This window comes from Chitinimonas naiadis, from assembly GCF_054780835.1.
Genome location: NZ_BAAGVO010000007.1, coordinates 113,115 through 228,457 on the forward strand (window position 1 = coordinate 113,115; position 115,343 = coordinate 228,457).

The window sequence follows — 115,343 nt, forward strand, 5'->3', positions numbered from 1 at the left end:
AGCCTGACCCAGGAGGCGTCGTTCTCGTCGATCCAGCCGTTGCCGTCGTCATCCAGCTGCGACAGATCGGCAAAGCCATCACCACTCTGCGCGCCAAACAGCTCGGTACCATTGTTCACCTTGCCGTCGCCATTGCGATCCATGGCCAGAAAACCGCTGCCTGGCGCGAGAAAGGACATGGTCTCCGCCGTGCCGTCAGCATCAAGGTCGAAGTGGATCTTGTCCGGGCCGAGCGTGGCGGTATCGGTATCGAAATTGATGACCAGTGGGTCCTTGCGGGTACCGGTATTGCCGGTGTCGATACGTGCCTCGCTGACCTCGTGGTACTCACGATGCATGTTCAGTGCTGCCTTGAAATCGATCTCCCTGCCATCATCGGCCCGTACCTTGCCGGCGGCGACAAAGCTCGTTTTTTCGACTTCGTGGTACTCCTCGCGGTAGCGATAATGGAAGTCCAGCTGAGCGCGATCCTGCTGCGGGTTCTGTGTTTTTGATTGTTGCGAATTTGCAACATCTGATTTGCTGGCGGGGCGGTAGTTGCCCGCGCCGGGTGGGATGATGTTGTCCAGATCCACGTCTTCGCCGGTGATCTGCTTGATCATGTGCTTGATCAGGCGCCAGAGCGGGTCGTTCTCGAGCTGGCTGCGCAGATCGAGCGAACGTGCCTCCGCCTGCTGCGCCGCAAGGGACTCAGACGACAAGTTCACCGTCTCCACCGATGCCTGCCGCGGCACCCGCCGTACCGCGACGCTTTGCTGCTCCTCGATACTGTGCTGACGAGCGAAATCATGCTGTCCAGCAAGCTGGACCTGCGAGTCCTGGATTCTCATTATTTTCTCCCGGCTGCCTGTCACAGCCTTTATGCCGGTTTATCGGCAGACGGGAGTGGAACTTGATGCGCTATGGATCGGGTTTCAGTGACCGTTGGTCTGAAAATGTCCCTGTTCGGCCAGCGAGATTGTGGCGTGCCGCGTGGCGATGAAGTGATCGAGCAGGCGAATATCGAGCAAGGCCAGGCCCTTGCGCAGATGTTCGGTCAGGTTGATGTCGGCCACGCTGGGTTGCGGATTTCCCGAGGGGTGATTGTGCGCCACGATGACCGCTGCTGCGTTGAGCTCCAGCGCACGCTTGGCCAGCTCGCGTGGGTGCACGGTGGCCTGGTCGATGGTGCCGCGGAACAGGACCTCCGACGCGAGCAGGCTGTGCTGGGAGTCGAGAAAGAGGGCGCCAAACGACTCGCGGGTTTCGCCGCCCAGCCAGAGACGCAGGTAATCCTTTACGACCTGGGGCTTGCTGAAGGCCTGCGGCTGGACCAGCTTTTCCTCCAAAGCACGTCGGCTCATCTCCAGGATGGCCTGCAGCTGGGCGTATTTCGCTTCTCCCATGCCGTGCACGGATGTGAGTTCGTCCGGACCGGCCTGGAACAGGCGGGTCAAGGAACCAAAATGGCGTAGCAGGTCCCGGGCAAGATCCACCGCACTCTTTCCGGAGACGCCTACGCGTAGAAAGATCGCCAGCAGTTCGGCATCGGAAAGTGCGCTGGCGCCATGCTGCAACAGCTTCTCGCGGGGGCGTTCATCGGCAGGCCAGTCGGTAATCGGCATGGTTGGATTAGAGCAGAGTAGGGTGATGCTTTACACTTTCGGGGTGAGTAGACCTATTTGCAAAGGAATTCTGATGTTCGAGGCCAAATCATGAGCCGACCCAAGCGGGTGTTATTGGGGGTGACCGGTGGCGTCGCGGCCTATAAGGCAGCGGAATTGACCCGCCTGTTCGTCAAGGCGGGTCACGATGTGCAGGTGGTGATGACGGAGGCGGCAACCCGGTTTGTTGCGCCGGCCACCTTCCAGGCGCTGTCCGGTCGGCCGGTGTTTACCGACCTTTGGGATAACCGGGTCGATAACCATATGGCGCATATCGATCTTGGCCGCGAAGCCGATGTGATCCTGATTGCGCCGGCCTCGGCCGACTTCCTGTTCAAGCTGGCGCATGGAGCGACGGATGATCTGCTGTCCACGCTTTGCAGTGCCCGCAACTGTCCGTTGCTGGTTGCGCCCGCCATGAATCGCCAGATGTGGGAGAACCCGCCAAACCTGCGCAATGTCGCCTTGCTCAAGCAGGACGGCATCACGGTACTTGGGCCGGATGAGGGTGACCAGGCCTGTGGCGAGACGGGTTTTGGCCGCATGCTGGAGCCGGAAGCCCTGTTTGAACATCTGGAGGCTGTGTTCCAGGCCAAGCATCTGAAGGGGCGCCAGGTATTGATTACCGCGGGGCCGACCTTTGAGCGGATCGACGCGGTACGAGGCATCACCAACTCGAGCTCCGGCAAGATGGGATTCTCTATCGCCAAGGCGGCCGCCGAGGCTGGCGCGATCGTAACCCTGGTTGCCGGGCCTACCTCATTGGCCACGCCACTGGGTGTACGTCGGGTGGATGTGCAGAGCAGCAAGGAGATGTTGGCCGCGGTCAATGCCGAGGTGGCCAAGATCGATATCTTCATCAGCGTGGCCGCCGTTGCCGATTACTACGTACTGAATCCTTCTGAGCAGAAGATCAAGAAGGATGCCCATATCCTGACGCTGGAACTGGCGCCCAATCCGGACATTCTCGCCAACGTGGCTGGCCTCGCGGATCCTCCGTTTTGCGTCGGTTTTGCGGCCGAGAGCGAGAACCTGCTGGAATATGGGGAGCAGAAGCGTCGTCGCAAGAAGCTGCCGCTGCTGGTGGCCAACCAGGTTCAGTCAGCGATCGGTGCCGACGACAACGAGGTCTATCTGCTGGACGACAATGGTCAGCACAAACTGGACCGTGCACCCAAGCAGGAAATTGCGCGGGCCATTATTCAACATATCGCCAAGCTTTACCGTGAGTACAATAAGAAATGACCAGAAAGATTGATGTACGCCTGCTCGACGAACGCCTGAAGGCCCAGCCACCGGCCTACGCCACCAAAGGGTCCGCTGGCCTGGACCTGCGAGCCTGCCTCGACGCGCCGCTGAGCTTGGCTCCTGGCGCAACGGCGCTGGTCCCGACAGGTATCGCGATCCACCTGGCGGATCCGCTTCTGGCTGCGATGATCCTGCCCCGCTCGGGGCTGGGTCACAAGCACGGTATCGTTCTGGGCAATCTGGTGGGTCTGATCGATTCCGACTATCAGGGGCAGATCTTTGTCTCGGTCTGGAACCGTGGTACGGAGGGGTTCGTGATCCAGCCACTGGAGCGTATTGCACAGCTGGTGGTCGTACCCGTGCTGCAGATGGATTTCAATGTCGTGGAGACATTTGACGAGAGTGAGCGGGGCGAGGGCGGTTTCGGCAGTACCGGCAAGCACTGAGTCCAGCATCACGACGCGCAATAAACAAAAAAGCCACCGCGAGGTGGCTTTTTTGCGATGGGACGCAGAATCAAACGCCCAGTTCTTCTACCCAGGCTAGCGAGGACACATGAGCCCGGTTCAACATTTCCGGGGTCAGGGCCAGGTTTTCACACAGGCGCGGGACTTCCGCCATATCCGGGTCTTCACAGGCTTCTGCCAGCTCCAGGAAGGGGCCGTAGATGCCGCCACGTTCAAGCAGGGCTTCGGAGACCGCATCCGGCAACAGCAGGGTTTCCAGAATTTTGTCCATTGGCATGTCGAGCATGACGTCGAGCAGCGAGAACACGCCGACAATGAACAGGTTGTCCCGATCCGTACCGTCCAGCATATGGCTGCCAAGAAGTTCGACCAGGCGGCCACGCGTCACTGCCGTTTTCATCAGAGCAGGCGAGGTGCCTGCATCCGAGCTGGCGGTGACCAGCAACAGCGTCAGCCAGCGATAGAGCTTCTGGTAACCCAGGATCGTGACCGCATGTCGGAAAGAATGGATCTCGCAGGACAGGCCAAAGCCTGCCGAGTTGATATAGCGCAGCAGCTTGAATGACAGGGCTACGTCACGCTTCAACGCATTCTCGATTTCCGAGATCTCGGCGTTGTTACGCAACATGTTCAGCAGGCTGAGAATGTTGGCGTAGGCCGGGTTGATGACCTTGGCAGACAGGGTTTCCGGGTGGGCAAAGTAGTAGCCCTGGAAGCAGTCCATGCCCACGTCCAGGCAGAACTTGAACTCATCCTTGGTCTCGACCTTTTCCGCCACTTGCAGCACCGGGAACTTACGCAGTTCCTTGGAGAGCGTCTTGACGTTGTCGAGGCCCAGTTGTTGGATATCCAGCTTGACGTAGTTGGCAAACTCCAGGAATGGGGCGGTCTGCGGCGTGTAGGTAAAGTCGTCCAGCGCAATGCCAAAGCCCTGGGCGCGCAGTTCCTTGGCGCGTGCCAGCAATTCGGGAGTGGCGTTGACGGATTCAACGATTTCCAGCACGACCCGTTGCGGGTGCAACAACTCGAGGAAGTTGCTTTCCAGCATGGAGGTCGCGACGTTGACGAAAGCTAGCTTGCTGCCGACCAACCAGTCTGCACCCATGTTGGACAGCGTATTGACCAGAATATTGGTGCCGGCCTGCATGTCGCTCGAGAAGTCGGCCGTGAGGGACGACTGATCGAGACGAAACAGCAGTTCGTAACCGATGATCTGTTGTTGTCGATTCAGGATGGGCTGGCGGCCGATAAAGGCGTTGTTCTGCATATTGACTCGCGGTGTGCGGAAGCAGTCGGAGGGGCATAAAAACGGCGGTCTTCATTATGCAGACCGCCGTCATACTTGGCAATTTCACCTCAAGCCTTTTGGGCAAGCATTTCCAGAAATTGGGTGGTTTTGATGGCGGATTGCTCGGACTGGCCGTCATCGAGCAAGTCTTCCATGTCCAATACCAGCACGACAGAGCCGTCGCCAGACAGCGTAGCACCTGCCACGCCGCGTGGGCGAATGTTCTGCAAGGGCTTGATTACCACATCGTCACGACCGATGAAGCTGTCGATGGCGAGTATGAAGCTGTGCTCGCCGGATTGCATCAGCACGCCGAACTGTGGCGTCTGCGTCTCTTCCCAGCCCAGTAGCCGGGCCAGCGAACGGACCGAGAGGATTTCGTCGCGTACGACAATCGTGGCGCGGCCGGATACCTCCTGGACGTGGTCGGAACGGATAGGAATGATCTCCCGGACCATGGCCAGCGGCACACCGAACGGCTGGTCGCAGACCTTGACTACCAGCACGGGCAGGATGGCGAGTGTCAGCGGCAGCGAGATCGCAAAGCGCGTACCTTCACCGATGACGGAGTGGATATCAATCCGGCCATTCAGCTTCTGGATATTGGTCTTGACGACGTCCATGCCCACACCGCGGCCGGAGACGCTGGAAATCTGATCCTTGGTCGAGAAGCCGGGCAGAAAGACCAGTTGCAAGGCCTGTTTGTCGTCCAGGCTGTTGGCGGTTTCCAGATCAATCAGGCCCTTCTCGACAGCCTTGCGGCGCAGGAAGTCGGGTCGCATGCCTTTACCATCGTCGATGATCTCGATAAGGATATGGTCACCAACCTGGGTCGCCGACAATTGCACGATGCTCTTGGCGGGCTTGCCGGTGGCAATCCGGTCCTCGATCGTTTCCACGCCGTGGTCCACGGCATTACGTACCAAATGCACCAATGGATCATTGAGATCCTCGAGCATGGTCTTGTCGAGCTCGGTTTCTTCGCCGGTAATTACCAGCTCGACATCCTTTCCCAATTGTCGGGCGAGGTCGCGCGCCAGGCGGGGATATTTCTGGAACAGCCGGCCGATAGGCTGCATACGCGTCTTCATGACTGCGTTCTGCAGATCGCTGACCAGCAAGTCGAGTTGGCCAATAGCTTCGTCGAGTGCCTTCAGGGTTACGCCATCGGTCTTGCCGTTCAGGATATCCGTGCGCAAGGTGGTGAGACGGTTCTTGGTGAGACCAATCTCTCCTGACAGGTTCAGCACCTGATCCAGTCGATTGGTGTCGATCCGTATCGTGGTTTCCTGCGTGGACAATTGCTGCGCCGCCTGCTGAGGCTTGGCCGCAGGTGCTGCAGGTGCGGGCTTCAGAGCGACGACAGGCTCGGCGGGTACGGCAACCGGTGCAGCGGCCAGTGGCGCGATGGCGGTGCTCGTTGCAGCGACCGGTGCCGGCGCGGGTGCCGGGCTGGGGGCTGCACTTGCCTTGACGGGGGCTGCGCCGGTAACCGCCTGGTACAGCACATTCCAGTCAGGCTCATTGCCCGAGGGTGCCGCCGGCTGGGGCGCCGGGCTTGCTGCTGGTGCCGCCGCAGGGGCCGGCGCGGGGGCTGCGCTGACCGTACGGCCTTCCAGGGCGTCATCCAGCTGGGTGAGTAGTGCCGCGTCGGCGGGTGCGGGGGGGCGACCTTGCGACAGGGCGCCAAACATGTCGCGCACGACACCGGTGGCGGCCAGGATGGCATCCATCAGTTCCGGCGTGAGCTTGAGCTCCCCGTTTCGAAGCTTGTCGAACAGGTTTTCGGTCCGGTGGCACAGGTTTACCAGTGCATCCACGTTCAGAAAGCCTGCGCCGCCCTTGATGGTATGGAAGCCGCGAAATATGACATTCAGCAGGTTCTTGTCATCAGGCCGCTTTTCCAGCTCGACCAACTTGTTGTCTACATCGGAGAGCAACTCCGAGGCTTCCGTGAGGAAGTCCTGGAGCAAGTCTTCCATGCCGGCAAAATCACTCATGGCATTGTCCTTCTGGGCTCAAACCGGGTCAGAAACCGAGGCTGGCAAGCAGGTCATCAACTTGTTCCTGGTTGGTGACAACGTCGGTACGACCTTCGGCGTTATAAACCGGGCCGTTCAGCAGGCTATCGTCTAGATCCGTGGCGCTTACCTTGGGCGTCGCGGCGCCAGCCGGCGAGAACTGCACCAGGAACTCGAACAGACTGCCTTCCATTTCCTTGGCCATCTCCACGATCTTCTTGATCACCTGACCGGTCAGATCCTGGAAGTCCTGCGCCATCATGATTTCCAGCAACTGGGAATTCGTCGCCCGTGCATTGCTTGCACTGGTCTTCAGATGTTCCCGGGTGCGGCTGGCCAGTTGCTTGAATTCATCTACCGACAGCTGATTGGCAAACAGCTTGTCCCATTCGGCGGCCAAGGCTTCTGAGTCGCTTTCGATCTTGTCCTGAAGCGGCTGTGCTACATCGACGGCGTTCAGGGTGCGGTTGGCTGCCTGCTCGGTCAGCGTGGCAACGTAGGACAGGCGGTCACGCGCATCGGGAATGGCGGCTGCGGCTTTTTCCAGCGACTTGTCGTAGCCCATTTCGCGCAGCGCGTCATGTACCTTGCGTGTCAGTTGACCAATGCTGGCGAACATGGAGCGAGCCGGTTCGTCGAGCGTGAGGGCGTGCGCTGCTACTGCTTCTGCATTGCTGGCTGCGGCAGGGGCCGCGGTTGGGGTGGCAGGGGGCTCTGCGGCGCTTGGGCTACTGGCACTCACGATACTGTCGAATAGCGCCTGCAGTTCGTCGGAGTCGCCGCTATTGATGGCTTTGTCGCTCACGTTGAACTCCTGCTCTGTTATTTGTTAAGAGTTTGGAAAATCTTGCCGAGCTTCTCATCCAGCGTCGCCGCGGTGAACGGCTTGACGATATAACCGCTGGCACCAGCTTGAGCAGCCTCGACGATGTTTTCCTTCTTGGCCTCGGCAGTAATCATCAGAAACGGCAGGTGTTTGAGCGTGGGATCACCCCGAACGGCCTTCAGCAGTTCGATCCCGGTCATGTTGGGCATGTTCCAGTCGGACACGATGAAATCAAAGTTTGTCGACTTGAGCTTGTGCAAGGCGACCTGCCCGTCCTCGGCTTCTTCCACGTTGCTGAAGCCCAGCTCTTTGAGCAGGTTGCGCACGATGCGGCGCATCGTGGAGAAGTCGTCAACCACCAGGAATCGTATGTTCTTGTCCGTCATGTCTTGCTCCGTGAGTCCCTGTTTCGGGGCGTGCGGTTAACCGCGTTACGTTTAGGTTAGGTTGACAATCAGCTCTGCAGGAACGGCGAAATGGTTTCTGCCAGCACAAATGGATCGAATTTGGCGACGTAGGCATCCACGCCGACGCTGCTGCCCATCGCCCGGTTGGCGTTGGAGGAGAGCGAGGAGTGCATGACCACTGGGATGTTCTGAAAGCGGGTGTCGGACTTGATGTGCTTGGTCAGCACATAGCCATCCATCTCCGGCATTTCGGCATCGACCAGGATCAGCTTCAGGTGATGGCTTAGCGGCTGGCTGTCGTGCTGGTAGCGATTGGCAATATTCTGCAGCTTGTCCCAGGCCTCGGCGCCATTGTTGGCTTGCTGGTACTTGACGCTGAGCTTGTCCAGCACGCTGACGATCTCCTTGCGGGCAACAAGCGAATCGTCAACGAAGAACATGAACTTTTCCTGGTCCACTGTAACGGCAGGGATGTCAGGGACAAAGGATTCGCCGATCACGCTCGACAGGATGGCTTCCACGTCCAGGATGGAGACCAGCTTGCCATCCTCCAGCTCGGTGATGGCGGTGATCAGCGCCTGGTTGCCGGCCAGCATGCTCTCAGGCGCTCGTACCTTGTTCCAGTCGACCCGGATGATCCGGTCCACCGAACGCACCAGGAAACCCTGGGTGTGCTTGGAGAATTCGGTAACGATCATCGTTTCTTCGCTCTGTGCGTCGAGATCGTTCGGGCAGACGAACTTGGCAAGCGAGATCACGGGAATGATATTGCCGCGCAAGGAAATCACGCCTTCCACGCCTATCGGCATGTTTGGGGTCTTGGTGATCTTGGGTGTCTGCGATACCTCGCGGACCTTGAAGACGTTGATGCCAAAGGTCTCCCGGGTCCCCAGCGAGAACAACAGGATCTCCATCTTGTTCGATCCCGCCAGCTTGGTACGGGCATCGACACTGTCAAGCAGCGTGGAATTGGCGTTGGACATGGCTTTCCCTTATTCGCGGATCGGTCGTGACGACTATTTATGAGCCGCGTTACGCAACATGTTGGTGATGGCTTCTGTCAGCTTGTGAGGTTCGAACTTGGCGACATAAGCATCCACACCCACCGATTGGCCCAGCTTCTGGTTGGACATGCCCGACAAGGACGAATGCATCAATATCGGTATCCCGCTGAAGCGAGGATCGCTTTTCACGATCTTGGTCAGCATGTAGCCATCCATCTCCGGCATTTCCACGTCGGTCAGGATCATGTGCACAAAGTCGCTTACCGGCTTGCCAAGCGCCTCGGCCTGAACGGCAATACGCTGAAGCTCGTCCCAGGCGCGCTTGCCATTGATGGCTTCGACGTAGTTCAGCTCCAGCGCGTCCAGCGTGCGCTGGATCTGCTTGCGGGCGATCGCCGAGTCATCGGCATAGAAAACCGTCTTGCCCACGAGGTCGCTGACTGGCTGGATGGCCTTGAACTCGTTCGAGTCGTCGATCTGGTTGGTTTCGGCAAGAACCTTTTCCACATCCAGCATCATCACGAGCTTGCCGCTATCGAGCTCGGTGACCGCGGTCACCAGGCCGCGCAGGTTGTTGTTCAGCATTTCAGGCGGGACACGCATCTGCGACCAATCGAGGCGCAGAATGGTATCGACCGCTTCGACCAGGAACCCCTGGGTGTGCCCGTTGTACTCGGACACGATCATGATGTCCGGCTTGCTTTCGGTTTGAACACCCACATAACTGGCGAGGTCGATCACCGGAATAAGATTACCGCGCAGGCTGACCATGCCTTCCACCGCAGGCGGCATTTCCGGCGCCTGGGTGATCTCTGGGGTGCGCATGACTTCCCGCACCTTGAACACGTTGATGCCGAAATTCTCCCGGCGGCCGGTACGCTGATCCATGCCCAGCGTGAACAGCAGGATTTCTAGCTTGTTGGTGCCCGCGAGTTTGGTACGCGCGTCGATTTTCTTGAGCAAGTCGGACACGGTTGCGGCTCCGTGGATGTTATTGGGGAGGTCGGATTGTTGCCGGGTCAGTATTTGCGCTGGCCTTGGGGCAATTTAAGCCACTTCGAATATTCTACCTTAGGCTGAAATCGTCATGTACATCCTTATGCACGTCGTCACAACGGACCCGAACCGTTTCCGGCTCTGTTTCGTTATCGGTTCCTCTCGTCAAGATTGCAAGCGGGATGGGCCTTTGAGCGGGCTTTAGCTGAATTTTTTATACTGTACACCCAGAGCCATGAAAAGGAAGTCACGCCGTGGAAGCAAAACCCCCGCTGGTCCCCAAGGCGACCGACAAGATAGATCGGGCCGAACTCGAGCAAGCGTTTTCGCTGTTTACCGAGGCCTCGCGCCAGTTGGTCGAGTCGTACCAGGAGCTGGAACAGCAGGTGAGTTCCCTGACTCAGGAGCTGGCGGTGGCCAATGGTGCTTTGCGGCAACAGTTTGAGGAAAAGGCCGCCTTGTCCAATCGCCTGGAGACGCTGCTGGCGGCTTTGCCGGGAGGCGTGGTGGAGCTCGACAACGACGACGCGGTCGTCACCAGCAATCCGGCGGCGGTCAGCATATTCGGGCGCGAACTGGTCGGGGTGCTGTGGCCGGACGCGGTCGAGAAGACGCTGCTGTCTACCGCCGTCGCCAATGAATGGACCTTGCCGGAGCAGGAGGGGCAGGAAAAGCGCGTCAGCATCGTGACCAGTCAGTTGCCTACAGGCGAACGGATTCTGCTGATCCATGATGTGAGCGAGAGCTGGCGCCTGCGCAAGCAGCTCGAGCAGCACAAGCGTCTGGCCGCCATGGGTGAGATGGCGGCGGGGTTGGCGCATCAGCTGCGTACCCCGTTGGCAACGGCCTTGCTGTACACGGCGAATCTCGCCAAGCCTCAGTTGGGCGAGAGCGACCGGATCAAGTTCGGGCAGAAGTCGCTGACTCGCCTGCGCTACCTGGAAACGCTGATCCAGAACATGCTGCAGTTCGTTCGGGGGCAGCAAGCCGAGATCGAACTGACCGACTGGGTGCAGATCGCGGAAGAGGCTCTGCAGACGGTGCAGCCACAGGATATCGATCAGTCAAGGCGCTGGGAGGTCATCCTGCCGGATGGTGAGGCGGTGGTGGAGGCCAATCGCAAGGAGTTGACCGGCGCCCTGATCAATCTGCTGGAGAATGCGCTGCAGGCGACCAAGCCTGGGGATGAAATCCGCCTTGCCCTGGTCCGGGATGGGGGCAACTGGCGCATGAAAATCAGCGACCAGGGGTGCGGCATGCCGGAGTCGGTGCGCGAGCGCCTGTTCGAGCCTTTCTTCACGACGCGCAAAGAGGGTACCGGTCTGGGGCTGGCGATCGTGCGTAATCTGGTGACGGCCTACGGGGGGCAGATTGATGTCGTATCCAGCCCCGGCGAGGGGGCCGACTTCACTATCCTGTTGCCAGCGGCCGATTAGCTCCCTATGGTAGTAGGGCGCCTTGCTTGTGGCGCCATACCTTATCTTCGTATCTTTGGATTGCTGCTTAATATGAGTGCTATTGTCGAAGTTGCCGGCCTGACCGGTCGTTTGCTGCTCTCCGGGCAGTTTGATTTCAGCGCCCATCGCGATTTTCGCTCGGCGTGTGACGAAGTACTTGCCAATTCCTCCGTACGTGAGGTGCTGGTGGATTTTCAACAGGTTGATTATCTCGATAGTTCAGCGCTCGGCATGCTTCTCCTGCTCAAGGAGAAAGCAGCGGCATCCGGGAAGGAGCTGGCCTTGGTCAATTGCCGGGATACCGTCAGGCAGGTGTTGGAAATAGCCTGTTTCGGCAAGATTTTTACCATTCGTTAGTGCCGGGCCTCGCCCATGAAAGTGCTGCTTGCCGATGACGCCGAAGTGGTCCGAATGCTTATTGGCCGCTTTGTCGAGTCATTGGGCCATGAGCTGATTCTGGCGGCCGACGGTGTCGAGGCCGTCGAGCGCTGTTTGTCCGGTCGCCCGGACATGGTGCTGATGGACATGATGATGCCGCGCCTCAATGGGCCGGAAGCTGGGCGACAGATCAAGACGGCACTGGGTGCGCACTGGGTGCCCATCGTGCTCATCACGGCGGTCGAGGAAGTGAACAAGCTGGCCGATGCGATGGAGGTCGGTGCAGATGACTACCTGCTCAAGCCCATCAATTTCCGCATCCTCGAAGCCAAGATCAAGGCGATCGAACGCACGGTGGAGCTCAATCGCAAGGTGCGTGAACAGGCTTCCAAGCTTGCCAATTATTTTGATCGTGCCGAAGAGGAAAAGCTGGTTGCACGTCACCTGATGGAGCAACTGGTCAATCGGGAGCGTTTGTCCGATACGCAGCTGCATACCTGGATTGCACCGGCAGAGAGCCTGTCGGGCGACTTGATTGCCGCAGCCCGCACGCCGGGGCAGGTACTGCACCTGGTTTTGGCGGACGGCATTGGCCACGGCCTGACGGCCGCCCTCAATGTATTGCCACTGACCCAACCCTTCTATGCGATGACGGAGCGAGGTTTCAGCCTTGCCGACATCCTGATCGAGATGCATCGCAAGGTCCGGCAGGTCTTGCCGGCCGGCCGTTTTGTCGCGCTGGCGTTTGTGGCTGTGGACTTTGCCAAGCAGACGCTGGAGATATGGAACGGCGGTATCCCGGAGCTACGCCTGTATGGCGATTCGGGCGCCTTGCTCAAGCGCTGGCCGTCCCGGCACCTGCCACTGGGCATCCTGCCGGTGGATGAGCTGGAGCTGGAGGTCGAGCGATACCGCTTTGCTGGTCGTGCCAACCTGGTGATGTGTTCGGATGGCTTGTTGGAAGCGCACAATGAAGCTGGCGAGGCTTTTGGTGCGGCGCGACTGGGTCTTGCCTGCGCCGGTTATCCGGCCTCGCAGGCATTGACCCGCACGGTGCAGGCGCTGGCGGACTTCCTGGCGGGGGCGACGTGTCACGATGACGTGTCGCTGGCGATTGTGGATCTTGATCCGATGGCGGTGCTGCCGTTGCCCGAGCCTGCGGAGATCGGCCTGATGCCGGAGATGATCGGCGAGGTGCGTTGGCGCTATGCTTTATCACTGGGTGCTGCCGAGCTCAAGAGTCTGCATACCGTGCCGCTGATCATGGGCTTTATCAGCCAGATCCGCCCGCTGGCCCAGGCGCATGCCGACGTGTTCCTTATCTTGACCGAGTTGTTCCTCAATGCGCTGGATCACGGTTTGCTGGGCATGTCGTCCGAATTGAAATCCGGTGCGGACGGCATGGAGAACTATCTGCAGGAACGTAGTCGTCGCCTGGCGGCGCTGGAGGATGGTCGTATCGACATCGAATTGGCCGGCCATGATCTGGGTGGGCGCTCCCTGCTGCGGATACGTGTTTCGGACAATGGCCCGGGCTTTGATCACCGCTGGTTGCAGGAGCCGGACGCCTTGCGCCCCAGTGGGCGCGGCATTGCCCTGGTGGCGGCGCTATCGGCATCATTGCGCTTTTTTGGTAGTGGCAATGTGGTGGAGGCCTGCTATCTTACTCGCCCTTCGTAGCGAGCTTGGATGACCTCGTGACCAAGCCCCCCCGAGCTGTTCCTCTCGAACCCATGGATATTCCGCCCAGCCTCAGTGCCGATGCTGTACTGGCCATATCGGAACGCCCTGCGCGTGGTCCTGCTGAGCGGCTGATCATTGTCGGCGCGTCCACTGGCGGCACCGAGGCGCTGAAGCATTTCCTGCTGCCTATGCCCCCAACCGCGCCTGCGATTCTGATTGCCCAGCATATGCCGGAGATGTTCACCGGCCCCTTTGCCGCCAGGCTTGATACCTTGTGCAAGATGCAGGTCAAGGAGGCCGAGGCGGGTGAGCTGGTAAAGGCTGGGTGCGTCTATATCGCGCCAGGCCATTCCCATCTGTTGCTGGGTTTGTCCGGTGGGCGCTATGTCTGTGAACTGTCGCGCGCAGAGCCGGTAAACCGGCATCGGCCCTCGGTGGATGTGCTGTTCCGCTCCGCAGCCAACAATGCGGGACGGCACGCCATCGGTGTCATCCTGACCGGGATGGGGCGGGACGGCGCGGTGGGCATGCTGGAGATGAAGCGTGCCGGCGCCTACAATTTTGCCCAGGACGAAGCCAGCTGCGTGGTGTTCGGCATGCCCAAGGAAGCCATTGCGCTTGGCGGGGTGGATGAAGTGGCGCCGCTGGCCGAGTTACCCTCCCGTATTCTGGCCCATTTGCGCGGTGCGCTCCCCAAAGTGAACGACGGCGTGTAAGCTCGCCGCCCAACTGATCGACTACTGATAGAAGCTTGCCAATGCCTGCACTGCCCATTCTGATCGTCGAGGATGACAATGATCTGCGCGAAGCACTGATCGACACCCTGGAGCTGGCGGGTTATCAGGTGCTGAGTGCCGAAGACGGTGAGTCGGGCCTGCTTGTACTGGCTGCTCGCAAGGTTGGGTTGGTCCTGTCGGACGTGCAGATGCAGCCCATGGATGGTGAGACCCTGTTGCGACGGGTCAAGCTGGAGTATCCGCATATTCCCGTGGTGCTCATGACCGCCTATGGCGTGATCGAGAAGGCGGTAGCCGCCTTGCATGCGGGGGCAGCGCACTACCTGCCCAAGCCTTTCGAACCGGATGATCTGCTGGCGACGGTGGCCAAGTACATGTTGCCAGCCGTGGATGATGATGCGGTCATCGCCGAAGACCCGGGCATGCTGCGTCTGCTGGACATGGCGCAGCGCGTGGCGCAGTCTGAGGCGGCCGTGATGATTACCGGCGAGAGCGGTACTGGCAAGGAGGTGCTTGCCCGCTATATCCACCGACATTCTCCGCGCGCAGAGGGTCCTTTCGTGGCCATCAACTGTGCAGCCATTCCCGAGCAGTTGCTGGAATCCACCCTGTTTGGGCATGAAAAAGGCGCCTTTACCGGTGCGGGCAACCAGCATATCGGCAAGTTCGAGCAGGCAGACGGCGGCACGCTGTTGCTGGATGAAATTTCTGAAATGCCGCTGGAACTGCAGGCCAAGCTGCTGCGGGTATTGCAGGAGCGGGAGGTCGAGCGAGTAGGGGGCAAGAAGCCGATCAATATCGATATCCGGGTGCTGTCTACCTCCAACCGCGATATGCCGCTCGAAGTGGCTGAGGGGCGTTTTCGCGAGGATCTGTATTACCGGCTGAATGTTTTCCCCTTGATGCTGCCTGCTTTGCGCGAACGGCCGGACGATATTGTCGCCCTGGCACGCGCCATGCTTTCTCGACATGCTATCTCGAGCAAACGCCGAGTACCGTCAGTGAGCAAGGAGGCTGCGCTTGCGTTGACGGCGCATCGTTGGGAAGGGAATATCCGCGAGCTGGAGAACGTCATGCAGCGTGCGCTGATCCTGGCGCCGGGTGACGAGATAGAGACTGAGCACCTGTTTTTGCCGGCAGTGCGCCGGCAGGATTTGCCGCAGGCGGCAAAAATTGCCGCTGCCGGCTTTCAGGCTTTGCCGGTCGAGGTGCCTGCATTGCCGCCGCAGCCGGCAATTACGGACATCCGGATGCTGGAGCGGCAGCACATTCTGGATACGCTCAAGCAGGCGGGCGGGGTGCGCAAGCTGGCCGCAGAGCGATTAGGTATGAGTGAGCGGACTTTGCGTTATAAACTGCAGCAATACCGCGAAGAAGGCTGGCAGGAAGAGTAGTTCGGGTTTTGGTCGGGGCGAAGAGTGTGGCGGAGGACGCGGCGCCAGCATGACGGTGAGGGCCGAATGCTGTGAAGCGCGCAAGCCTTGTGTGGCGCCGTTGCACGGATATCGACCCGGTTTTGAATAAAAAGGCCGTTGGCCTGTAGATTGCTTGCTATTGTTTAAGCGAGCCACATACAATTTCACGCAATTCGAGGTGCATCATGAGCGTGCAAGGGATAGACAATCTGCTGGGTGAGTTGAAGGCCATGTCCGCCAAGGCGGCTGGCCAGGCTTCGTCCACCGCGGAAGCCTTGCCAGAAGGTGCCGATTTCGCATCGGTATTGAAGTCGTCGCTCGACCAGGTAAATCAGATGCAGCTGGATTCGCAGGCAAAGCAACAGGCGTTCGAAACGGGCGACCCGAATGCCAACCTGCAAGACGTGATGGTCTCGCTCCAAAAGGCGAGCCTGTCTTTTCAGACTATGGTGCAGGTTCGTAACAAGCTGGTTTCCGCATACCAGGAAGTTATGAACATGCAGGTGTGATATCGCCTGATATATGGATGACGCGGTCGTAGCCGTCGACAATCGAGACGCACAGCAGGGTGAGCGCCCCACACTCATCCAGCGCTTCAATCAGCTTCCCAATCCCCGCAAGATACTGTTAATCGCCGTTGCCGCTGCCATTATTGCCGCAGCGGCAATTGCGTTTCTGTGGGCGAAAGATCCTGGCTACAAGATTCTGTTCGCGAATATTTCGGACAAGGACGGTGGCCAGATCGTCCAGACGCTGCAGCAGCTGAACGTGCCTTACAAGCTTGAGGCCGGCGGCGTGATCTCGGTACCTGCCGAGTTCGTTCATAGCGCGCGTCTGCAGCTTGCCTCGCAGGGCTTGCCCAAGGGCGGTACCGTTGGCTTCGAGCTACTGGATAACCAGAAGTTCGGTATCAGCCAATTCGGCGAGCAGGTCAATTATCAGCGTGCCGTTGAGGGTGAGCTGGCGCGTTCCATCGAATCGCTGTCCGCAGTGTCGTCGGCCCGTATTCATCTGGCCATGCCCAAGCAGACCGTGTTCCTGCGCGAGCAGCAGAAGCCGACTGCCTCGGTGCTGTTGACCCTGCATCCTGGCCGTACGCTCGATGGCGCGCAGATTGCCGGCATCATCCATCTCGTTTCCAGCAGCATTCCCGACCTGCCGGTCAAGAACGTCACGGTGGTCGATCAGGATGGCAACCTGCTCTCCAACCTGCCTGACCTCATGAATGGCGGCAATGGATCGTTGAACCAGCGCCAGATGGCTCTGGTGCACCAGCAGGAAACCCTGCTGTCGGAGCGTATCCAGAAAATTCTCGAGCCCATCGTCGGCAACGACAACGTCAAGGCCGAGGTGACGGTTCAGATGGACTTCTCTGAAGTCGAGCAGGCCATCGAGAGCTTCAAGCCGAACTCCCCGCCCAATGCGTCTGCGATCCGTAGCGAGCAGACGGCCGAGGGTAGTGGTGCCGCAGCCAACCAGCCCTCTGGTGTGCCGGGTGCGCTGTCCAATCAGCCGCCGGGCGCGGCGAGTGCGCCGGTGACCCTGCCCAATCCACCGGGTGTCACCGTCAACAATGGCGCCGGCGGTACCAGTCACAAGGAAATGACCCGAAACTACGAAGTCGACAAGACCGTCGAGCACGTGAAGCAGCAGGTGGGTGTGCTCAAGCGCGTCAATGCTGCCGTGGTGGTCAACTTCAAGCGGGTCCAGCAGAAGGATGGTGGCGTCAAGTCCGTACCGCTAACCCAGGCCGAGATCAATCAGGTTACCAACCTGGTACAGGAGGCCATCGGCTACAACAAGGATCGCGGTGACTCGGTCAAGGTCGTCAATGCTGCCTTTGCCGATCGCGTGCTGGATGTTGCCGGCAAGTCCTTCTTCGAGAAGCTGACGGAATACCTGATTGCCCATACTGCGGACATCATCAAGGTCATCCTGATTGCGTTGGTTCTGGCGTATCTGATGTTCGGCGTCGTGCGTCCCATCCTGCGTGATGTCATCCGGCCCAAGCAGGACAAGGGTGCCATGGGCGGTGAAGAGGGTGGTGTCGCACTGACGGCCGAGGAACTGGCCCAGTCGGAGGTGGAAGCCGAGGTGGTAGCCGAGGCCGAAGCCAGCATGCAGCTCGCGGCCTTCAGCGAGTTGCTGCAGCGAGCCAAGGAAATGGCAAAGGAAGATCCCCGTATGGTGGCAACCATTATTCGCGAATGGTTGAATGCCGACCCTGCCGACCAGAAAACAACTTGATGAAATGGGGGCTTAACGCCCCATTTCATTTTGTGTCCTGGATAATTAGCAGGCGGCATGAGCGTGAAATGCGCCTGATGCTGCCAAATTGAATCTGCGGATCAACCGCAATAGTCGCCAGGAGCCATCATGGCAGCCAATGATGAAGCCATCCGCCGTAGCGCCATCTTGTTGATGAGCCTCGGTGAGGAGGCCGCTGTCGAGGTGTTCAAATACCTCGGTCCCAAAGAGGTACAGAAGATTGGCCTGGCCATGGCCAGTATGGACAATGTCACCCGTGAGCAGGTAGAGGAAGTCGTTGGCGATTTCCTGGGTTCGACCATGAACCGAGCCAACTTCGGTGCGGCTGACGAATACATCCGCTCGGTGCTGACCAAGGCCCTGGGCTCGGACAAGGCAGCCAACCTGCTTGATCGCATCCTGCAAGGTGGTGATAACACCGGTATCGAATCTCTGAAGTGGATGGATTCGGTGGCTGTGGCCGAACTGATCAAGAACGAACACCCGCAGATCATCGCTACCATTCTGGTCCATCTGGAACCGGATCAGGTTTCGGAGGTGCTCAACCAGTTTGTCGAGCGCCTGCGTAATGATGTGCTGTTGCGTATTGCTACGCTTGAGGGGGTCCAGCCCACGGCTCTGCGCGAATTGAACGATGTGCTTACCCAGTTGCTCTCCGGTGCGGACCGGGTCAAGAAGTCGGCCATGGGTGGCGAAGGCATGGCGGCGGAAATCCTCAACTTCATGGGGGGCGTGGTCGAAGCGTCTGCGATCAATGCCATCCGCGAGTACGACCCGGAACTGGCGCAGCGCATCCAAGACAAGATGTTCACCTTCGAGAACCTGGTGGATATCGACGATCGCGGCATCCAGTTGCTGTTGCGCGAGATATCTTCCGATTCGCTGATTACCGCCATGAAGGGCACCAGCGAAATTCTTCGGAACAAAATCTTCAAGAACATGTCGCAGCGTGCCGCCGAGATGCTGCGGGACGACTTCGAAGCCAAGGGCGCAGTCAAGGTGTCCGAAGTCGAGGCCGAGCAGCGCGAGATTCTCAAGGTGGTGCGTCGCCTGGCGGATGAAGGTCAGATCGCCATTGCCAAGGGCGGTGGCGAGGGCTTTGTTGAATAAGGTTGCCAAGCAATGAAAGCCTGGGGTAGCAAGAAAATCATCCGCCGCGAGGATCTGCCCGAGGTGGCCTTGTGGCAGGTCGATCAATTCAGCGGCGCATCGGTGCAGCGGCCTCATGTGCTGGTGCCCGAACCGCTGGACAGCGAAGAGCCTGCCATTGCGCCGGTCGAGCTGGAGGCTGAGCTGCCGGAGTCTGTCGAGCCGGAGGTTCGCCAGGTTCCTATGGTCGAGCCGGAGGAGCTGGAGCGACTGAAATCGGAGACGCGCGATGCGGCCTATCAATCCGGTTATCAGGATGGTCGGCAGCAAGGGCAGAGCGATGGCGAGACGGCGGGACGCGAAGCGGGCTACGCCGCCGGTTTTGAGGCCGGGCAGGCGCAAGGCCGACAAGTCGCGGGCGAGGAAGTGGCGCGCTTCATGGCCCTGAGCGAGCAGTTGGGCCAAGAGGTAGCAGCCTATGAGGCTCGTCTGGCGGAGCCGATACGGGATATCGCTATCGCGGTGGCGCGCCAGGTGCTGCGGACCAGTCTCGCGGTTGAGCCGGAAAAGATGCTGGCGGTGATACGCGAGGCCATCAACAGCCTGCCTGAACTGCAAGGGCCGTTGAAGCTCGAACTGCACCCCGACGATATTGCGCTGGTCAAGAGCATGCTGGCAGACGACAGTACGGCGGCACAGTGGCGCTTCGAGGCGATGCCGGAGATGGAGCGTGGCGGCGCCAGGATCAGCCATTCCACGGTCGAGCTGGACCTGACCTTACCCAATCGTTGGCGTCGTATTGTGGAAGCCCTGGGTAGCGACGAGCCGTGGCAGATCGACGATGACAGCGGAAACTGAAAACGCGGGCGAGCAAGGTGCGCTGGACCGCTGGCAGCGCTATGCGGCGGACTGCCTGGGTACGGTACAGGGCACGCGCCCCTGGTTGCCGCGTGGTCGTCTGACCCGGGTAGCTGGTCTGGTCCTGGAGGCGGTAGGTATCAAGCTGCCGGTGGGGTCCAGTTGCCATATCATCATCCCTACCGGACATAGCGTTGAAGCCGAGGTTGTTGGCTTCAACGGTGACAAGCTGTTCCTGATGCCGGTTGCAGAGGTCTATGGCCTGGAGCCTGGTGCCTGGGTCGTGGCATACGAGGACGTAGCTGGGCGTGTACCTCGTCTTGACGGCAGCCAGGCGCCGCGTCGCCGGGTGGAAGACCGGGGGCGGCAGGCGGCGGTAGGCCCGCATTTGCTTGGACGCGTTCTCGATGGTCTGGGGCGCCCGCTGGATAAGCTGGGGCCGCTCAAGGCGGAGACCCATGTTCCGCTGTTTTCCCGTCCGTTCAATCCGCTGGACCGTGTGCCAGTACATGACGTACTGGATGTCGGCGTACGCGCCATCAATGCCATGCTGACGGTGGGGCGCGGCCAGCGCCTGGGCCTGTTTGCCGGCTCGGGCGTTGGCAAGAGCGTGCTGCTGGGCATGATGGCGCGCTACACCACGGCGGATGTGGTGGTGGTGGGCCTGATCGGCGAGCGGGGGCGGGAGGTCAAGGATTTCATCGAGAACATCCTTGGTAAGGAAGGCCTGCAGCGCTCGGTGGTGGTGGCTGCGCCTGCCGATACGCCGCCGCTATTGCGCATGCACGGCGCCGCCTACGCGACCGCGATTGCGGAATACTTTCGGGACCAGGGTCTCAATGTACTGCTGATCATGGATTCTCTGACCCGTTATGCGATGGCGCAACGGGAAATCGCCCTTGCGATCGGCGAGCCCCCTGCGACCAAGGGCTACCCGCCGTCGGTCTTTGCCAAGCTGCCTGCGCTGGTCGAACGTGCCGGCAATGGCCATGAAGGCAGTGGTTCCATCACCGCCTTCTATACTGTACTCAGCGAAGGCGATGACCAGCAGGATCCGATTGCTGACAATGCACGGGCCATTCTGGATGGGCATATCGTGCTGAGCCGCCTGCTGGCGGACGCGGGTCACTATCCGGCCATTGACATCGAGCAATCGATCAGTCGTGTCATGACGGACATCATCCGGCCAGAGGAATATGACCTGGTCCGACGCTTCAAGCAGCTCTACTCCCGCTACCAGCGTAGCCGGGATCTGATCAATGTCGGTGCCTATGTGCGGGGTTCCGACCCGGTACTGGATGAGGCCATCATGCTGATGCCTGCCATGGAAGCCTTCCTGCAGCAGGGGATATTCGAGCGCGAGGGCTATGAAGGCGCGCGTATGCGGCTGGCTAGCCTGTTCACTGGCTGATTGCCGCTAACCCGGTACACCACTCATGGCCAAGGCTTTCCAGTTTGCATTCCTGCTCGAGCTCGCCGAAGACAAGCGTGAGGAAGCAGCACGTGCGATCAGCGCCGCCATCCAGCGGCTGGAACAATCCAAGCTGCGGCTGACCCAGATCGAGCAGTATCGCCAGGAGTACCGCTCCCGGCTGACCGATACGGCCAGTCGGGGCATGCGTATCCATCAATGGAACGATTTCCAGTTGTTTCTGACCAAACTGGACGCCGCTGTTGAACAGCAGGCTGTCGACAAGTTGCGATGCGAATCGCAGGTCGAGGCGACCAAGCAGGCTTGGTTGGTTTGCGAGAAGGAGGTCAAAGCCTATGAAATGCTTAGAAGCCGGCATACTGAGCGCGAAAATGTGAAAGAGGCGAAGCGGGATCAGAAGATGTCCGATGAATGGGCATCGATTTCGCAACGCAGGCGGGATCATCCGGATAATTGATCCCACTCTGGCATTGTCCTTGCTATCAGTCGTCCATACCCATGATGGGTTGTGTCGAAACAAGGATTCTTGCAATGCCTGCCACCAATACCGCCAACAATCCCTTACTTAGCCTGGTTTCGGCCACCGCCAAGTCGTCGGCGAACAATCGCAGCGAGGCTGCGAGCGGGCAGTTGTTTGAGGCGTCACTCAATCAGCGCCTGCAAACCCGCCAGAACGAGCAGTTGGCCAAGGCTGCCGCTCCCAGCAAATCGCCCCAGTCCACAACCCCGGTGCAGAGCCAGCCTGCCAAGGTGGCCGAGCCGGAGAAGCCCGCTACGGCCCAACAAACCAAGCCCGCGGAGCCCACCAAGGCACCTGCCAAGGAGGCTGGCAGCGAAGGCAAGGCGGTAAAGGATAAGTCGGCCGACAAGGCGGATGACGGTCAGGACGCCGCCGAGGCGGACCCCGCCCAGCAAGCGGCTGCGGCGGCGATGGCAGCCATGCTCGCGCAACTGCAACAGATGCAGGTGGAGCAGGGGGCTGGCGCGCCGCCCCCGGTAGCAGAAGATGCCACCACCCTGGTGGGCGATGTGCTGCAGGGAGAGGACAAGGCTTTTTCCCTGGCTGAGCTGACGGCGAAACTTGCCACGGAGCGGCAAGCGCTGCCGGGTGATGCGGCGGCTGACAAGAAGCGACAGTTGCTGGAAGCAGGCAAGGACTTACTGGCGGGGCAGCAAGCCGCGGCGGAGCCCACCACTGAGCTTACACCGGTGATGAGTGCGAGTGCGGCAACCGAGAATTTTGCCCAGCTACTGGATCAGCGCGTGCAGAGCGGCGCGGCGGCTGCCGCAACCCAGCAAACACAGACACCGATGATCCGTATGGAAACTGGCAAGAGCCAGACCTTTGAGCAGACGCGGGCTGCGGTGTCCATCCAGCACCCGGTTGGTGGTGAGGGCTGGGACAAGGCGCTGGGCAACAAGGTGATCATGATGGTCAGCAACCAGCAGCAAGAGGTGGAGTTGCATCTGAACCCACCGCATCTTGGCCCGATGGAGGTCAAGCTGTCCCTGAACCAGGACCAGGCGACGCTGACGTTCGTGGCTGCGCAGCAGCCGGTGCGGGATGCACTGCAGGCCTCGCTGCCCAAGTTGAGCGAAATGCTGGCCGAGAGTGGCATCCAGCTTGCGCAGGCTAATGTGCAATCCCAGTCGAGCCAGGATGGCGGGCGGGAGCAGTCTTCCGGTCGGCAGGGTGGGCGTGGCCGCAGCGAAGGCGTGGAAGACATAGCGAATCAACCAGCAAGCTGGCAGGCGCGTTTGCCGATCAGCTTGCCGGGTAATGTGAACTTGTTTGTGTAGGCGGCTTGTTTTTTGCCTGGAGATGTGAGGGGAGTGCGCCAAACCCGCGCCAATGCTTGTTCCTGTGGCGGGTTTGCTTTATAAATGGTTTGAGCACGCATGGGTTCGGGCGTGGCATTCGTTTATACCAATACGCACTCCAAAAGGACACATCCCTATGGCAGAAGCCAAGAAACCTGCGCCAGCAGCTGACGCGAGCGACAACTCGTCCAAAGGCAAGAAGAATACGGTCCTGTATATCGTCATCGGCCTCTTGGTCCTGGTGATCCTGGCTGGAGGGGCTTTTGGTACCTGGTTGTTCCTGACGATATCGGCCAACCAGAGCTTTGGTGATCCGGCGGCAACCGCTGAACAAGCGGACGGCCATGGTGAAGAGGACACCAAGAAGGAAAAGAAGAAGAAGGAAAAGAAGAAATCCGAGCATAGCGAGGCACCAGTCTTTACCAAGCTGGATACCTTCACCGTCAACCTGGCCAACGGTACCGTCCTGCAGACGGAAATCCATGTACAGGTCGCCGATGAAAAGCAGTCGGAGGTCATCAAGAGCTATCTGCCGCGTTTGAGCAGTCAGGTGAACCTGCTGCTGGGCTCGAAGAAGCAGGATGACATTGCAACGCTGGAAGGCAAGGTCAAGTTGATGGAAGAAATCAAGCAGACCATCAACAAGGTACTGGGCGCGAAAGAGGATGAAGACGGCGTGATGAGCGTTGAATTCAAGACCTTCATCGTCCAGTAAGGTCAAAGCAACACAAGCAGGATTGGGGTCCGAACATGGCCGACGATATTCTCTCGCAAGAAGAGGTTGATGCTCTCCTACGCGGGGTAACCGGTGAAGACGAAGACGCGGACGAGGGGCTGGATACCTCGGCTATCCGTGCGTACGACATCGGTCGGCAGGAACGTATCGTTCGTGGCCGGATGCCGACGCTGGAAGTCATCAACGAGCGCTTTGCCCGTAATCTGCGGATCGGCCTGTTCAACTTCATGCGACGCTCGGCCGAAATCTCGGTCGGGCCTGTACGTGTTCAGAAATACAGCGAATTCATTCGCAACCTGGTGGTGCCCACCAACTTGAACCTGATCCACATGAAGCCGCTGCGCGGTACTGGCCTCTTCATTTTCGATCCGGACCTGGTGTTCCTGGTGGTCGACAATATGTTTGGCTCGGACGGCCGGTATCACGTCCGGGTGGAAGGTCGCGACTTCACGCCCACGGAGCAGCGCATCATCTTGCGCTTGTTGGAAGTGGTCATGGACGAGTACCGCAAGTCATGGGAACCGGTTTTCAAGACCGAGTTCACCTATGTCCGCTCGGAAATGAATACGCAGTTCGCCAATATCGCGACACCAACGGAAGTCGTGGTGGCATTTACGTTCAAGATCGAGCTCGGGTCAGGTGGCGGGGATTTCCATGTCTGCTTCCCCTACTCGATGATCGAGCCGCTGCGCGATATGCTCTACAGTTCCATGCAGGCTGACCGCATGGAGTCGGATAATCGCTGGGTCAAGCTGTTGTCCCGCGAGGTCCAGAACTCCGAGGTCGAACTGATTGCCAACCTGGGTACTGCGAAGATCACGCTGGGCGAGATTCTCGATCTGAAGGCCGGTGACGTGATCGGGATCGATATTCCCGAGAATATCGTCGCCGAGGTGGACGGTGTACCCTTGCTTGAAGGTCACTATGGCACGCTGCACGGACAATATGCCCTCAGGGTGGAGAAAGTGTTGACCACGGCAGAGAACCTGATGATGGACGAGGAGCCACAAGAGGACTTAGAGCATGAGCAATGAAACCGAAGAACAGGGCCTGGATGACTGGGCAGCTGCCTTAGCTGAGCAGCAAACGATGGAAGCTGCCATGGAGCAGGCCGCGGCCGAGCAGGCAGCGGTGGTATCGAGCCAGCCATCGGCATCGCCAGCGGACATCTTCCAGAGCTTCGACAAGCAGCCTGAGCGTCCCTCCGGGCCGTCTGGCATCGAAATGATCATGGACATCCCGGTGGCCATGACGGTGGAGCTGGGACGCACCAAGATCGCCATTCGTAGTCTCTTGCAACTGGCCCAGGGCTCGGTGGTGGAACTCGATGGCCTGGCCGGCGAGCCCATGGATGTATTGGTAAACGGTACCTTGATCGCACAGGGTGAAGTCGTGGTCGTGAACGACAAGTTCGGTATCCGCCTCACTGACATCATTACCCCGGCTGAACGTATACGCCGCCTGCACAAGTAACGATCCCATCCATGCGAATCAGCGCTTATCTCGCCGCCGCGTCCATCGCGGCGGCTTCTATTTGTGTGCTAGCCAATGAAGCCGCGCAGAAGGTACCGGCGCTGCCCGCATCGGCTACGCCTTCCCTGCTGGGTTTCTTCCAGGTGATCCTGGCCTTGCTGCTGGTGATTGCCGCCATTCTGGCCACGGCCTGGATGATGCGGCGTTTTGCACCGGGGCATCTGGGCGGCCCAGCCAGGTTAAAGGTAGTCGGCGGTGCCATGGTGGGCGCCAAGGAGCGCGTCGTGGTGGTCGAGATACGCGATACCTGGCTGGTGCTTGGCGTGACGCCATCCAATGTCACCACACTGCACAGCCTGCCCAAGCCTGAGGATGCCGAAGTGGCGCCAGCCACCACCATGCCATTTGCAGAGCGTCTGGCGGGCGTACTGAAGGCACGGACAGGCCATGCGGGTGAAGGGGGGCAGGCATGAAGCTGCGTTTCCTGCCCATGGCGCTCCTGTTGCTCGCCATGCCCGTCATGGCGGCCGATGCCGGCTTGCCCCTGTTGACCAGCCAGCCCAGCGGGGGAGGGCAAAGCTACACGCTGACCCTGCAAACCCTGCTGTTCCTGACCGGCATCACCTTCCTGCCGGCTGTGTTGCTGATGATGACGGCCTTTACCCGCATCGTCATCGTGCTCTCCATGCTCCGGCAGGCGCTGGGTACCATGCAGGCGCCGCCTAACCAGGTGATCGTCGGCATGTCGTTGTTCCTGACGGTGTTTGTCATGTCGCCTGTCCTCGACAAGATCTGGGTAGAGGCCTACGAGCCCTACAGCCAGGAGAAGATCGGCTTTAACGAGGCGATCGAGCGGGGCAGCAAGCCACTCAAGCAGTTCATGCTCAAGCAGACGCGGCAGAAGGATCTTGCGCTGTTTATCGAGCTGTCCCAAAGCGCCAAGCCCAACGGGCCGGAGGATGTCAGCCTCAAGGTGCTGGTGCCCGCTTTTGTGACGAGTGAGCTGAAGACGGCGTTCCAGATTGCCTTCCTCGTCTTCATCCCTTTCCTGATCATCGATATGGTGGTGGCCAGCGTACTGATGGCCATGGGTATGATGATGGTCAGTCCGGTCACGATTGCCTTGCCGTTCAAGATCATCCTGTTTGTGCTGGTGGATGGCTGGACCCTGTTGATCGGGTCGCTGGTTCAAAGCTTCTATACCTAGGAGTTAGGTCCATGTCTCCTGAAATGGTGATTACCGTCATTCAGCGTGCTTTCGAGGTCATGATCCTCGTGGGTGGCCCCATGCTGATCGCCGGCCTGATCGTGGGTCTGATCATCAGCGTGTTCCAGGCGGCGACGCAGATCAACGAAGCCACGCTGTCCTTCATTCCCAAGCTGCTGGTGACCTTCCTGATCGCAGTGCTGGCCGGGCCCTGGATGCTCTCCATCCTGATGGACTACACGGTACGCCTCTACCAGGCCATACCGACCATGATCGGCTGATCCCCGCCCATGTTTACGGTTACCGATGCCCAGATACAGGCTTGGCTAGGGGTGCTGCTCTGGCCGGCCTTTCGCATCATGGCGATCTTCGCGACCGACCCCTTCTACTCGAGCCGCAGCATTCCGGCGCGGGTCAAGGTGACGCTGGCGATCCTGCTGTCCATCCTGATCGCGCCTGCCTTGCCGCCCATGCCGGCGGTGGCGCCGGTTTCGCCCTTGGGGATACTGATCCTGGGACAGCAGATCCTGATTGGTACGGCCATCGGCCTGACCATGCGGCTCGTATTCTCATCCGTAGAGATGGCTGGCCATCTGGCGGGTTTGCAGATGGGCCTGGGCTTTGCCAGCTTCTACGATCCGCAGCATGGCACCAATACCGTCGTGGTCGCGCAGTTGACCAGCCTGTTGACCATCCTGGTCTTTCTGGCACTGAACGGCCATCTGCTGGTGATCGAGACCATCGTCAAGAGCTTCGTGCTGCTGCCCATCTCGGCGGAGCCCATCAAGGCCTTGGGCTTCCGGCTGCTGGTGGACTCTGCCGCGCAGATATTCACCTTGTCGCTGCTGCTGTCCTTGCCCGTGCTGGCAGCCTTGCTGATCACCAACCTGTCCATCGGTGTCATGTCCCGGGCTTCGCCGCAGTTCAACGTCTTCGCGGTCGGTTTCCCGCTGACGCTGGGAGTGGGGATCGCTGCGCTGTATTTCTCCTTGCCGCAGTTCGTGCCCCATATCCAGCGTCTGGTCGATCAGGCCACCCGACTTGCCTACAAGCTGGCGACGACCTTTGCCGGCAATTGAAAAAGCCCGCTCAGGCGGGCTTTTTCTATTGCGACCGATAGCGGAAGCCAGTATCAGACAGCGTCTGCGCCGGTTTCACCAGTGCGGATACGAACCACCTGTTCCACCGAAGTGACGAAGATCTTGCCGTCACCGATCTTGCCGGTACGGGCGGCCTTCACGATGGCATCGAGGGCGGGGTCTACCTTCTCTTCGGTGATCACGACCTCGATCTTCACTTTGGGCAGGAAGTCGACGACATATTCCGCACCCCGGTACAGTTCGGTGTGGCCTTTCTGACGGCCAAACCCCTTCACTTCGGTCACGGTAAGGCCGGTGACGCCGACTTCGGCGAGTGCTTCGCGTACCTCGTCGAGCTTGAACGGCTTGATGATGGCTTCGATTTTTTTCATGCCCATGGGTATTTCCTCCATCTGACGTGACAAAGGGCCTTGCGGCCCTTTGTTGCATGGCTCGGGTAAGCGTACTGCCTTACTCGACCTTGGCCTTGGTGCGCAGATCGGCGATCAGCTTGTTCAGTTCCTGGCCTTGCAGCTGTTGCTGGATGCCGGCCTTCACTTCTTCGAAAGCAGGGCCTTGCGGCTGACGCACGTCGTCCAGCTTGATGATGTGGAAACCGAACTGGGTCTTCACCGGAGCGGCAGTGACCTGACCCTTGTTCAGCTTGGTCATGGCATCGCCGAATTCCTTCACGAAGTTGGTCGGAGCGGCCCAGCCCAAATCGCCACCGTTAACCTTGCTGCCCGGATCCTTGGACTTTTCCTTGGCCAGGTCTTCAAACTTCTTGCCCTTCTTCAGCGCGGCGATGATGTCGTTAGCTTCCTTCTCGGTCTCGACCAGGATGTGGCGAGCCTTGTATTCCTTCGACGGCATCTGGGCCTTGAGCTTGTCGTACTCGGCCTTCAGGGTTTCGTTCGAGATAACGCTGGTCTTCTGGAAGTTCTGCACGAAGGCCTTCAGCAGAGCGTTTTGCTGAGCCATGGCGACTTCGATCTGGAAGTCGGCATCCTTGTTCAGGCCGCGCTTGGCAGCTTCCTGGGCAACCACTTCATTGGTGATCAGGTCTTCGCGGATCTTGGCGCGCAGTTCCGGGCTGTCCTTGGCGCCGCGTTCAGCCAGCTGCTTCAGGATGTAGTCCATCTGGGTTTGCGGGATGGCTACGCCGTTGACAACGGCCACCGGCTTGTCGGCCGCGAAGGCTGCACCGGCCAGCATGGCGGCGATCAGAGCAGGGGCGAAAATCTTGGTTTGCATTCGAATACGTCCTTCTTAGTCTTTAGAGGGGTAATAATCGTCTGGGCTGTCTGGTTCACACCAGGCAGGCCCTAGGCATTTTCGCCAGGAGTGCGGGCATCGATCGCCAGCGCGTGGATATCGCGCCGCATCATCTCGCCCAGTGCTTCATAAACCAATCGATGACGGGCAACCGGTGTCAGGCCGGTAAACCGCTCGGACACGATCTTCAGGAGATAGTGCCCGCCACCGGATGCTGCGCCAGCATGACCGGCATGTTTACTGCTGTCATCGCGCAAGTCCAGCATTACCGGGTTCAAGCTGGCAAGTTTCTCACGGATTTGTTCCATCGTGTTCACGCCGGTAGCACCTTCTTGAATGGCTTGACCTCGACCCTGGCATAGACGCCGGCAGCCTTGTAGGGATCAGCTTCTGCCCAATCGGTAGCGGCGGCCAGGCTGTCGAACTCGGCGACGATGAGGCTACCGGAAAATCCAGCAGGCCCGGGGTCATTGCTGTCTATGGCAGGGAAGGGGCCGGCGAGCAGCAGGCGACCCTGCTCCTGCAGGGTTTTCAGCCGCTCCAGATGAGCTGGACGGTTCTCCAGTCGCAAGGCCAGGGTATCTGCCGCATCGTGACCGGTAATCGCGTAGTACATGTTCGGTTTAGCTTTCCTGGCTGTCCGCCGGGGTTTCCGGCATATGGCGACTCAACCAAAGCCCTTGGGCGATGGCAAAAATGAAGGTGAGGCCCAGTACGCCGAACAACTTGAACTTGACCCAGAAGGCCTCAGAAAAATTGAATGCCACGAACAGGTTGAGCGCGGCCATGACGAGGAAAAATCCGACCCAGGCCCACATCAGCTTGTCCCAGACCTTGCCGGGCAGGCTAAGTTCCTTACCCAGCAGCAGCGCCATGGGCGGTTTGTTCAGTCCGTAGCGGGAAACCAACAGACTCACCGCCAGTGCGATATAGAGCGCGGTGGGTTTCCAGAAGATAAAGGTCGGGCTGTGCAACAGCAGCGTGGCGCCGCCGAGAACGACGATCAGCGCCAAGCCGATCCATTGCATCATTTCGATGGGCTTGCCACGTAGTTTCAGCCAGCCTATCTGCGCGACCGAGGCTGCTATGGCAAGCGCGGTGGCAAATTCGATGGGCTTATTGAGGCCGTACTCGGGAAAGGCGAGACCGGAGGAATAGCCGGCGAAGAAGATGATGACCGGCAGGAGGTCGAACAGGAATTTCATGGGCGGCGATTATGCCGGGGGGATTCCCGCACGGCAATCAGTCTTCGACGAGCGGGACGGCCGGCGAGCAATTCGCCGCCCCCGTTTCAGGCTGCGGCCGCAACATGCATCTGCCAACGCCCGTCCGCATCCCGGGATACGTCCACCGGCCAGCCATAGGCTTTGCTCAGATGGCCGGGCTGCAACACTTCAGCCACATCACCCTGTGCGAGCAGACGGCCATGGTCCAGCAGCATGATGTGATCGGCCCAGCGTGCGGCCTGCGCCAAATCGTGCAGGACCGCAACAATGGTTCGTCCCTGCGCGGCTTCCTGGCGCAGGCGGCTGAACAAAATGGCTTGGTACTTGAGGTCCAGGTGATTGGTCGGCTCGTCCAGCAGCCATACGGGGGCATCCTGGGCGATCAGGCGGGCCAGACCGGCCCGTTGCCGTTCGCCGCCGGACAAGACCCGCCAGGGCCGTTGCGCGAGCTCGGTCAGGTCAAACGCAGCCAGTGCGGCGTTGACCTGTGCATGATCGGTCGCGCCAGGTTGGGCAAAGCTGCCGAGCAGCGGGCGGCGGCCCAGCATGACGTATTCCTCCAGGCACAAGGGCAGGTCCTCGGGCGAAAACTGGCCCAGCCAGCCTATATGCAAGGCCCGTTGTGCATGGCCCAAGGTGCCAAGAGCCTGCTGGCCAAGCGAAACGCTGCCCTGGCTGGGGGGCTGCAGGCCCCCCAGGAGCCGCAACAGCGTGCTTTTGCCGGCACCGTTGGGGCCGACCAGGGCGGTCACTTGGCCTGACGGCAGATCGGCGGTGACATCGGCGAGCAGGGTATGGCGCTGGTGGCGATAGCCCAGGGCGCGCAAATGCAGGTCCAGCCGCTTTGGGGGAGTAGGGTTCAGGTTCATAGGCGTTCTCCGACCTTGCGGCGAAATAGCCAGACAAAGAAGGCGGGTCCGACAAAGCCGGCGAGCAGGCCGACCGGGATATTGATCGGATAGGCAATACCTCGAGCCAGGCTATCCATCAGCAGTAGAAACAGCGCCCCCCAGACTGCCGAGAGGCCGATCAGCTTGCGCCGGCTGCCGCCCACGATCAGGGCACAGGCGTTGGGTATCATCATGCCGAGAAAGCCGATGATGCCGGCGACCGATACGGCGGCGCCCACGGCCATGGCAGCCCCTACGGTGGTCAGCAGGCGTACGCGGTCCACCCGGACGCCCAGGCTGTGCGCCACCTCGTCACCCAGCAACAGGCAGTCGAGATCCCGCCCCAGTGCGATCAGCAGGGCGATACCCGCCAGGGCGACCGGTGTCGCCCAGGCCAGTGGGGCACCTGTCGTGGTGCCGAGCTGGCCGGAAAGCCAGCTCATGGCACTGCGCAGGGCGAGGTCATCCGACATGAACAGGATCAGGCCGGTGGCTGCAGCGGCAAAACTGCCCAGCATCAAGCCCATCAGCAGTAGTCCCACATTGCCGCCGCCTACCAGTCGGACCAGTAGCAGCAGCAACCAGGTTGCCAGCAGGCTGCCGGCAAAAGCCGCTACCGGCAGCGGCAGGATGGTGAGGCCGAAAGCCATCACGCATACCACCGCCAGGGCTGCGCCGCTGGAGGTGCCGATCAGGGTCGGGTCTGCCATGGGATTGCGGAACAGCGCCTGCAGGGCGGCGCCGGACGATGCCAGCGCGGCACCCACCAGCAGGGCGGAGAAAACACGTGGGAGCCGTAAGCCGGTCACCAGCGGGTCCTGCCAGTCTGGCCATTGCCAGCCATCGCCCTGGAAGCCGACCGCGAACAGCAGCAGGCTGATTGTCGCGACAAGCAGGCTCAGGCTTGGCCAGAGCGAGGTGCCGATGGCTTGTTGCAGGGTGGGAAGGGGTTTACGCAACCAGAACGCACGAGCAGTGGGCATATTCAGGTCGCCAATACCTGGCCGATATGCCAGAGCACGCCGCTGGGGTCCATCAGCGAGAATTGGCGGACACCCCAGGGCTTGTCCTCCGGCGGAATGGCACGGCTGCCGGAAAAGTGCTCCAGCAGCTCCTTCTGCTTGATCTCCCGCCACCAGCTGTTGACGTCCTCTACCAGCAGGTGCATGACGCAGTTTTGCGCCCAGTCCTTGCGATAGAAATCCTGCAGCAGGAAGGCGGTGGCGCCGATGCGCAGCTCTGCCAGCGCTTCATTACGCCATTGTTCCTCGAATCCCAGTTCGCGATAGAAGCGGCAGGAGATATCGAAGTCCCGTGCGGGGATGAAGGGTTTCAGTTCCAGTGTATGGGGCATGATATTGACCGGGATATAGGCAATGCTGCGGGGGCGCATGCGCCCCCGCAAACCTTAGCTGAGATCGCGCAGCTTTTTGACGGCAGCCGGGCTGCCCAGATTGACGCTGAAATATTCATGGACCGGCACTTCAAACACCCGGCCCGTCTTGCCTGCCGGTGTCGTCGCGATATCGGCGCGGCGCTTGAATTCAACCAGGCCGCCGTAGACCGCCCGGTTGTGCTCGGCGATCAGGATCACGTCTGGCGCCAGCTTGCCGAGTGCTTCGGGGTCCAGCGGCTTGTAGCCATCGACGGCCGCAGCGGCATTGATGCCGCCTGCGGCACGGATCAGCCAGTCGCCCGGTGTGTCGCGACCTGCCACGGTCTTGCCTTCGTAGGTAATCAGGATGCGTTTGCCCAGCGGGGAGGTCGGACGCATTGCCCCTTGCCAGTCGTTGGCAACCTGGCCGGCCTTCTTCTCTGCTCCGATCAGCTTGCCTACGCTGCGGATGGCATCGGCGTAGTCCGAGCCATCCTCGCGGTTCCCGACCTTGATGGCCTTGACGCCCAGCCCGCTGAGCTGGCCCCAGATGCCATCGGGCATGGCGAGCTGACTACCCAGCACCAGCGTCGGTTTCAGGCGCAGGATGGGTTCCGCGGTCAGAGAGCGCGAGGAGCCGATTTCGGTGGCCTGTGCCAGTTCGGCTTGCTTGGCCACCCGGTCCCGGCCGACGACTTCGTTCGCATGACCAAGGGCAACGACGATCTCGGCGATATCGGCCGTCAGTACGACAATGCGTTCTGCCGCATGGGCGGGCAGGGCCAGACCGATGGCCAGCAGCGCGGCATGGAATTTAGATGGCATCGACCAGCTCCCGGTCCGGCAGGCTGTGTGCCAGTGCAGCCCATCCGGCCAGCTCAGGCTTGCCTGGCTTGCGCTCGCCAAAGAACTGGACGATCAACTGGCCTTCCACGTCGTAGCACTCGAGCGAGGTCACTTCGCCGTCACGCGTGGGCTTGCGCACCACAAAGGCACGGTCGAACAGATCCATGCGCAGATGCAGGTTGAAGCCGGGATCCAGCACATTGAGCCAAGGGCCCATGGGAACGATCTTCTTTACCGGACCGGTATGGATCTGCAGGCAGCCCTGGTTGCCGGCGAATACCATGATCGACAATCCGCTGTCGGCGGCTTCGCTGAGCAGCCGGTTGACCGACTCCAGCCCGACTTCGCGAACATAGCCGATGGGCGCCAGACGCAGTGCCTGGGTGCGGTTCACGCTGTACTTGCGCAGCAGCGGGTAGAAGTCGTGGGTGTCGGCCAGGTTGAGCCAACCCTGGCGAAAAGCCGCGACATCGATCGCTGCGTCGGGTTGTTCGACCGGTTGTTCGCGGTGCTTGTCGGGCTCGACGGTAGCGTGGCTGCTGGCATAGCGCGACACCAGCTCGTCATAGGCGGCGTTGTTCGAGGCTTCGGTCAGGAAAACCTTGTGGACGGCATCGCCATGGCGATCAAAGAACTGGATGGAAGGGCGCTCGCCGCGCAGGGCGAAGCCATAGCGCCAGCTATGCAGGAAGAAGCGCAGGTCGATTTCCGGATTGAGCGCCAGGCCCATTTCACCGTGAATGCTGACGTTGGCATAGATGCCGGTTTTTTCATGAACCGCGGCCTCATTGCGAGTCAGCGTCATGACGGAACCCAGCGCCTCCAGCTCACCCAGGATATCGGCCCATTTCGGGAACAAGGTGATGGACAGCGGATCGGCGGCGACGAGTTCCGCTTCCGATACGTTCAGGCGTGCCGCGGCATCGCGTGTACGTATCTTGGGTTCGGCGGCTCGCAAATGCAGATAGGTCTGCCAAAGGGTTGAGGCGTTCATGTGGTGTATCTCCTGATGGCTAGGCAGCGACGCTGCCGGGCTGTTGTTCATTGCATTGGGGAGCACCGGCTTCCCGGACGGTGCTCCCCGCCGCGTGGTCCCTACGACGGGACCCTCCTCTTGCTCTGTTGGAACCTAGAAGCGGTATTCCAGGTTGGCCGCAACGGTACGGCCAGACTGCGTGTAACGGTCCAGCACGGTGGCGCTGGCCAACTGACCCTTCACATCGCTCCAGAGCCAGTATTTGTGGTCGGTCAGGTTGTAGACCCCGGCCATCACGCTGGCATCCTTGCCGAGGGCGTAGGATGCCGAGAAATCCAGCACGCCATAGCCAGGAGCCTTGAACAGCGTCGCACTGCTGACACGGTTCTTCTTCTTGGCGGCACGCAGGTTCAGGCTGGTTTGCCAGCTATCTTGGCCATATTCGACTGCCAGGTTGCCGTGGAACGGGTCGACGCTGTCCAAGGCCGTGCCGTCGCTGAGCTTGTCGCCCTTGGCATAAGCCACGGCACTGCGCAGGCGCAGGCCGGGTGTCAGCTTCCAGAGTGCCTTGAGTTCCACGCCCTGGATGCGGACCTTGGCAATGTTCTGGGCCTGGAATTCCAGCGCCACACCGTTGCCATTGGTATCGACCGGCGACACCAGCACGTTGTCGATGAAATCCTTGTAACGATTGCTGTAGACGGTGGCCGACAGCTCCAGGTCCTCGCTGCGATAGCGGGTGCCGATTTCGAGGCTGGTACTGGTTTCGGACTTGAGGTTGGGGTTGGGCAGGACTTCGTAGCCTTGCGCCGCGTTGGTGAATACCAGCATCGCGTCATCGAAGTTCGGGGCGCGGAAGCCGGTACCTACCTGGGCAAAGCCGGTCCAGCCCTGGCTCAGTGGCAGACTGAAGGCGACGCGCGGCGAGACCGAGGAGTCGGTGTACTTGGCAATCGGATACTTGAACGGATTGGCCGCGGCAAACGGGGCATCCGGCTTGGGTGTCAGGGTGTAGCGGTCATAACGCAGCGACGGAGCGACGGTCATGCCGGAGGCGAAGGTGACTTCGTCCTGGGCAAACACCCCCAGGCGCTCGCTATCGTTGTCGGGGAAGGTCTTCTGTGGGAAGACTTCACCTCCGACTACGTTGGTCACGCTGCCGTTGGCGTTGAACTGCTGGCGATTACGCGGCCGGCTGGTCTCAGTCTTGCTGTATTCAGCACCCCATACCAGCGTGTGCAGCGTGTTGCCCAGATCGTAGCGATGGGTTAGCTGTGTGTTCGCACCCCAGGCATCCTGCTCGAAGCCGGAGTCATTGGTCCGCAATACGCCTCCGCTACGGGATTCCAGCGTGTACTCGCGGCTTTCGCCATGCTGGCGATACAGGCTGACCTTGGCGCCGACGAAGCCGGTACCGGCGCCGGTGTAGTCATAGTTCAGACTGGTGCGGTTGCGGCGCGATTTGTCCGTCGCGGTCTGGGACAGCACGGTAGCGGTACGGCTGGTCAGGAAGTCGCCATCTTGGCTACGTGTGAAGACATCCTGCGTCAGGCCCAGGGCTTGGCCAGGCGCAAGCGACCAGTTCAGCTTGGCGAGCACAGCATTGCTGTCCCAATCCAGCGGATTGGCAGCGGTGCGGGCGCTGCTGGCACTCTCGTTGGTGCCCATGCTCTCGACGTTTTCACCCTTGCGAGCGGTATAGCTCAGCAGGCCGCTGAAATCGCCACTGCGGAAGGCCCAGGCACCACCAAGCTGCTTGCTGTTGTCGGCACCGAAATAACCCGCCCGCAGCCGGCCGCCGTTGTTGGCGCCAGCCTTGAGCAGATCCTGCACATCGAGGGTGCGGTAGGCCACGACGCCACCGATGGCGTCGGCGCCGTACAGGCCGGAGTAGGGGCCCTTGACCACTTCGACGGCGGAGAGGGTGTCGAGCTCGACCATGTCACGGCCGGAAATCGCGGCGCCGCCACCGGCGTACAGCGAAGGCAGGGTGACGCCGTCGATCTGCATCAATACACGGTTACCTTCGATACCACGGATGTTGACGCCTGCATTGCCACGGCGGGCGGGGTCGCGATTGACGTTGACGCCCGGCTCGTCGACGAACAGGGTCTGAATGTCACGCACCCGGCCGGCATCGTCGCCCTGGGGTTTGAGCACGACGGTATTCGGTGCGACGGTATCGATATCCTTGGGCAGGCGGGTCGCGGTAATGGAAACGGCAGGCAGCGAGTCGGCGATGGCCGCTTCGAGTGCCCAACCGGGCTCGCCGGTCTTGGTATCGGCCAGTGCTGCGGTCAAGGGAAGCGCTGCCAGCAGTGCGGCGAGCGGGGTAAGGCGATTGATCGTGTAGCCGGTCATAGCGGTTTCAGTGTCCAAAAAAATCGCCCCGCCGCCGTGGCATGAGCCAAGCGGCGAGGGCGGGAAATTGGCTGGCTGACCGTGCAAGTACCGGTTGGCTGGCTACATCGTCATGGAGAGGGTGATGCGTAATCTTTTCAGTGTGGCTGCGCGGTTTGCCCCGATGCTTTATTTGGTCAGGATCAGCTTGCCGTTGCGTGTGAGTCGCAAGCGATAGGTCTCGCCGCGATGTCGAATGCTGATCTCGGCGTGCTTGCCCATGAGGGTGGCAACATCGATCACCGGTGCAGGTGCAACGGGTAGCGGCTTGCTTAGTGGTGGCTTAGTTTCGATACTCATTTGCAAATGATAATGGTTATCATTAATGAATTGCAAGCATAGGATATGAAGAAAATGAGTGACGTGAACGTCAATCGAATTAACAAGCGCACAGGCGCGGTGTTATCGTGTTGCGAAAACCCGTCACAAGGAGACGATATCGTGAGTGCTTTGCTGCAACTGGAGCGGATCGGTCATACCGCCGTGGTCACCATCGCCAATCCCCCTGCCAATACCTGGACCGAGGAAAGCCTCCCGGCCCTGAAGGCGTTGGTGGGTGAACTCAATGCCGACAACGAGATCTACGCACTGGTCTTGACCGGTAGCGGCACCAAGTTCTTCAGCGCGGGTGCGGACCTGAATGTCTTTGCCGATGGCGACAAGGGCCGAGCCCGGCGCATGATCACTTTCTTCGGCCAGGCGTTCGAGGCGCTGGCCCAGTTCAGGGGTGTGAGCATCGCGGCGATCAATGGCTATGCCATGGGCGGCGGGCTCGAGGCGGCGCTGGCCTGTGATATCCGTATCGCAGAAGAACACGCCGTGATGGCGTTGCCCGAGGCGAGCGTTGGCCTGTTGCCGGGCGGGCTGGGGTCGCAGCACCTGCCCTGGCTGGTCGGCGAGGGTTGGGCCAAGCGTATGATCCTGTGCGGTGAACGGGTGGATGCCCAGACCGCGTTGCGCATTGGCTTGGTCGAGGAGGTCGTTGCCAGCGGCTCCGCCCGGCAAAAGGCGCTGGAGCTGGCGGAGAAGGTGGCCAAGCAGAGCCCGTCCTCGGTGACGGCTTGCAAGCAACTGATCCAAGCTGCGCGCAAGCAACCGATGTGGTCCGCATTGCCCATGGAGCGGGAGATGTTTGTCGACCTGTTCGATACTGAAGACCAGAAGGAAGGTGTCACCGCCTTCCTGGAAAAGCGCGCACCCGTCTGGAAGAACCGCTAGACGCATCGCCTGGTGGGTTCGGCGCATCGCGACTGAACCCTGTCATCCTGTTCAATGGCAAGCAGCCAGCAAGGTCAAAAAGCCGTGTCAGATTGTGTCCTGTTTGAGCTTCACCCGGCCCGGAATGGTCGCCAGATTGCCGTGGCGACCCTGAATGCCGAAAAGTCCCTCAATGCGCTGTCGCTGGAGATGATACGGACGCTGGCTCCCCGGCTTGCCGAGTGGCGCGAGGATGCTGATGTCGCCTGCGTGGTGCTGCAAGGGGTTGGTGAAAAGGCTTTCTGCGCTGGTGGGGATGTGGTGGCGATTCAGCAGGCCATAGGTACAGGTGATTTTGCGACGACCGATGCCTTCTTTCGGGAGGAGTACGCGCTCGATTACGCCATCCATACCTTTCCCAAGCCCATCCTGTTGTGGGGGCACGGTATCGTCATGGGCGGCGGGCTCGGCTTGCTGGCGGGGGCCAGCCACCGGGTCGTGACCGAACGCTCGCGGATTGCCATGCCGGAGATCACCATCGGCCTTTATCCGGATGTGGGTGGTTCCTGGTTCCTAAGCCGCCTGCCGGGCCGCCTGGGCATCTACCTGGGTTTGACCGGCGCGTCGTTCAATGCGGCCGATGCGCTCTATACTGGGCTGGCCGACTATGCGTTGCCCAGCGGCGTGCGCGCAGCCTTGTTGCCGGAGTTGACGGGCCTGCCGTGGGTGGGGAGTGGCGAGGCGGATAAACGCGTGCTGTCTGCCTACCTGCGGGAGTTGAGCCGCAGCCATGCGCTGGAGCTGCCGCCCTCGGCCATCCGCGCTCACTACGATGCGATCCAGTCCCTGACGGACTACGACACCGTCGATGAGATGGTATCGGCGATCACGAGCTACAACGGCAGCGACGACTGGTTGCGGGCAGGGGCGCAGAAACTCGCTGCAGGATCGCCGACATCGATGCGGCTGGTCGTCGAGGCGCAGCGTCGTGCCAAGCACCTGTCACTCAGGGAGGTGTTCGACATGGAGCTGAATCTCTCCTGCCAATGTTGTCGCCACCAAGACTTCGCCGAAGGCGTGCGTGCGCTGCTGATCGACAAGGACGGCACGCCGACCTGGTCTCCGGCCACGCTCGATGCGGTGGACGATGAACTGATTGACGCTTTCTTCCGGCCGCTCTGATCCGGTACTTTCGAGGGATGAGAAAAAGGCCGGCGTATGCCGGCCTTTTGCTTTGGACCCTGCGTTCGATCAGGCCTTGGCCATCAACTCGCGCAGTACGAAAGGCAGGATGCCGCCGTGCTTGTAGTAGTCCACCTCAATAGGCGTGTCGATCCGGCACAGTAGCTGGACTTCCTGCTTGCTCCCGTTGGCGCGGGTAATAACCAGCGTCAGGTCCTGCTGCGGACGGAGGGTGTCGGTAACGCCGACGATGTCGAATACTTCATCACCGCGCAAGGCCAGTTTCTCGTGGCTGTCATCGCCCTTGAACTGCAAGGGCAGCACACCCATGCCGACCAGGTTGGAGCGGTGGATACGCTCAAAGCTGCGTGCCACCACGGCCTTCACCCCCAGCAACTGGGTGCCCTTGGCAGCCCAGTCGCGGCTGGAGCCAGTGCCGTATTCCTCGCCGGCAAACACCATGGTGGGGGTGCCGCGCTGGATGTAAGCCTGGGCGGCATCGTAGACCGTTGTCTGCGCGCCATCCAGCAGGGTGAAGCCACCCTCGATACGGCCGCCGTCGTCCTTGGGCGGCAGCATCAGGTTCTTGACCCGGACATTGGCAAAGGTGCCGCGGATCATGATGTCGTGATTGCCGCGACGGCTGCCGTAGCTGTTGAAGTCGGCTTTTTGCACATGGTGCGCCAGCAGGTATTTGCCGGCAGGCGTGGTGTCCCGGAAGGAGCCGGCGGGGCTGATATGGTCGGTGGTGACCGAGTCGCCGAGGATCAGCAAGGCGCGTGCGCCATGGATATCGCCTATCTTGCCCGGCTGCATGCTGAAATCGTCAAAGAACGGCGGTCGAGCGATGTAGGTCGAGGTCGGCCAGGTATAGACCTGCCCCTTGGGAGCCGGGATCGCATTCCAGAGGTCGTGGTCGCGGGTGAAGTCGCCATACAGGCGGCGGAAGACTTCGGGGTTCATGGCGTAGTGCATCAGCGCGTGGACTTCGTCGCTGCTTGGCCAGATATCGCGCAGATAGACCGGCGTGCCATCCGTGGCCTTGCCCAGCGGCTCGGATTCCAGGTCGATATTGGCCCGGCCGGCCAGCGCGAATGCGACGACCAGCGGTGGGCTGGCCAGGAAGTTGGCCTTGATATTGGGGTGGATGCGCGCTTCGAAATTGCGGTTGCCGCTCAGTACCGCCGCCGCGATCAGATCGTTCTCGACAATGGCCTCATTGAACTCGGCCGCCAGATCACCGGCGTTGCCAATACAGGTCGTACAGCCATAGGCCGCAATATTGAAACCCAGTTGGTCAAGGTAGGGCTGCAGGCCGGTCTCGGCCAGGTATTCGGTCACGACGCGTGAGCCCGGACCGAAGCTGGTCTTGATACGCGGATGGACCTTGAGACCCTTCTCCACGGCTTTCTTGGCCAGCAGGCCTGCCGCCAGCAGTACGCCCGGGTTGGAGGTGTTGGTACAACTGGTGATAGCGGCGATCAGGACGTCGCCATGGCCCAGGTCGATGCCGTCCTTGCGCGTGGTTACGCGCTGGCCCAGATCGGCCTCGGCCTTGTTGAAGCCGTTCTCGGCGATCGGCTTGCTGAACAGGCTGTTGAAAGTGCTGCCCATCTTGGGCAGCTCGATCCGGTCCTGTGGCCGTTTGGGGCCTGCGAGGCTGGGTACGATGGTGCTCAGGTCCAGCGACAAGGTCTTGCTGTAGGCAATGTCGCCTGCCTTGGGCATGCCGAACAGCCCCTGTGCCTTGAAGTAGGCTTCGAAGGCTTCCACTTCGGCCGCCGAACGACCGGTGCCGTTGAGGTAGGCCACGGTCTTGTCGTCGACCGGGAAGAAGCCCATGGTGGCGCCGTATTCCGGGGCCATATTGCCGATGGTGGCGCGATCCACAACCGACAGCGTGGCCGCACCTTCACCGAAGAACTCCACGAACTTGCCGACGACTTTTTCCTTGCGCAGCATCTCGGTAACGGTCAGGACCAGGTCGGTCGCGGTGATGCCGTCGCGCAGGGCGCCCTTCAGCTCGACCCCCACCACGTCCGGGGTCAGGAAATACACCGGCTGGCCCAGCATGCCGGCTTCGGCCTCGATTCCGCCCACACCCCAGCCCACGACGCCGACGCCGTTGATCATGGTGGTGTGGCTGTCGGTGCCGACCAGGGTGTCAGGAAAGGCCACGCCATCGCGGATCTGCACGCCGCGGAACAGGTACTCCAGATTCACCTGATGGACGATGCCGATGCCGGGCGGGACAACCTTGAAGGTATCGAAGGCCTGCATGCCCCATTTCATGAACTGGTAGCGCTCGCCGTTGCGCTGGAACTCCAGTTCCATGTTCTGCCGCAGGGCGTTGGGCGTACCGTAGTAGTCAATCATCACCGAATGGTCGACGACGAGGTCGACCGGCACCAGTGGTTCGATGGTCTTTGGGTTCTTGCCGAGCTTGTCGGCGACATTGCGCATGGCGGCAAGGTCGGCCAGCAGGGGGACACCGGTAAAGTCCTGCAGGACCACGCGGGCGACCACGAAAGGGATTTCGTCGACCCGCGCCGCGGTTGGACTCCAGTTGGCCACCTGTCTGACATGCTCTTCGGCCACCTTCTTGCCGTCACAATTGCGCAGCACGGACTCCAGTACCAGGCGGATGGACACCGGCAACTTGGAGATCGGACCCACGCCTGCCGCTTCAAGCGCCGGCAGGCTGTAGTAGTGCAGGGACTTGCCCGAGGGCAGCGCCAGGGTTTTCAGGGTGTCGTGCAGATTGTGTGGCATGGTTTTTCTCCTGATCGGGGCAGGCTTGTCTGATGGGCTTTTAAGGGTGTTCGGCTTAAATCAATCTAGTTGCTATGGGGCCGGCTTGCTGGCGCAAAGTTCACCCGGGCTGCCCGTCGGGATGCCACTGGATGCCAGCTTGCCAGCCGTATGCCGGGCATATGTGAAGCCTGGGACCATAGACCGATAGCGGGCAAGCGGCAATTCCCCATTCGGGTAGGTGCAATCTGCTGTTTTCTGAGGTAGGGCGGGGTGCCCCCCCCAATACCCACCCCAATGCGCGACCGGTCCACGCATGCTGCCCTGATTTTATTTCAGTGCGGCGGCACGGCTCTCCAGCCATTGGCAGAAGGCGGCAATCGCCGGGTCATCCATCAGCGCCCGTGGCGTGATCCAGCAATAGCCCCGTACCGGGACGCTGGGCGCGGACAGCGGGGCGACCAGGGTGCCGGCTTCGATCTCCGCCTGCATCATCGGTAGCGGCCCCAGCGTGACGCCGAGGCCGTCCATGGCGGCCTGCAGCGCCAGATAGAAATGATCGAAATGCTGGGTCGCTGCCGGTTTCAGTTCCGGTACGCCTGCCAGGGTCAGCCAGCGTTGCCAGGCCGTTGGGCGGGTATCGGCGTATAGCAAAGTGTGTTGCGCCAGATCGGTGGGTTGCCGGATCGGCTTGCGATCGAGCAGGGCGGGGCTACAGAGCGGCAGTTCCCATTCGTCGAGAAATGGCTTGCTGATATAACCGGGCCAATCACCGGGCCCGCGCCGAATTGCCAGGTCGAACGGGGTATCGAGGCGGCTGACATCACGATCACTGGTGACCAGACGCAGCTCCACATCCGGGTATTGCCGCTGGAAATCGGTCAACTGGGGTAGCAGCCAGTGCATGGCGAGGGTCGGGGTGGAGTTGATGACCAGGCGACGCTGCCGGTTGGGTTGCAACAGCTGGGTTGTGGCGTTGGCGATGATGTCGAAGCCATCCTGCACCTGTACCAGATAGCGCCAGCCGACCTCGGTCAACTTGACCCTGCCGCCGCTGCGCTCGAACAGCTTCACCCCCAGCCATTCTTCCAGTTGCTTAATCTGTTTGCTCACAGCACCGTGGGTCACGAACAATTCATTGGCAGCCGCGGAAAAGCTTTCCAGTCGGGCGGCGACCTCGAAGGCGCGGAGGGCATTCAGTGGGGGCAGGTTCTGGCTCATGCTGTGATAATAACTCACAGTGGATGTCGCCATTACTCGTTTGTGTGGTTGCGGCCTTCCGCGTAACCTCCGCGTCACTAAACGATGCCGATAGCCTGCCCGCTTGTCGCCGCTAGTTACAAACAGGCAGGAATCGGTTAAGAATCAGCAAGTTGAATGACTTGCCCGGCAATCCCGGCCGGAAGGGCGCAGCCAGGCTGTGTCCGCTGCCCATCGCAACCGCAACTGTTTAAAGGTCATCGCCATGCTAGAAGCCTACCGCCAGCACGTCGCCGAACGCGCCGCCCTGGGTATCCCCCCGCTGCCGCTCAATGCGCAACAAGTTGCCGATCTGGTCGAACTGCTGAAGAACCCGCCGGCTGGCGAGGAGCAGACCCTGGTTGACCTGATCACCTATCGCGTACCGCCCGGCGTGGATGATGCCGCCAAGGTCAAGGCATCCTTCCTGGCCGCTGTGGCCGAAGGCACGGTCAAGTCGCCGCTGGTTGATCGCGCGCTGGCCACCAAGCTCCTGGGCACCATGCTCGGCGGCTACAACGTCAAGCCCATGGTCGACCTGCTGGCCGATGCCGAAGTTGGCACCATCGCCGCTGAAGGCCTGAAGAAGACCCTGCTGGTTTTCGACTACTTCCATGATGTGAAGGCGCTGGCCGACGGCGGCAACGCCAACGCCAAGGCCGTGCTGCAAAGCTGGGCCGATGCCGAGTGGTTCAAGAGTCGCCCTGAAGTCGCCGAAAAGATCACCGTGACGGTGTTCAAGGTTACTGGCGAAACCAATACCGACGATCTGTCGCCGGCACCGGATGCCTGGTCCCGTCCCGACATTCCGTTGCACTACCTGGCCATGCTGAAGAACGCCCGTCCCGGCATCACCCCAGAAGAAGACGGCAAGCGCGGCCCGATGCAGTTCATCGAAGACCTGAAGAAGAAGGGCCACTTGGTCGCCTACGTCGGTGACGTGGTCGGTACCGGTTCCTCGCGCAAGTCCGCTACCAACTCGGTGGTCTGGGCAACGGGCCAGGACATCCCCTACGTGCCGAACAAGCGTTTCGGTGGCGTGACTCTGGGTGGCAAGATCGCCCCGATCTTCTTCAATACCCAGGAAGATTCCGGTTCCCTGCCGATCGAAGTGGATGTCTCCAAGCTCGAAATGGGCGATGTGATCGATATCTACCCGTACGCCGGCAAGATCGAAAAGAACGGTGCCCTGGTGGAATCGTTCCAGCTCAAGTCCGAAGTGATCCTGGACGAAGTCCGCGCTGGTGGCCGTATCAACCTGATCATCGGCCGCGGCCTGACCGGCAAGGCGCGTGAAGCGCTGGGCCTGCCAGCCAGCACCGAATTCCGTCTGCCCAAGGCTCCGGTCGATTCCGGCAAGGGCTTCTCGCTGGCCCAGAAGATGGTCGGTCGCGCCTGTGGCCTGCCAGAGGGCCAGGGCGTGCGTCCGGGTACCTACTGCGAACCGAAGATGACCACCGTGGGTTCCCAGGACACCACCGGCCCAATGACCCGCGACGAGCTGAAGGACCTGGCGTGCCTGGGCTTCAGTGCCGACATGGTCATGCAGTCCTTCTGCCACACCGCGGCTTACCCCAAGCCGGTGGACGTGAAGATGCACAAGGAACTGCCGGCCTTCATCAGCACCCGTGGCGGCGTGGCCCTGCGTCCGGGCGACGGTGTGATCCACAGCTGGCTGAACCGCCTGCTGCTGCCGGATACCGTGGGTACCGGTGGTGACTCGCACACCCGCTTCCCGATCGGTATCTCCTTCCCGGCAGGTTCCGGCCTGGTGGCCTTTGCCGCTGCCACTGGCGTGATGCCGCTGGACATGCCGGAATCGGTGCTGGTTCGCTTCAAGGGCAAGATGCAGCCTGGCGTCACCCTGCGTGACCTGGTCAACGCGATTCCGCTGTACGCCATCAAGTCCGGTCTGTTGACCGTGGCCAAGGCAGGCAAGAAGAACATCTTCTCCGGCCGCATTCTGGAAATCGAAGGCCTGCCGGAGCTGAAGGTCGAACAGGCATTCGAATTGTCCGATGCCTCGGCCGAGCGCTCCGCCGCCGGTTGTACCGTGCACCTGGACAAGGCGCCGATCATTGAATACATGACGTCGAACATCACGCTGATGAAGACCATGATCGCCAATGGCTACGCCGATGCCCGCACCCTGGAGCGTCGTATCAAGGCCATGGAAGCCTGGATTGCCAAACCGGAACTGCTGAAGGGCGACGCTGATGCCGAATACGCCGCCGTGATCGAGATCGATCTGGCCGACATCCATGAGCCTATCGTCGCCTGCCCGAATGATCCGGATGATGTGAAGACCCTGTCCGACGTCGCCGGCGCAACCATCGACGAAGTGTTCATTGGTTCGTGCATGACCAACATCGGTCACTTCCGTGCTGCCTCCAAGTTGCTCGAAGGCAAGCGCGACATCCCGGTCAAGCTGTGGGTGGCCCCGCCGACCAAGATGGATGCAGAAGAGCTGACCAAGGAAGGTCACTACGGCACCTTCGGTACCGCTGGTGCCCGCATGGAAATGCCGGGTTGCTCGCTGTGCATGGGTAACCAGGCACAAGTGCGCGAAGGCGCGACCGTGATGTCGACCTCGACCCGTAACTTCCCGAACCGTCTGGGCAAGAACTCCAATGTGTATCTGGGTTCGGCCGAGCTGGCTGCCATCTGCTCCAAGCTGGGTCGCATTCCGACCAAGGAAGAGTACATGGCCGACATCGGCGTGCTGAATGCCAAGGCGGGTGAAGTCTACAAGTACATGAACTTCAACGAGATCAAGGACTACCAGGACGTGGCCGATACGGTGGCCGTGAACTGAGCCTTGCAGCGCTCGCAGTAACAACAGACAACCCGCCGAGTGATCGGCGGGTTGTTTGCTTTGGGCTGATGGTTTTCTGCCGTGCGCTAAACTTGTGGCCTGTTAAGGTGTCCCTTTATCAGAGCGGTCACCGCTGGCTTCGCGCTGGGCTGGATAAATCAATCAAGAAGATCAGGAAGGAAACGAGATGAAGATACGTGTTCTGCCGGGTGTGCTGCTCGCAGCCGTCACCATGAGCGGTTGTGCCTCCTTCGTGGAGCTCAAGCCGGCTGCGCAATCGGTGCAGGTAGGGAGTGCCGATGCCGTCGCCAGCTGCACGCTGCGTGGTTCGGTCCATGTGAAGGTGCTCGACAAGCTGGGGCCGATCGCGCGCGACGAAGGCAAGCTGATCATCGAGCTCAATACCCTGGCCCGTAACGCCGCCGTCGACCTGCAGGGTGACACGGTACTGGCGAACGGCCCGATCACGGCCGGCGAGCGTGACTACAAGGTCTATCGCTGCCGTTGAGCCCGTACAAACTTGCAAATGATGGAATACTGGCCCGGAGCAGGGGGGGCTTGAAAAGAAAAGGGAGGCGATGCCTCCCTTTTTGCTTAGCTGGCCAAGGCGGCCAGCACGGCATCGGTATCGCGCACGCGGCCCAGCCGGGGCAGGATATGTTCGAACGAGAAGCGATGATGGTCGGGCTTGGGGGCGCTGCACAGGTCCTCCACCAGGATCTGGCCATAGCCCAGTTCCCAGCCGGCACGCGCGGTCGATTCCACGCCGATGCCGGTGACGATGCCGCCCAGTACGATGGTGTGTATGCCCCGGCGCCGCAATTGCAGGTCGAGTTCGGTGCCGAAGAAAGCATTCCACTGCCGCTTGATGATCAGGAGATCGGACTGCGTATGCAGCAGCGTCTCGGGGAAATCCAGCCAATTGGCCGGCAGGCCGCCCGGTGGCATGGGTGGGGCCTGGTCCACGGGCTGCTTGAGGCTGTCGCCGAAGTCCGCCGACCAGCCTACGCGTACCAGTACGACCGGCGCACCCAGTTCGCGGAAGCGCTGCGATAGCCGGTTGGCATTCTGCAGCACCGTGTCGGCACTGTGGACGCCCGCGTAGGGCAGGATGCCCTGTTGCAGGTCGATCAATACCAGGGCAGTGGTTTTAGGGTCTAGCGTCAGCATGGTGGCCGGCTCCTGTGGTCATGGATACTATGTGAGGGTTCTCTCACTTTTGAGTATATGAGGATGCCCTCACAAAATGCAAATGCCAACGCCCGGCTGCCACAGGGTACGCGCGGCCGGCAAAAGGTCGCGCTGCTGCTGGATACGGCGGCAACCCTGTTTGCCGAGCAGGGCTTCGATGCCACCACCATGACGGAGATTGCGGCACGAGCGGAGGCTTCCATCGGCTCGCTGTACCAGTATTTCCCGACCAAGGAACAGGTGGCCGATGCGCTGCTGCAGCGCTTTGCCGAGCAGCTCTATCTGCGCATGGAGGCGCTGGTCGAAACTGCGGCAGACTGGAGCGCCGACGATCTGCTGGAACAGCTATACCCGGCCTTGATCCAGTTCCGCTCGGACAACCCGGCTTTCATCATACTTGCCGAGGCGCGCAGTGGTCCCCCTTTGGCCGCGATGCAGATCCGAGTGCGCATGCGGCACTATGTGCAGGCGATCCTGCGAAAGCAGGCGCCACAAAAGGATGAAGCGGAACTGGAGCTGCTGGCCGTGCTGGTGCTGCAGATCATGAAGACCGCGGCGGGGCTCTACGCCGAACCGGATCTGCCGCAGCGGCCGCAAGTCCTGGCAGAGCTGAAAGCCATGCTGCAGGACTGCCTGAACCGGCGTCTGTACGGGCGTTGAACCAAATTACGTTGCACTGCACAAGACGCTTGACCGCTGCGCGCGGCTCATACAACAATAAGCACTCAGATCAACCAGCCTACGACCGGAAAGGAGCACTTTCATGACCTGGCAAAACTCCACCGTAACGACTAGCTGACCCATTTCGCCATTGGCGTGAGGGGTCGTCGCCCTTCACGCCGGTTGCTCGCAAAGCCCCGGCCGTGTCCGGGGCTTTTGCATTCTGTCCCCTGCGCCAAACTGACCTTCACGGCCGGGGATGGAGATATTGGGAATGATCCATCTATGCCTATCTTGAAAACCTTTGCCGGCGACCGTGTGCCGGTGAAAGTCTGGACCGACGACATCGACCATGACGCCATCCAGCAATTGAAAAACGTCGCAGCCCTGCCCATCGTGCATGGTCATATCGCCGCCATGCCGGATGTCCACCTGGGCATCGGCGCCACGGTCGGTTCGGTGATTCCCACCAAGGGCGCCATCATCCCGGCCGCAGTCGGGGTGGATATCGGTTGCGGCATGAACGCAGTACGTACCTCGCTGACCGCCTCCGACCTGCCCGATACCCTGGCCAAGCTGCGTTCCGCCGTCGAGGCGGCGGTACCGGTGGGGTTCGCCCAGCATGAATGGGACAGGGTCCGTGGTTCTGCCCATCAACGGGTAGCCCGGCCACTGGATGACCGACTGGACCGTATCGTCGGCAAGCATCCTGGTCTCATGAAAATGCAGCGCAAGTTTGCCCAGACCTGGGTCTGCCAGATCGGCACCCTGGGTGGCGGCAATCATTTCATCGAACTGTGCATCGACGAGTCCCAGCGGGTGTGGGTCATGCTGCACTCCGGCAGCCGCGGTACCGGCAATGTGATCGGCCGCTATTTCATCGAGGCCGCCCGCAAGGACATGCGCCGCCACAAGATCAATCTGCCCGACAAGGACCTGTCCTACTTCAGTGAAGGTTCCATACTGTTTGACGACTATGTGGAAGCGCTCGATTGGGCGCAGGACTACGCCTACGCCAATCGTCGCGAAATGATGCGGCTGGTGGTCGAGGCCTTGCGGCCACACCTGCCGAGCTTCACCTTGACCGACGAAGCAATCAATTGTCACCACAACTACGTCGAGCGGGAAACCCATTTTGGCGAGAAGCTGTTCATTACCCGCAAGGGTGCCATCTCGGCGCAGGCGGGCCAGTTGGGCATCATTCCCGGCTCCATGGGCGCCAAGAGCTTTATCGTTCGCGGCCTGGGCAATGAGCAGTCCTTCTGTTCCTGCTCGCATGGTGCCGGCCGGCGCATGAGCCGTACCGAAGCCAAGCGGCGCTTCAATCACTTTGATCTGCGCGAACAGACCGAAGGCGTGGAATGCCGCAAGGATGGCGGGGTTGTCGATGAAATCCCTGCGGCCTACAAGGATATCGATCAGGTGATGTCGCAGCAGACCGATCTGGTCGAGATCGTCCACACCCTCAAGCAGGTGATGTGCATCAAGGGTTGATGCCGTCGCCCTGACTTTTCCGTCGTTCCCTCTCGGCCCTCAAAGGAGCATGACCATGAAGATCAAGATAACCTTACCCAAGCCACGCAACCCGCTCGCCCTGTCTGCTCGTCAGCGGCGAGCCGGGGCGCATGACACCAGCGAGAAGGTAAAGCGCCGTAATGCGCGGCAGGCCTTGGACAAGGCGATCAAGCAGGGGCGGGAGGATTTTTCCCGCCCTTTCTTTTTGGGCGTGCAGCTCGCCGAAAACCGTATTTGCAGTGGGGGCTTTTATTCCAAAATAATGATTGCAAATGCCTGAATGTGTGGAGGAAAGTTCTAATACTTTGCTAAAATCGCGGTCTGCCAATAACAGCCGTTCTCATCCCGACCCAATGTCCACGATTGCTACCGAGCGCGTCCTGAGCGTCCATCACTGGAACGATACCCTTTTCAGCTTCACCACGACCCGTGATCCGAGCCTGCGCTTCGAGAACGGGCACTTCGTGATGATCGGCTTGCAGGTCAACGAGCGGCCGCTGATGCGTGCTTACTCGATTGCCAGCGCCAATTACGAAGAGCATCTGGAATTCTTCAGCATCAAGGTGCCGAACGGCCCGCTGACCTCGCGTTTGCAGCATCTGAAGGTGGGTGACGAACTGCTGGTCAGCCGCAAGCCGACCGGTACGCTGGTAATCCATGACCTGAAGCCAGGCAAGAACCTGTTCCTGTTCGGCACCGGTACAGGCCTCGCACCGTTCATGTCCATCATCAAGGACCCGGAAACCTACGAACATTTCGACAAGGTTATCCTGTTCCATGGCGTGCGCTTCGTGAATGAACTGGCCTATGCCGACTACATCCAGAACGAGTTGCCGAAGAATGAGTTCTTCGGCGATGTGATCCAGCAGAAGCTGATCTACTACCCGAGCGTGACCCGCGAGGAATTCCGCAATCAGGGCCGCCTGACCGACCTGATCGAAAGCGGCAAGCTGTGCGAGGACCTGGGCCTGCCACCGCTGAATCCGGAAACCGATCGCGCCATGATGTGCGGTAGCCCCAGCATGCTGAAAGACACGGCAGCCTTGCTCGACGCTCGTGGTTTCAAGGTTTCGCCGCGTATTGGCGAGCCTGGTGACTATGTGATCGAGCGTGCTTTCGTTGAAAAGTAAACGCTGACTGCCTGGTCACGGAAACGGCCCGCTCTTGCGGGCCGTTTTTATTGGCCGACGGTTGCGTCAGCCATCAGGGGGACTTTTGCTGGGGACCGACCTCCTGATCGGTGATGTTTCCGGCTAATTCGGGGTAAATCGGGGCGGCCGCATGTTGGGCGCCAGGATGGGGCGGTTTGCTCCCAGGTACCAGGGCTATGTGCCTAATCCATAAGACTGTTTTTGACGCTTTCGTGGGGAAAATGCTTGCCCTTGGGGAGGGATTGGGCGAAAATCCGCCCTCGTTTTTTAGCGCCGCGGCACCTCGCCCGGCGCGGGTATTAGGGCGCCTTTGGGCGTGCCTGGTGCTTGCCCCAAAGGGCCATGAGGCTAGGGAGGAGGGCTGTACGCCTCTCTCCGGCCAGGCGCAACGCCTGTCCGACTCGTAATCCATCAAGGCAAGACGTTCTTAGACCTTCGGGTGTTTGGAGCGCTTCAAAGCTGGATTGCGCCCAATCTCCGACTCTTGGGGGTGTGGGATATGTCCAAGCTGGAATCCAACCAACTGCTGCGCGCAGCCAAAGCGCAATTACCAGTCTCTGTCTATTTCGACGAGGACTTCTACAAACTCGAGCAAGAGCTACTCTTTGCGCGGGGGCCTCGTTACGTCGGTCATGAGCTGATGGTGCCCAATCTGGGTGACTATCAGGTCCTGGAAATGTACGACAACGCCCGCATGCTCAAGCGCACCGAGGCCGGTGTGCAGATGCTCTCCAATATCTGCCGTCACCGCCAGGCCATCATGCTCGACGGGCGCGGCAATAACAGCCATATCGTCTGCCCGCTGCATCGCTGGACCTACGATAATCAGGGTACCCTGATCGGTGCGCCACACTTCCCTGACAAGCCCTGCCTCAACCTGCCCAAGACCGGGCTGCAAAGCTGGAACGGCATGCTGTTCGAGCTCGGTACCGGCGGCCGTGATGTCGAAGCGGACCTGAAGAATCTGGGCGTTGCCCGCGATCTGGACTTCAGCAACTACATGCTGCATGGCGTGCAGGTCGATAGCTACGAAGGTAACTGGAAGACCTTCATTGAGGTCTATCTTGAGGACTACCACGTCGATCCGTTCCATCCCGGCCTGGGTCGTTTCGTGGAATGCGACGACCTGAAGTGGGAGTTCGCGGACTGGTATTCGGTGCAGACCGTGGGCATCAACAATGGTCTGGCCAAGGCCGGTTCCAAGTCCTATGCGGAGTGGCACAAGCAGGTGCTGGCCTTCAACCGCGGCGAGGTCCCCAAGCATGGTGCGATCTGGCTGACCTACTATCCCAATGTGATGGTGGAGTGGTATCCGCATACCCTGGTGATCTCGACCCTGCTGCCTGATGGTCCGCGTCGCTACAAGAATGTGGTCGAGTTCTACTACCCCGAGGAGGTCGCCCTGTTCGAGCCGGAATTCATGGCTGCGGAGCAGCAGGCCTATCAGGAGACCGCCGTGGAAGACATGGAGATCATCCGTCGTATGGAGGAGGGGCGGCAGCGTCTGTACAAAGAAGGTCGCGACGAGTTTGGTCCCTACCAGAGCCCGATGGAGGATGGCATGCTGCATTTCCATGAGTTCATGCGTCGGGAGATGGGCAGCCATATGCCCCAGTCCCGAGACTGAGGGTCACAAGCGATTTGATCCGGCAAAACGGGATGCTTCCTCGCGGGGCATCCCGTTTTTGTTTGTCGCACTGTCGGGCCGGATCAGCGATGTGGGTCGCAATTGCCTGACATGGCGGCAATCCAGGCCCGGATGAGTTTGATCCCGTCCTTGTCCACCAGGCTTCGGCCCAGGCGCGGCATGATGGCCTGTCCTCCGGTGGCTTCCATGCGCGAAACCAGCAGTGACTGGTCCGGCTTGCCCGGCACGATGTCGTAGGTCAGGTCGGCACCGCCAGCGCCGGCCGCCACATGCTGCTTGCAGATACCCAGCGCGCTGCCTTGGGCATCCTGGGTCAGCAGGAGGCCAGACTGGCGGGCGTCACCGAGCGCGTTGTGACAATGCATGCAGTTGACCTCCAGATAGCTGCGCGCCCGGACATCGAGCGAACCAGCCTTGGGGTCGGCGTAGGCCGGGGTACTGGCTTGCTTGCCGAGGTCATCCGGCAGGCCGACCACCTTGGCCAACTGGTTCAGGCGTGATAGCTGATTGCTCCGGCCATTGCTGTAGAGGTAGTCGATATTGAGGTAGCGCGCCTTGATGCCGATGGGCTGGATGCCCGCCTGGCCGCGGGCGGCATCCACCGCATGGCAGGTCTGGCATTGGCGCGCATTTGGAATGCTGTAGCGCAGGTCCTCGACCAGGCCGCTGGCAGGATCACGCAGCCTGCTGCTGACTTCCTGTCCGATCCGGCGCAGCGTTGCAGCAGTCTGCGCCTCGTTCCAGACGTAGGTATTGGCCTGCCAGTTGCCATCGACATCGCGACGCAGTATCCGGGTCTCGACCAGATGGTAGCGATCCAGGTCGACCTGCTCACCGGACTCGACCTTCCCTCCCTTAAGCCACTCCCCGGGCTTCGCGGGATCGCGCGCGTAGAAAAAGGTCTTGCTGATGATGGTGCCAACCGGCAAGTCCAGCACGTTGTCAGGCTGAAAGCCTACCTGTGTATTCACTGGCAGTGTCAGGGTGCGGAATTTCAGGGCGTAGTCGGTAAACAGGGGTGAAGCGAGCTGGTAGACCATGGTATTGCCGGCGATGGTCAGCAGTCTGCCGTCCCGCTTCAGTACGCCGTAGTCGGCCAGTTGCTCCGGGATAGGCGAGGCGGCGAAGCTCGCCATCGCAAAGCTTGCCAGCAGGCCACGGACCATCCACCACATCAGATACTGCATCAGCGCAGCGCCACGGCAGGCAGCGCGGGCAGGCTGCAGTCGTACTCCGGCGGCATGGTCTGCGCCGCCTTGGGCTCCCAGATCCGGAACAGGGCCTTCCAGAAGCCGGCGTCCTCCAGGCGCATGTCGATGAAAGCCATGCTGGCGGGATCGAGCTCGTTCTTCTGAATGCAGAGCTTGAGGTCGCCGATGGACTTGACCTTGCCGGCTAGTATTCCGTCGTGCACGACGTGCGGCATCCGGCCCAGCTTGAGGCCTGCCAGGCTCATGCCGTCCTTGAGGTCCTTGAGCATGCCATCGGCCGCATAGCCGCCGTTGCGCAGCTGGTTGCCGTGGATGAAGGTATTGCGCGCCTGCGCTTCATACTGAGGGTCGTTGATGGGGCGCTCGGTGGCGTAGTAGCTGGTCAGGATGATGCTGGCCGACTGATGGTTCTCGATGACATTGTCGAAGATCTCGACATCGCGGTTGGCCAGAATCATGACACCGGTGCCGGCAGGTACCAGCCCGACGATATTGCCCTTGGGCGCAAAGTTGGGGGTGTTGTTGTCATGGATCTTGTTGGCGTAGATCCGCGTGCCGACGCCGTTGCGTATCACCGGCAGGTCGGGCAGCGAAAAGACCAGGATGCCGCCGGTGTTGTTACGCGCCTCGTTCTCATAGACATCGGCCCGGATGGAGTTTTCGATCTCGATGCCGGCCACGTTTTCGATGACCGTATTGCGCCTTACCACGATGTCTTCGGTCTGACCGACATAGAGACCGGAGTCGGAGGCGCCGCGTATGGTGTTGTCCTCCAGCAGGATGCGCTTGCAAGCCACGGGGTAGAGCCCGTAGCCGCCGTTGCTGGCCTTGACCGGGCCGCTCCAGTCCACCGACAGGCGCCGTATTACCAGGTCTTCGCAGTTCTGCACCTTGAGGCCATCGGCTTTCGAGTCGACGATGGCGAAGTCCTCGAACGTCAGCTGCTTGCCGCTGGCATCGATGCCATTGCCGCTTTGCTGGCCCTTGAACGAGAGTATGGTCTTGTCCTTGCCGGCCCCCTTGATGGTGACCCTGTTGGCCGAGATCGAGAGCGTCTGGCTGAACTCGAAGTGGCCCGCCGGCAGGTTGATGGTGGAGCCATCGCTGGCGTCGATGAATTGCGCCATGATGGCTTCGTTCGCGCTCTCTGCCATTGCAGGCAGGGCGATCAGCAGCGACAGCAGGCGGAATGTATTGCGGATGCGAGCCATGGCCCAAGTCTCCCGATGACGGTACTAGCCTGCGGCGCCGCGATGGGCGGCGCCACCTGTGATGTTTCCATTACATGCTGATGCCCAGCTCGATGGCCGTGGTGCGGGGTGGCGTGATCGAGCCGTAGGTACTGCCCAGTGCCTGGGCGATATTGTTGACGCTGGTGACGTAGCGTCGGTCAAACACATTGTTGACCAGCAGGGCCACGTTCCAGCGACGCGACGGGGAATCCCAGCGCAGGCGCAGGTCGGTGCGGTTGGTGGCGGTACCTACCGTGAAGCGATTGGTCTGCAGGCAACTGCCCTGGGCCTGGGAGTCTGCATTGCAGCGACGGGGGCTGGTGTAGGCATTCTGCAGGCTGCCCATCAGCTTGCCGCCCAGCACGTCGTACCAGGTGTAGTCCACACCGGTAGCGATAGTCCACTTGGGACTGCCCACCGGCTGGCCGCTCAGGTCGGTACCGGCAGAGCTGGTGTAGCTGCCGTAGCGTTGGTTCAGGTATTCGCTGGCCAGTGTGAGCTGCAGGTTCTTGCTTGGTTGCCAGCGCGCCTCCAGGTCCAGGCCATCCGCCTTCTGGTCGCTGGTGGTCACCTGGTATTGCGGTACGCCACTGGCGTTGATATTGACCAGGCTCAACTGCTGCAGGTTGGTGAATTTGTAGGAGAACACCGAGGCATTGAGCACCAGATGGGCGTCCCGAAAATAGCTCTTGATCCCGATTTCCAGGTTGCGCACGGTTTCCGGGTCGAACTTGCTGCCGATCTGCTGCAGCGCGTTGTAGCCGCCGGCCTGATAGCCCTTGGCGACCGAGGCATACACCATGCGGTCGTTGTCGAGCTTGTAGTCCAGCACCACGCGGGGGCTCCAGTCGGTCCAGCTATTTTGGGCATGCAGCGGCGCAGTGCCTGCACCCGGGCTGGTCAGCAACTGGTTCTGGCTGAGGAAGCCTTGCAACTGGTTGGCAACGTCCGGCCCCAGCAATTGGGCAACCTGTTCGAAGAACCCCGCGTCGCCGAGCCCGGCGACACCTCCATCGACCGCTGCAGCATTGCGTAGCGGTTGGTACCAGCTGAACTCCTTCTTGTCGCGCGTAAAGCGCAGGCCGGTCGTCAAGTTCCAGGCGGGGCTGAGATGCCAGATCACATCGCCATAGACCGCCTGCGCCTGGTTGCGCGATTCGTTGTACATATTCTCCTGCCAGCTGTTGCCGAGAAGGTTCACGCCGCTGAGTGCGGCGATGGTGCTGTAGATCGGCAAGCCGGCGACATTGTTCGAGAGCGTATCGAGCGTATCGGTGTTGGTATTGACCTGGCTGTTCTGCTTGGCGTTTTCATGGAAGAAACTCAGCCCGCCCACCCAGTCGAGTTGATCGTTCTTGCCGGAGAGCTTGAACTCCTGCTGCCAGTTGCGGTTGCGCTCGATATTGGCGGTATCGAGGTAGGTGTAGGTCCGGTTGGTGCCGTCGTTGTCTTCATGATTGATCGAATGAAAGCGACGGAAGGCCGTGGTGGATTTGAAGTCGGCCCAGCCGAGCGGCAGCTCCAGGCGGGCGGTCACACCGTCGAAAATGCGGCCCTCGCGGTTGCCGATCGCATCGTTGAAGACCGGCGCGGTGCGCGGGTCGAGATAGTTGGTGGTGTCGATGGGGACATGCGGCAGACCGGGGGCGTCGGGCATGGCCACCAGGCCGATGGCCGGACGGGCCTTCTGGTCCAGTTCCTCGTGCTCCCAACTGACATTCAGCTTGCTGTGCAGGGTAGGCTCCCAACGGAACGACGCCCGCGTCCCCCAGTTCTTGGTGCCGTTGAGCTTCTCGCCGGTGGCCGCATCACTGAGCCAGCCATCCGTTCTGTGGCTGACCGCACTGAAGCGCAGCGCCATCTGCTCGTTGATAGGCTGGTTGATCAGGACCTCTGCATTGCGTTCGCCATACTCGCCCAGCCGCAGTTTGCCGGCGTAGATCGGGGTGATGGTGTCGGGTTCGTTGTTGATGACCGAGATTGCACCAGCCGCGCTATTGCGACCGAACAGGGTGCCCTGTGGGCCCTTGAGGACCTCGATGCGCTGCACGTCATTGAAGTTCATCAGCGAGCCGCCGGTCTTGCCGGCATAGACGCCATCGATGTACACCCCGACTGGCGAATCCGTACCGATGCCGAAGTCACTGGCACCCAGGCCGCGTAAGGAGAAATTGGGCTGGGTAGGTTGGGTACCATCGACCGACAGGCCGGGGATATAGCCGTTTACCTCGCTCAGATTGTCGGCGCCCAGCTTGTCCATCTGCTCCGCCGTAATCACCTGCAGGGGGATGGGCACGGCCTGTGCGCTCTGGCTGCGACTCTGCGCCGTCACGGTAATGGCTGCCTCGGCGCTGGCGTCCTCTGCGGCATGGGCTACGCCCAGCGTGGCCATCAGGGCGGTACTGCCTATCATCGAGATGCTGATTGCGATGCTGTGCTTGCGAAAAGTCATGTCTACCCCTTGATCAGTCAGTTTTTACACCTTGCAATCCGGATATCGCACACGGCCCGGCAGCGACCATGCCCTGCATTTGCCACCTGTTTTTCGTTCCAGCCACCCAGCTAATAAGCGGTTGACCGGGCGGGTGCCTGCCCCCTGGCATAGCTTGCCGCTGCGCGCTGCTGATCTTTTTTCAGCCGGCCATTGGCGATCCAGCGCACCAGCCAGGGGATGCGACCCACCTGCAGGCCGCTGCTGCTGGCCAGGACAAAGGCCTTGGCGCACTTCTCCAGCAACTCGGCATTGAACACCAGTCGCTCCAGCGTCATGCCGAGGCAGAGTGCACGTCCGCCGAGCCCATGGGCATTGGCGCCGTGCTTCAGTGCCGCTCGTATGGCCGCAGGGTCGGCTACCGGCCCTATCGTGGCCACGCTGTGCCCCAGATGCCTGACCTGCTCGTCGAATACGCCCGGCATGGGGGTGGGGATATGGCTGAGCGCCGTGGCCCAGGTCTGCCTGTTCAGCAGTACGGCACCCACGTCCGGCCTCTGGTCATAGATCAGGCCATGCAGGGCCTGCGTGGCGATTCCATCGTCGCCAGGCCAGGGTATTCCGACAGGATGTCGGGCTATCTCCGTTTCCCCGTTCCCGGTCTGGCCGGTCAGAAGGAGAAAGGCATCTTCTCCAGGCAGGCGTACCGACAAGCCATCGCCCGGAGCGAACAGTGTCTTGTTCTGCAGCCTGCCGGCTGCCTGTAACAAGGCAAGTTGATAGTCCTGCTCCGTGTGCACGCTGACGGTTCCCATCACACCAGGCCAAGCACGGTATCAAAGCGGTTCAAGGCTTCGTCTATCACCGCATCGGTATCCGCCATGCTGGTATAGAGGCGGCTGCCAGCCAGTGTCACGATGCCGTGCGCCATATAGGCTGCGCCCATTTCTTCCATCATGTGCTTGCGCGCCTTGACCTCCTTCATCAGCTTGATGGGATTGCGCGTGCTCAGCAGCAGGACGGCCGAGGTCTGCAGATGAACGATGGAACCCTGGTTGTAGGCGACATAGGGCAGCTGCCGACGGCCGATGATCTCCTGCAAGCCGCGGCACAGCCTGTCACCGGCTTGTCCTGCTACGACAGGGGCGTTGCTGCGGGCCATTTCGGTGATCGCGTGGTAGCCGGCTACACAGGACAAGGGGTTGGCCGACAGCGTTCCGCCCACGAATGCGCGCTTGCTCAGCGCGCCGATACCACCCGCCAGCAGCATCATCACGTCCTTGCGGCCGCCGACGCCGCCAGCCATCAGATACCCTCCGGTCAGACACTTACCGAAAACGGTGAGGTCGGGCTTGACTCCGAAGTAGCCTTGCGCACCGCCCATGCCCAGGCGAAAGCCGGTGACGACTTCATCGAAGATCAGCAAGGCGCCGAACTCGTCGCACAGCGCCCTTACCCCAGCGTTGTAGTCTTTCTCGACCGGCCGGGTGCCGCTCTCCGGACCAAGCGGCTCGACGATCACGGCGGCGGTGCCACCCCGTAGGCGGTTAAGCCATAGCTTGCGGCGCAGGGCGTCAAGGTCGTTGGGGAAGCACTCCTGGGTGTGGTGGGTGGCGCCGCCAGGAATGCCGGTTGCCTCGCGACGGCCGGTACCCGGCAGGCGCATGCCGTAGACCATCTGGTCGCTCCAGCCATGGTAGGCACCACCGACCTTGATGACCCATTTCTTGTCGGTGTAGGCGCGCGCAAGCCGGATGGCTCCCATGACGCCCTCGCTCCCCGAGCCCAGCATGCGGAACATCTCGATGCCCGGCATGTAGTGGCGGATCAGCTCGGCCAGTTTGATTTCGTATTCATGGACCATGCCGGTTACCGGTCCGCAATGGTCCAGCAGCGCATGGACCTTTTCGCGCACGGGTGGGTAGTTCGAACCCAGCAGGGTGGGGCCGCCGGCTTGCAGGAAGTCGATATACCGGTTGCCATCCACGTCCCACATATGGGCACCATCGCAGCGATCAACCGCGAGGGGGAAGGGGTAGTTGAAGGCGAGGTTATGCTGCACACCGCCCGGAATGACCTCACCGGCGCGTTCGGCCAGTGCCTTGGAGCCCTGGCAATGCGTTTCGAAGTAAGCCAGGACCTCGGTCATCTTGTCGCGACGTATCGGACGTACCGGTTCCTTCAATAGCGCCTGCAACTGGGCATAGATGGCGTTGGTGTCGTGCCATTCGCTGATGGCGTACTGCGTAGTGGGATGGGGCGGGGCGTCGTTCATATTCATGGCATCGAGTGCTTTCATGGGTGGCCTGATAGCGCGCCGAGCGCCAGTTCATGTAGCGCGGGGTTGGCCTGGCTACGTTCGATGTGCTGGTGCAGGAAGGCCATCGCCGCCTGTTCGATGCGGCCTACCTGGCGGATGGCGTCTGGCAGGGTGCGGGCGCTGCAGATCAGGCCGTGGTTGCGCAGCAGATAGGCGTGGATTGAGGGCTTCAGCCGTTGGCGCAGCGCCCGGACCAGCAGGCTTGTTCCCGAAGGGGCATAGGGCACGATGGCCACCTCGGCCCCAAGCGCGGCCTGGTCGATCTCATCGTTGAGCGGAATGGCGGTATTGAGCAGCGCCACGGCGCTCGCCAACGGCTGGTGGGTGTGGATGCTGGCGTGCATGTCGGGCTTGAAGCGCAGCAAGGCGGCATGCAGACCGCTTTCTACCGAGGGCGCGAGATTGCCTTCCTGTTGGGTGAGGTCGTCGAGCCGCAATACGCAGATGTCGCCAACCTGCAGCGTGTAGTAGTCCGCTGCCGAGGGGGTGACGGCGATCAATTCGTGATCGAGCCGCAGTGCGAGATTGCCGCCGGTGCCGGCCAGGTAGCCTTGCTCGGCCAATTGCAGGCAAGCGTCGATGACCTGCTGGCGCTGAGGGCGAAAGCTGGGCATGGGTGTCGTCATCCTCTTGCCTGATGCAGCCGCTGATAGAGCGGTCGCAGGCGCTCATACAGTTCGATAAAGGTGGCAAAGCGCTCGCCGTATACCGTGCGATGGGCGGCATGCGGCTCGAACACCCGGCGGTAGCGTGTTTGCGACGCGGCGGTCGGAAAGTCCAGCAGGCCCAGCCCGACAAAGGCGATGTAGGCGGCACCGATGGCATTGGCCTGCAAGGGTTCTGCCAGTTGTCGGATGGGAACGCCCAGTACGTCGGCAAATATCTGGCACCAGACGTCTGAGCTGCCACCGCCACCCAGGATGGTCATCTGCTGCATGGGCTGGCCAAGAAAACGCTGCACCGGCGCCATCATCCAGCGGGTGTTGAGGGCCACGCCTTCCAGGAAGGCACGGATGATGGTCTCGCGTGAGTGGTTGAGCGACAGGTTGAACAAGCCGGCCCGCAAGGAGCGATCCTCGACCGGGCAGCGCTCGCCAAACAGCCACGGGGTGTAGATCAGTCCCTTGCTGCCAGCGGGGACGCGCGCCGCGATGCGGTCGATGATCTTGTACACATCGGGCACCTGCTCCTCGCGCAGAAGTTCGTCCTGGTGGTAGAGCACCTTTTCCTTGAGGAAGGCGAGGTTGCTGCCCGCCGTCGTCTGCATTGCGACCATGAGGTATTTGCCCGGCACCGCACAGGGGAGGGAGGCGATGGCCGAGCGAACGTCGGTCTGCTTGCGCGGCACATGGGCACCGATCCACGACGAGGTCCCCACATAGAGATGCGGCTCGCCGTCGGCCAGCGTACCGGCGCCGATTGCCGCTGCCGTGTTGTCGATGGCACCGGCTACCACACGGGTTGTGTGCGGCAGCCCCAGCGCCACGGCCACGGCCGGTAGTAAAGGGCCGATCACCTCGGTACAGGGCACCAGTTCCGGAAACTTGTCGTGATCGATCCCGCTCGCGGCCACCAGGCCGGGGTGGTAGCGCACCCGGTTGGCGTCACGGTTGTCGGTGACCCAGGAGGTCAGGATGGAGTCATGGGTCGCAACGAACCGGCCGGTCAGGCGCAGGTTGAAGTAGTCCAGCACATTCAGGAATTTGTAGGTGCGGGCGTAGATGTCGGGGTAGACGTCACGTATGAACAGCATGTGCGCGCTGGGGTCTTTGCCGGACAAGGCCGGTGCACCACCGCAGAGTCGCAGCCAGCGCTGCAGCTTGAAGGCATCGTAGCCGGCGATATTGAGCCAGCCCCGGGCTTGCCGGCGGATAAGCGCGCTACCACGCATGTCCATCCAAGTGATGGCGTTCATCAGCGGCTGACCTTCCCGGTCCACCGGGATCGTGCCTTCTCCCTGGGTGGAACAGCAGACGGCAAGTATGCGGCTGGCAGGCAGGCCGCTGAGCTGGATGGCTTGCCGGGCGGTCGCGAGGAAGGCGTCCCACCAGTCGGTCGGTACTTGTTCTGCCCCATCGTCCGCCAGCATGTAGGTAGTGACCGCCTGATAGGCCCAGCCACGTATCTCGCCACTGCGGGACACCAGTGCGGTCTTGCAGCCCGAAGTACCGAGGTCTACGGCAAGCACGTAACTGTCGTCACTATTCTCTGGCAAGGCGTGGCATCCCCGATTGAGTCCAGCCCCAATGTAGTGGGATTGCCCTGACTACGGTTACCGCCAAATCGGTCGAACTGGGGGTGCAATCCGGCCAACCGTCTGGCCGGACTCAGGCCTCGCGCAAGGAGGTATCCCTCAGCTCGCTCGGGGGCGAGCCCGTCCAGCGCTTGAAGGCGCGACGGAAGTTGTGCGCGTCGCTGAAGCCGACCTCCAACGCTATCTGTTCGACGGACAGCCTGGGGTTGGCCAGTAGCTCGATTGCCCGGTTCTTGCGGACATTGTCGAGTAGCGCCTGGTAGGACACGCCACTGTCCGCCAGCCTACGCCGCAGCGTACGTTCGCTAAGGCATAGCGAGCTGGCGATATCCGGCAGGGTGGGCAGTTGCCGTAGTTGCTGCCGTACCGCCCGCTCGACCGATTCAAACAGGTCCACCTTGTCCCGTTCGCGCGAGATGCCGATATCCAGAAACTCAAGGGCCTGGCGGTGGCTTAGCGGGTCGTAGGTCAACAGGGGGCGTGCGATCCAGCTGGCATTGGCCGCGAAGGCGCTGGTCTTCTGCCCAAAGCGCACGGGGCAATCGAATACGCGCTGGTACTCCGCCGCATAGCATGGTGCCGGGTAGGCGAGGTCCACCCAGTCCGGCTTGAAGCCGATGCCAGCCAGGCTGCGCGCAATCTGCAGAAAGCTGGCAAAAGCTTCCTCCACCAGGAACATGTGGATGTCCGGTTCGGGAAATTTCAGGGAGGCGGTGACGACGGTCGTGCGTGCGTCCTGCTCCAGATCGAACTGCAGCATGCTGCCGGCAAACTTCTGCTGGCTCATGCCCAGTACCACGGCGTCACCCACGGTCCGGCTGGTCATCATGGCGTAGCCCAGGAGTCCGATGGAGGCGATGGTTTCCCGTTCGCCGATGATCAGACCCAAGCCCCGGTCCGGCGCCATCTGCAAGGCGCGCCGTATCATGATGCTGCCTTGCCGGTACGAGAGCCGGCAGGCAGGGTTGGCGAGATCATCCACGGTGAATCCCAAGCCCATGCAAAGCCGGGAAGGGGCGATGCCCAGGTCCTCGGCTGTGGCTGTGAGGCAGCGCAGCAGGTACACGGGCAGGTTGGCAACGGTGTAGCGGTCATCGGTGATGTCGTTCATTTTTATGTCTCCATCCGCTGTGAGGCATTGTGACGCGCAACACCATCAATGGGCCAGCAAGCGATAGCTTGGGCGAGGCAGTTTTACGACAAATCTTGACCCGACAGCACCTGCTCTGCGGCCGAATCGGACCCTGCCGGGGCGGCGATGACCGCTCTATAGTGCGAGTCTGGGCGTGCTGCGGCCGCTACCTCCTGAAGAGAACTGCCTATGTCGGCCGTAAAACGGGTTGTGGGTCTGAGTGCGGCATTCGCCGCGGCCTTGAATGGCACCATGGTCATGCCGCTGATCGTGATGGCGCTGGCGCGCATTCCCGGTATCTCCGAGGCTACGGCCACGCTGGTTGCCAGCGCCGAGATTGCCGGCATCGCCCTGTACTGTCTGTTGGCGCCACGCCTGGTATCCCGTTCCCGGCGGCTGGTTACGGTTGGCGGGCTGCTGGCCCTGGTGCTGGGGGAGGCTGCCAGCCATTTCCTTACCGGGGTGGCGAGCTTGTCGGCAGCCCGTTTGCTCGCGGGCCTGGGGGAGGGGGCGCTGTTCAGCCTGATTACCTGCGAGGTCGCGGCGGAAGCCAATGCCGAACGTATCTGGGGACAGATCAACGTGCTCGGTGGCGTATGCATGGGGTTGTTGCTGTTCGGACTGTCGGCCCTGCCCGTGGCCGACGGACGCGGCAGCCTCTTTCTCTGGCTCGCCGCCATGGGCTTGTTGATGGCCCCCTTCATTCTCACCATCCAGGCGCGGCCGAGACAGGATGTCGCTTCCGCACTGCAGGCCAGCTCGCTCGGCAAGTCGCAGATCGGACTGATACTGCTGGTGGTGGTGCTGGTCTATTGTGTGCAGGCCGGCCAGTGGGCGGTCAGCGGCTATATGGGCGCGTCCTCGCATATCGCACCGGCGACCGTTGGCCTCTATCTTGCCATCTCGTCGATCGTGGGCTTTGTCGGCGCAGTGGTGCCGTCCTTGACACGAAATCCGGCCTATCGGCTGCGCTTTGTATTGCTGGGCTTTCTGGTGATGGCACTCGCGATCCATGTGTTCTTCAATCTGCTTGGCGAGATGCCCTTCCTGCTGGGGCAGGTGCTGGTCAATATCGGTTTCTACATGGTGACGCCCTTCGTCATCGGCCTGCTGACCGAGAACGACCGCGATGGCGCCCTGGTGCTACGGACGCTGGTGATTGCCCTGATCGGGGCGGCTGTCGGTACCGCGCTGGCGGGCGAACTGTTTGTCCAGAGCGGGCCCTTGCGCTTCAGCGTTGCTGCCATCCTGGCCGTGGTGGTGTCGATGGGTTGCGCCGCAGTGGTCTTCCGGCGCTTGCGTGCACCGGATTTGCCGGCGGTGGTGCTGGAAACCTGAATCGCATGGTGGATGTTTGGCATTTGGAAGGAAGCAAGCGCCATGAGGCGAGATGGCAGGCTGCGCTAAACTAGCCGGCCTTCACTTCGCTAGTTGCAACATGCCCGGCATCATCGATTTTCCGGCCTTTTTGGTCGCCTCCACGCTGCTCATTCTTTCACCCGGCCCCGGCACCCTGGCCATACTCGGCTCCGCCACCGGTTCGCGACGCGACGGTTTTGCCGCACTGGCCGGTACCAGCACCGGTGACGCCATCCTGATGGCCGCCGCAGCGATCGGCGCGGCGACACTGCTCGCAGCCAATCCACTCGCGTTCAACGTGTTGAAGTACGGCGGCGGGGCCTATCTGGTCTGGTTGGGCATCAAGAGCCTCATGTCCAAGGAAGAGGGCCTGGCGGTCAGCCAGCCTGACAGCGGCAACCCGTATCGGCGCAGCTTGTTGGTGACCTTGCTGAACCCCAAGGCCATCGTCTTTTTCATGGCCTTCTTCCCGCAGTTCGTGACGCCGGGTGCCAGCGGCTGGAACTTCGCCATACTGGGCGCCGTGTTCATTGCGCTCAATTGCCTCTACCAGAGCCTCTTGATCGTGGGGGCGGGGTTCATCCTGCGCCATCTTGATGAAGCACCGCACTATGCGCTGTGGGTCAACCGGCTGCTGGGGCTGGTGTTCGTCCTGTTTGGCCTGCGCCTGGCATTGGGCTGATCGGACAGACAGTTTTCTTGCCAAATTGATAACCGTGCCTGTACTCGGCAAGCGGGTACGACGATAACTACCTTAATTCCATCTGGATCGATGACACCATGAGCGATGAGTTCGAGTACCACCTTGAGACCCTGGCCATTCGGGCAGGCCAGGAACGCAGCCAGTTTGGCGAGCATGCCGAGGCGCTCTACCTGACCTCCAGCTTCGTCGCCGACAATGCCGCCCAGGCCGCCGCCCGATTTACCGGCGTGGAGCCGGGCTACATCTACTCGCGCTTTACCAACCCAACCGTCACCCAGTTCCAGGAGCGCCTGGCGGCGCTGGAGGGTGCGGAGGCGGCCGTCGCCACCGCCAGCGGCATGTCGGCCATTCTCGCGCTTTGTATGGGGCACTTGAAGGCCGGTGACCATATCCTGGCCTCCGCCGGCATGTTCGGTGCGACCATCCAGCTGTTCAACAACTGGCTGGGCAAGTTCGGGGTCAGCGTGAGCTATGTGGACGCGACCTCGCCATCCGCTTGGGATGCCGCCATTCGGCCCGAGACCCGCCTGTTCTACCTCGAGACGCCATCGAACCCGCTGACGGAAGTGGCGGATATCGCTGCGATCTCCGCCATTGCGCATCGGCATGGCGCGATCATGGTGGTGGATAACTGTTTCTGCTCGCCAGCCTTGCAGCAACCACTCAAGCATGGCGCCGATCTGGTCATCCATTCGGCCACCAAGTACATCGATGGTCAGGGCAGGGTGCTGGGCGGGGCTGTGGTGGGCAGCAAGGCGTTGATCGAGCCGGTCTACCAGTTCCTGCGCACAGCCGGCCCTACCTTGTCGGCCTTCAACGCCTGGGTGTTGACCAAGGGCCTGGAGACTCTGGGCATACGCATGAAAGCCCATTGCGAAAACGCGTTGGCGCTGGCGCAGTGGCTGGAAGGTCAATCCGCCGTCGCCAAGGTCTACTATCCGGGGCTACCGTCCCATCCGCAGTATGAACTGGCGCGTCGTCAGCAGGCCGCTGGCGGTGGCGTGGTGTCGTTTGACCTGAAGGGAGGCAAGGAGGCGGCCTGGAAGCTGATCGACAGCGTGCAGCTATTGAGCCGCACTGCCAATCTGGGGGATGTGAAGACGACCATCACGCATCCTTACACCACCACGCATGGCCGTATCAGCCCCGAAGCCAAGGCGGTGGCGGGCATCGGTGAGGGCCTGGTGCGGATCTCGGTAGGCTTGGAGCATATCGACGACATCAAGCGCGATTTGGCGCTGGGCCTGTAAAGGCCAAATGAAAAAGCCGCAGCACGCTGCGGCTTTTTCATGCCTGCTGCCAGTGCGCCGGGTCAGTCGAACTGGACTTCCTGCTCGGCGGCGAAGGCCAATGACAGTGCACCAGCGCCAATGTTGACACCAGCGGGCGTGCCCATCTCCGACAGCAATACTTGCACCCTGTGCCGGGACGCCTCCTGCAGCAGTGCCCGGTAGGCCGGCATCTTTTCCACCTCGGCAGTATCGCCGCCGTAGCTGACGCAGACGACGGGTGCCAGGAGCCCGCCCTGCATCTGGGTGATCGCCTTGTCGAACAGCTTGTTACAGCCGGCCCCGAAGCCGCGCACCTTGCCTACGGGCTGCGTATCACCCTGGTAAGCCCGCACAATCGGTTTGATATCCAGCGCCGAGCCGAGCGCATAGCTCAGGAAGCCCACGCTCTTGTCGCCACGCTTGCGTGCCTGGTTGCGTAGCTGGGTCAGTCCTGCGGGAACCAGGAAGGCTTGCGTATGGCGGGTAAGGGTGTCGATGTGGCGAATGATGTCGAGCGATGACACCTCGGCGGCGGCCAGCCTGGCGACTTCGGCAACGATCAGGCCCTGGCCGGTGAAGAGCTGGTTGCTGTCAAAGACACGCAGCGAGAATGGCGTCTTGACGCCGGCCTGCTCGCGTATCGGACGGTAGTCGCTGAGTATGCGCAGCGAGGCATGGGTCGCGTTCTCGAAGATCAGGCTGCGGCTTGCCATGACCGTGATGCAGAACACATAGTCGAACTCCAGGATCAGGCGCTGCAGGAACAGCTCGCGAACCTGATCGACGCTGAAGGCGCTGGAGCTGACGTCAGCCTCATGGCCGGCAAGTACATCGCGGTAGAAATCCAATGTCGCTGCCGGCATGCGGGTATCGACGAAGTCCCCTTTGGGGCTGTGGATCGTGACGGGCATGATCACGATGTGGTGCTGGTCTAGAAAGCTGCGAGGCAGATCGCAGCTCGAATCGGTCACGATGCCGATACGCATGGGCTGTCTCCGGATGTCCGGGTTGCCAATCAGATGCGGCTTTTGTGTTGGCATTCCCGGGTGGAGCAAATGCTCTACATCCGAAGTATCATCATCTTCTGATGGGAAATGCAAACAACAATCGCCCTGTTGTTGCTTCTTTCTTCAAGGAAAATTTTCAATCAGATCAAGTGTTTGTATGACTTTGTCATTGTGCCTGCAGCTGCAGGCTGGCCAGTTTCTGGTAGAGCGGGTTGTCCGACATCAGCTCCACATGCGTGCCTGTACCTGAGATACGCCCACCATCCACGACCACGATGCGGTCCGCATGCAGGACTGTGGATAAGCGGTGCGCGATGATCAGGGTGGTGCGTCCCTGCATGAGTCGCTCCAGTGCCTGTTGCACCATCTGTTCGCTATGCGAATCCAGTGCGCTGGTTGCCTCGTCGAGGAGCAGGATGGGTCGATCGGCAAGAATCGCCCGTGCGATGGCAATCCGCTGTCGCTGCCCACCCGAGAGCCTTACGCCGCGTTCACCCAGATCGGTTGCGTAACCTGCCGGTAGCTGCTCAATGAACTCATCGGCAAAGGCGGCCTTGCATGCCTGCCGCACCGCGGCCTCGCTGGCATCAGGACGACCATAACGTACGTTGTCGAGCACGGAGCCGGCGAAGATCACCGCATCCTGGGAGACGATGGCGATGCGCGAGCGCAGTACGTGTATGTCGGCTTCCCGGATATCGACGCCGTCGACCAGGATGCGGCCCTGGGCGGGATCATAGAAGCGGAGCAGGAGCTGGAAGACCGTGCTCTTGCCTGCCCCGGACGGGCCGACCAGCGCTACTTTCTCACCCCGATGTATATGCAGGGAGAAATCCTGCAACGCGGCCTGCTTTGGGCGGCTGGGGTAGTGAAATTGCACGGCGTCGAGAATGACTTCGCCCCGTTCGGCTTCGGGCAAGGGGTGCGGCTGCGCCGGATTGGCAATGTCGGGCCGGGTGGTCAGGAGTTCGACCAGCCGCTCCAGGGCACCGGAAGCACGCTGCACCTCGCCGATGACCTCCGAAATGGTCGCCACCGCACCGGCGACTATCACGGCGTAGAACACGAAGGCCGAGAGCTGGCCCGCGCTGATCTTGCCGGCCAGTACGTCATGTCCACCAACCCAGAGGATGGCGGCGACCGCGCCGAAAACGAGCACCATGACCATGACGATCATGCTGGCCCGGTGCTTGATCCGTGTCCTGCCGGTGCTGAAGGTGGCTTCCACCCGGTCGGCGAAGGCCTGCCGGTCAGCCGGTTCATGACCGTAGGCTTGCACCGTACGGATCTCATGTACTGTCTCGTCAATCAGGGCACTGACGTCGGCTACCCGGTCCTGGCTTTGTCGTGCCAGGCGACGAACCCGGCGCCCCAGCAGCACGATGGGAGCGACGACCAGCGGTACGCAGACCAGTACCAGCAGTGTCAGCTTCAGGCTGGTGATTGCCAGCATGATCAGGCCGCCCAGCAGCAACAGCACGTTGCGTATCGCCATGGAGGCAGATGAGCCGATCACGGTCTCGATCTGGGTGGTGTCATTGGTCAGGCGGGAGATGACCTCACCGGTACGGCCGCTCTCGAAGAAGGAGGGCGGCAGCGTCAGCAGGTGATCGAACACCTTGCGCCGCAGATCGGCGGTGATGCGCTCGCCAAGCCAGGACACCGTATAGAAGCGGCCATAGGTTGCGATCGACAACACCGCGATCAGACCCAGCAGGCCCAGCAAGGCCTGGTCCAGCAGGGCTGCATTGTTGGCCGCGAAGCCTCGGTCGATGACGCCTCGCAAGCCCTGGCCCAGCAACAGCATGCAGGCAGCGGCAATGACCAGCGCAATCGCGGCGAGGACTAGGCGGGAGCGGTAGGGCACAAGCAGGCTGCGGATAAGGCTGATAGGTGTCATCGGTTTTTCGATCAAGGTTGTCTGCTGCAAAAAGAAACGGCCCGATCCAGCTAGATCGGGCCATCTTCCTTCAACTGCAATGCCTGCACGCAGGTTTTACTATTTCCAGTCGCCGCGTAGCTGGCTGACCTGCGCTTGCAATACGGCCAGATCGACTTCCTGCGCCGGAACCGGTGTGCCCGCGGCGAGTTCTATCTTCGACCAGAAGCGGCGCGGAACCTTGACCATTGCGCTGCCGTCCTTGCGACTGAAGAAACTGCCCCAAAGGCCACGCAAGGCCATGGGCACTACCGGCGCTCCGCTGCGCTGGGCGATTTCCACCACACCAGGCTTGAAGGGATTCAGTTCACCGTCATAGGTGATCTTGCCTTCCGGGAAGATGCAGACCACTTCTCCCTGCGACAGGCACTCCTGGACCCTCAGGAAAGCGCGCTCCTTCATGGCTGGGTCTTCCTTGGCCGGCGCGATGGGTATCGCCCCTGCGGTCTTGAAGATGAAGCTGAGCACGGGAATCTTGAAGATGCGGTGATCCATGACAAAACGTACCGGACGCCGCACGGCACCGCCGACGACCAGCGCGTCCATGAAGCTCACATGGTTGCAGACCAGGATCACTGGACCTTCCTCGGGGATGCGGTCGAGGTTCCGATGCTTGACCCGGTACATGGTGTGGGTGGCGATCCAGACCATGAAGCGCATCAGAAACTCTGGCTGCAGGCCGTAGACGTACAGCGCCACCGGGATGTTCATTACGGCGACGATCAGCAGCAGTTGCGGAATGCTCGCGCCGGCTTTGAGGATCAGCACGCTGACAATGGCCGATATCACCATGAAGCAGGAGTTCAGGATGTTGTTGGCGGCAATGATGCGCGAGCGATAGGCCGGTTCGCTCTTCATCTGGATCAGGGCGTACAGCGGCACGATGAAGAAGCCACCGAAGGTGCCCAGCAAGGTTATGTCGAGGATCAATCGCCAGTGGCTGGGGTCCAGCACAAAGGCGAGGGCGCCAATGTCATGGGCGGCGAGCGCCGGCCTGGCAAAGAACAGGTCGATGCCGAACACGCACATGCCGATAGAGCCAAAGGGAACCAGGCCGATCTCCACCTTGCGGCCGGACAGGACTTCGCACAGGGCCGAACCGGCACCCACGCCGATGGAGAACAGGGCGACCAGCAGTGTGTAGACCTCGGCATTACCACCGAGCACGTCCTTCGCATAGCTTGGCAATTGGGTCAGGTAAACGGCGCCGAAGAACCAGAACCAGGAGATGCCCATCAGGGAGTGGAACACCGTCATATTGCGCCGGCTGATGGCGATGATGTGCCAGGTCTCGGTAAAGATGTTCCAGTTGATCTTCAGGTCCTTGGCTTGCGGCGGCGCCGGTGGCATGGCCCGGCTGGTCAGGAAACCGAGCACGGCGACGATCAGGCAGGCGGAGGAGATGGAGACCGCCATCAGGGTGGGATTGCCCTTGTTGCTCTCTATCAGCAGCGTGCCGCCGATCTGGCCAAGCAGGATGGCGACAAAGGTACCCATCTCGATCAGGCCGTTACCGCCGAGCAACTCGCGCTCATCCAGGTACTGCGGCAGGATGGAGTACTTGAGCGGGCCGAAGAGCGCGGAGTGAACACCCATCAGGAACAGGCACGACATCAGGATGGCGGCGCTCTTGAGCATGAAGCCCGCGGCTGCCAGCGCCATGATGACGATTTCCAGCAGCTTCACGATCCTGGCGAGCGCGGCTTTGTCGTATTTCTCCGCCAGTTGCCCGGCCGTGGCCGAGAACAGGAAGAAAGGCAGGATGAAGATCCCGGCTGCCGCATTGACCAGCGTCGGGGCGTCTAGGCCCGCCAGTCCGAGCCCGAAGAAGGTGATCATCACCAGCATGGCGTTCTTGAACAGATTGTCGTTGAACGCACCCAGGAACTGGGTGACGAACAAGGGCAGGAATCGGCGTGTCTTGAACAGGTCGAACTGGTTGCTGTGGCTCATTGCGGGCTCTTTTGGGGACGACGCTGCGGAGTTTAGCAGTGCCATCGACTCGTGCTATGGCAAATCCCTGCCTGAATGTGAAGTATCGCCATATGCACCCGGCGGACGTGCGCCACGCAACCCCTTCGCGGTGTAAAATTCGCTTATTCCGCCTATCCGGCATTACACAGGCTGCAGCGTTACCCACGCTTGGGCTATAGAAGGAGACGTATGAATCCCGCTTTTCTCCAGCATCTGGAAAACGAGCTGGCCGGTATCAAGGAAGCCGGTTTCTTCAAACCCGAGCGCGTGATCGCCAGCCATCAGCGGGCGGATATCAAGCTGCGTGACGGCAAGGAAGTGCTGAACTTCTGTGCCAACAACTACCTCGGGCTGGCAGATAACCCGCGCCTGATTGCCGCGGCCAAGCAGGGCGTGGATGACTATGGCTACGGCGTGGCCAGCGTGCGCTTCATCTGCGGCACGCAATCGGTCCACAAGGATCTGGAAGGCGCGATCTCTACTTTCCTGGGCACCGACGACACCATCCTCTACTCCAGCTGTTTCGATGCCAACGGCGGCGTGTTCGAAACCTTGCTCAGCGATGCGGATGCGGTGATCTCGGACGAGTTGAACCATGCCTCCATCATCGATGGCGTGCGTCTGTGCAAGGCCCAGCGCTACCGCTACAAGAACAACGACATGGCCGATCTGGAAGCGCAGCTGCAGGCAGCGAAAGCGGCTGGCGCGCGCTTTACCCTGATCGTCACCGACGGCGTGTTCTCCATGGATGGCTATATCGCCAACCTCAAGGGGGTCTGCGATCTGGCCGACCAGTACGGCGCCCTGGTCATGGTGGACGATTCCCATGCAGTCGGTTTTATCGGCGAGAACGGTCGCGGTACGCCCGAGCATTGTGGTGTTGCGGATCGCGTCGACATCTACACCGGTACCCTGGGCAAGGCCCTGGGGGGCGCGTCCGGCGGTTATGTCGCCGGCCGCCAGCAGATCATCGATATTCTGCGCCAGCGCTCGCGCCCCTATCTGTTCTCCAACTCGTTGGCTCCCTCGATCACCGCTGCCAGCCTGGAAGTGTTCCGCATCCTCGCTACCGAAGGTGCTGCGCTGCGTGCCAAGGTCAAGGCCAATGCCGAGTTGTTCCGCAGCAAGATGACGGCTGCGGGCTTTACCCTGCTGCCCGGCGAGCACCCCATCGTGCCGGTCATGCTGGGCGACGCCAAGCTGGCCGGTGACATGGCCGCCGAGCTGCTGGAGCACGGGGTCTACGTGATTGGCTTCTCCTTCCCGGTGGTGCCGAAGGGCAAGGCCCGCATCCGTACCCAGATGAGCGCGGCCCATAGCCCTGAGCATATCGAGCGGGCGGTGGCGGCCTTTACGGCGGTTGGCAAGGAACTGGGCGTTATCTGACCCGATTGCACGCCGACCGGGTCTTCGTTTGAGCTGACCGGTCGGTGATGCAAAGGTCTTTGGGGCGGCGTGGCCTCGCCAAATGACTATCCTGTGATTAGTGGTATCGGTGAGCTATCCGGGCTTGCCTGTGTTGTGAATTCGATCTGACGGCCGCTCACGAGGCGGCCTCCCAGCAAGGACAGTAATGATGAAAGCACTCGTCAAAGCCGAAGCCGCACCCGGCCTTACCCTGCAACGTGTCAAGAAGCCCGAGGTCGGCCACAACGACCTGCTGATCAAGATTCGCAAGACGGCGATCTGCGGCACCGACATCCATATCTGGAAATGGGACGAATGGGCGCAGAAGACCATTCCCGTCGGCATGCATGTCGGCCACGAGTACGTGGGCGAGGTGGTCGGTATGGGTTCGGAAGTGAAGGGCTACCAGATTGGCGATCGCGTTTCGGGCGAAGGGCACATCACCTGCGGCTACTGCCGTAATTGCCGCGCAGGCCGTGTGCATCTGTGCCGCAATACCACCGGCGTGGGTGTCAATCGCGAAGGGGCGTTTGCCGAGTATCTGGTCATCCCGGCCTTCAATGCCTTCAAGATTCCGGACGATATCCCGGACGAAATCGCCTCGATTCTCGATCCCTTTGGTAACGCTACGCACACCGCCTTGTCGTTCGACCTGGTGGGCGAGGATGTGCTGATCACCGGTGCCGGCCCCATCGGCATCATGGCGGCCGCCATTGCCCGGCATGTCGGCGCCCGTCACGTCGTGATCACCGATGTGAACGAGTATCGGCTGGAACTGGCGCTGAAGATGGGCGCGACGCGCGCCGTCAATGTCGCCAAGCAGGATCTGAAGGAAGTCATGAAGGAACTCGGCATGACCGAGGGCTTTGACGTGGGCCTGGAGATGTCGGGCAACCCGCAGGCCTTCCGCGGCATGCTCGATACCATGAACCATGGTGGCAAGGTGGCCCTGCTAGGCATCCCGCCGGGCGATATGGCGATCGACTGGAACCAGGTCATCTTCAAGGGGCTGATCATCAAGGGCATCTATGGTCGCGAGATGTTCGAGACCTGGTACAAGATGGCGGCCATGCTGCAAAGCGGGCTGGACCTGTCGCCGATGATTACCCATCGTTTCCCGGTCGACGAGTACGTGACCGGTTTCGAAACCATGTTGTCGGGCCAGTCCGGCAAGGTGATCCTCGATTGGGCCGAAGCCTGATCGCTTGATCGTCCGAGCATGGCCAGAACGCCCCTGCGGGGGCGTTTTGCATGGTGACGCCACCCTCGTCGCATCCTTGTCATCTTGCTTGGGTAACTTGCCGCCGATCTGCGTGTACAACCTACCTGGAAGACGCCATGCAAGCCCGCCTCATCTCTGCCGCCCTTGCGGCAGCCTTTGCCCACACAGCCTTTGCGGCTGATGGTTTTGAACTCAAGCCGGTCGACCACGATGTGGTCACCATGGTCGAGCGCTACACCGTTGATGTCCCGGCTAGCGAATACCTGCCCTATAACGGCAAGTTCAAGGCGGCGTTCCCCAAGGGCCTGCCATTGGCCATCGGGTCGGGCCTGCGTTTCAAGGGCTATGAGAAAGATGCGTCGCTGAGCTTCTGGGCGCTGACCGACCGCGGCCCCAATGGCGATGCGCCCAAGTTCAAGGCGGGCGAGAAGGCCTCGCCCAGCAAGGTATTCCTGACGCCGGATTTTGCACCGCGGATCGGCATCATCAATGTGCAGCTGGCGGAAGTCGCCAAGGTGGCCGGCACCATGCCGCTCAAGCAGGACGGCAAGCCCATCAGCGGTCGGCCCGTCAATCCCGACAGTTCCGGTTCCTCCAAGGAGATTCCACTCTCGGATGAACTCAAGCCACTCAAGTTCGATGATTTCGGCATGGATCCCGAGGGGATCGATTTCGACAAGCAGGGCAATCTGTGGATATCCGACGAATATGGGCCGGTGATCGCCCAGGTGGATGCCAAGACCGGCGAGTTCATGCAGCAGTACCTGCCGGGCGCGGGTTTGCCGGAAGTACTGGCCAGCCGACAGCCTAACCGCGGCCTGGAAGGCATCGCCGTGGAACCCAGTGGCCGCGTGATGGCCATTGTGCAAAGCACGCTGGATATCAACAAGGAAACCCGCGGTACGGCGCAGTTCCTGCGCATGGTGGAGCTGGACCCGAAGACCGGTACCACCCGCATGTTCGCCTACCCGCATGATGTCGCCGACTACAAGAAGAGCGGGGACGCCAAGATCGGCGATCTGATCGCCATCGACGACACCCGTTTCCTGCTGATCGAACAAGGCAAGGACAAGCAGAAGCGCATGCGAAATATCGTCTACCTGGTCGATATCAAGGGCGCGCAGGACTTGAGCGGCCTCAAGCTTGGCAACGGCAAGGATCTTGAATACGGCGATGCGAAGGCGCTGGGCGAGATGCAGGCCAGTGGCGGGGTGTCGGGCAGTGGCAACATGGTGGCCGCAGGCGCCGCCAATGGCCTGAAGATGGCCAGCAAGGTGAAGCTGTTTGACCTGCGCGACCTGGGCTGGCTGCCGGAGAAGGCCGAGGGCCTGGCCATCGTGGGTGAGATCGGCAAGTTCGGCGATGCGACCCAGCTGGCCTTCATCAATGACAACGACTTTGGTCTCAAGGGCAAGGTCAACGCCAAGGAAGACGATCCGGAAGCCTATGTCGTGGACGCCGCCGGCAAGCTGACGGACGAGCAGGGCAATGCGGTCAGCGCGAGCTACGAGGTTGGCCAGAACGATCCGGCCGAGCGTGATACCCAGCTCTGGTTCGTGCACCTGAAAAAGCCGCTGAAGGATTTTTTCCCCAAATAATTACCGCTAGGTAGTGATCACTCCGAGCAGTTTGAAGCCCCGCCATGCGGGGCTTTTTTTGTCTGGTGACGAGGATAAACCGCTATATAGTTAGCCCCAAGCGCTTCATCGCCCGTCGCTGTGGCCGGGTAGAATGCGGCTTCCCCCTGGAGTTGTTCATGTACCACTCGCTCGAAGATTTCATCGGCAATACCCCGCTGGTGCGGCTGAAGCGCCTGCCCGGCAATACCTCCAATACCATCCTCGCCAAGCTGGAGGGCAATAACCCCGCCGGCTCGGTCAAGGACCGGCCTGCCCTGAGCATGATCCGTCGGGCGCAGGAGCGGGGTGATATCAAACCGGGCGATACGCTGATCGAAGCCACCAGCGGCAATACCGGCATCGCACTTGCCATGGCGGCAGCCATGATGGGTTACAAGATGGTCCTGATCATGCCTGAGCACCTGAGTGTCGAGCGTCGCCAGACCATGAAGGCCTTCGGTGCCGAGATCATTCTCGTCAGTCAGCAGCAGGGCATGGAAGGGTCGCGTGATCTGGCCGAGCAGATGCGCGACGAAGGTCGCGGCATCATCCTTGATCAGTTTGCCAATCCGGACAATCCGCTTGCCCACTATGAAGGAACCGGTCCCGAAATCTGGCGCGACACCCAAGGGCAGATTACGCATTTCGTCTCCAGCATGGGGACGACCGGTACCATCATGGGAACCGGCCGCTATCTGCGCGAGCAGAATCCGGCTGTGCAGATCGTCGGCGTGCAGCCGATCGACGGAGCGCAGATTCCCGGCATACGCAAGTGGCCGGCCGAGTATGTGCCGAGCATCTGCGATTTTTCCAAGATCGACCGCATCATGGAAGTCACGCAGGAGGAAGCCGAGATCATGACCCGTCGCCTGGCGGCCGAGGAGGGCATCTTTGCCGGTATCAGCTCGGGTGGCGCCATGGCGGCGGCCCTCAAGCTCAGCGCCGAGGTCGAGAATGCCACGATTGTCAGCATCGTCTGCGACCGCGGCGATCGCTACCTCTCGACCGGTGTGTTTCCTGCCTGATCAGGACGGTTCAGCACGAATAGCGTTTGGCCAACGGCACCTCCGGGTGCCGTTGGCTTTTGTGCGTCCGCAACGCTTGCCATGCCACATCATCTATCCGTAAAATTCATAGGATGATTGGTTCATTGGATGAATTTGTTCATGACTGATGGAAAAGTAAACCGTCGCTCCCTCGTGGATCAGGTAGCGGATCTGTTGCGTGCGCGGATCGAACTGGGTGAGTGGCTGACCGATACGCGTATCCCCACCGAGCCTGAGCTGGTTGCCTTGTGCGGCGCCAGTCGCAATACCGTGCGCGAAGCGGTGCGGGCGTTGACGTTCTCCGGTGTACTGGAAACCCGGCAGGGAGATGGCACCTATGTGCGCAGCCGGGTAGACCCGACCGCCACCATGCGGGCGCTCGGCAAGGCCAGCCTGCGTGAGCATCTTGAGCTGCGTAGCCTGCTGGAAGTGGAGGCCGCCCGTCTTGCCGCCCTGCGCCATAGTCCGGCGGACCTCGCCGAATTGCAGCAACTGCTCATGGCGCGCGGCGATCGGGCCAAGGGCGAGCCCAGCCTGGCCGACTTTATCGAGCGGGACCTGCGCTTCCATCGCAAGATTGCGCAGATGTCGGGCAATGCCTCCCTGGCGGCGCTGTATGAATTCTTTGCCGTGAGCATAGGTCAGCACCTGGCCTACACCTTGCAAGATGAAGCCCAGCCCGAACCGGGACATGAGGAACATGCTGCAGTGGTCGTCGCCATCGCCAGCGGAGATCCGGCGAGGGCGGCCGAGGCAGCACGACAGATCAGTGGTCCGGCCTTGCAGCAGCTCGATCAGGCGGTGCAATCGTGAGCGGCAAGTCAGCCTCGGTGGCGCTATGGCTGCTGGTGGGCATGGTCATGGTCGGGCTCAATCTCCGGCCGGCCCTGTCCAGCATCGCACCGGTGCTGACGGCTATCCGTCTGGGGGAGGGGCTGAGCGTGACCGCGGCGGGCCTGCTGACGACGCTGCCAGTGCTGTGTCTCGGGCTGTTCGCGCCCCTTGCGCCTATCCTCGCGCGCCGGATCGGTGCCGAGCAGACCATCCTGCTGGCGCTGGCAGGGCTGATACTGGCCATCTTGCTGCGGCCCTACGCCGGGATGACGGGGTTGTTTCTGGGTACGGTACTGGCTGGTGCCTGCATCGGTGTAGGTAATGTCATCCTGCCGGCCATTGTCAAACGTGAGTTTGCCCACAAGGTGGGACCGGTGACAGGTCTTTACACCATGGCGCTGAGCCTGGGGGCGGCACTGGCGGCCGGCTTTACCGTACCGGTGCAGAACCTGGCTGGGGGTGACTGGCGGCCGGCGTTGGCTTTCTGGGCCTTGCCTGCGGTATTGGCGGCGATCGCCTGGTGGCCGCAGTTGCGGCAGCATCGGGTGCTGAGCCAGGTGCGCCATGTGCGTGGCCTCTGGCGCGATCCGCTGGCCTGGCAGGTCATGGTCTACATGGGGACGCAGTCGTCGCTGTCCTACTGCGTATTCGGCTGGCTACCGACCATACTTTCTGACCGTGGCATGAGCCCTTTGGCGGCCGGATTCATGATGTCCCTGTCGGTGCTGGTGCAGTTGATCACGGCGCTGACCGGCCCGTGGTTTGCCACTAGGGGCAAGGATCAGCGGCTGGCCATTGCCGTCGTGCTGCTGCTTACCGTGGTCGGGCTGCTGGGTTGCGTCTATGCGCCCATCGACCAGGTCTGGCTCTGGGCCGTCATCCTGGGGCTGGGGCAGGGGGGTACCTTCAGTATTGCGCTGACCCTGATCGTGCTGCGCGCCAGCGATGCCGTGGTGGCGAGCGAGCTATCGGGCATGGCGCAGGGTGGGGGCTATACCATTGCCGCCCTGGGGCCGCTGTTTGTCGGCTTGCTGCATGAGTGGACACACGGCTGGCATGCTGTGGCCGGATTGTTTGTCCTCTTGACTGCCATTGCACTTGTGGCCGGGCTGGGGGCTGGGCGCAATCTGCACGTCAAGGTAGTGGCCGAGTAAGTAAACAGACGGTTACTTAAAGAAAAAGCGCACCGTCGGGTGCGCTTTTTCTCTGGTGTTGGGCGCTTAGCTACCTACGCCCAGCAAGGCCAGGATGCCCAGGATCGCGAAGATGCCTGCTGCAATGCGGTGGACCAGGGCAACCGGCAAGGCGTGGGCGGCCTTGTCACCCAGCCAGACCACCGGCGCATTGGCCAGCATCATGCCGACGGTGGTGCCGGCGATCACCCACCAGTAATCCTGGAACTTGGCGGCGAGTGCTACGGTGGCGACCTGTGTCTTGTCACCCATCTCGGCCAGGAAGAAAGCCAGCAGGGTTGCCCCGAATACGCCAAAGCGCTCGCTGAAGCCTGCATCTTCGTCATCCAGCTTGTCGGGTATCAGCATCCAGCCTGCCATGGCGACAAAGGAGATGCCCAGTATCCAGCGCATGATGTCCGGGCCGATCAGCGTCATCAGCCAGGACCCGGCGGCGCCAGCCAGCGCGTGGTTGACCAGGGTGGCGGCAAAGATGCCCAGGACGATAGGGACGGGCTTGCGAAATTTCGCGGCCAGCAGCAGTGCCAACAGTTGGGTTTTATCGCCTATTTCAGCCAGTGCAACAACACCGGTCGAGACGAGGAATGCTTCCATGGAGTGATCTTCTCTGGGGCCGGCAGCAAACCATAGACGCAACCCGCCGCGGCCCCTTGCCGGTCGGGTGCGTCTGTGGTCTTGCCAGGCAAAAGGTCAGGCGACCTTGCTGTCCACGCCATGGTCTTGCGACCAAGTATGTTGACGTGAACTTCCACCGGGGCGGTGGAACGGCTACTCCCCAAAGACGGCGTGGATTTTAACGTCACACGCCGTTCTGGTCGAGCTTTTTAGGCAGATTGCTGCGGTGCGGACTTGGGCAGCAGCAGGTTGAGCGCAATCGCCAGGATGCCGCACAGACTGACGCCGGACAGGCCGAAGTTATCGCTGAAGCTGATCGACAAACCACCGATGCCGGTAACCAGTACCACCGAGATGATGCACAGGTTGCGCGGATTGGCGAGGTCCACCTTGCCCTCGATCACAGTCTTGAGGCCTATGCTGGCGATCGAGCCGAACAGCAGCAGCATGATGCCACCCATGACCGGCAGCGGGATGGTGCCGAGGAAGGCGCCGAATTTGGCGACAAAGGCCAGGATGATGGCAAAGCATGCCGCCCAGGTCATGACCACCGGATTGAAGTTGCGGGTGAGCATCACGGCGCCCGTGACTTCACCGTAGGTCGTGACCGGGGGGCCGCCGAACAGGCCGACCACATTGACGGCCAGGCCGTCGCCCAGCAGGGTGCGGTGCAGGCCCGGCTTCTCGGTAAAGTCCTTGCCGGTCACCGAGCCGATGGCCAGGATGCCGCCCACATGCTCGACGATCGGCGCGATGGCGACCGGGATCATGAACAGGATGGCGGCGAGGTTGAATTCGGGATGGCCGAAAGTCGGCAGGGCGAACCAGGGGGCATCGATCACCGGCTGGAAGTTGACGACGCCAGCTACGATGGCGCCAATATAGCCGACGGCCACGCCAGCCAGGATGGGTACGAGCTTCATGATGCCGCGTGCCTTGATGGCCACCAGCATGGTGGTCAGCAGAGAGATGGCGGCGAGGGAGATGGCAACCCCGTACGGCACGACCTGATTGTTGCCCGCCTTGCCCGATGCCATGCCGACGGCAACCTGCGCCAGCCCGAGACCGATCACCATCACGACCGGGCCGATCACGACCGGCGGCAGGATGCGATGGATGAAGTCCACACCACGCCATTTCACCAGTGCAGCGGCGATGTAATAAAAGAAGCTGGCACTGGCGAGTGCGCCCAGGGTGGCGGGCATGCCCCAGGTCTGTACCGAATAGATGACCGGTGCGATGAAGGCGAAGCTGGAGCCCAGATAGATGGGTACCTCTCGCTTGGTGACGAGTTGGAAGATCAGCGTGCCGACACCGGCGCCCAGTAGCGCCAGGCTAGGATTGAGCCCCGTTAGCAGCGGCACCAGTACGGTTGCGCCAAAGGCGACGAACAGGATCTGTGCCCCGGCGATGGCGGTCTTGAGTGTGTTGTTCATGGTGACCTAGACGAGAAAGTAGTTGCCCTTGGCGGGGCTGGCGAGAAGCGGCATGACCTTGGCGATTTCTTCCGCTGGTATGAGCCGTGCGGCGGACCGGTGGGCGTCGATACTCGCCCACTGTTCGATGATGACCAGTTTGGCCGGATCGTCATACTGGCGCAGTAACTGGCAACCCAGCGAGCCCGGGGCCTGGCTGACCACCTCGATGACCTTGCTGAGAAACGTATGCAGGGCATCGGCCTTATCGGGGGCGGCCTGGAATTCGTTGATGCGGGTGATGGTCATCGTATGCCCTTCGGGATATCTGGCGCGCAAGCGGGCGTAGAGACCTTCATGCCGCGTTGGCGGCGTGGGTCTCAAGGTGTGCCCTGTGTCTGCTAGCTATGTTTGGTGCCGAAGATCTTGTCACCGGCGTCGCCAAGGCCGGGGATGATGTAACCGTGCTCATTCAGGTGGCTGTCGATGGCGGCGGTATAGATGTCCACGTCCGGATGCTTGTCCTGCATCAGGGCGATCCCTTCCGGCGCGGCCACCAGGACGAGCGCCTTGATATGGGTGCAGCCGGCACGCTTGAGCATGTCCACCGTCGCGACCATGGAGCCGCCAGTAGCCAGCATCGGGTCAATGATCAGCGCGGTGCGTTCGGCCAGGTTGCCGACGAACTTCTCGAAGTAGGGGACGGGCTGCAGGGTTTCTTCGTTGCGGGCGAGGCCCACGACACTGATCTTGGCATTGGGCATCATGTCGAGCACGCCGTCGAGCATGCCGATGCCGGCGCGCAGGATCGGCACGACGGTGACTTTCTTGCCCTTGATCTGTTCGATCTCGACCGGCCCGCACCAGCCTTCGATGGTGACTTTCTCCAGCGGGAAGTCCTGACAAGCCTCGTAAGCCAGCAGCCGCCCGATCTCTGCGGTCAGCTCGCGAAACTTCTTGGTGCTCATGTCGGCCTCGCGGGCAAGGCCGATCTTGTGCCGTACCAAGGGGTGGCGGATCTCGTGGATAGCCATGATATTTGTCCTTTTTTGGGCTGTGTCGCCGCAAAGGTTAGTGCAAGAGAAGGGCTCGTGCACGCTGCGCTGAACTATGCTTTTCGCAAGCCCTTGAAAAGACGCGCTTTCATGGGTACCCTTCGCGCCTTTTTACGCGCCGCGCTATCAGTCGGGAGATGAATATGAACCGGGAAGAAATCGTCAATGTGATGCGCGAGGCCGACTGCCTGCATAGCGATGCAGAAGTGAGCGCTGCGCTGGACCGCATGGCGGCCACCATCACCGAACAACTGCATGACAAGAATCCGCTGGTCTACGTCGTGCTCAATGGGGGCATCATCGCTGCCGGTCAATTGCTGCCGCGGCTGAACTTCCCGCTGGAAGTGGCCTACCTGCACGCTACCCGCTATGGCGACAAGACCCAGGGCGGTGGCCTGGTGTGGAAGGTCAAGCCGACCGACGACATGCAGGGCCGTACCGTGTTGATCATCGATGACATCCTCGATGAGGGCAACACGTTGGCTGCCATCCTGGATTACTGTCGCGAGCAAGGCGCTGCCGAGGCGCTGACCGCCGTGGTGGTCAACAAGATGCACAACCGCAAGGCCTTCCCCGGCCTCAAGGGCGACTTTGTCGGCCTGGAGGTGGAAGATCGTTTCCTGTTCGGTTGCGGCATGGATTACAAGGGCTTCTGGCGCAATACGCTTGGCATCTATGCCGTCAAGGGCCTGTGAGCTACCGCTAAGTCATTGAAGATGAGCGGGATCGGTCGCAGTATCGATTCTGCTCATGCAAGCCGGCGTCGACCGGCGTGGTAAAATTCTCGAACTCCCCCATCTCTTGCCCGGAAGCTCTGCCATGTTCAAGCCGCTGTCCATTGCCCAATACGATCCTGAACTCTCCGCCGCGATCCAAGGTGAAATCGTGCGTCAGCACGAACACATCGAACTGATCGCCTCCGAGAACTACACCAGCCCGGCGGTGATGGAAGCGCAAGGCTCGCAACTGACCAACAAGTACGCCGAAGGCTATCCCGGCAAGCGTTTCTATGGTGGTTGCGAATACGTGGACGTGGTCGAGCAACTCGCGATCGACCGCGTCAAGCAGCTGTTCGGCGCCGAATACGCCAACGTGCAGCCACACTCGGGCTCGCAAGCCAACCAGGCGGTGTATTTCAGCATCCTGAAGCCGGGCGATACCATCATGGGTATGAACCTCGGCCACGGCGGTCACCTGACCCACGGCTCGCCAGCCAACCTGTCCGGCAAGCTGTTCAAGATTGTTCCTTACGGCCTGAACGACAAGGAAGAGATCGATTACGACGAGATGGAGCGCATTGCCATCGAGACCCAGCCCAAGCTGATCATCGGTGGTGCTTCGGCCTACGCGTTGCGTTTTGATTTCGCCCGTATGGCCGAGATCGCCAAGAAGGTCGGCGCCTATTTCATGGTCGACATGGCGCACTACGCCGGTCTGATCGCCGCTGGCGTGTACCCCAACCCGGTGCCGCATGCGGACTTCGTGACTTCGACCACCCACAAGACCCTGCGTGGTCCGCGCGGTGGCCTGATCCTGGCCAAGGCGGAACACGAGAAGATGCTCAATAGCAACGTGTTCCCGTCCTTGCAGGGCGGCCCGCTGATGCATGTCATCGCCGGCAAGGCCGTTGCCTTCAAGGAAGCACTGACCCCTGAGTTCAAGACCTACCAGGAACAAGTGATCAAGAACGCCGCCATCATGGCCAAGACCCTGGCGGAGCGCGGTCTGCGCATCATCTCCGGCCGTACCGAGAGCCATGTCTTCCTGGTGGACCTGCGCCCCAAGGGTCTGACGGGTAAGGCAGCCGATGCCTTGCTGGGCCAGGCGCACATCACTGTTAATAAGAACGCGATTCCGAATGATCCGGAAAGCCCGTTTGTGACCTCGGGCATCCGCATCGGTTCGCCTGCCATCACGACCCGTGGTTTCAAGGAAGCCGAAGCCATTGAAGTCGCCAATCTGGTTGCCGATGTACTGGACAACCCGCATGACGAAGCCAACATCGCTTCGGTAAAGGCGCGCGTGCATGCGCTGACCAGCCGCTTCCCGGTCTACAGCAAGTAAGCTTGCAGCATCGGGTCGAGAAGAAGGAGCGCTACGGCGCTCCTTTTTTTGCCTTTTTGCGGGTCACGGCCCCATCGGGGTAGCAACCGCAGTGTGATGTCCCCAATACAGTTCATCGTAATATTTGCGGCCTCGTCGCATCCGGGCTTGAGTGCCTGAAGCCGCATGGCATGATGCGTCGCCGCCGTCACGACGGCGGACCAGAACAGCCAAATATGATGAGGATGATCTTTATGAAGTGGAAAGCACTGCTGGTAGGCGGCAGTCTGTTGTGGGGTACCTTGGGTGCGAGTGCCCAGGCCATGACGACCGATGAAGTAAAGAGCTTCACGCTGCCCAACGGTATGAAGTTCCTGGTGGTGGAGAGCCACGCGATTCCCAATGCCAACTTCTATGTCTATTGGAAGGTCGGGTCGCGCAATGAAGCACCCGGTATTACCGGCTTGTCGCATTTCTTCGAGCACATGATGTTCAATGGCTCCAGGAAGTTCGGTCCCAAGCAGTTCGACCGTACGATGGAAGCAAAAGGGGGCGCCAATAACGCCTACACCACCAACGACGTGACGGTGTATACCGACTGGTTCCCTGCCAGTTCGCTGGAAACCATCTTCGACCTGGAAGGCGACCGTATCGCCAATCTAACGATCGACCCCAAGATGGTCGAGAGCGAACGGGGTGTGGTGGCGTCCGAGCGTACTACCGGTCTTGAGAATTCCAACTTCCGCCTGCTCAATCAGGAGGTCGTGGCGGCGGCATTCAGCGCCCATCCTTATTCCTGGCCGGTCATCGGTTTTGAGTCCGACATCAAGGCGTGGACCCAGGACGACCTGCGTCGCTACTTCGACACCTACTACGCCCCTAACAATGCGGTTGCGGTGGTGGTGGGGGACGTGAAGTTCGATGAAGTCCGTCGCCTGGCCGAGCAGTACATGGGCGCGATCCCGGCCAGGGCAACGCCGCCGGCTGTGCGCACCGTAGAACCCGAGCAGGTCGGTGAGCGCCGGGTGTTTGTCCTGAAAGAATCGGTGACTACGCCCAATCTGCAAGTCGCATTCAAGGTGCCGGCAACCGATAACCCGGACTACTACGCGCTGGACGTGATGGGCAGCATCCTCGGGGACGGCAAGACCTCGCGTCTCTACAAGGCGCTGGTCGAGAACCAGCTGGCTACGCAGGTTGGCGTGGACGGTAACAATACCTTCGATCCTTTTGTACTCAATTTCTTTGCGGTTGCGGCCAACGGCGTGTCGTCCGGCAAGCTGGAACAGGCGTTGCTGGCTGAGCTGGATCGCCTGGTCAAGGATGGCGTGACGGAGCAGGAGCTGCAGAAGGTCCGCAACCAGAAGCTGATCGCACTCTACCGGCAGCAGGAGACCATCAACGGCAAGGCTGGCCTGCTGGGTAACTACGAAGTGTTCTTCGGCGATTACAAGAAGCTGTTCGGTGCACCGGATGCCTACAAGAAACTGACCGTGGCCGATATCAAGGCCGTGGCGGCCAAATATCTGAAGAAGTCGCAGCGCACCGTGGGTGTTCTTGCGGCCAAGGAGGATTGATCGATGAAGCGTTACCTGATTACCGCCTTGCTCGCGCTGGCGGGCAGCGTTCATGCCGGTGATTTCCGCTTGCCGGAATTCGAGCGCTACCAGCTCAAGAACGGACTCACGGTCTACCTGATGGAACGGCATGACGTACCGCTGATTGCCATCCGTGCCGTGGTGAAGACCGGCGGTATTGATGATGGCAAGCAGGCAGGGCTCGCCAGCCTGACGCAGGATGGCGTGCTGTTTGGTAGCACGCGCTACAGCAAGCAGCAGATCGATGAGGCGTTCGATTTCCGTGGTGGCCGCCTTGCCGGCGTGACCGGTACGGAGCAGACGACGCTGTCGGCAGACTTTGCCCGCGATGACGCGCCCACGCTGTTGCCGATGTTCGCCGACCTGTTGCAGCGCCCGAGCTTCCCTGCCGCTGAAGTGGACAAGCTGAAAGCACGCACGCTCGACAATCTCAAGCAGATGAAGGAGCAGCCACGCAGTGTCGTACGCAGCTATTTCCAGCAGATGCTGTTTGGCAATGCGCCTTACGGCAATGCCGTGAGCGGCACTGCCAGCTCCGTTGCGGCGCTCGGCGTGCAGGACCTGAAGACCTTCCACCAGACATACTACCGCCCGGATCTGAGTGCGGTTGTGGTGGTGGGGGATTTCAAGCGCAAGGCCATGCGTGAGCAGCTTGACGCGCTGTTCGGTGGCTGGCGTGCCGAAGGGGCGTTGCCCAAGCGGGTAGACCTCGGCAAGGTGCAGGCGGACAAGGCACGGGTCTGGCTGGTCAACAAGTCCAACTCGATCGAAACGACCTTCCTGTTCGGCGGTGCCGGCATCGCCCGCAACGACCCCGACTACGTACCGCTACAAGTGATCAACACCGTGTTGGGTGGCCGTTTCACCTCCTGGCTCAACGACGAGCTACGGGTCAATTCAGGCCTGACCTACGGCGCCAACAGCGGCTTCTCGCCGCTGGGACAGACCGGTACTTTCGCCGTGTCGAGCTTTACGGCGCTACCCAAGACCGATGCTGCGCTGGCGCTGGCAACCAAGACTTACCAGCGTCTGTGGGCACAAGGTATCGACGCGGCGACGCTTGAATCGGCCAAAGCCTACGTCAAGGGGCAGTTCCCGCCGCGTTACGAGACCAGCCTGCAGTTGGCCGGTTTGCTCGGCGATATGTACGCCTACGGTTTTGGCCGAGAGCAGATCGACAACTTCAGTCGTGATGTGGATGGTCTGACCCCAGAGCGTGCGAGCCAACTGATCAGCAAGCATTTCCCGCGTGAGCGGCTGCAGATGGTGCTGATCGGCAAGGCGGACGATATCAAGCCGATCGCTGCCAAGTATGGCGAGGTGACCACGCTGGATATCAAGGCCGAGGGCTTCGGACCGCTTTGATCGACATGCCTGCCCAGGGCATGGAAAAGGCCGACCTTCGGGTCGGCTTTTCTTTGCCTGAGGCCCGGACTGTGCCGTCCCGGTCCGGCAAGCTGTACCGGGCTTCTGCTACGCTGGCTGCGGTATTGTCCGAACTCAATCTTGCCGAACGGAACCTCCATGCTGCGTCTCATGCCGCTACCTGCCCTGGCCGCCGGCTTCATCACCGTGCTGGTGGGCTATACCAGTTCCGCCGCCATCATCTTCCAGGCCGCGAATGCCGCGGGTGCCACGCCGGGCGAGCTGGCCTCCTGGCTGATGGTGCTCGGATTTGGCATGGGCATCACCTGCATCGGGCTTTCGCTGCGCTATCGCATGCCCATCTCGACCGCCTGGTCGACGCCGGGTGCGGCCTTGCTGGTGACCAGTCTGAGCGGCTTCAGCATGGCGGAAGCCATTGGTGCCTTTGTGTTCTCGGCGGTGCTGATCACATTGTGTGGCGTGACCGGTTGGTTCGAACGGGCGATGAAGTACGTGCCGCTGTCCATTGCGGCGGCCATGCTTGCCGGTGTGCTGTTGAAGTTCGGCATGAATGCCTTCGGGGCGCTTCAGCAGCAGTTCTGGGTGGTATTGCCCATGCTGCTGGCCTACCTCCTGTTCAAGCGTTTCCTGCCGCGCTATGCCGTGGTTGCGGTATTGCTGGTGGGTTGCGGCCTGGCGGCAATGCAAGGATTGATCCATTTGGAAGGGCTCGATTTTTCCATCGCTACGCCGGTCTGGACCACGCCGGTGTTCAACTGGAAGGCCCTGGTCGGTATCGGGCTTCCCTTGTTCATCGTGACCATGGCCTCACAGAATATCCCCGGCGTGGCGGTGCTGCGTTCGGCCGGTTACGAGCCGCCGATCTCGCCACTGGTAGGCTGGACCGGTTTCTGCAACCTGCTGCTTGCTCCCTTTGGCTGCTTTGCCATCAATCTGGCGGCCATCACTGCCGCCATCTGTGCGGGTCGGGAAGCGCATGAAGACCCGGCGCAGCGTTTCCGGGCCAGTGTCGCAGCCGGTATGTTCTACCTCCTGCTCGGCCTGTTGGGTGGTTCGGTCGGGGCGCTGTTTGCGGCCTTCCCGAAAGAGCTGGTGTTGGCGATTGCCGGAATTGCGCTGTTCGGGGCGCTGGGCAGCGGCCTGACCCTGGCCATGCGCGAGGACAACCAGCGCGAGCCGGCGCTCATTACCTTCCTGGTTACGGCTTCCGGGCTGTCATTGGCCGGTATTGGCTCCGCGTTCTGGGGTTTACTGGCCGGTACCCTGGCGCTGCTGGTGCTGAACTGGCGGACACGCAGCAAGGCCTGAGGGGCAGGGTGGGTCTGCTAGACTGACTCCGCCCTTTCGTTCGGATGCCTGCCATCGTGCATCGTGCCCTTGCCCTGCTTGTCTGCCTGCTCTCGCTGAGCGGCTGCAGCAGCCTTGCCTACCTGGGCCAGGCCGCGAATGGCCAATCGGAGGTGCTGCGCAATGCGCGCCCGATCGATGAGGTGATCGCCGACCCTGCCACCGCGCCAGCCCTGGCTGACAAACTGCGCCTGGCCCAGCGCCTACGGCTGTTTGCCGTGCAGGAGCTGAAGCTGCCGGACAATGCCAGTTATACCCGTTATGCCGATCTGGGCCGCCCCTACGCGCTCTGGAATGTGGTCAGCACGCCTGCCTTGTCGCTCAAGCCGGTACTGAGCTGCTTTCCGATTGCCGGCTGCCTGGCCTATCGCGGCTACTACTCGGAGGCGGATGCCAAGTCCTATGCCGCGGAGCGTCGTGCGGCCGGTGACGATGTATTCCTCTACGGTGTCGCCGCCTATTCCACGCTGGGATGGTTCTCCGATCCCCTGCTGAACACGACCGCGCGCTATGACGAAGCCAGTCTCGCCCGTTTGATCTTTCATGAGCTTGCGCATCAGCTGATCTACATCAAGGACGACAGTGCCTTCAACGAAGCCTTTGCGACCGCGGTGGAGCTTGAGGGGTACGAACGCTGGCTGCGACGCGAAGGGGATGAGCGCAGTCTTGCCGGCTATCAGCGGGAAGAGCAGCAGCGTCAGGCATTCCGGCAGTTGATGGAAACGGGGCGTCGGCAACTGGCCGAGCTCTATGAGGGCGCTGGGTCCGTGGTGGCCAAGCAGCAGAGCAAGGCCGATATACAGGCGGGGTTGGTGCAGGATTACCGCAACCTCAAACAGGCGCTCTCTGCCACGTCCTGGGGCTATGACCAATGGTTCCAGCCCGCACCCAACAACGCGCATTTTGTGGCGCTGGCGACCTATCACGAGAAAGTACCGGCACTACGGGCGTTGTTTCGCCAGCAAGGCGGTGACTTTGCTGCTTTTTATGAAGCCGTCCGGCTGCTGGGACAAAAAAATCGGGCCGCGCGTGACGAAACACTCGCGGCCCTGACAAGCGTTGCGGTTTCAGGGGAGAAGCAACGCGGAGCAACAAATTCTCAGACTACGCCGTAGCGCGGGGCGGCCTTTCGTCCCGGATCAACCGCCTTGTTGCCAGCGCCGCATGATGATGTGCTAATGAATTGCGCGCCATTAGCGGTTTCGGCAATTGGGAAATTGCTTCCCTGGCTACATCACCATGCCTTTGCAAGCCTTGTGCCGGTTAGAATGCGGGATATTCAGGTAGCAGGAGTCGCTCGATGAAATGTCCGTTTTGTGGGTCTGCCGATACCCAGGTGGCCGACACCCGTCTTTCCGAGGAGGGCGACAGCATTCGCCGTCGTCGTCGCTGCAGTGCCTGCGACAAGCGCTTCACCACGTTCGAGACAGCCGAGGTGCGGCCACCGCAGGTGGTCAAGGCCAACGGCAGTCGCGCCGACTACGAGCGCGACAAGATACGGGTGAGTTTTCAGCGTGCCCTGCACAAGCGGCCGGTGCCGACCCAGCTGGTAGACGAGGCCATTGCCCGTATTGACCAGAAGGTCCTGTCGCTAGGGGACCGGGAGATCGATTCCCGGCGCATTGGCGAGATGGTCATGGCGGAACTCGCCAAGCTCGACAAGGTTGCCTATATCCGTTTTGCCTCGGTCTACAAGAGCTTCCAGGATGTCGATGACTTCCGCGACGCAATTCGCGAAGTCAGCAAGAACTGAGTCGTCCCCGCCCTTCGTGGCGGTATGCAAACCAGAAGAGTGCAGGTGCATGCCATGACGTTTTCCGCCGATGACCATCGCCACATGGCGACTGCGCTACAGGTTGCCGAAGGGGGGCGCAATATCACCACCCCCAATCCGAGCGTGGGGTGCGTGCTGGTGCGCGACGGCAAGGAACTGGGTCGCGGCCATTCCCAGGTAGCGGGTGGTGCCCACGCCGAGGTGATGGCAATGCGCCAGGTCGCCGAGCGAGGCGGGACGCCTGCGGGTGCAACGGCCTATGTGACGTTGGAGCCCTGTTCCCATTTTGGCCGGACGCCGCCTTGTGCCAAGGGCTTGATCGATGCGGGTGTCGTACGCGTGGTGGTCGCCATGCAGGACCCGAACCCTGTCGTGGCCGGCAAGGGGCTGGCCATGCTGCGGGAGGCGGGCATACAGGTGGAGGTGGGGCTCATGGCGACTGAGGCGCGTGAGTCGCTCAAGGGCTTCCTGAGCCGGATAGAGCGGGGGCGCCCTTGGCTGCGGGTCAAGATCGCATCCAGCCTGGATGGCAAGGTGGCACTGGCCAATGGTGAATCGCAGTGGATTACCGGTCCTGCCGCGAGGGCGGACGTGCAGCGCTGGCGCGCGCGGTCCTGCGCCATGCTGACCGGTAGCGGCACGGTCCTGATGGACGACCCGCTGCTGACGGTTCGCGAGATTGATGGGCAGCCATGGGCAGGGCGCCAGCCTCTGCGTGTCGTGCTGGATAGCCGGGCCCAGATGCCGCTGACCGCGAAGATGCTGGCGGCGCCAGGCAAGACACTGATCATCACGGCGGATGCGCCACCTGCGCACCATGCAGCCCTGGAGGCAGCAGGCGTCGAGGTGATCGCGCTCGCCGATCCCCATGGTCGGGTCGATCTGGTGGCCACCCTGCAGGAGTTGGCTCGCCGTGGCATCAACGAGGTCACGGTGGAGTCGGGGGCCCGGCTCAACGGCGCCTGGCTGCAAAGCGGCTTGGTTGACGAGGTGCTGCTGTACCAGGCGCCGGTACTGCTGGGCGGTGCTGCCCGCGACCTGGCTGACTTTTCCTTGGAACGATTGTCCGACAAGTTGGCACCCAAGGTCCTCGACGTACGGCAGGTGGGTGCCGATACCCGATATACGCTGCGCTTTTGAGGTGTGAGCATGAAGATCGCCATTCTGACCTTCGACGGTTTCAATGAACTCGATTCGTTCATTGCATTGGGCATGCTGAACCGGCTGCGCCATCTGGGCTGGCAGGCCGAGATCTGCAGTCCGCAGGCCCGTATTACCTCCATGAATGGCGTCAGTATCGAGGCACAACAACCGTTTTCGCATGCCAATAGCGCCGATGTTGTCCTGTTCGGCAGCGGCATGAAGACGCGTGAGGTCGCCGCTGATGGCGCCTTGCTGTCGCAACTGCAGCTCGACCCCACCCGGCAGCTGATCGGGGCGCAATGCTCCGGTACCTTGCTGATGGCCCGCCTTGGGCTGATCGGTGCCTTGCCGGCCTGTACCGACCTGACCACCAAGCCCTGGGTGCAGGAAGCCGGCGTGCAGGTTGTCGACGCACCGTTCCATGCCGAAGGCAACCTGGCGACTGCTGGTGGGTGCCTGGCATCCCAATACCTGGCGAGCTGGGTCATGTTGCGGCTTGCCGGCGAGCAGGTTGCTCAGGAAGCACTGCACTATGTGGCACCGGTTGGTGAGAAGGACCGCTACGTCGCCAGCCTGCTGGCGGTAGTTCGGCCTTTTGTGGCGTCGCCGCAGAGGGTGGAATCTTCTGCAGCCCAGTAAGGTAGGCCGCAACCAGCATGGTCGTCATTGACGGTTCCCTGCTGGCCGACTATGACGACAGGGCCGCTTGTCGACAACGACGGCGCGTATGAACCAACGGGTTGCCAGCGAGGTTGCGCATGTTTACCGGCATTATCGAAGCCACCGGCAAGGTCGCCACCGTCACTCCGTTGGCGGGTGAGGGTTTGCGGGTCATGGTCGTCAGCGAACGTCTGGATCTGGGTGACGTGGCCATTGGTGACAGCATCGCTGTCAATGGGGCGAGCATGACCGTAGTGGCCAAGACGGCCCACAGCTTCAAGTACGATATTTCTGCCGAATCCCAACGTTGTACGGTGGGTCTGGAAGACCCGGGCCGCGAGGTCAATCTCGAGAAGGCCATGCGTCTCGGGGATCGCCTGGGTGGCCACATGGTCGCGGGCCATATCGATGAGCTGGGCGAGGTGCTGAAGTTCGAGGAGCGGGGCGAGAGTTGGCAGCTTGTCGTCGAGACGGATCGACGACTCGCCAAGTTCATCGCCCTCAAGGGCAATATCGCCATCAATGGCGTCGCGCTGGCCGTCAACAAGGTGCAGGACCATGGCGAGCAATGCCTGTTCTCGGTCAATCTGATCCCGCACCAGATCAGCAGCACCGCAATGCGGCTGCTGAAGGTGGGTGATCAGGTCAATATCGAGGTGGACCAGATCGCCCGTTATCTGGAGCGCCTCTTGCCTGGGCGGCTACGCAGCCAGTAGGTCTGGCCCCGTCATCCGCAGGTCGTTCGCCTACTTTTTCTTCTTTCCTGTCGCTTTGCCGGATTTGGATTTCTTGGCCGGCGGTTTGGCCTTTGGGGTCGGAGGCAGCAGGCTCGGGTCGAGATAGGCTGCGCGTATGCGCTGGGCCAGTTCGTGCACGGCCATGGCGTAAAGTGTGCTGCGGTTGTAACGGGTGATGGCGTAGAAATTGCCCAGCCCCAGCCAGTAGCGTGTCACGCCAGGCTCCTGCTCCAGCGGCGCGAGGACCGCCAGCGGATCACCGCTCACATCGCCCACCGGTGTCACACCAAACGCTGCCAGCTCACTGACCCGGTAGTGCAGGTTGAACTTGTCCTCAACCAGGGTGTTGAACTGATCCCCCTGTACCTGCGCCTCGATAATCAGTGGCTTGCCACGTTGCCAGCCGTGCTGGGCGAAGTAGTTCGCCACGCTGGCGAGGATGTCGCCGGGGTTCTGCCAGATGTCGTGGCGGCCGTCGCCATCCCAGTCGGTAGCGTAGGCATGAAAGCTCGACGGCATGAACTGTGGTGCGCCCATGGCGCCGGCGTAGCTGCCCTTGAAGTCGAACGGGTTGGCATGCTCGTCGCGCGCCAGTAGCAGGAATTCCCTCAGTTCCTTGCGGAAGAACTCGGCCCGGCGCGGGTAGTTGAAGGCAATCGTGGAGAGCGCATCCATGACGCGGAAACTGCCGGTATTGCGCCCCCACAGGGTCTCTACGCCCAGGATGGAGACCAGGTACTCAGGCTCAACGCCATATTGCTCCGACACGGCCTGCAACAAGGGCGCATGCTCCTGCCAGAAGGCCACGCCGAGACGAATGCGGGTGTCGTTGACGAAATCCGGGCGGAAGGCGTAGTAGGGGCGGCTGGTCGATGGTCTGTCCAGGATGGCGAGGATGTTTTCCTTGTAGGTGACCTGGGCGAACTGCGCGTTCAGCGTCGCCCTGTCAAAGCCGGGTTCCTTTGCCATCTCCTCGATGAAGGCCTGGACATCCGGCCGCTGGCTGAAATCGGTCGGTAGCTCGTCGGCAAGGCAGCTCAGGGCAGCCAGGCTCAGCAATAGGGCGCGCAGTGTCAAATCAGGGTTTCCGATTGGGTGCCGGACTGCGGCCAGAGAGAGCCGGGCAGTGGGGGCAGGATGGGATCAATGGTGCGACAGGGCGGACGACAGTAGTCGTGCCGTGATATCGACGATGGGGATGACGCGTTCGTAGGCCATGCGGGTCGGACCGATGACGCCCAGCGTGCCCACGATCTGGCCGTTGACCTCATAAGGGGCGGTGACCACCGAGCATTCATCGAGTTGCGACAGGCCGGCTTCCTGGCCGATGAAGATCTGTACCCCGGCCGCATGCTGGCCGTGGTCCAGCAGTTGCAGCAATGCGGTTTTTTCCTCGAATACCCGGAACAGCTGACGCAGGCGCTGGACGTTGCCGGACAATTCGTCGACCCGCAGCAGGTTGCTTTCACCGGTGATCACGACCGGTGTCGGTTCCTCGGCCATGGCCTGGCTGCCCGCCTCGACGGCGGCGTTCATCAATGCCGTGATATTGCCTTGCAGATGACGCAGGTCCTGATAGACCGCATCCCGCACTTCTTCCAGCGTCTTGCCGACGCAATGCTGGTTCAGGAAATTGGTTGCTTCGACCAGCTCGTGGCTGGCGTGCTCGCGTTCGGTGATCAGGATACGGTTCTGTACGTCGCCATCGGCGGTGACCAGGATCAGCAGCACGCGCTTTTCTGCCAGGCGGACAAACTCGACCTGCGCCAGCGGAATGCCCCGACGCTTGGGGCTGAGGACGATGCCGGCGAACTCGGTCAGTTGAGACAGCAGGGAGGACGCTGCCGCCACGGCCCGGGTTGGATTGTCCGGTTGCAGATGCCCTTGCAGCTCACGAATCTCAAGCTGCTGCAGCGGTTGTATGGTGATCAGCTTGTCGACGAACAGCCGATAGCCCAGCGAGGTCGGTACCCGCCCGGCAGAGGTGTGAGGACTGGTGATCAGCCCCAGCTCCTCCAGGTCCGACATCACGTTCCGTATGGACGCAGGAGAGAGCTCCAGACCCGAGTACTTGGAAAGGGTACGGGAACCAACCGGCTGGCCTTCGGCGATATAGCGCTCGACCAAGGTCTTTAACAGGATTTGCGCACGTTCACTGAGCATGGGGCGATTGTAGCGCGTGCTGTACATGCAGCAAGCGTATCTCGCAAGTGCGGACCTGACAGAAGTGGGTCGGTATTTGCTGCGATGCAACAGCTGCGATGGTGGCTATTGTGAGGCGGCCTGCTCCCGGCGTAGTCTCCGCCACCGTAACAGGATGATTTTGTTGTCGCCTGATCTTGTCTCCAGTCGGGAGTGTTTCCATGCGTTTTCTGCCGTACCTGATGTCTCTGGTGTTTCTGTCGGTCACCGTGTCTGCCGCCGAGCCGATACGGATTGCCCTTGAGGGTAAATACCCGCCTTTCTCCGAGATTGATGCCAAGGGCAACCTGGCGGGTTTCGATATTGATATCGCCAAGGCGCTGTGCAAGGAGATGAAGGCAGACTGCAAACTGGTGCAGGTAGACTGGGACAACCTGATCCCGGCGTTGAACAGCAAGAAGGTGGATGCCGCCATCGCCATGATGTCGATCACCGATGAGCGCAAGAAGCAGGTGGACTTCACCGACAAGTATGCCAATACCCCGGCCTTCTTTTTCGCCAAGGCCCACAAGATTCCTTTCGTATTCATCACGCCCAAGCGTGTTGCCAAGATGTCGATCGGCGTACAGGTGGACACCACCTACGACCGTTACCTGACCGCCAAATACGAGGGTACGTCGCCGGTGACGCGTTATAAGGGTGCCGATGAGATGTACGCTGCGCTGGCCAAGGGCGAAGTCGACATGGTTATGGATGACGTGGTGGCGGGCTACTACGGCTTTCTGCAGACACCCAAGGGTAAGGGCTTCGAACTGGTTGGCTCGGCCGTGATCGATACCAAGTTCTTTGGTGAAGGGCAGGGCATTGCGCTACGCAAGGGAGACCAGGCCCTGAAGGAACGCTTTAACAAAGCCCTGGCGGTGATCCTGGACAATGGCGTGTACCAGGAAATCCAGCGCAAGTACTTTGTCTTCAACGTCTATTGATCGACGACCATGGCGCGCAAACAGGTATCGCCCGAACTGGCCAGCCTGCTTGCGCTCCCCAATGTGGGGCCTGCCACTGCGGCAGACCTGCAGCTTCTGGGCATAGCCGGCCCTGCTGATCTGTGCGGGCGCGACCCTCATGCGCTGTATGTCGAGCTGTGCGAGCGCACCGGTGTACGCCACGATCCTTGCGTGCTTGATGTCTTCATGTCGGTAGTCCATTTTGCCGACACCGGTGAAGCGCGGCAGTGGTGGGACTTCACCGCCGAGCGCAAGCGCCGATTTGGCCAGCTTTGATGCCGCTTGCCGGCAGACCTCCCTGCGGTCCGTATCGGTACTTTGCCTTGATTTGCAACAGGCGCGATTCTGCGGACTAACCGCCTTCATATGCCTTGTGGTTAAATCACAGCCATGAGCATGCTCTTCAAGAAAATCGCGCTCGTGGCGCGTCGGAACAGTCCCAATATCGGCGGGCCTTTGCGTCGCCTGGCGGCCTTGCTGCGCCAGCATGAATGCGCCGGCATCATCCTCGACGCCGATACCGCAGCCGAACACCCGATTGCCGATGCTCAGGTCGTTCCGCCCGATCAGATCGGCAAGCTGGCCGACCTGGTCATCGTGCTGGGCGGTGATGGCACGATGCTGTCCATTGCCCGGCTGGTGGCGCCTTACCGTATTCCGCTGGTGGGGATCAACCAGGGGCGGTTGGGGTTCATGACCGACGTGGGCGTGGACGATATCGAGACGGTCATCCCCCGCATGCTCGACGGTGATTTTGTACCTGAAGAACGCATGCTGCTTTCCTCCAAGGTCATTCGGGATGAGCGGGAGGTGCACAGTGCGCTGGCGTTCAACGATGTGGTGTTCAGCCGTGGTTCGCTGGGCTCGATGATCGAGTTCGAAATATTCATCGACGACCAGTTTGTCTACAGCCAACGCTCGGACGGCTTGATCGTCAGCACGCCGACCGGCTCGACCGCCTATGCGCTCGCATCCGGTGGTCCGATACTGCATCCGACCGTGCCGGCCATTGCGCTGGTGCCTATCTGTCCGCAAACGATGACGGCGCGACCGATTGCCGTCAACGATGCTTCCACCGTGGAGTTCATGCTGACGCGGGGCTCCGAGGTCAAGGTGCACTTTGACGGGCATTCCCACTTTGATCTGCGGGAGATGGATAGGGTCACCATCAAGCGCTACCGTAATTCGCTACGTATCCTGCATCCGCTGGGGTACAACTACTACGATATGCTCCGCGCCAAACTGCATTGGGGTGAGCGCCTGTTTTAAAACGTCCTTGCCTGGGACCAAGTCATGGCCCCAGGCGGCTTGCCGGCCATTTCGTCAACCCTGCCTAGCGTCCCTCCATGCTGCTTTCCCTGCACCTTCGCGATTTTGTCATCGTCGACGAGTTGGAACTCGACTTCGCTGCGGGCTTCACCGTCCTGACCGGTGAGACCGGTGCGGGCAAGTCCATCCTGATCGATGCGCTGTCCCTGTTGCTCGGTGCGAGGGCGGAGGCAGGCGTTGTCCGGCACGGCGCGGACAAGACCGATCTCTCCGCCCGCTTCGATGTGCGCGGTCGGGACGCACTGCTTGAGTGCCTTAACGAGTACGCGCTGAGTGGCGAGGAGGACAACCTGCTGCTGCGTCGTATCATCGATGCCGGCGGTCGTTCGCGCGCTTTCATCAACGGACAGTCTGCAACGCTGGCGCAATTGCGCGAGATCGGCGAGTTCCTGGTCGATATCCACGGCCAGCATGCGCATCAGTCGCTGATGCGACCGGACGCCCAGCGCAGCCTGCTGGATGCCTATGCTGGCCAGACTGAACTGGCCCGTCAGGTGAAGCAGGCGTTCTCCGCCTGGAAGAAGGCCGAAGAAAAACTGACCCTGGCCAGCAAGCATGAAGGTGAGTTTGCCGCGGAGCGGGAGCGCCTGCAGTGGCAGATCGATGAACTGACCACGCTCAAGCTGGCGGCCGGCGAATGGGCGGAGCTGCAGACCGAGCACAGCCGACTCAGTCATGCGGCGAGCCTGATCGAAGGTGGGCAGCAAGCGCTGGAGATGCTGTCTGATGGCGAGCTCAATGTGCAGTCGCTATTGGGAACAGTACAGTCGCGGCTGGCGGACCTTGCTGCGCTGGATCCGACGCTGGGTGAATCCCTGGACCTGCTGGTCGCAGCCAATGCGAACCTGTCTGAAGCCGTGCACGCCTTGCGCCACTACGCCGATCGGGTCGAGCTGGACCCGGCGCGCCTGGGTGAGGTCGAGCGGCGCATGGATGATATCTACCGCCTGGCCCGCAAATACCGTATTGAACCTGAACAGCTACACGAGCGGCTGGCCGGCTGGCAGGATCGCCTGGCCGAGCTGGGCGGTGGTGACGGGCTGGCGACGCTGGAAGCGGCCGCCCGCAAGCTGGAAGCCGAATTCCGTACGCTCGCAGAGCGCCTGAGCAAGGCGCGGCGCAGTACCGCTACCTCTCTGGGCAAGGCGGTCAGCAAGGAAATGCAGACCATGGCCATGGCGGGCAGTCGTTTCGAGATCGCCTTGCTGCCACTGGAAGTACCTGCTGCGTTTGGTCTGGAGCAGGTCGAATTCCAGGTGGCGCCACATGCCACCGCACCGGCCCGACCGCTGGCCAAGGTCGCCTCTGGGGGCGAGCTTTCGCGTATCAGCTTGGCGCTGCAAGTGATCACCAGTCAGGTGGCAGCGGTGCCGACGCTGATCTTCGACGAAGTGGACGTGGGCATTGGTGGCCGGGTGGCGGAAATCGTGGGCCAGTTGCTGAAGCGCCTGGGCAAGCGTCACCAGGTGCTGTGCATCACCCACCTGCCGCAGGTGGCGGCCAATGGCGACCATCAGTTCCAGGTGAGCAAGACCCAGACCAAGCAGTCCGTGCTGAGCCGCATTGCCTATCTCGATCAGTCCGAGCGTATTGAAGAGATTGCGCGCATGCTGGGTGGTGTGGACATTACCGACACGACCCGTCGCCATGCGGCGGAAATGCTCGGTGCAGCTTGAGCTTTGACCATGGCTGATGCGACCGAATTCATGCAGTTGGCGCTGGCACAGGCCGACGAAGCCCGCGATCGTGGCGAAGTACCGGTGGGTGCGGTGCTGGTCAAGGATGGGGTGGTCATCGCGACAGGCAGCAATGCACCGATTGCCCTGCATGATCCCAGTGCCCATGCGGAGATGCGTGCGCTACGCGCCGCCGCGCAGATATTGGGCAACTACCGCCTGCCGGGTTGCGAGCTGTATGTGACGCTGGAGCCTTGTGTCATGTGTGCCGGCGCCATCATGCACGCCCGGCTCGCCAAGGTGTTCTATGCCGCGGCCGACCCCAAGACCGGTGCTGCCGGTAGCGTGCTGGACCTGTTTGCCTACCCCCAGCTTAACCACCACACCGAGGTTGAAGCGGGTCTGCTCGCCGATCAGGCCAGCCAGCAGCTCAGGGATTTCTTTGCCGAACGCCGCCGCCAGGCCAAGCAGCTGAAGGCTGGCGAGCAGGGCTGATATGGGAAGTGGTATTATTGCGGTATTGTAGTTGTCCGGCTTATGCTGTGGTCCTTGTCGTATTGCCTATCCGACGGAGACCTCGTGAAAGCCTTGCTTGCCCGGTTGTGCCTGCTGTCCCTTGTTTTCTCGTTTCCCGCTGCCCGAGCGGAACTGGCGTCAGCCGGACCCGAATACAAGGTCATTGCCTACTACTACGGCGAAGGTGCGGAGCGGCAGGCTTATCGGCCTGATCGCATTCCTGCGGAAAAACTGACGCATCTGATGTACGCCTTCGCCAATATACGCAACGGCAAGGCGGTGCTCGACAATCCCTCCTCCGATAACGCCGACAGCAAGCAGTTGGCGGGATTGCGCGTGCTCAAGCAACAACATCCCCATTTGAAGGTGCTGCTTTCAATCGGCGGCTGGACCTGGTCCAAATACTTTTCGGATGTCGCGCTCAACCCCAAGGCCCGCCAGCGCTTTACTGCCAGCGCGGTCGCCCTGATGCATCGTTACGATTTTGATGGCCTGGATATCGACTGGGAGTATCCGGTTGAAGGTGGTGCGGAGGGCAATATCCGGCGTCCGGAGGACAAGGCGAACTACACCTTGCTGCTGAAGGCGCTGCGGGATGGGCTGGATCGTGCCGGCCGGCCTGGCAAGCGTCACTACCTGCTCACCAGTGCAACCGGTGCCGGCGAGCGCTGGCTGGCCCATACCGAAATGTCGGTTGCGATCCATTATCTCGATTGGGTCAATCTGATGAGCTATGACTTCAATGGCCTATGGAACAAGTTTTCGGGCCATGTCGCACCGCTTCATCATGATCCGGCCTATCTGCAACCGGGCACATCGGCAACGGCCAACGTGGGGAGCGCGGTCGATCTCTATCTGCAGGCTGGGGTGCCCGCCAACAAGATCGTCCTGGGCGTGCCTTTCTACGGCTATGCCTGGGGCCGCTGTGCAGCGAAGGGCAATGGTCAGTATCAGGATTGCAATGGACCCGGGGCAGGGGCAAACTCGGAAGGCTCGATCAGCTTTGATCGTCTGGTGTCCGACTACATCGACCGTAATGGCTACCGACGCTACTGGAACGATGTCACCAGGACGCCTTATCTGTTCAAGGCCGAGACGGGAGATTTCATCAGCTATGAAGACCCGGAGTCATTGGACTACAAGCTACAGTTCCTCAAGCAGAAGGGCTTGGCAGGCGCCATGTTCTGGGAGTTGACGAACGACAGTGGCAAGGTACTGCTTGATCGATTGCATCTTCGCTTGCGCGCCGACACCCGTTGAAGGGGCTGGAAAGCAGGTATTTGGTGTGCGTAGTCAAATTGCTGCGGATTACATCGCATCGGGCTTGTATTATTACTACATAACGATGTGGAGCCGGTATCCCCGGTATCTGCAATAAGTACTACCACCCAAGCCAGGAGTGCTTCTTCCATGCAACGCAGCACCAAGATCGTCGCTACACTGGGGCCCGCTACCAACGAGCCGGATGTACTCACCCGCCTGATCGCCGCTGGTGTGAATGTCGTGCGTCTTAACTTCTCGCACGGCAAGGCCGAAGACCATATCGCCCGGGCCCAGATGGTCCGGGACGTCGCCGCCAACCTCAACCTGCCCGTTGCCATCATGGTCGACCTGCAAGGTCCCAAGATACGTGTCGGCAAGTTCGAGAAGAACAAGGTCAATCTGGAGCCCGGACAGTCATTCATCCTGGATGCGGCATGTGAGCTGGGGAACGATGAGAAAGTCGGGCTCGATTACAAGGAATTGCCGCGTGACGTGAGCGCCGGCAGCGTCCTGCTGCTGGACGACGGACGTATCGTGCTGGATGTGGAGAGCGTACAAGGCAGTGCCATCCACACCCGCGTGCGTATCGGCGGGGTCCTGAGCAACAACAAGGGTATCAATCGCCAGGGCGGCGGTCTGTCGGCACCCGCGCTGACTGCCAAGGACATGGAAGACATCAAGGTTGCCGCCAAGCTGGAGGCGGACTACGTGGCCGTCTCCTTCCCCAAGAGCAGCGCCGACATGTACATGGCCCGTACCCTGATCCTGGCTGCCGGCAGCAAGGCGCAGGTCGTGGCCAAGATCGAGCGGACCGAGGCGATCGCTAACCTGGAAGAGCTGATCGACGCGTCCGATGTGATCATGGTGGCGCGGGGTGACCTTGCCGTGGAAGTCGGCGATGCCGCGGTGCCTGCCTTGCAAAAGCGCATGATCCGCATGGCGCGTGACAAGAACAAGCTGACCATCACCGCGACCCAGATGATGGAGTCGATGATCACCAGCCCGGTGCCGACCCGTGCCGAAGTCAGCGATGTCGCCAATGCGGTGCTGGATGGCACCGATGCGGTGATGCTGTCGGCCGAGACGGCTGCCGGTAAATATCCGGTCGAGACGGTCGAGGCCATGGCGCGTGTCTGTATCGAAGCGGAGAAGTCGTCTGACTATCGGCTGGACCGCGATTTCCTCAGCCGGGACCTGAACCGGGTTGACCAATCCATCGCGATGGCAGCGTTGTTTACGGCCATCCACCTCAAGGTGAAGGCCATTGTCGCGCTGACCCAGACGGGGGCTACCGCCCTGTGGACCAGCCGTGTGAACTGCGGTGTACCTATCTATGCGATGACCCCGGAGATCGGTGCCTATCGCCGTCTCAGCCTGTTCCGCGACGTGTTCCCGATGACACTGGCGCATGATTGCGACCAGCAGTCGCTATTGACCTCGGCCGAGGTGAAGTTGCTCGAGCACGGCCTGGTGCAGCCCGGTGACCTGATCGTCGTCACGGTGGGTGATACCGTTGGCCAGATGGGTGGCACCAATACGATGAAAATCGTGCGAGTGGCCCAACGCTCCTGAGCGGGTGTACTGCCAAACCAAAAACCGCCCTTTAGGGGCGGTTTTTTATTGGATAAAAACTGTCTTTTAAATCGGAGGGGGGTCGATTTGAACGCCGCTATAAATTAGCATTTATTTATATAGGTTTAATTCGGTGATGGAAAACAAGACCGGTATTGATGATGCTTTGTTGGAAATAAGTAAATGGATTCATATGCTTCTGGTTATTTCTTACAATATTGGTTTAAGATTAAAAGGATGTATTCCGCGCAAGTAGTTAAATACAGGGGAAGCGGAAATTAGTCGTCCAACGCTACCGCAGGCGCTTGAAACGAGGTTGACGGTCGCCAGACTGCCTGCCATGCCTCAGGTATTGCTCAAACTCCTGCAGCTTTGCCAGAACGAAGCCAGCAATTTTAGTCAACTGACGGAGCTGGTTGCTCAGGATGCGGCGCTTGCCGCCAAAGTCATGTCGGCTGCCAACGCGGCCAGCCAAGGTGCTGCCGGAAAGGTTGGGCGGCTGGATCATTGCCTCGTCAGGCTGGGCCGGGACGCCATCCAGACCATTGTCATCAGTGAGTCTGTCTTCCAGGTTTTCAGTGCGTTTGCCGATGGGCATGGTCACGATATGCGCCGGTTCTGGTGCCATGCTTTGACGACGGCCACGCTTGCCAAGGAAATGGCCGAGTCTTGCCAGTACCCGCACGGCGAGGAGGCTTACCTGGCCGGCTTGCTCCATGATGTTGGCAGGCTGGGGCTCCTGGCCGCAGTGCCCGATCAGTACACCCCCTTGTTCCGGCTGGACGATACGGACGAGTCCCTTTGCTCGCACGAATTGCAGCAACTGGGCACGACCCATGCCGTCGTCGGGGCCTGGCTGGTGGATAGCTGGCGGCTTGATGGCTTCATTGCCGATAGTGTCCGTTACCATCATGAAGCTGCGGCCACCCTGGCTCATGCCCATCCGCTGATCCGCATTACCCATGTTGCCAGCCGTCTGGCCAGGGTCCTCTACCAGGACCCGATCGACCGGGAGGCGATCCTGGCTGCCGAGCAGGTAGCGATGGACTTGTGTGGGCTTGATGCCCAATATTGCCGACGCATCGGCAACCTGGCACGTCTTCAGGTACACAAGGCGGCCGGCAGATTGGGTGTCGATATCAGCGGTATCTGCCGTTATCCCGGCAACGAACTTGACCCGGATGCGACCCAGTTGCTGCCGGTATGGAACGATGAAGCTGCCAGCCGTCGAGCCTTGACAGAGGCTCTGCAGCACATGGTGCTCTGCCATGCGACGAGGCTGCGGCTCAACGAGCCTGCCGCGCTGGCTGCCTGGTCCGATGGGTGTGGCGAGACCGATGTGCTGCGGACCTTTGCCCATACCCTGCATATCCTGTTCGGTCTGCTTTGTCCGGGCGTGTTCATGCGTGAAGCGGGTCAATGCCTGCTGCAGGGCCAGCCTCTGCAACCGTCGGCAGGCAGGTTCGGTGAACTGACCTTGCCTTTGCACGCGACAGATTCCGCCGTGGCGCGGGCCCTGCAAACCGGTCGCCTGACTGAGATCAGCGCTGGCGGCGGCCCTCTGCTTGACCGCCAACTGCTCGACGTTCTGGATGCAGACAAGCTGCTTTGCCTACCCTTGCTGGAGGGTGACGAGCGCCTGGGTGTATTGATCCTGCAGACAGGGAAGGGCGCGCTGGATGCGCTGGGTGTGCGTGAGCCCTTCCTGTTGGCTCTGGCTACCCAGGCGGCCCAAGGGCTATTGCTGGCACGCCGATGCCGGGAGTCCAGTCGTATCGAGGCACACGAGCGGCACCAGGCCTATCGGCAACATGCCAGGGTGGTAGCGCATGAGGTCAACAACCCGCTTAGCATCATCAAGAACTACCTGAGCCTGCTCGCTCACCGGCTGGTAGAGGCGGGTGCTGGAAATGCCGAGGATATACGACGCGAGTTGGATATCATCCGCATCGAAATCAATCGGGTCGGTCATATCCTGTCCCGACTTGGTGAGCCGGTACTGGCTGCCGCATCGACGGGGTCTGGTTTTGACGCGGTGGACCTGATCGAGGAGGTCGCGTCTTTCTTTGAGGAATTGGTCCTTAGCCCGCAGGCAGGGCACGGCGTCGTTCAACTGAGTACCCATGCCGACGGCCAGTTGCTGGCGGTGGGGGCGGATAGGGCGATGGTGAAGCAGGTATTGCTGAACCTGACCAAGAACGCACTGGAGGCTTTGCGGGGCCAGGCCGGCGAAATTTCCCTCGAAGCGCATGGCCCTGTGAACCGGAATGGGCAGTTGTTCATTGAGTTAAGGGTACGGGATAGCGGTCCGGGTATTGCGCCGATATTGCTGGGCCAGCTCTTCAAGCCGGTCAGTAGCACCAAAGGCCCCGCGCACTCGGGCCTTGGATTGGCCATTGTCAAAGAGCTGGTGGAATGTGCCGCCGGTTATGTGTCATGCCGTTCCAACCAGCACGGCACCGAATTTTCGGTACTGTTGCCGACCCATCCTGCAGCGCGCTTGCAGGCTGTAACTGAAATCACGGAAGCGCAATCGATCGACAATGGCTGATAGCAAGAACAAACAGAGTGGCATCGGGGGAACCGACGTGGACCATCAGATACGACAGAACGAGCAGCTCAGCAATGCAATGCACGGTGTACGTGCGCTGGGTGGTGAGCCTGCGCGGCTGCTGCTGGTAGATGACGAGCCCATCTTGCTCGAGAGCCTGCAGGCTCTGCTGGCACCCTACAACTATCTGATCCATAGCAGCGGCGATGGTGCAGGCGCACTGCGTTTGCTGGCCGAGTACCGCTTTGACCTTGCCTTGCTGGACCTGGGACTGCCCGATATTCCTGGCCAGCAGATCATGGATAGCATGCGTGCCCAGGGGCAGGATGCCGAGGTGATCGTGGTTTCCGGCAATACCGATATTGATTCCGCTATCGGGGCGTTGCGCCGTGGTGCCTTCGACTATGTGCGCAAGCCTTACGAGCCGGAAGACCTGATCCAGAAGGTACACAATGCCTTGGCCAAGCGTGCCCTCGAGCGGGAAAACCAGCAGATCCGTTCGCGGCTGGCGGATTCCGAACAGATGTACCGCTATCTCGTCGATGCCTCGCCAGACCTGATCTACATGCTGGACCCCTGGGGTAACTTCTCCTACCTCAACGAGCGCGCCGAGTCGCTGCTCGGCTATGATCAGTCGGACCTGATCGGCCGGAATTTCATTGAACTGATTCATGCCGAAGATGTGAATCTGGCGCATTTCGCCTTCAATGAGCGTCGCCGGGGCCAGCGTGCGTCGCGCAATGTGGAGCTGCGGATGCGCTGTGCGCCTGGCTATGCCGAGCGTACCCACTTTGCTGCGGATGGCTACATCACCATCTCGCTCAATGCGACTGGCGTCTATACGCAGAAGTCCTCCGATGGCAGGGAGGATCTGTTCCTGGGCACCTATGGCGTGGCCCGCGATGTGTCCGAGCGCAAGCGGGCCGAAGCGCGGGTTGCCTACCATGCCTACTTCGATACGCTGACTGATCTGCCTAACCGGGTGCTGTTCAACGATCGCCTGTCGCTTGCGTTGATGCAGGCGAATCGTAACGACGAACAGCTATCGCTGGTGTTCCTCGACCTCGACCGGTTCAAGAGCATCAACGATACCCTGGGCCATGTGAAAGGGGATGAGCTCTTGCGTGAGGTAAGCAGCCGCCTCAAGGCCGCGGTACGCAAGAGCGATACGCTGGCGCGGCTGGGTGGGGACGAGTTTGCCATTTTCCTGCCTGACGTGCGTTCCCGGCAGGACGTGGAAGTCATTGCCCGCAAGGTGCTGGATGAGTTGCGGCGACCGTTCTTCCTGGATGAGCAGGAGTGCTATATCTCCTGCAGCATGGGTATCGCCCACTATCCGCAGGATGGGTCGACACCCGTCAGCCTGCTACGCCGTGCCGACATGGCGATGTACCACGTGAAGGGTGAAGGCAAGAACGGCTTCGCGCATTTCTCGCACGATATGCAGCACGCTACCGACCATATGCTGGTGATGGAGTCGGAGTTGCATCGTGCTTTCGAGCGCAAGGAATTCGAGATGTATTACCAGCCCCAGTACAAGGTGGGGCCGCTGGAGATGGTGGGTTGCGAGGCTTTGATACGCTGGCATCATCCGCAGCGGGGCCTCCTGGCTGCCGGTGAGTTCATCGGGCTGGCCGAAGAGGCTGGCATGATCGAAGACCTGTGCCGCTGGGCATTACGGCAGGTCTGCCAGGACCTGCACCGCTGGCAAGCCTACGACCTGGACAATTTCAGGGTGGCTGTGAATATCTCCCCCAAATATCTGGATCGCCCCAGCTTCGTGGACGATGTATTGGCCAGCGTCAGGGAGTTCCAGATCGATCCGGCAACCCTGGAGCTGGAGATTACCGAGAACATCTGCATCAAGCATGTGTCGGAGACCATCAGCAAACTGGAGCAGCTGTCTCAGTACGGTCTCAATATCGCGATCGACGATTTTGGCACCCGCTACTCTTCACTCAACTACCTGCATCGGCTGCCTTTTCATACGATCAAGATCGACCAGTCCTTTGTGCGCGATGTCGACGAGAGCACGACGCGGGCACCGGTGATTACGGCGATCATTTCGATCGCCCGTGGCCTGGGGCTGAATGTGATCGCGGAGGGCGTAGAGACTTCGGCGCAGATGCGATTCCTGGAATCGCTCGGCTGCCCGGAAATGCAGGGGTATTTCTTCAGTAATCCGGTGCCGGCCCTGGAGATTGCCCAGCGATTGCCTGCGCAGGTACGTGTCGAGGCCGAGAAGGTGGTGTCGCTGGTCTGAAAGACAACCGTGTAAAGCCGTGGGCACCGATACTTGCCCGGCTTTCGATATGTCTGCAATGAAAAACGCCGGCCCTGAGGGACCGGCGTTTTTCATGGACTGCTGTTGTCCGGAATCGCTTACTTCTTGCGGGCCGGTGGCAGGTCGGTACAGCTACCCTCGAATACTTCGGCTGCCAGGCCGATGGATTCGCCCAGTGTCGGGTGGGCATGGATGGTCCTGCCGATATCCACGGCGTCGGCACCCATTTCAATCGCCAGGCAGATTTCGCCGAGCATATCGCCAGCGTGCGTGCCGACCATGGCGCCACCGATCAGACGATGTGTTTCCGCATCGAAAATCAGCTTGGTAAAGCCTTCGTCGCGGCCGTTGGCGATGGCACGGCCCGAGGCGGCCCACGGGAAGACCGACTTCTCGATCTTGATACCCTGCTTCTTGGCGTCGTCTTCCGTCACGCCCACCCAGGCCACTTCCGGATCGGTGTAGGCAACGCCCGGAATGACACGTGCGTCGAAGTAGGACTTGTGACCGGCGGCGACTTCCGCCGCGACATGGCCTTCATGCACGGCTTTGTGCGCCAGCATGGGCTGACCCACGATATCGCCGATTGCGAAGATATGCGGCACATTGGTCCGCATCTGCTTGTCGACTTCAATGAAGCCACGATCGGTAACCGCCACGCCGGCGTTCTCGGCACCGATCAGCTTGCCGTTGGGTGCGCGGCCAGCGGCGACCAGTACCATGTCGTAGCGTTGCGGCCCCTTGGGTGCCGCCTCGCCCTCGAAGGTCACGTAGATGCCGTCTGGCTTGGCTTCTACGGCGACCGTCTTGGTCTTGAGCATGATGTTGTCGAAGCGATAGGCGTTCATCTTCTGCCAGACGCGGACCAGGTCGCGATCCGCTCCCTGCATCAGCCCATCCATCATTTCCACGACGTCCAGGCGCGCACCCAGGGTGGAGTACACCGTGCCCATTTCCAGGCCGATGATGCCACCGCCGATGACCAGCATCTTCTTGGGTACTGTCTTGAGCTCCAGTGCGCCGGTGCTGTCGACGATGCGCGGATCTTCCGGAATAAAGGGCAGCTTCACCACGCGGGAGCCGGCTGCGATGATGGCTTGCTTGAACTTGATGACCTGCTTGCCACCCGTCTTGGCCTGCCCCTCACCTTCGGTCAGTTCGACCTCAATATGGTTCGGGTCCAGAAAACGGCCGTAGCCACGGACGACATCGACCTTGCGGGCCTTGGCCATGCCGGTCAGGCCGGTCGTCAGCTTGCCGATGACCTTTTCCTTGTAGCCGCGCAGCGCGTCGATATCGATTTCCGGCTCGGGGTACTTGATGCCGTTGGCTGCTAGGTGCCTGACTTCGTCGATCACGGCTGCGTTGTGCAGCAGCGCCTTGGAGGGGATGCAGCCGACGTTCAGGCAAACACCACCCAGCGTGGCATAGCGCTCGATCAGCACGGTCTTCAGGCCCAGGTCGGCGGCACGGAAAGCGGCCGAATAACCGCCTGGCCCTGCGCCGAGTACCAGTACGTCGTATTCCACGTCGGCACCACCGGTGTGGCTCGCCGCTTGCGGTGCTGCTACAGGACTGGCTGACGCGGCGGGCGCGGCTGCAGCAACCGGCTGGCTGGCTACGGCGGCAACTGCTGCTTCGACGGTGGCGATCACGCTACCTTCGGAAACCTTGTCGCCCACCTTGACGTGGATGGCCTTGATCACGCCCGCGCTACTGGCGGGCACTTCCATGCTGGCCTTGTCGGTTTCCAGCGTGATCAGCGAGTCTTCGATGGCAACGGTGTCGCCTACCTTCACGAAGACCTCGATCACATCGACGTTCTTGGCATCGCCGATGTCCGGTACCTTGAGTTCAATCACATTGCTCATGTCGGTCCCTTACAGCATCAGCCGGCGGATATCGCCCAGCACTTGCGACAGATAGGTCGTAAAGCGGGCGGCAGAGGCACCGTCGATCACGCGATGGTCGTAGCTCAGCGACAGCGGCAGCATCAGGCGTGGCGCAAATTCGCTGCCATTCCATACCGGCTTGATGCTGGATTTGGACACGCCGAGGATGGCGACTTCCGGCGCGTTTACGATAGGTGTGAAGGCCGTACCACCGACACCACCGAGCGATGAGATGGAGAAGCAGCCGCCCTGCATCTCTGCCGGCAACAGCTTGCCGTCGCGTGCCTTGGCGGCCAGCGCGCCGGTCTCGGTCGCGAGTTCGATCAGGGATTTCTTGTCTGCATCACGGATGACCGGAACGACCAGGCCGTTCGGCGTATCGGCGGCAAAGCCGATATGGAAGTACTGCTTCAGCACCAGGTTGTCGCCATCAAGGCTGCTGTTGAAGTCCGGGAACTTCTTGAGCGCCGCCACGACGGCCTTGATGATGAAGGCCAAGGGGGTGATCTTGAGGTTCTGCTTTTTCAGCTCCTCACCCATTTCCTTGCGGAAGGCTTCCATATCGGTGATGTCGGCTTCGTCGAACTGGGTGACGTGCGGAATCATGACCCAGTTGCGTGCCAGATTGGCGCCGGAAATCTTCTTGATACGGCTCAGCTGCTTGGATTCGACCGGGCCGTACTTGGCGAAATCGACCTTGGGCCATGGCAGCAGATCGAGGCCACTACCACCACCGCTTGCCGGTGTTGTGGCAGCTACTGCGCCACTCATCACACTCTTGACGAATCCCTGGATGTCGCTGGCCACGATACGACCCTTGGGGCCGCTGCCCTTGACCTTGGACAGGTCTACGCCGAGTTCGCGGGCGAACTTGCGTACCGAGGGGCTGGCGTGGGCAGCCGTGAAGGCGGCCTCATCGATCTTGGTCGTCGCAGCGACAGGCGCTGGGGCTGCTGCAGGCGCCGGTGTTGGCGACGGTGCGCTGGCCTGTGGGGCTGCAGGCGTTGCTGTAGGCGCGGGCGCTGCGACTGCGCCGCTGACTGCCAGGGTCAGGATCAGCGTGCCTTCCGAGGCCTTGTCACCGACCTTGATGGCCAGGCTCTGTACGACACCGGCACTGGGAGAGGGGACCTCCATGCTGGCCTTGTCGGTCTCGAGCGTAATCAGCGAGTCCTCGGCTTTGACGGTGTCGCCAACCTTCACAAAGACTTCGATCACGTCGACGTTCTTGGCGTCGCCGATGTCCGGCACCTTCACCTCGATGGTGCCGCCTGCGGCTGCGGGAGCGGCGGCTGGCGCAGCGGCTGGGGTCGGTGCCGGAGCCGGGCTGGCTGCAGCGGGCGCGGGGGCTGCTGCTTCGGCGCCGACTTCGATCACGGCGACCACGGTGCCTTCGCTGGCCTTGTCACCGACCTTCAGTCGGACTTCCTTGACCACGCCGGCAGTACTGGCAGGCACTTCCATGCTGGCTTTGTCGGTTTCCAGCGTAATCAGCGAGTCTTCCAGCTTGACGATATCGCCCGGCTTGATGAATACCTCGATCACGTCGACATCCTTGGCATCGCCAATGTCGGGTACTTTCAGTTCGATCAGATTGCTCATATGCGGTCCTGTGAGGGATTAGGGCTCGGCCGAACCAGTGTCCGGCCTGTTTACACGCAAGTGAGCGGGCAAGGGTGCCTCGCTCACTCCTCACTTCAAATCACACGGTCCACGGTGCCGGCTTGGTCCCGTCAATGCCGTATTTGGCAACGGCTTCTGCCACCTTACTGCGCGGCAGCTTGCCATCGTCGGCCAGGGCCTTCAGCGCAGCGATTACGACAAAGTGACGGTTGACTTCAAAGAAGTTACGCAATTGCTCACGTGTGTCAGAACGACCAAAGCCATCGGTACCCAGAACGACGTAGCGGCTTGGCACGTAGGCGCGGATCTGCTCGGCAAAGAGCCGCATGTAGTCGGTCGCGACAACCACCGGACCCTGGGTGTCCTTGAGCAGTTGGGTGACGTAGGGCACCTGCGGCTCAGCAGCTGGATTGAGCAGGTTGTGGCGCTCGGCAGCCATGCCATCGCGGGCCAGTTCCGTGAAGCTTGGGCAGCTCCACAGATCGGACTCGACGCCCCAGTCGCTCTTGAGCAGCTTGGCCGCGGCGATGACCTCATTGAAAATGGTACCCGAGCCCATGAGCTGTACGCGCAAATCACCCGCGTCACCCTTCTTGAGCTGGTACATACCCTTGATGATGCCTGCCTCGGCACCTTCCGGCATTGCCGGGTGCTCATAGTTCTCGTTCATCAGGGTGATGTAGTAGTACACGTCCTCCTGTTCGGCATACATACGGCGCATACCGTCCTGAACCACCACGGCAACTTCATAGCCAAAGGTCGGGTCGTAGCTCACGCAGTTCGGGATCGTGGCGGACATCAGGTGCGAATGACCGTCCTCGTGCTGCAGGCCTTCGCCGTTCAACGTGGTACGTCCAGCCGTACCGCCCAGCAGGAAGCCGCGGGTACGCATGTCGGCGGCGGCCCAGGCCAGATCGCCAATGCGCTGGAAGCCGAACATCGAGTAATAGATGTAGAACGGGATCATCGGCACGCCGTGGGTGCTGTAGCTGGTACCTGCCGCGATCCAGTCGGCCATACCGCCGGCTTCGTTGATGCCGTTCTGCAGAATCTGGCCGGCCTTGGATTCCTTGTAGAACATCAGCTGGTCGGCATCCTGCGGTACGTACTTCTGGCCGTCCTGGTTCCAGATGCTGACCTGGCGGAACAGGCCTTCCATGCCGAAGGTACGGCTCTCGTCGACCACGATGGGGACGATGTGCTTGCCCAGGGATTTGTCCTTCAGGAGCTGTGTCAGCATCCGTACGAAGGCCATGGTGGTCGAGTATTCCTTGCCTTCACCCGAACCCTTGAGCAATGCATCAAAGCTGTTCAGCGGCGGCACGTCGAGCGCATAGGCCTTGGTGCGGCGCTGCGGCAGGTAACCGCCCAGGGCCATGCGGTGGCCGCGCATGTATTCGAGTTCAGCCGAGCCTTCTTCGAACTTGACGTAGGGAATCTCGGCGAGCTTGTCGTCGGGCACCGGAATACCAAAGCGATCGCGGAACTGCTTGATCGAGTCCAGATCCAGCTTTTTCTGCTGGTGGGTGATGTTCATGGCTTCACCGGCAGAGCCCATACCGTAGCCCTTGACCGTCTTGGCCAGGATCACGGTCGGCTTGCCTTGCGACTCATTGGCGGCCTTGAAGGCGGCGAAGATCTTGGCGGGATCATGGCCGCCACGATTAAGGTCCCAGATATCCTTGTCGGACCAGTCGTGCACCAGTGCCTTGAGTTCCGGCGTGTTGAAGAACTGTTCGCGGACATAGGCGCCGTCACGGGCTTTCATGGTCTGGTATTCGCCGTCGATGACTTCCATCATACGCTTGGCCAGGATGCCCTTCTTGTCGCGAGCGAACAGGGCATCCCACTTGGTGCCCCAGACCAGCTTGATCACGTTCCAGCCCGAGCCGCGGAATTCACCTTCGAGTTCCTGAATGATCTTGCCGTTGCCGCGGACGGGACCGTCTAGACGCTGCAGGTTGCAGTTGATCACGAAAACCAGGTTGTCGAGCCGCTCGCGGCCAGCCATACCGATGGCACCCAGGGATTCCGGCTCATCCATCTCGCCGTCGCCACAGAAGGCCCAGACCTTGCGGCCTTCGGTCTTGGCAAAGCCACGGTCCTGCATGTACTTCATGAAGCGGGCCTGATAGATCGCCATCAGGGGGCCGAGACCCATGGACACGGTCGGGAACTGCCAGAAGTCCGGCATCAGCCACGGGTGTGGGTAGCTCGACAGGCCATTGCCGTTCACTTCCTGGCGGAAGCTGTCGAGCTGTACTTCAGTGAGGCGACCCAGCAGGTAGGCGCGCGAGTAGATACCGGTGGCCGAGTGGCCCTGCACAAAGATCAGGTCACCGCCGTGGTTTTCGCTCGGGGCATGCCAGAAGTGGTTGAAACCCACGTCGTAGAGTGTCGCAGCCGAGGCGAAGGAGGCGATATGCCCGCCCACGTTGGTGTGCTTGTTGGCACGCACCACCATGGCCATGGCATTCCAGCGCGTGTAGGCGCGGATCTTGTGCTCGACCGTGGTGTCACCCGGGAAGGCTGGTTCCGCTTCGACCGGGATGGTGTTGATGTATTGGGTCGTCGCGCTGTAAGGAATATTGGCGCCGCGCTCGCTGGCTTCTTCGATCAGCTTTTCGATGATGAAGTGGGCCCGTTCCGGGCCTTCGGCAGCGATAACGCCACTCAGTGCGTCCAGCCATTCCCGCGTTTCAAGCGGATCGAGATCGTCGTTGTGCTCAGCCATCTTGGGTACCTTGTGGGTGCGTCGTTATAGGAATTCGAGGGCGAACGCGGCCGCAATGCCGCGGCTTGTGGCCGTGACCGGGTGGGGCGTTCGGGTATGGGGGGGCAAGCAAGGCCCTTGCTGGGCCGTGCGCCATGAACCGGGCTGGCGGGTCGCCAGCGAAGCGTGGAGGTTGCGCTTCAAAGTTGTCTCAACAGCGTGCTTGGGTTAGCAACCCGCGTTGTACGGGTAGTCCGGGCTTTTTCAGCCTCTGGGTGTCTAGGTACTGCCGCGAGGGACCATCGGCCCCTCGCCTTACTCTGTGTTACAGGTCTTTCAGGATGCTGATACGTTTTTGCTCGTATTCGGCATCGGTGATCAAACCGTTGTCCTTCAGGCGCTTCAGGAGCTGCAGCCGTTCTTCGGCCTTGCTCAGCGGTGCCGCAGGCAATACCTGCTGAACGGGGGCTGGCGCCACTTGCGGTGCTGCTGCAGCCGGACTTGCCGGCTTGCCTGCCGCCGGTGCCGCTGGCTTGAAGGTGGTCGTCGGCGCTACCGGTGCCGCCTGGAAGGTGGTCTTGGGGCCGATAGGCTGGAAGGTGACGTCACCGCTTGGGCGCGTGGCGAGGCCGGTTGCAATATCCAGGCTCAGCCAGTCGGCGCGATTATTGACGCGCTCCGCACCGTTACCGGCCAGCAATTCGCAGTTCATGTCGTTGACGGGCTTGATCCGGCTACCGTGGTTAAGCGGACGGTTAGCGGTGTAGGAGCGCTGATAGGCCAGATCCAGCTGATCGCCACACATGCCGACCAGCAGGTTCAGACGGCCATTCTCCACAAACAGGCGGCCCGCATTCAGCACGCGCGGGATCAGCACGAAGCCGCCGGGGCGGTAGGAGGTACCGAACAGGATGTCGTCACCTGGCTTGGACTTGTTGAAAACAGGCAGCAGCCAGGTCGACAGGCGCTTGACTTCGTCTTCAGTGAAGTAGGGCGCCGGGTCCTTGTTGGTTTCTTTCTTGTAGAAATGCGCCAGCAGGTTTTGCAACTGTTCGGCAGAGAACGTGACCGGGTGCTGGTTGTTGGCGTTGACCGGGTCCAGTCTGACGTAGTCATCCGTTTCCGACCAAGGCTTGACCGTTTCGGTCGCAAATGCCGACGTTGCCACGACCAGACCGAAGAACAGTGCGCCCAGGCGTGAGGTAAAAACATGCTGCATGCGTATCTCCATTATGTTGTTGCCGCGAGCAAGACCGCCTTTATATCGCAAAGCCTCGCTCTGCGCATCGTGGCTGGCCCCGATCGAAGTTTGTCCCTAGCTGTGCAATGACTGTTTTATGTACTCAATCAAGCGGTTGGTGGATGAGTCATGGCCACTGGCCGGGCGACTGTCCTTCAGTTCGGTTTCTATGGTCTTGGCGAGTTGCTTGCCAAGCTCCACGCCCCATTGATCGTAGGAATTCACGCCCCAGATGGTGCCCTGGACGAAGATCTTGTGTTCATAGAGCGCAATCAGGCTACCCAGGGTTTTCGGGTTCAACTGGTCCATCAGCAAGGTATTGCTGGGGCGATTGCCTTCGAAAATCTTGTGCGGGACCAGGGTTTCCAGCGCCGGGCCGGTAAGTCCCTGCTGCTCGAGTTCAGCACGTACTTCCTGCTCATCCTTGCCGCGCATCAGCGCTTCGGACTGGGCCAGGAAGTTGGCCAGCAGGATGGTGTTGTGCTCCTGGCTGCTCTTGGGGTTGTGCACGGCGGCGATGAAGTCGATCGGGACGAGCTCGGTGCCCTGGTGCAGCAGTTGGTAGTAAGCATGCTGGCCATTGATGCCAGGCTCGCCCCAGATCACGGGGCCGGTATGGTAGTCGGCGCGCTGACCGTCCAGCCGCACCGACTTGCCGTTGGACTCCATGTCGAGCTGCTGCAGATAGGCCGGCAAACGATGCAGGGGCTGGTTGTAGGGAGAGATCAGCTGCGTGCTGGCACCCATGCCGTTGATATACCAGATACCCAGCAGTGCCAGCAGGACTGGCAGGTTTTCCTGCAGCGGCGCGCTGGCAAAGTGCTCGTCCATGGCGCGTGCGCCGTCCAGCAAGTCACGGAAATGAAGCGGCCCGATATAGAGCAGGATGGGGAGGCCGATGGCGGACCAGAGCGAATACCGTCCGCCTACCCAGTTCCAGAAGCCGAACATATTGTCGGTATCGATGCCGAATGCACTCACTGCTGCGGCATTGGTCGAGACGGCAACGAAGTGCTTGGCGACGGCACTTTCCTGGCCTGTGGCATCGATCAGCCATTGCCGGGCTGCGCGGGCATTGGTCAGGGTTTCCTGGGTCGTGAAGGTCTTGGAGGCGACGATGAACAGCGTGGTCGAGGGATCGACCTGCGCCAGCACATGGTTCAGCTGCCATCCGTCCACGGTGGAGACAAAGTGCATGCGCAGGTGGGAGGCGCCGAAATCCTTGAGCGCCTCACACGCCATGAATGGGCCAAGGTCGGAGCCGCCGATGCCGATGTTCACGATATCCGTGATGGCGCGGCCATCGTGGCCTAGCCAGGCGCCATTGCGAACACGCTCCGCAAATGCGCCCATCCGATCCAGTACATCGTGCACAGCAGGCACGACATTCTCGCCATCGACCTCGATGATCGCGTTCCGGGGGGAACGCAGTACCGTGTGCAGAACGGCCCGATCTTCCGTGACGTTGATTTTCTCGCCGGCCAGCATGCTGCGTCGTCGTGCTTCCACGCCGCTGTCCTGGGCCAGCTGCAGCAATGCGGCGCGCGCCGCATCGTCCAGCCGGTTCTTGGCGTAGTCGAGCAGGATGCCGCAAGCCTTGAGGCTGTAACGCTCGGCGCGACCGGGGTCCTGTGCAAAAACCTCCCGTAGTTTCAGTGCCTTGAGCCGCTCTGCAGCGGTCAGCATGGCTTGCCAGGAGGGAGATTGTGTCAGCGTGGTCATAGATGATTCACGATAT

The 115,343-nt window shown here is 61.0% G+C and carries 103 protein-coding genes and 1 riboswitch (1 of these 104 only partly in view); of the genes, 58 read left to right on the top strand and 45 right to left on the bottom strand.

All coding sequences use genetic code 11. The features are described 5' to 3' along the window. Together ACYVHK_RS20960 and radC are read right to left on the bottom strand one after the other, a co-directional pair. Positions 1–830, bottom strand: the 5' portion of a protein-coding gene (locus tag ACYVHK_RS20960) for a hypothetical protein (protein WP_460536183.1). 211 nt of this gene lie to the left of the window's left edge; the window shows 830 of its 1,041 coding nt (coding positions 1–830); it begins with the start codon at positions 828–830; its stop codon lies off the left edge, out of view. A gap of 84 nt (positions 831–914) precedes the next feature. Continuing rightward, on the bottom strand, positions 915–1,604 hold the full coding sequence (gene radC, locus ACYVHK_RS20965; protein WP_460536185.1) for a JAB domain-containing protein: 690 nt from the start codon (positions 1,602–1,604) through the stop codon (positions 915–917). 90 nt (positions 1,605–1,694) lie between these two features. On the opposite strand from radC, the gene coaBC reads away from it, so the two are divergent. After that, complete coding sequence (gene coaBC, locus ACYVHK_RS20970; protein WP_460536187.1) at positions 1,695–2,888, top strand: bifunctional phosphopantothenoylcysteine decarboxylase/phosphopantothenate synthase; 1,194 nt, start codon at positions 1,695–1,697, stop codon at positions 2,886–2,888. After that, positions 2,885–3,337, top strand: coding sequence for a dUTP diphosphatase (dut, locus tag ACYVHK_RS20975; protein ID WP_460536189.1), 453 nt, complete (start codon positions 2,885–2,887; stop codon positions 3,335–3,337). Before coaBC ends, dut begins: the two co-directional genes overlap by 4 nt. A 70-nt stretch (positions 3,338–3,407) precedes the next feature. Here the strand turns inward: dut and ACYVHK_RS20980 are convergent, their stop codons facing one another. From ACYVHK_RS20980 to ACYVHK_RS21005, 6 genes are all read right to left on the bottom strand, one after another. Next, positions 3,408–4,625, bottom strand: coding sequence for an EAL and HDOD domain-containing protein (locus tag ACYVHK_RS20980; RefSeq protein WP_460536192.1), 1,218 nt, complete (start codon positions 4,623–4,625; stop codon positions 3,408–3,410). Positions 4,626–4,714: 89 nt separating this feature from the next. Beyond that, positions 4,715–6,646, bottom strand: a complete 1,932-nt coding sequence (locus ACYVHK_RS20985; RefSeq protein WP_460536194.1) for a chemotaxis protein CheA — start codon at positions 6,644–6,646, stop codon at positions 4,715–4,717. A gap of 28 nt (positions 6,647–6,674) precedes the next feature. Then, complete coding sequence (gene cheZ, locus ACYVHK_RS20990) at positions 6,675–7,472, bottom strand: protein phosphatase CheZ (protein WP_460536197.1); 798 nt, start codon at positions 7,470–7,472, stop codon at positions 6,675–6,677. Between the two features lie 17 nt (positions 7,473–7,489). Continuing rightward, positions 7,490–7,879 (bottom strand): chemotaxis response regulator CheY, encoded by a 390-nt coding sequence (gene cheY, locus ACYVHK_RS20995; protein ID WP_460536199.1) that lies wholly within the window; start codon positions 7,877–7,879, stop codon positions 7,490–7,492. A gap of 68 nt (positions 7,880–7,947) precedes the next feature. Continuing rightward, complete coding sequence (locus ACYVHK_RS21000) at positions 7,948–8,883, bottom strand: chemotaxis protein (RefSeq protein WP_460536201.1); 936 nt, start codon at positions 8,881–8,883, stop codon at positions 7,948–7,950. 33 nt (positions 8,884–8,916) lie between these two features. Next, entirely contained in the window at positions 8,917–9,876 is a 960-nt protein-coding gene (locus ACYVHK_RS21005) for a chemotaxis protein (RefSeq protein WP_460536203.1), read from the bottom strand. 278 nt (positions 9,877–10,154) lie between these two features. On the opposite strand from ACYVHK_RS21005, the gene ACYVHK_RS21010 reads away from it, so the two are divergent. The 19 genes from ACYVHK_RS21010 (at position 10,155) to fliR (ending at position 27,533) form a co-directional block, all read left to right on the top strand. Further along, positions 10,155–11,336, top strand: coding sequence for a sensor histidine kinase (locus ACYVHK_RS21010; protein WP_460536205.1), 1,182 nt, complete (start codon positions 10,155–10,157; stop codon positions 11,334–11,336). 72 nt (positions 11,337–11,408) lie between these two features. Then, complete coding sequence (locus tag ACYVHK_RS21015; RefSeq protein ID WP_460536207.1) at positions 11,409–11,714, top strand: STAS domain-containing protein; 306 nt, start codon at positions 11,409–11,411, stop codon at positions 11,712–11,714. A 15-nt stretch (positions 11,715–11,729) separates the two neighbouring features. Further along, positions 11,730–13,415: a SpoIIE family protein phosphatase gene (locus ACYVHK_RS21020; protein WP_460536209.1), complete on the top strand. Its 1,686-nt coding sequence runs from the start codon at positions 11,730–11,732 to the stop codon at positions 13,413–13,415. Positions 13,416–13,432: 17 nt separating this feature from the next. After that, positions 13,433–14,134, top strand: coding sequence for a chemotaxis protein CheB (locus ACYVHK_RS21025; protein WP_460536211.1), 702 nt, complete (start codon positions 13,433–13,435; stop codon positions 14,132–14,134). Between the two features lie 41 nt (positions 14,135–14,175). Beyond that, on the top strand, positions 14,176–15,549 hold the full coding sequence (locus tag ACYVHK_RS21030) for a sigma-54-dependent transcriptional regulator (RefSeq protein ID WP_460536213.1): 1,374 nt from the start codon (positions 14,176–14,178) through the stop codon (positions 15,547–15,549). A 206-nt stretch (positions 15,550–15,755) separates the two neighbouring features. Further along, positions 15,756–16,079: a flagellar hook-basal body complex protein FliE gene (gene fliE / locus ACYVHK_RS21035; protein ID WP_460536215.1), complete on the top strand. Its 324-nt coding sequence runs from the start codon at positions 15,756–15,758 to the stop codon at positions 16,077–16,079. Between the two features lie 13 nt (positions 16,080–16,092). Continuing rightward, a complete protein-coding gene (gene fliF, locus ACYVHK_RS21040) occupies positions 16,093–17,817 on the top strand; it encodes a flagellar M-ring protein FliF (protein WP_460536217.1) in 1,725 nt (574 codons plus the stop codon). A 129-nt stretch (positions 17,818–17,946) separates the two neighbouring features. Further along, the gene (gene fliG / locus ACYVHK_RS21045; RefSeq protein ID WP_460536219.1) at positions 17,947–18,948 is read left to right on the top strand and encodes a flagellar motor switch protein FliG; all 1,002 of its coding nucleotides are present in this window, start codon (positions 17,947–17,949) and stop codon (positions 18,946–18,948) included. A gap of 12 nt (positions 18,949–18,960) precedes the next feature. Then, positions 18,961–19,785: a flagellar assembly protein FliH gene (locus ACYVHK_RS21050; protein ID WP_460536221.1), complete on the top strand. Its 825-nt coding sequence runs from the start codon at positions 18,961–18,963 to the stop codon at positions 19,783–19,785. After that, complete coding sequence (gene fliI, locus ACYVHK_RS21055; protein WP_460536224.1) at positions 19,769–21,196, top strand: FliI/YscN family ATPase; 1,428 nt, start codon at positions 19,769–19,771, stop codon at positions 21,194–21,196. Before ACYVHK_RS21050 ends, fliI begins: the two co-directional genes overlap by 17 nt. 25 nt (positions 21,197–21,221) lie before the next feature. Then, the gene (fliJ, locus tag ACYVHK_RS21060; RefSeq protein ID WP_460536228.1) at positions 21,222–21,674 is read left to right on the top strand and encodes a flagellar export protein FliJ; all 453 of its coding nucleotides are present in this window, start codon (positions 21,222–21,224) and stop codon (positions 21,672–21,674) included. A gap of 74 nt (positions 21,675–21,748) precedes the next feature. After that, complete coding sequence (locus tag ACYVHK_RS21065) at positions 21,749–23,017, top strand: flagellar hook-length control protein FliK (protein ID WP_460536230.1); 1,269 nt, start codon at positions 21,749–21,751, stop codon at positions 23,015–23,017. Between the two features lie 157 nt (positions 23,018–23,174). Further along, positions 23,175–23,753 carry a flagellar basal body-associated FliL family protein gene (locus ACYVHK_RS21070; RefSeq protein WP_460536233.1) on the top strand — a complete coding sequence of 193 codons (579 nt, stop codon included), beginning with the start codon at positions 23,175–23,177 and terminating at the stop codon, positions 23,751–23,753. Between the two features lie 35 nt (positions 23,754–23,788). Further along, a complete protein-coding gene (gene fliM / locus ACYVHK_RS21075) occupies positions 23,789–24,808 on the top strand; it encodes a flagellar motor switch protein FliM (protein WP_460536236.1) in 1,020 nt (339 codons plus the stop codon). Continuing rightward, complete coding sequence (gene fliN, locus ACYVHK_RS21080; protein WP_460536238.1) at positions 24,798–25,247, top strand: flagellar motor switch protein FliN; 450 nt, start codon at positions 24,798–24,800, stop codon at positions 25,245–25,247. The genes fliM and fliN overlap by 11 nt, the downstream gene beginning before the upstream one ends. Positions 25,248–25,258: 11 nt before the next feature. Beyond that, complete coding sequence (gene fliO, locus ACYVHK_RS21085; protein ID WP_460536240.1) at positions 25,259–25,720, top strand: FliO/MopB family protein; 462 nt, start codon at positions 25,259–25,261, stop codon at positions 25,718–25,720. Further along, positions 25,717–26,454, top strand: coding sequence for a flagellar type III secretion system pore protein FliP (fliP, locus tag ACYVHK_RS21090; protein WP_460536242.1), 738 nt, complete (start codon positions 25,717–25,719; stop codon positions 26,452–26,454). Before fliO ends, fliP begins: the two co-directional genes overlap by 4 nt. Positions 26,455–26,465: 11 nt before the next feature. After that, positions 26,466–26,735, top strand: coding sequence for a flagellar biosynthetic protein FliQ (gene fliQ / locus ACYVHK_RS21095; RefSeq protein ID WP_460536244.1), 270 nt, complete (start codon positions 26,466–26,468; stop codon positions 26,733–26,735). 9 nt (positions 26,736–26,744) lie between these two features. After that, entirely contained in the window at positions 26,745–27,533 is a 789-nt protein-coding gene (gene fliR / locus ACYVHK_RS21100) for a flagellar biosynthetic protein FliR (protein ID WP_460536246.1), read from the top strand. 53 nt (positions 27,534–27,586) lie between these two features. Here fliR and ACYVHK_RS21105 read toward each other — a convergent pair whose 3' ends face one another. The 12 genes from ACYVHK_RS21105 to hemP form a co-directional block, all read right to left on the bottom strand. Then, the gene (locus ACYVHK_RS21105; RefSeq protein ID WP_460537079.1) at positions 27,587–27,925 is read right to left on the bottom strand and encodes a P-II family nitrogen regulator; all 339 of its coding nucleotides are present in this window, start codon (positions 27,923–27,925) and stop codon (positions 27,587–27,589) included. 79 nt (positions 27,926–28,004) lie between these two features. After that, positions 28,005–28,787, bottom strand: coding sequence for a peptidylprolyl isomerase (locus ACYVHK_RS21110; RefSeq protein WP_460536248.1), 783 nt, complete (start codon positions 28,785–28,787; stop codon positions 28,005–28,007). Positions 28,788–28,858: 71 nt separating this feature from the next. Next, positions 28,859–29,116, bottom strand: a complete 258-nt coding sequence (locus ACYVHK_RS21115; protein WP_460536250.1) for a BolA family protein — start codon at positions 29,114–29,116, stop codon at positions 28,859–28,861. Between the two features lie 5 nt (positions 29,117–29,121). Beyond that, positions 29,122–29,424 carry a YciI family protein gene (locus tag ACYVHK_RS21120; protein ID WP_460536253.1) on the bottom strand — a complete coding sequence of 101 codons (303 nt, stop codon included), beginning with the start codon at positions 29,422–29,424 and terminating at the stop codon, positions 29,122–29,124. A gap of 7 nt (positions 29,425–29,431) precedes the next feature. Next, positions 29,432–30,013 (bottom strand): inner membrane-spanning protein YciB, encoded by a 582-nt coding sequence (locus tag ACYVHK_RS21125; RefSeq protein WP_460536255.1) that lies wholly within the window; start codon positions 30,011–30,013, stop codon positions 29,432–29,434. Between the two features lie 86 nt (positions 30,014–30,099). Further along, positions 30,100–30,903 carry an ABC transporter ATP-binding protein gene (locus ACYVHK_RS21130; RefSeq protein ID WP_460536257.1) on the bottom strand — a complete coding sequence of 268 codons (804 nt, stop codon included), beginning with the start codon at positions 30,901–30,903 and terminating at the stop codon, positions 30,100–30,102. Continuing rightward, on the bottom strand, positions 30,900–31,907 hold the full coding sequence (locus ACYVHK_RS21135) for a FecCD family ABC transporter permease (RefSeq protein ID WP_460536260.1): 1,008 nt from the start codon (positions 31,905–31,907) through the stop codon (positions 30,900–30,902). Before ACYVHK_RS21135 ends, ACYVHK_RS21130 begins: the two co-directional genes overlap by 4 nt. 2 nt (positions 31,908–31,909) lie before the next feature. Then, positions 31,910–32,317: a VOC family protein gene (locus ACYVHK_RS21140; protein WP_460536263.1), complete on the bottom strand. Its 408-nt coding sequence runs from the start codon at positions 32,315–32,317 to the stop codon at positions 31,910–31,912. A 15-nt stretch (positions 32,318–32,332) separates the two neighbouring features. Then, entirely contained in the window at positions 32,333–33,124 is a 792-nt protein-coding gene (locus tag ACYVHK_RS21145) for a heme/hemin ABC transporter substrate-binding protein (RefSeq protein ID WP_460536265.1), read from the bottom strand. Continuing rightward, the gene (locus ACYVHK_RS21150; RefSeq protein WP_460536268.1) at positions 33,114–34,139 is read right to left on the bottom strand and encodes a hemin-degrading factor; all 1,026 of its coding nucleotides are present in this window, start codon (positions 34,137–34,139) and stop codon (positions 33,114–33,116) included. The genes ACYVHK_RS21145 and ACYVHK_RS21150 overlap by 11 nt, the downstream gene beginning before the upstream one ends. Before the next feature lie 135 nt (positions 34,140–34,274). Beyond that, positions 34,275–36,482 carry a porin family protein gene (locus tag ACYVHK_RS21155; protein ID WP_460536270.1) on the bottom strand — a complete coding sequence of 736 codons (2,208 nt, stop codon included), beginning with the start codon at positions 36,480–36,482 and terminating at the stop codon, positions 34,275–34,277. Between the two features lie 168 nt (positions 36,483–36,650). Further along, on the bottom strand, positions 36,651–36,821 hold the full coding sequence (hemP, locus tag ACYVHK_RS21160) for a hemin uptake protein HemP (protein WP_460536272.1): 171 nt from the start codon (positions 36,819–36,821) through the stop codon (positions 36,651–36,653). Between the two features lie 141 nt (positions 36,822–36,962). On the opposite strand from hemP, the gene ACYVHK_RS21165 reads away from it, so the two are divergent. Together ACYVHK_RS21165 and ACYVHK_RS21170 are read left to right on the top strand one after the other, a co-directional pair. Beyond that, positions 36,963–37,739: an enoyl-CoA hydratase gene (locus ACYVHK_RS21165; protein WP_460536274.1), complete on the top strand. Its 777-nt coding sequence runs from the start codon at positions 36,963–36,965 to the stop codon at positions 37,737–37,739. Between the two features lie 84 nt (positions 37,740–37,823). Next, positions 37,824–38,900, top strand: coding sequence for an enoyl-CoA hydratase/isomerase family protein (locus tag ACYVHK_RS21170; RefSeq protein ID WP_460536277.1), 1,077 nt, complete (start codon positions 37,824–37,826; stop codon positions 38,898–38,900). Positions 38,901–38,969: 69 nt separating this feature from the next. On the opposite strand, the gene acnA is transcribed toward ACYVHK_RS21170, so the two are convergent. Continuing rightward, positions 38,970–41,672, bottom strand: coding sequence for an aconitate hydratase (acnA, locus tag ACYVHK_RS21175; protein ID WP_460536279.1), 2,703 nt, complete (start codon positions 41,670–41,672; stop codon positions 38,970–38,972). Between the two features lie 309 nt (positions 41,673–41,981). After that, positions 41,982–42,890 (bottom strand): transcriptional regulator GcvA, encoded by a 909-nt coding sequence (locus ACYVHK_RS21180; RefSeq protein ID WP_460536281.1) that lies wholly within the window; start codon positions 42,888–42,890, stop codon positions 41,982–41,984. 226 nt (positions 42,891–43,116) lie between these two features. On the opposite strand from ACYVHK_RS21180, the gene acnB reads away from it, so the two are divergent. Together acnB and ACYVHK_RS21190 are read left to right on the top strand one after the other, a co-directional pair. Then, complete coding sequence (gene acnB / locus ACYVHK_RS21185) at positions 43,117–45,705, top strand: bifunctional aconitate hydratase 2/2-methylisocitrate dehydratase (protein ID WP_460536282.1); 2,589 nt, start codon at positions 43,117–43,119, stop codon at positions 45,703–45,705. A 187-nt stretch (positions 45,706–45,892) separates the two neighbouring features. After that, on the top strand, positions 45,893–46,213 hold the full coding sequence (locus ACYVHK_RS21190; RefSeq protein ID WP_460536284.1) for a DUF4156 domain-containing protein: 321 nt from the start codon (positions 45,893–45,895) through the stop codon (positions 46,211–46,213). Positions 46,214–46,299: 86 nt separating this feature from the next. Here the strand turns inward: ACYVHK_RS21190 and ACYVHK_RS21195 are convergent, their stop codons facing one another. Further along, positions 46,300–46,875, bottom strand: a complete 576-nt coding sequence (locus ACYVHK_RS21195) for a cysteine hydrolase family protein (protein ID WP_460536286.1) — start codon at positions 46,873–46,875, stop codon at positions 46,300–46,302. Positions 46,876–46,938: 63 nt separating this feature from the next. On the opposite strand from ACYVHK_RS21195, the gene ACYVHK_RS21200 reads away from it, so the two are divergent. The 5 genes from ACYVHK_RS21200 to ACYVHK_RS21220 all read left to right on the top strand — a co-directional run bounded on the left by ACYVHK_RS21200 (position 46,939) and on the right by ACYVHK_RS21220 (position 51,849). Beyond that, complete coding sequence (locus tag ACYVHK_RS21200; protein WP_460536288.1) at positions 46,939–47,556, top strand: TetR/AcrR family transcriptional regulator; 618 nt, start codon at positions 46,939–46,941, stop codon at positions 47,554–47,556. A 285-nt stretch (positions 47,557–47,841) separates the two neighbouring features. Continuing rightward, positions 47,842–49,050 carry an RtcB family protein gene (locus ACYVHK_RS21205; protein WP_460536290.1) on the top strand — a complete coding sequence of 403 codons (1,209 nt, stop codon included), beginning with the start codon at positions 47,842–47,844 and terminating at the stop codon, positions 49,048–49,050. Positions 49,051–49,105: 55 nt separating this feature from the next. Continuing rightward, positions 49,106–49,351: a hypothetical protein gene (locus ACYVHK_RS21210; RefSeq protein ID WP_460536293.1), complete on the top strand. Its 246-nt coding sequence runs from the start codon at positions 49,106–49,108 to the stop codon at positions 49,349–49,351. A 73-nt stretch (positions 49,352–49,424) separates the two neighbouring features. Further along, positions 49,425–50,201 carry a ferredoxin--NADP reductase gene (locus ACYVHK_RS21215; protein ID WP_460536295.1) on the top strand — a complete coding sequence of 259 codons (777 nt, stop codon included), beginning with the start codon at positions 49,425–49,427 and terminating at the stop codon, positions 50,199–50,201. A gap of 520 nt (positions 50,202–50,721) precedes the next feature. After that, entirely contained in the window at positions 50,722–51,849 is a 1,128-nt protein-coding gene (locus tag ACYVHK_RS21220) for an aromatic ring-hydroxylating oxygenase subunit alpha (RefSeq protein ID WP_460536298.1), read from the top strand. Between the two features lie 83 nt (positions 51,850–51,932). Here the strand turns inward: ACYVHK_RS21220 and ACYVHK_RS21225 are convergent, their stop codons facing one another. The 8 genes from ACYVHK_RS21225 to ACYVHK_RS21260 all read right to left on the bottom strand — a co-directional run bounded on the left by ACYVHK_RS21225 (position 51,933) and on the right by ACYVHK_RS21260 (position 62,429). Continuing rightward, entirely contained in the window at positions 51,933–53,057 is a 1,125-nt protein-coding gene (locus ACYVHK_RS21225) for an SO2930 family diheme c-type cytochrome (protein ID WP_460536300.1), read from the bottom strand. Then, positions 53,057–54,292, bottom strand: a complete 1,236-nt coding sequence (locus ACYVHK_RS21230) for a parallel beta-helix domain-containing protein (RefSeq protein WP_460536302.1) — start codon at positions 54,290–54,292, stop codon at positions 53,057–53,059. The genes ACYVHK_RS21225 and ACYVHK_RS21230 overlap by 1 nt, the downstream gene beginning before the upstream one ends. Before the next feature lie 70 nt (positions 54,293–54,362). After that, positions 54,363–56,765: a TonB-dependent receptor gene (locus ACYVHK_RS21235; RefSeq protein WP_460536304.1), complete on the bottom strand. Its 2,403-nt coding sequence runs from the start codon at positions 56,763–56,765 to the stop codon at positions 54,363–54,365. 110 nt (positions 56,766–56,875) lie between these two features. Next, entirely contained in the window at positions 56,876–57,544 is a 669-nt protein-coding gene (locus tag ACYVHK_RS21240) for a class II aldolase/adducin family protein (protein ID WP_460536306.1), read from the bottom strand. A 14-nt stretch (positions 57,545–57,558) separates the two neighbouring features. Beyond that, positions 57,559–59,043, bottom strand: a complete 1,485-nt coding sequence (locus ACYVHK_RS21245; protein ID WP_460536308.1) for an aspartate aminotransferase family protein — start codon at positions 59,041–59,043, stop codon at positions 57,559–57,561. Next, positions 59,040–59,678: a class II aldolase/adducin family protein gene (locus tag ACYVHK_RS21250; protein WP_460536310.1), complete on the bottom strand. Its 639-nt coding sequence runs from the start codon at positions 59,676–59,678 to the stop codon at positions 59,040–59,042. Before ACYVHK_RS21250 ends, ACYVHK_RS21245 begins: the two co-directional genes overlap by 4 nt. 8 nt (positions 59,679–59,686) lie before the next feature. Beyond that, the gene (locus ACYVHK_RS21255; protein ID WP_460536313.1) at positions 59,687–61,252 is read right to left on the bottom strand and encodes a xylulokinase; all 1,566 of its coding nucleotides are present in this window, start codon (positions 61,250–61,252) and stop codon (positions 59,687–59,689) included. 139 nt (positions 61,253–61,391) lie between these two features. Further along, positions 61,392–62,429 carry an AraC family transcriptional regulator gene (locus tag ACYVHK_RS21260; protein ID WP_460536315.1) on the bottom strand — a complete coding sequence of 346 codons (1,038 nt, stop codon included), beginning with the start codon at positions 62,427–62,429 and terminating at the stop codon, positions 61,392–61,394. A gap of 210 nt (positions 62,430–62,639) precedes the next feature. Between ACYVHK_RS21260 and ACYVHK_RS21265 the strand changes: the two genes are divergently transcribed. The 3 genes from ACYVHK_RS21265 to ACYVHK_RS21275 all read left to right on the top strand — a co-directional run bounded on the left by ACYVHK_RS21265 (position 62,640) and on the right by ACYVHK_RS21275 (position 65,762). Continuing rightward, the gene (locus ACYVHK_RS21265; protein ID WP_460536318.1) at positions 62,640–63,788 is read left to right on the top strand and encodes an MFS transporter; all 1,149 of its coding nucleotides are present in this window, start codon (positions 62,640–62,642) and stop codon (positions 63,786–63,788) included. Between the two features lie 100 nt (positions 63,789–63,888). Continuing rightward, complete coding sequence (locus tag ACYVHK_RS21270) at positions 63,889–64,491, top strand: LysE family translocator (protein ID WP_460536321.1); 603 nt, start codon at positions 63,889–63,891, stop codon at positions 64,489–64,491. Positions 64,492–64,589: 98 nt separating this feature from the next. Next, positions 64,590–65,762 carry an O-succinylhomoserine sulfhydrylase gene (locus tag ACYVHK_RS21275; protein WP_460536324.1) on the top strand — a complete coding sequence of 391 codons (1,173 nt, stop codon included), beginning with the start codon at positions 64,590–64,592 and terminating at the stop codon, positions 65,760–65,762. 62 nt (positions 65,763–65,824) lie between these two features. On the opposite strand, the gene ACYVHK_RS21280 is transcribed toward ACYVHK_RS21275, so the two are convergent. From ACYVHK_RS21280 to ACYVHK_RS21290, 3 genes are all read right to left on the bottom strand, one after another. After that, positions 65,825–66,769: a DegV family protein gene (locus tag ACYVHK_RS21280; RefSeq protein WP_460536327.1), complete on the bottom strand. Its 945-nt coding sequence runs from the start codon at positions 66,767–66,769 to the stop codon at positions 65,825–65,827. 187 nt (positions 66,770–66,956) lie between these two features. Beyond that, positions 66,957–68,690 carry an ABC transporter ATP-binding protein/permease gene (locus tag ACYVHK_RS21285; protein ID WP_460536329.1) on the bottom strand — a complete coding sequence of 578 codons (1,734 nt, stop codon included), beginning with the start codon at positions 68,688–68,690 and terminating at the stop codon, positions 66,957–66,959. 99 nt (positions 68,691–68,789) lie between these two features. Further along, positions 68,790–70,682, bottom strand: a complete 1,893-nt coding sequence (locus tag ACYVHK_RS21290) for an acyl-[ACP]--phospholipid O-acyltransferase (protein ID WP_460536331.1) — start codon at positions 70,680–70,682, stop codon at positions 68,790–68,792. 210 nt (positions 70,683–70,892) lie between these two features. Between ACYVHK_RS21290 and ACYVHK_RS21295 the strand changes: the two genes are divergently transcribed. From ACYVHK_RS21295 to ACYVHK_RS21320, 6 genes are all read left to right on the top strand, one after another. Continuing rightward, entirely contained in the window at positions 70,893–72,089 is a 1,197-nt protein-coding gene (locus ACYVHK_RS21295; protein ID WP_460536333.1) for a PLP-dependent aspartate aminotransferase family protein, read from the top strand. 190 nt (positions 72,090–72,279) lie between these two features. After that, complete coding sequence (tdh, locus tag ACYVHK_RS21300; RefSeq protein WP_460536335.1) at positions 72,280–73,311, top strand: L-threonine 3-dehydrogenase; 1,032 nt, start codon at positions 72,280–72,282, stop codon at positions 73,309–73,311. Between the two features lie 137 nt (positions 73,312–73,448). Beyond that, positions 73,449–74,930, top strand: a complete 1,482-nt coding sequence (locus ACYVHK_RS21305) for an esterase-like activity of phytase family protein (protein ID WP_460536337.1) — start codon at positions 73,449–73,451, stop codon at positions 74,928–74,930. Positions 74,931–75,088: 158 nt separating this feature from the next. After that, positions 75,089–75,976, top strand: a complete 888-nt coding sequence (cysM, locus tag ACYVHK_RS21310) for a cysteine synthase CysM (RefSeq protein ID WP_460536339.1) — start codon at positions 75,089–75,091, stop codon at positions 75,974–75,976. A 141-nt stretch (positions 75,977–76,117) separates the two neighbouring features. Then, the gene (locus ACYVHK_RS21315; RefSeq protein WP_460536342.1) at positions 76,118–76,810 is read left to right on the top strand and encodes a FadR/GntR family transcriptional regulator; all 693 of its coding nucleotides are present in this window, start codon (positions 76,118–76,120) and stop codon (positions 76,808–76,810) included. Beyond that, a complete protein-coding gene (locus ACYVHK_RS21320) occupies positions 76,807–77,985 on the top strand; it encodes a CynX/NimT family MFS transporter (protein WP_460536344.1) in 1,179 nt (392 codons plus the stop codon). The genes ACYVHK_RS21315 and ACYVHK_RS21320 overlap by 4 nt, the downstream gene beginning before the upstream one ends. A gap of 66 nt (positions 77,986–78,051) precedes the next feature. On the opposite strand, the gene ACYVHK_RS21325 is transcribed toward ACYVHK_RS21320, so the two are convergent. From ACYVHK_RS21325 to upp, 4 genes are all read right to left on the bottom strand, one after another. After that, entirely contained in the window at positions 78,052–78,618 is a 567-nt protein-coding gene (locus ACYVHK_RS21325; RefSeq protein WP_460536347.1) for a TMEM165/GDT1 family protein, read from the bottom strand. A 14-nt stretch (positions 78,619–78,632) separates the two neighbouring features. Beyond that, positions 78,633–78,813: riboswitch (yybP-ykoY riboswitch) on the bottom strand. Between the two features lie 35 nt (positions 78,814–78,848). Next, a complete protein-coding gene (locus ACYVHK_RS21330; RefSeq protein WP_460536349.1) occupies positions 78,849–80,075 on the bottom strand; it encodes a uracil-xanthine permease family protein in 1,227 nt (408 codons plus the stop codon). A 6-nt stretch (positions 80,076–80,081) separates the two neighbouring features. After that, on the bottom strand, positions 80,082–80,363 hold the full coding sequence (locus tag ACYVHK_RS21335; RefSeq protein ID WP_460536351.1) for a putative quinol monooxygenase: 282 nt from the start codon (positions 80,361–80,363) through the stop codon (positions 80,082–80,084). 92 nt (positions 80,364–80,455) lie between these two features. Continuing rightward, complete coding sequence (upp, locus tag ACYVHK_RS21340) at positions 80,456–81,088, bottom strand: uracil phosphoribosyltransferase (RefSeq protein WP_460536353.1); 633 nt, start codon at positions 81,086–81,088, stop codon at positions 80,456–80,458. Between the two features lie 164 nt (positions 81,089–81,252). Between upp and ACYVHK_RS21345 the strand changes: the two genes are divergently transcribed. The 10 genes from ACYVHK_RS21345 (at position 81,253) to ACYVHK_RS21390 (ending at position 91,776) form a co-directional block, all read left to right on the top strand. Then, positions 81,253–81,804 (top strand): hypoxanthine-guanine phosphoribosyltransferase, encoded by a 552-nt coding sequence (locus ACYVHK_RS21345; RefSeq protein ID WP_460536355.1) that lies wholly within the window; start codon positions 81,253–81,255, stop codon positions 81,802–81,804. A 124-nt stretch (positions 81,805–81,928) separates the two neighbouring features. After that, on the top strand, positions 81,929–83,173 hold the full coding sequence (gene glyA / locus ACYVHK_RS21350; protein WP_460536358.1) for a serine hydroxymethyltransferase: 1,245 nt from the start codon (positions 81,929–81,931) through the stop codon (positions 83,171–83,173). A gap of 233 nt (positions 83,174–83,406) precedes the next feature. Then, positions 83,407–84,729 (top strand): M16 family metallopeptidase, encoded by a 1,323-nt coding sequence (locus ACYVHK_RS21355; protein ID WP_460536361.1) that lies wholly within the window; start codon positions 83,407–83,409, stop codon positions 84,727–84,729. A gap of 3 nt (positions 84,730–84,732) precedes the next feature. Further along, the gene (locus tag ACYVHK_RS21360; protein ID WP_460536363.1) at positions 84,733–86,115 is read left to right on the top strand and encodes a M16 family metallopeptidase; all 1,383 of its coding nucleotides are present in this window, start codon (positions 84,733–84,735) and stop codon (positions 86,113–86,115) included. Between the two features lie 159 nt (positions 86,116–86,274). Further along, positions 86,275–87,444 (top strand): benzoate/H(+) symporter BenE family transporter, encoded by a 1,170-nt coding sequence (locus tag ACYVHK_RS21365; protein ID WP_460536365.1) that lies wholly within the window; start codon positions 86,275–86,277, stop codon positions 87,442–87,444. A gap of 56 nt (positions 87,445–87,500) precedes the next feature. Next, positions 87,501–88,598, top strand: a complete 1,098-nt coding sequence (locus ACYVHK_RS21370; protein ID WP_460536367.1) for an aminopeptidase — start codon at positions 87,501–87,503, stop codon at positions 88,596–88,598. A 185-nt stretch (positions 88,599–88,783) separates the two neighbouring features. After that, the gene (gene nrdR, locus ACYVHK_RS21375) at positions 88,784–89,236 is read left to right on the top strand and encodes a transcriptional regulator NrdR (RefSeq protein WP_460536369.1); all 453 of its coding nucleotides are present in this window, start codon (positions 88,784–88,786) and stop codon (positions 89,234–89,236) included. A 54-nt stretch (positions 89,237–89,290) separates the two neighbouring features. Continuing rightward, on the top strand, positions 89,291–90,397 hold the full coding sequence (ribD, locus tag ACYVHK_RS21380; RefSeq protein WP_460536371.1) for a bifunctional diaminohydroxyphosphoribosylaminopyrimidine deaminase/5-amino-6-(5-phosphoribosylamino)uracil reductase RibD: 1,107 nt from the start codon (positions 89,291–89,293) through the stop codon (positions 90,395–90,397). A gap of 9 nt (positions 90,398–90,406) precedes the next feature. After that, positions 90,407–91,039 carry a type 1 glutamine amidotransferase family protein gene (locus ACYVHK_RS21385; RefSeq protein WP_460536373.1) on the top strand — a complete coding sequence of 211 codons (633 nt, stop codon included), beginning with the start codon at positions 90,407–90,409 and terminating at the stop codon, positions 91,037–91,039. 119 nt (positions 91,040–91,158) lie between these two features. Continuing rightward, positions 91,159–91,776 carry a riboflavin synthase gene (locus tag ACYVHK_RS21390; RefSeq protein WP_460536375.1) on the top strand — a complete coding sequence of 206 codons (618 nt, stop codon included), beginning with the start codon at positions 91,159–91,161 and terminating at the stop codon, positions 91,774–91,776. A gap of 30 nt (positions 91,777–91,806) precedes the next feature. Here ACYVHK_RS21390 and mltB read toward each other — a convergent pair whose 3' ends face one another. Beyond that, on the bottom strand, positions 91,807–92,874 hold the full coding sequence (gene mltB / locus ACYVHK_RS21395) for a lytic murein transglycosylase (RefSeq protein WP_460536377.1): 1,068 nt from the start codon (positions 92,872–92,874) through the stop codon (positions 91,807–91,809). A 66-nt stretch (positions 92,875–92,940) separates the two neighbouring features. After that, positions 92,941–93,960, bottom strand: coding sequence for a heat-inducible transcriptional repressor HrcA (gene hrcA / locus ACYVHK_RS21400; RefSeq protein WP_460536379.1), 1,020 nt, complete (start codon positions 93,958–93,960; stop codon positions 92,941–92,943). Between the two features lie 200 nt (positions 93,961–94,160). Here hrcA and ACYVHK_RS21405 point away from each other — a divergent pair, with 200 nt between their 5' ends. The 9 genes from ACYVHK_RS21405 (at position 94,161) to ACYVHK_RS21445 (ending at position 106,116) form a co-directional block, all read left to right on the top strand. Next, positions 94,161–94,925: a type 2 periplasmic-binding domain-containing protein gene (locus ACYVHK_RS21405; RefSeq protein WP_460536381.1), complete on the top strand. Its 765-nt coding sequence runs from the start codon at positions 94,161–94,163 to the stop codon at positions 94,923–94,925. A gap of 9 nt (positions 94,926–94,934) precedes the next feature. Further along, positions 94,935–95,222: a helix-hairpin-helix domain-containing protein gene (locus tag ACYVHK_RS21410; RefSeq protein WP_460536383.1), complete on the top strand. Its 288-nt coding sequence runs from the start codon at positions 94,935–94,937 to the stop codon at positions 95,220–95,222. Between the two features lie 114 nt (positions 95,223–95,336). After that, positions 95,337–96,215, top strand: a complete 879-nt coding sequence (locus tag ACYVHK_RS21415; protein WP_460536385.1) for a diacylglycerol kinase catalytic domain-containing protein — start codon at positions 95,337–95,339, stop codon at positions 96,213–96,215. A gap of 77 nt (positions 96,216–96,292) precedes the next feature. Further along, positions 96,293–97,951, top strand: a complete 1,659-nt coding sequence (recN, locus tag ACYVHK_RS21420) for a DNA repair protein RecN (protein WP_460536387.1) — start codon at positions 96,293–96,295, stop codon at positions 97,949–97,951. Between the two features lie 9 nt (positions 97,952–97,960). Then, positions 97,961–98,446, top strand: coding sequence for a nucleoside deaminase (tadA, locus tag ACYVHK_RS21425; protein ID WP_460536389.1), 486 nt, complete (start codon positions 97,961–97,963; stop codon positions 98,444–98,446). Positions 98,447–98,530: 84 nt separating this feature from the next. Further along, complete coding sequence (locus tag ACYVHK_RS21430; protein WP_460536391.1) at positions 98,531–99,727, top strand: glycoside hydrolase family 18 protein; 1,197 nt, start codon at positions 98,531–98,533, stop codon at positions 99,725–99,727. Positions 99,728–99,877: 150 nt separating this feature from the next. Continuing rightward, positions 99,878–101,302, top strand: a complete 1,425-nt coding sequence (pyk, locus tag ACYVHK_RS21435) for a pyruvate kinase (RefSeq protein ID WP_460536394.1) — start codon at positions 99,878–99,880, stop codon at positions 101,300–101,302. A 340-nt stretch (positions 101,303–101,642) separates the two neighbouring features. Next, positions 101,643–103,853 (top strand): HDOD domain-containing protein, encoded by a 2,211-nt coding sequence (locus ACYVHK_RS21440; RefSeq protein WP_460536396.1) that lies wholly within the window; start codon positions 101,643–101,645, stop codon positions 103,851–103,853. After that, positions 103,846–106,116 carry a putative bifunctional diguanylate cyclase/phosphodiesterase gene (locus ACYVHK_RS21445; RefSeq protein WP_460536399.1) on the top strand — a complete coding sequence of 757 codons (2,271 nt, stop codon included), beginning with the start codon at positions 103,846–103,848 and terminating at the stop codon, positions 106,114–106,116. Before ACYVHK_RS21440 ends, ACYVHK_RS21445 begins: the two co-directional genes overlap by 8 nt. Before the next feature lie 119 nt (positions 106,117–106,235). Here the strand turns inward: ACYVHK_RS21445 and lpdA are convergent, their stop codons facing one another. The 5 genes from lpdA to pgi form a co-directional block, all read right to left on the bottom strand. After that, the gene (gene lpdA / locus ACYVHK_RS21450) at positions 106,236–108,008 is read right to left on the bottom strand and encodes a dihydrolipoyl dehydrogenase family protein (RefSeq protein WP_460536401.1); all 1,773 of its coding nucleotides are present in this window, start codon (positions 108,006–108,008) and stop codon (positions 106,236–106,238) included. A 9-nt stretch (positions 108,009–108,017) separates the two neighbouring features. Continuing rightward, entirely contained in the window at positions 108,018–109,631 is a 1,614-nt protein-coding gene (gene aceF / locus ACYVHK_RS21455; protein ID WP_460536403.1) for a dihydrolipoyllysine-residue acetyltransferase, read from the bottom strand. 100 nt (positions 109,632–109,731) lie between these two features. Beyond that, complete coding sequence (gene aceE / locus ACYVHK_RS21460; protein WP_460536405.1) at positions 109,732–112,386, bottom strand: pyruvate dehydrogenase (acetyl-transferring), homodimeric type; 2,655 nt, start codon at positions 112,384–112,386, stop codon at positions 109,732–109,734. Positions 112,387–112,690: 304 nt separating this feature from the next. Then, positions 112,691–113,584 (bottom strand): SHOCT domain-containing protein, encoded by an 894-nt coding sequence (locus ACYVHK_RS21465; RefSeq protein ID WP_460536407.1) that lies wholly within the window; start codon positions 113,582–113,584, stop codon positions 112,691–112,693. A gap of 96 nt (positions 113,585–113,680) precedes the next feature. Then, entirely contained in the window at positions 113,681–115,327 is a 1,647-nt protein-coding gene (pgi, locus tag ACYVHK_RS21470; RefSeq protein WP_460536409.1) for a glucose-6-phosphate isomerase, read from the bottom strand. Positions 115,328–115,343 lie beyond the last annotated feature (16 nt).

Excerpts from the sequence above, each read along its gene's own strand:
- radC (WP_460536185.1), bottom strand. The coding sequence starts at position 1,604 with ATGCCGATTACCGACTGGCCTGCCGATGAACGCCCCCGCGAGAAGCTG.
- coaBC (WP_460536187.1), top strand. The coding sequence starts at position 1,695 with ATGAGCCGACCCAAGCGGGTGTTATTGGGGGTGACCGGTGGCGTCGCG.
- dut (WP_460536189.1), top strand. The coding sequence starts at position 2,885 with ATGACCAGAAAGATTGATGTACGCCTGCTCGACGAACGCCTGAAGGCC.
- ACYVHK_RS20980 (WP_460536192.1), bottom strand. The coding sequence starts at position 4,625 with ATGCAGAACAACGCCTTTATCGGCCGCCAGCCCATCCTGAATCGACAA.
- ACYVHK_RS20985 (WP_460536194.1), bottom strand. The coding sequence starts at position 6,646 with ATGAGTGATTTTGCCGGCATGGAAGACTTGCTCCAGGACTTCCTCACG.
- cheY (WP_460536199.1), bottom strand. The coding sequence starts at position 7,879 with ATGACGGACAAGAACATACGATTCCTGGTGGTTGACGACTTCTCCACG.
- ACYVHK_RS21000 (WP_460536201.1), bottom strand. The coding sequence starts at position 8,883 with ATGTCCAACGCCAATTCCACGCTGCTTGACAGTGTCGATGCCCGTACC.
- ACYVHK_RS21015 (WP_460536207.1), top strand. The coding sequence starts at position 11,409 with ATGAGTGCTATTGTCGAAGTTGCCGGCCTGACCGGTCGTTTGCTGCTC.
- ACYVHK_RS21020 (WP_460536209.1), top strand. The coding sequence starts at position 11,730 with ATGAAAGTGCTGCTTGCCGATGACGCCGAAGTGGTCCGAATGCTTATT.
- ACYVHK_RS21030 (WP_460536213.1), top strand. The coding sequence starts at position 14,176 with ATGCCTGCACTGCCCATTCTGATCGTCGAGGATGACAATGATCTGCGC.
- fliE (WP_460536215.1), top strand. The coding sequence starts at position 15,756 with ATGAGCGTGCAAGGGATAGACAATCTGCTGGGTGAGTTGAAGGCCATG.
- fliF (WP_460536217.1), top strand. The coding sequence starts at position 16,093 with ATGGATGACGCGGTCGTAGCCGTCGACAATCGAGACGCACAGCAGGGT.
- fliG (WP_460536219.1), top strand. The coding sequence starts at position 17,947 with ATGGCAGCCAATGATGAAGCCATCCGCCGTAGCGCCATCTTGTTGATG.
- ACYVHK_RS21050 (WP_460536221.1), top strand. The coding sequence starts at position 18,961 with ATGAAAGCCTGGGGTAGCAAGAAAATCATCCGCCGCGAGGATCTGCCC.
- fliI (WP_460536224.1), top strand. The coding sequence starts at position 19,769 with ATGACAGCGGAAACTGAAAACGCGGGCGAGCAAGGTGCGCTGGACCGC.
- fliJ (WP_460536228.1), top strand. The coding sequence starts at position 21,222 with ATGGCCAAGGCTTTCCAGTTTGCATTCCTGCTCGAGCTCGCCGAAGAC.
- ACYVHK_RS21065 (WP_460536230.1), top strand. The coding sequence starts at position 21,749 with ATGCCTGCCACCAATACCGCCAACAATCCCTTACTTAGCCTGGTTTCG.
- ACYVHK_RS21070 (WP_460536233.1), top strand. The coding sequence starts at position 23,175 with ATGGCAGAAGCCAAGAAACCTGCGCCAGCAGCTGACGCGAGCGACAAC.
- fliM (WP_460536236.1), top strand. The coding sequence starts at position 23,789 with ATGGCCGACGATATTCTCTCGCAAGAAGAGGTTGATGCTCTCCTACGC.
- fliN (WP_460536238.1), top strand. The coding sequence starts at position 24,798 with ATGAGCAATGAAACCGAAGAACAGGGCCTGGATGACTGGGCAGCTGCC.
- fliO (WP_460536240.1), top strand. The coding sequence starts at position 25,259 with ATGCGAATCAGCGCTTATCTCGCCGCCGCGTCCATCGCGGCGGCTTCT.
- fliP (WP_460536242.1), top strand. The coding sequence starts at position 25,717 with ATGAAGCTGCGTTTCCTGCCCATGGCGCTCCTGTTGCTCGCCATGCCC.
- fliQ (WP_460536244.1), top strand. The coding sequence starts at position 26,466 with ATGTCTCCTGAAATGGTGATTACCGTCATTCAGCGTGCTTTCGAGGTC.
- fliR (WP_460536246.1), top strand. The coding sequence starts at position 26,745 with ATGTTTACGGTTACCGATGCCCAGATACAGGCTTGGCTAGGGGTGCTG.
- ACYVHK_RS21105 (WP_460537079.1), bottom strand. The coding sequence starts at position 27,925 with ATGAAAAAAATCGAAGCCATCATCAAGCCGTTCAAGCTCGACGAGGTA.
- ACYVHK_RS21110 (WP_460536248.1), bottom strand. The coding sequence starts at position 28,787 with ATGCAAACCAAGATTTTCGCCCCTGCTCTGATCGCCGCCATGCTGGCC.
- ACYVHK_RS21115 (WP_460536250.1), bottom strand. The coding sequence starts at position 29,116 with ATGGAACAAATCCGTGAGAAACTTGCCAGCTTGAACCCGGTAATGCTG.
- ACYVHK_RS21120 (WP_460536253.1), bottom strand. The coding sequence starts at position 29,424 with ATGTACTACGCGATTACCGGTCACGATGCGGCAGATACCCTGGCCTTG.
- ACYVHK_RS21125 (WP_460536255.1), bottom strand. The coding sequence starts at position 30,013 with ATGAAATTCCTGTTCGACCTCCTGCCGGTCATCATCTTCTTCGCCGGC.
- ACYVHK_RS21130 (WP_460536257.1), bottom strand. The coding sequence starts at position 30,903 with ATGAACCTGAACCCTACTCCCCCAAAGCGGCTGGACCTGCATTTGCGC.
- ACYVHK_RS21135 (WP_460536260.1), bottom strand. The coding sequence starts at position 31,907 with ATGCCCACTGCTCGTGCGTTCTGGTTGCGTAAACCCCTTCCCACCCTG.
- ACYVHK_RS21140 (WP_460536263.1), bottom strand. The coding sequence starts at position 32,317 with ATGCGCCCCCGCAGCATTGCCTATATCCCGGTCAATATCATGCCCCAT.
- ACYVHK_RS21145 (WP_460536265.1), bottom strand. The coding sequence starts at position 33,124 with ATGCCATCTAAATTCCATGCCGCGCTGCTGGCCATCGGTCTGGCCCTG.
- ACYVHK_RS21150 (WP_460536268.1), bottom strand. The coding sequence starts at position 34,139 with ATGAACGCCTCAACCCTTTGGCAGACCTATCTGCATTTGCGAGCCGCC.
- ACYVHK_RS21155 (WP_460536270.1), bottom strand. The coding sequence starts at position 36,482 with ATGACCGGCTACACGATCAATCGCCTTACCCCGCTCGCCGCACTGCTG.
- hemP (WP_460536272.1), bottom strand. The coding sequence starts at position 36,821 with ATGAGTATCGAAACTAAGCCACCACTAAGCAAGCCGCTACCCGTTGCA.
- acnA (WP_460536279.1), bottom strand. The coding sequence starts at position 41,672 with ATGCCACACAATCTGCACGACACCCTGAAAACCCTGGCGCTGCCCTCG.
- acnB (WP_460536282.1), top strand. The coding sequence starts at position 43,117 with ATGCTAGAAGCCTACCGCCAGCACGTCGCCGAACGCGCCGCCCTGGGT.
- ACYVHK_RS21190 (WP_460536284.1), top strand. The coding sequence starts at position 45,893 with ATGAAGATACGTGTTCTGCCGGGTGTGCTGCTCGCAGCCGTCACCATG.
- ACYVHK_RS21195 (WP_460536286.1), bottom strand. The coding sequence starts at position 46,875 with ATGCTGACGCTAGACCCTAAAACCACTGCCCTGGTATTGATCGACCTG.
- ACYVHK_RS21200 (WP_460536288.1), top strand. The coding sequence starts at position 46,939 with ATGCCCTCACAAAATGCAAATGCCAACGCCCGGCTGCCACAGGGTACG.
- ACYVHK_RS21205 (WP_460536290.1), top strand. The coding sequence starts at position 47,842 with ATGCCTATCTTGAAAACCTTTGCCGGCGACCGTGTGCCGGTGAAAGTC.
- ACYVHK_RS21210 (WP_460536293.1), top strand. The coding sequence starts at position 49,106 with ATGAAGATCAAGATAACCTTACCCAAGCCACGCAACCCGCTCGCCCTG.
- ACYVHK_RS21215 (WP_460536295.1), top strand. The coding sequence starts at position 49,425 with ATGTCCACGATTGCTACCGAGCGCGTCCTGAGCGTCCATCACTGGAAC.
- ACYVHK_RS21220 (WP_460536298.1), top strand. The coding sequence starts at position 50,722 with ATGTCCAAGCTGGAATCCAACCAACTGCTGCGCGCAGCCAAAGCGCAA.
- ACYVHK_RS21225 (WP_460536300.1), bottom strand. The coding sequence starts at position 53,057 with ATGCAGTATCTGATGTGGTGGATGGTCCGTGGCCTGCTGGCAAGCTTT.
- ACYVHK_RS21230 (WP_460536302.1), bottom strand. The coding sequence starts at position 54,292 with ATGGCTCGCATCCGCAATACATTCCGCCTGCTGTCGCTGCTGATCGCC.
- ACYVHK_RS21235 (WP_460536304.1), bottom strand. The coding sequence starts at position 56,765 with ATGACTTTTCGCAAGCACAGCATCGCAATCAGCATCTCGATGATAGGC.
- ACYVHK_RS21245 (WP_460536308.1), bottom strand. The coding sequence starts at position 59,043 with ATGAAAGCACTCGATGCCATGAATATGAACGACGCCCCGCCCCATCCC.
- ACYVHK_RS21250 (WP_460536310.1), bottom strand. The coding sequence starts at position 59,678 with ATGCCCAGCTTTCGCCCTCAGCGCCAGCAGGTCATCGACGCTTGCCTG.
- ACYVHK_RS21260 (WP_460536315.1), bottom strand. The coding sequence starts at position 62,429 with ATGAACGACATCACCGATGACCGCTACACCGTTGCCAACCTGCCCGTG.
- ACYVHK_RS21265 (WP_460536318.1), top strand. The coding sequence starts at position 62,640 with ATGTCGGCCGTAAAACGGGTTGTGGGTCTGAGTGCGGCATTCGCCGCG.
- ACYVHK_RS21270 (WP_460536321.1), top strand. The coding sequence starts at position 63,889 with ATGCCCGGCATCATCGATTTTCCGGCCTTTTTGGTCGCCTCCACGCTG.
- ACYVHK_RS21275 (WP_460536324.1), top strand. The coding sequence starts at position 64,590 with ATGAGCGATGAGTTCGAGTACCACCTTGAGACCCTGGCCATTCGGGCA.
- ACYVHK_RS21280 (WP_460536327.1), bottom strand. The coding sequence starts at position 66,769 with ATGCGTATCGGCATCGTGACCGATTCGAGCTGCGATCTGCCTCGCAGC.
- ACYVHK_RS21285 (WP_460536329.1), bottom strand. The coding sequence starts at position 68,690 with ATGACACCTATCAGCCTTATCCGCAGCCTGCTTGTGCCCTACCGCTCC.
- ACYVHK_RS21290 (WP_460536331.1), bottom strand. The coding sequence starts at position 70,682 with ATGAGCCACAGCAACCAGTTCGACCTGTTCAAGACACGCCGATTCCTG.
- ACYVHK_RS21295 (WP_460536333.1), top strand. The coding sequence starts at position 70,893 with ATGAATCCCGCTTTTCTCCAGCATCTGGAAAACGAGCTGGCCGGTATC.
- tdh (WP_460536335.1), top strand. The coding sequence starts at position 72,280 with ATGAAAGCACTCGTCAAAGCCGAAGCCGCACCCGGCCTTACCCTGCAA.
- ACYVHK_RS21305 (WP_460536337.1), top strand. The coding sequence starts at position 73,449 with ATGCAAGCCCGCCTCATCTCTGCCGCCCTTGCGGCAGCCTTTGCCCAC.
- cysM (WP_460536339.1), top strand. The coding sequence starts at position 75,089 with ATGTACCACTCGCTCGAAGATTTCATCGGCAATACCCCGCTGGTGCGG.
- ACYVHK_RS21315 (WP_460536342.1), top strand. The coding sequence starts at position 76,118 with ATGACTGATGGAAAAGTAAACCGTCGCTCCCTCGTGGATCAGGTAGCG.
- ACYVHK_RS21325 (WP_460536347.1), bottom strand. The coding sequence starts at position 78,618 with ATGGAAGCATTCCTCGTCTCGACCGGTGTTGTTGCACTGGCTGAAATA.
- ACYVHK_RS21330 (WP_460536349.1), bottom strand. The coding sequence starts at position 80,075 with ATGAACAACACACTCAAGACCGCCATCGCCGGGGCACAGATCCTGTTC.
- ACYVHK_RS21335 (WP_460536351.1), bottom strand. The coding sequence starts at position 80,363 with ATGACCATCACCCGCATCAACGAATTCCAGGCCGCCCCCGATAAGGCC.
- upp (WP_460536353.1), bottom strand. The coding sequence starts at position 81,088 with ATGGCTATCCACGAGATCCGCCACCCCTTGGTACGGCACAAGATCGGC.
- ACYVHK_RS21345 (WP_460536355.1), top strand. The coding sequence starts at position 81,253 with ATGAACCGGGAAGAAATCGTCAATGTGATGCGCGAGGCCGACTGCCTG.
- glyA (WP_460536358.1), top strand. The coding sequence starts at position 81,929 with ATGTTCAAGCCGCTGTCCATTGCCCAATACGATCCTGAACTCTCCGCC.
- ACYVHK_RS21355 (WP_460536361.1), top strand. The coding sequence starts at position 83,407 with ATGAAGTGGAAAGCACTGCTGGTAGGCGGCAGTCTGTTGTGGGGTACC.
- ACYVHK_RS21360 (WP_460536363.1), top strand. The coding sequence starts at position 84,733 with ATGAAGCGTTACCTGATTACCGCCTTGCTCGCGCTGGCGGGCAGCGTT.
- ACYVHK_RS21365 (WP_460536365.1), top strand. The coding sequence starts at position 86,275 with ATGCTGCGTCTCATGCCGCTACCTGCCCTGGCCGCCGGCTTCATCACC.
- nrdR (WP_460536369.1), top strand. The coding sequence starts at position 88,784 with ATGAAATGTCCGTTTTGTGGGTCTGCCGATACCCAGGTGGCCGACACC.
- ribD (WP_460536371.1), top strand. The coding sequence starts at position 89,291 with ATGACGTTTTCCGCCGATGACCATCGCCACATGGCGACTGCGCTACAG.
- ACYVHK_RS21385 (WP_460536373.1), top strand. The coding sequence starts at position 90,407 with ATGAAGATCGCCATTCTGACCTTCGACGGTTTCAATGAACTCGATTCG.
- ACYVHK_RS21390 (WP_460536375.1), top strand. The coding sequence starts at position 91,159 with ATGTTTACCGGCATTATCGAAGCCACCGGCAAGGTCGCCACCGTCACT.
- hrcA (WP_460536379.1), bottom strand. The coding sequence starts at position 93,960 with ATGCTCAGTGAACGTGCGCAAATCCTGTTAAAGACCTTGGTCGAGCGC.
- ACYVHK_RS21405 (WP_460536381.1), top strand. The coding sequence starts at position 94,161 with ATGCGTTTTCTGCCGTACCTGATGTCTCTGGTGTTTCTGTCGGTCACC.
- ACYVHK_RS21410 (WP_460536383.1), top strand. The coding sequence starts at position 94,935 with ATGGCGCGCAAACAGGTATCGCCCGAACTGGCCAGCCTGCTTGCGCTC.
- ACYVHK_RS21415 (WP_460536385.1), top strand. The coding sequence starts at position 95,337 with ATGAGCATGCTCTTCAAGAAAATCGCGCTCGTGGCGCGTCGGAACAGT.
- recN (WP_460536387.1), top strand. The coding sequence starts at position 96,293 with ATGCTGCTTTCCCTGCACCTTCGCGATTTTGTCATCGTCGACGAGTTG.
- tadA (WP_460536389.1), top strand. The coding sequence starts at position 97,961 with ATGGCTGATGCGACCGAATTCATGCAGTTGGCGCTGGCACAGGCCGAC.
- pyk (WP_460536394.1), top strand. The coding sequence starts at position 99,878 with ATGCAACGCAGCACCAAGATCGTCGCTACACTGGGGCCCGCTACCAAC.
- ACYVHK_RS21440 (WP_460536396.1), top strand. The coding sequence starts at position 101,643 with ATGCCTCAGGTATTGCTCAAACTCCTGCAGCTTTGCCAGAACGAAGCC.
- ACYVHK_RS21445 (WP_460536399.1), top strand. The coding sequence starts at position 103,846 with ATGGCTGATAGCAAGAACAAACAGAGTGGCATCGGGGGAACCGACGTG.
- lpdA (WP_460536401.1), bottom strand. The coding sequence starts at position 108,008 with ATGAGCAATGTGATTGAACTCAAGGTACCGGACATCGGCGATGCCAAG.
- aceF (WP_460536403.1), bottom strand. The coding sequence starts at position 109,631 with ATGAGCAATCTGATCGAACTGAAAGTACCCGACATTGGCGATGCCAAG.
- aceE (WP_460536405.1), bottom strand. The coding sequence starts at position 112,386 with ATGGCTGAGCACAACGACGATCTCGATCCGCTTGAAACGCGGGAATGG.
- ACYVHK_RS21465 (WP_460536407.1), bottom strand. The coding sequence starts at position 113,584 with ATGCAGCATGTTTTTACCTCACGCCTGGGCGCACTGTTCTTCGGTCTG.
- pgi (WP_460536409.1), bottom strand. The coding sequence starts at position 115,327 with ATGACCACGCTGACACAATCTCCCTCCTGGCAAGCCATGCTGACCGCT.